The 112,084-nt window shown below is 58.4% G+C and carries 105 protein-coding genes, 7 tRNA genes, 3 rRNA genes and 2 pseudogenes (2 of these 117 cut by a window edge); 76 read left to right on the top strand and 41 right to left on the bottom strand.

Annotated elements, in window-relative coordinates; translation table 11 throughout:
- Together ACR3EN_RS07675 and cobU are read right to left on the bottom strand one after the other, a co-directional pair.
- Nucleotides 1–385 carry the 5' portion of a histidine phosphatase family protein gene (locus ACR3EN_RS07675; protein ID WP_480823648.1) on the bottom strand. 194 nt of this gene lie to the left of the window's left edge, so only the first 385 of its 579 coding nucleotides appear in the window; the start codon lies at nt 383–385; the stop codon falls past the left edge of the window.
- The gene (gene cobU / locus ACR3EN_RS07680; protein ID WP_480823690.1) at nt 382–903 is read right to left on the bottom strand and encodes a bifunctional adenosylcobinamide kinase/adenosylcobinamide-phosphate guanylyltransferase; all 522 of its coding nucleotides are present in this window, start codon (nt 901–903) and stop codon (nt 382–384) included. Before cobU ends, ACR3EN_RS07675 begins: the two co-directional genes overlap by 4 nt.
- A gap of 101 nt (nt 904–1,004) precedes the next feature.
- Here cobU and ACR3EN_RS07685 point away from each other — a divergent pair, with 101 nt between their 5' ends.
- From ACR3EN_RS07685 to ACR3EN_RS07710, 6 genes are all read left to right on the top strand, one after another.
- Complete coding sequence (locus ACR3EN_RS07685; protein WP_480823650.1) at nt 1,005–1,883, top strand: RNA polymerase factor sigma-32; 879 nt, start codon at nt 1,005–1,007, stop codon at nt 1,881–1,883.
- A complete protein-coding gene (locus tag ACR3EN_RS07690) occupies nt 1,880–2,701 on the top strand; it encodes a ChaN family lipoprotein (RefSeq protein ID WP_480823652.1) in 822 nt (273 codons plus the stop codon). The genes ACR3EN_RS07685 and ACR3EN_RS07690 overlap by 4 nt, the downstream gene beginning before the upstream one ends.
- A 63-nt stretch (nt 2,702–2,764) precedes the next feature.
- Nucleotides 2,765–3,961, top strand: a complete 1,197-nt coding sequence (coaBC, locus tag ACR3EN_RS07695; protein ID WP_480870786.1) for a bifunctional phosphopantothenoylcysteine decarboxylase/phosphopantothenate--cysteine ligase CoaBC — start codon at nt 2,765–2,767, stop codon at nt 3,959–3,961.
- Between the two features lie 27 nt (nt 3,962–3,988).
- Nucleotides 3,989–4,444 carry a dUTP diphosphatase gene (dut, locus tag ACR3EN_RS07700; RefSeq protein ID WP_480823656.1) on the top strand — a complete coding sequence of 152 codons (456 nt, stop codon included), beginning with the start codon at nt 3,989–3,991 and terminating at the stop codon, nt 4,442–4,444.
- Nucleotides 4,444–5,490, top strand: a complete 1,047-nt coding sequence (locus ACR3EN_RS07705) for a HesA/MoeB/ThiF family protein (protein WP_480823658.1) — start codon at nt 4,444–4,446, stop codon at nt 5,488–5,490. The genes dut and ACR3EN_RS07705 overlap by 1 nt, the downstream gene beginning before the upstream one ends.
- Before the next feature lie 63 nt (nt 5,491–5,553).
- Nucleotides 5,554–7,569 carry a M3 family metallopeptidase gene (locus ACR3EN_RS07710; RefSeq protein WP_480823660.1) on the top strand — a complete coding sequence of 672 codons (2,016 nt, stop codon included), beginning with the start codon at nt 5,554–5,556 and terminating at the stop codon, nt 7,567–7,569.
- On the opposite strand, the gene ACR3EN_RS07715 is transcribed toward ACR3EN_RS07710, so the two are convergent.
- From ACR3EN_RS07715 to ACR3EN_RS07740, 6 genes are read right to left on the bottom strand one after another with little or no spacing between them, the layout of a single operon-like run.
- Complete coding sequence (locus ACR3EN_RS07715; RefSeq protein ID WP_480823662.1) at nt 7,566–8,498, bottom strand: 2-hydroxyacid dehydrogenase; 933 nt, start codon at nt 8,496–8,498, stop codon at nt 7,566–7,568. The two genes, ACR3EN_RS07710 and ACR3EN_RS07715, sit on opposite strands and share 4 nt — an antisense overlap.
- Nucleotides 8,499–8,508: 10 nt before the next feature.
- Nucleotides 8,509–9,648, bottom strand: coding sequence for a rod shape-determining protein RodA (gene rodA, locus ACR3EN_RS07720; protein WP_480823664.1), 1,140 nt, complete (start codon nt 9,646–9,648; stop codon nt 8,509–8,511).
- Entirely contained in the window at nt 9,645–11,594 is a 1,950-nt protein-coding gene (gene mrdA / locus ACR3EN_RS07725) for a penicillin-binding protein 2 (RefSeq protein WP_480823666.1), read from the bottom strand. The genes rodA and mrdA overlap by 4 nt, the downstream gene beginning before the upstream one ends.
- Nucleotides 11,591–12,127 (bottom strand): rod shape-determining protein MreD, encoded by a 537-nt coding sequence (locus ACR3EN_RS07730; RefSeq protein WP_480823668.1) that lies wholly within the window; start codon nt 12,125–12,127, stop codon nt 11,591–11,593. The genes mrdA and ACR3EN_RS07730 overlap by 4 nt, the downstream gene beginning before the upstream one ends.
- Nucleotides 12,120–13,022, bottom strand: a complete 903-nt coding sequence (gene mreC, locus ACR3EN_RS07735; protein ID WP_480823670.1) for a rod shape-determining protein MreC — start codon at nt 13,020–13,022, stop codon at nt 12,120–12,122. Before mreC ends, ACR3EN_RS07730 begins: the two co-directional genes overlap by 8 nt.
- Before the next feature lie 56 nt (nt 13,023–13,078).
- Entirely contained in the window at nt 13,079–14,125 is a 1,047-nt protein-coding gene (locus ACR3EN_RS07740) for a rod shape-determining protein (protein WP_480808446.1), read from the bottom strand.
- 155 nt (nt 14,126–14,280) lie between these two features.
- On the opposite strand from ACR3EN_RS07740, the gene ACR3EN_RS07745 reads away from it, so the two are divergent.
- Nucleotides 14,281–15,066, top strand: a complete 786-nt coding sequence (locus tag ACR3EN_RS07745; protein WP_480823672.1) for a 23S rRNA (adenine(2030)-N(6))-methyltransferase RlmJ — start codon at nt 14,281–14,283, stop codon at nt 15,064–15,066.
- Between the two features lie 155 nt (nt 15,067–15,221).
- Here the strand turns inward: ACR3EN_RS07745 and ACR3EN_RS07750 are convergent, their stop codons facing one another.
- Nucleotides 15,222–16,790, bottom strand: coding sequence for a 2-isopropylmalate synthase (locus ACR3EN_RS07750; RefSeq protein WP_480825831.1), 1,569 nt, complete (start codon nt 16,788–16,790; stop codon nt 15,222–15,224).
- Between the two features lie 275 nt (nt 16,791–17,065).
- On the opposite strand from ACR3EN_RS07750, the gene ACR3EN_RS07755 reads away from it, so the two are divergent.
- On the top strand, nt 17,066–17,731 hold the full coding sequence (locus tag ACR3EN_RS07755) for an SDR family NAD(P)-dependent oxidoreductase (protein WP_480825833.1): 666 nt from the start codon (nt 17,066–17,068) through the stop codon (nt 17,729–17,731).
- Between the two features lie 6 nt (nt 17,732–17,737).
- On the opposite strand, the gene ACR3EN_RS07760 is transcribed toward ACR3EN_RS07755, so the two are convergent.
- A complete protein-coding gene (locus ACR3EN_RS07760; RefSeq protein WP_480825835.1) occupies nt 17,738–19,228 on the bottom strand; it encodes an MORN repeat-containing protein in 1,491 nt (496 codons plus the stop codon).
- A gap of 152 nt (nt 19,229–19,380) precedes the next feature.
- On the opposite strand from ACR3EN_RS07760, the gene ACR3EN_RS07765 reads away from it, so the two are divergent.
- The 3 genes from ACR3EN_RS07765 to ACR3EN_RS07775 all read left to right on the top strand — a co-directional run bounded on the left by ACR3EN_RS07765 (nt 19,381) and on the right by ACR3EN_RS07775 (nt 23,060).
- Complete coding sequence (locus ACR3EN_RS07765) at nt 19,381–21,039, top strand: NAD+ synthase (protein WP_480871205.1); 1,659 nt, start codon at nt 19,381–19,383, stop codon at nt 21,037–21,039.
- A 272-nt stretch (nt 21,040–21,311) separates the two neighbouring features.
- The gene (locus tag ACR3EN_RS07770) at nt 21,312–21,578 is read left to right on the top strand and encodes a hypothetical protein (RefSeq protein WP_480825839.1); all 267 of its coding nucleotides are present in this window, start codon (nt 21,312–21,314) and stop codon (nt 21,576–21,578) included.
- Nucleotides 21,579–21,728: 150 nt separating this feature from the next.
- Nucleotides 21,729–23,060 carry an NAD(P)/FAD-dependent oxidoreductase gene (locus ACR3EN_RS07775; protein WP_480871207.1) on the top strand — a complete coding sequence of 444 codons (1,332 nt, stop codon included), beginning with the start codon at nt 21,729–21,731 and terminating at the stop codon, nt 23,058–23,060.
- A 3-nt stretch (nt 23,061–23,063) separates the two neighbouring features.
- On the opposite strand, the gene ACR3EN_RS07780 is transcribed toward ACR3EN_RS07775, so the two are convergent.
- Nucleotides 23,064–23,996, bottom strand: a complete 933-nt coding sequence (locus tag ACR3EN_RS07780) for an MBL fold metallo-hydrolase (protein ID WP_480825843.1) — start codon at nt 23,994–23,996, stop codon at nt 23,064–23,066.
- Nucleotides 23,997–24,203: 207 nt separating this feature from the next.
- Here ACR3EN_RS07780 and gltX point away from each other — a divergent pair, with 207 nt between their 5' ends.
- Nucleotides 24,204–25,529: a glutamate--tRNA ligase gene (gene gltX, locus ACR3EN_RS07785; RefSeq protein WP_480825845.1), complete on the top strand. Its 1,326-nt coding sequence runs from the start codon at nt 24,204–24,206 to the stop codon at nt 25,527–25,529.
- A gap of 145 nt (nt 25,530–25,674) precedes the next feature.
- On the opposite strand, the gene ACR3EN_RS07790 is transcribed toward gltX, so the two are convergent.
- The gene (locus ACR3EN_RS07790) at nt 25,675–26,244 is read right to left on the bottom strand and encodes a gamma-glutamylcyclotransferase family protein (RefSeq protein ID WP_480825847.1); all 570 of its coding nucleotides are present in this window, start codon (nt 26,242–26,244) and stop codon (nt 25,675–25,677) included.
- Between the two features lie 94 nt (nt 26,245–26,338).
- Between ACR3EN_RS07790 and ACR3EN_RS07795 the strand changes: the two genes are divergently transcribed.
- Nucleotides 26,339–26,785 carry an RrF2 family transcriptional regulator gene (locus ACR3EN_RS07795; RefSeq protein ID WP_480732999.1) on the top strand — a complete coding sequence of 149 codons (447 nt, stop codon included), beginning with the start codon at nt 26,339–26,341 and terminating at the stop codon, nt 26,783–26,785.
- 2 nt (nt 26,786–26,787) lie between these two features.
- Here ACR3EN_RS07795 and ACR3EN_RS07800 read toward each other — a convergent pair whose 3' ends face one another.
- Both ACR3EN_RS07800 and ACR3EN_RS07805 read right to left on the bottom strand, forming a co-directional pair.
- Nucleotides 26,788–29,316 carry an ABC transporter permease gene (locus ACR3EN_RS07800; RefSeq protein WP_480825849.1) on the bottom strand — a complete coding sequence of 843 codons (2,529 nt, stop codon included), beginning with the start codon at nt 29,314–29,316 and terminating at the stop codon, nt 26,788–26,790.
- Entirely contained in the window at nt 29,313–30,008 is a 696-nt protein-coding gene (locus ACR3EN_RS07805; RefSeq protein WP_480825851.1) for an ABC transporter ATP-binding protein, read from the bottom strand. The genes ACR3EN_RS07800 and ACR3EN_RS07805 overlap by 4 nt, the downstream gene beginning before the upstream one ends.
- A 69-nt stretch (nt 30,009–30,077) precedes the next feature.
- Here ACR3EN_RS07805 and ACR3EN_RS07810 point away from each other — a divergent pair, with 69 nt between their 5' ends.
- Together ACR3EN_RS07810 and ACR3EN_RS07815 are read left to right on the top strand one after the other, a co-directional pair.
- A complete protein-coding gene (locus ACR3EN_RS07810) occupies nt 30,078–30,698 on the top strand; it encodes an arylesterase (protein ID WP_480825853.1) in 621 nt (206 codons plus the stop codon).
- A 10-nt stretch (nt 30,699–30,708) separates the two neighbouring features.
- Entirely contained in the window at nt 30,709–31,323 is a 615-nt protein-coding gene (locus ACR3EN_RS07815; protein ID WP_480825855.1) for an SOS response-associated peptidase, read from the top strand.
- Here the strand turns inward: ACR3EN_RS07815 and ACR3EN_RS07820 are convergent.
- From ACR3EN_RS07820 to ettA, 3 genes and pseudogenes are all read right to left on the bottom strand, one after another.
- Nucleotides 31,320–31,872, bottom strand: a pseudogene (locus tag ACR3EN_RS07820) (L,D-transpeptidase). The gene ACR3EN_RS07815 and the pseudogene ACR3EN_RS07820 sit on opposite strands and share 4 nt — an antisense overlap.
- A gap of 168 nt (nt 31,873–32,040) precedes the next feature.
- Nucleotides 32,041–32,247 (bottom strand): cold-shock protein, encoded by a 207-nt coding sequence (locus tag ACR3EN_RS07825; protein WP_480614380.1) that lies wholly within the window; start codon nt 32,245–32,247, stop codon nt 32,041–32,043.
- An 809-nt stretch (nt 32,248–33,056) separates the two neighbouring features.
- Nucleotides 33,057–34,724, bottom strand: coding sequence for an energy-dependent translational throttle protein EttA (ettA, locus tag ACR3EN_RS07830; protein ID WP_480871209.1), 1,668 nt, complete (start codon nt 34,722–34,724; stop codon nt 33,057–33,059).
- A 225-nt stretch (nt 34,725–34,949) separates the two neighbouring features.
- Between ettA and ACR3EN_RS07835 the strand changes: the two genes are divergently transcribed.
- The 3 genes from ACR3EN_RS07835 to dacB all read left to right on the top strand — a co-directional run bounded on the left by ACR3EN_RS07835 (nt 34,950) and on the right by dacB (nt 37,532).
- Complete coding sequence (locus ACR3EN_RS07835; protein ID WP_480825861.1) at nt 34,950–35,333, top strand: MOSC domain-containing protein; 384 nt, start codon at nt 34,950–34,952, stop codon at nt 35,331–35,333.
- 32 nt (nt 35,334–35,365) lie between these two features.
- Nucleotides 35,366–35,986 carry a nicotinate-nucleotide adenylyltransferase gene (locus tag ACR3EN_RS07840; protein WP_480825863.1) on the top strand — a complete coding sequence of 207 codons (621 nt, stop codon included), beginning with the start codon at nt 35,366–35,368 and terminating at the stop codon, nt 35,984–35,986.
- A 67-nt stretch (nt 35,987–36,053) separates the two neighbouring features.
- The gene (gene dacB, locus ACR3EN_RS07845) at nt 36,054–37,532 is read left to right on the top strand and encodes a D-alanyl-D-alanine carboxypeptidase/D-alanyl-D-alanine endopeptidase (protein ID WP_480825865.1); all 1,479 of its coding nucleotides are present in this window, start codon (nt 36,054–36,056) and stop codon (nt 37,530–37,532) included.
- Here the strand turns inward: dacB and ACR3EN_RS07850 are convergent.
- Both ACR3EN_RS07850 and ACR3EN_RS07855 read right to left on the bottom strand, forming a co-directional pair.
- Nucleotides 37,529–37,951: a tellurite resistance TerB family protein gene (locus ACR3EN_RS07850; RefSeq protein ID WP_480825867.1), complete on the bottom strand. Its 423-nt coding sequence runs from the start codon at nt 37,949–37,951 to the stop codon at nt 37,529–37,531. The two genes, dacB and ACR3EN_RS07850, sit on opposite strands and share 4 nt — an antisense overlap.
- Before the next feature lie 126 nt (nt 37,952–38,077).
- Entirely contained in the window at nt 38,078–40,084 is a 2,007-nt protein-coding gene (locus ACR3EN_RS07855; protein WP_480825869.1) for a cellulase family glycosylhydrolase, read from the bottom strand.
- Nucleotides 40,085–40,292: 208 nt separating this feature from the next.
- Between ACR3EN_RS07855 and ACR3EN_RS07860 the strand changes: the two genes are divergently transcribed.
- The 3 genes from ACR3EN_RS07860 (at nt 40,293) to ACR3EN_RS07870 (ending at nt 44,729) form a co-directional block, all read left to right on the top strand.
- The gene (locus tag ACR3EN_RS07860) at nt 40,293–41,867 is read left to right on the top strand and encodes a lysine--tRNA ligase (RefSeq protein WP_480825871.1); all 1,575 of its coding nucleotides are present in this window, start codon (nt 40,293–40,295) and stop codon (nt 41,865–41,867) included.
- Between the two features lie 48 nt (nt 41,868–41,915).
- On the top strand, nt 41,916–42,317 hold the full coding sequence (locus ACR3EN_RS07865; RefSeq protein ID WP_480825873.1) for a DUF4864 domain-containing protein: 402 nt from the start codon (nt 41,916–41,918) through the stop codon (nt 42,315–42,317).
- 126 nt (nt 42,318–42,443) lie between these two features.
- Nucleotides 42,444–44,729 carry a glycosyl hydrolase family 28-related protein gene (locus ACR3EN_RS07870; RefSeq protein WP_480871211.1) on the top strand — a complete coding sequence of 762 codons (2,286 nt, stop codon included), beginning with the start codon at nt 42,444–42,446 and terminating at the stop codon, nt 44,727–44,729.
- A 12-nt stretch (nt 44,730–44,741) separates the two neighbouring features.
- Here the strand turns inward: ACR3EN_RS07870 and ACR3EN_RS07875 are convergent, their stop codons facing one another.
- Nucleotides 44,742–45,428, bottom strand: coding sequence for a hypothetical protein (locus ACR3EN_RS07875; RefSeq protein WP_480843421.1), 687 nt, complete (start codon nt 45,426–45,428; stop codon nt 44,742–44,744).
- 129 nt (nt 45,429–45,557) lie between these two features.
- On the opposite strand from ACR3EN_RS07875, the gene ACR3EN_RS07880 reads away from it, so the two are divergent.
- The 4 genes from ACR3EN_RS07880 to ACR3EN_RS07895 all read left to right on the top strand — a co-directional run bounded on the left by ACR3EN_RS07880 (nt 45,558) and on the right by ACR3EN_RS07895 (nt 47,191).
- Nucleotides 45,558–45,884 carry an antibiotic biosynthesis monooxygenase family protein gene (locus ACR3EN_RS07880; RefSeq protein WP_480825879.1) on the top strand — a complete coding sequence of 109 codons (327 nt, stop codon included), beginning with the start codon at nt 45,558–45,560 and terminating at the stop codon, nt 45,882–45,884.
- A 63-nt stretch (nt 45,885–45,947) separates the two neighbouring features.
- Nucleotides 45,948–46,355: a universal stress protein gene (locus ACR3EN_RS07885; RefSeq protein ID WP_480825881.1), complete on the top strand. Its 408-nt coding sequence runs from the start codon at nt 45,948–45,950 to the stop codon at nt 46,353–46,355.
- Nucleotides 46,356–46,415: 60 nt separating this feature from the next.
- On the top strand, nt 46,416–46,832 hold the full coding sequence (locus ACR3EN_RS07890; RefSeq protein WP_480825883.1) for an excalibur calcium-binding domain-containing protein: 417 nt from the start codon (nt 46,416–46,418) through the stop codon (nt 46,830–46,832).
- Between the two features lie 119 nt (nt 46,833–46,951).
- Nucleotides 46,952–47,191, top strand: a complete 240-nt coding sequence (locus ACR3EN_RS07895; RefSeq protein ID WP_480825928.1) for a TFIIB-type zinc ribbon-containing protein — start codon at nt 46,952–46,954, stop codon at nt 47,189–47,191.
- Between the two features lie 5 nt (nt 47,192–47,196).
- Here the strand turns inward: ACR3EN_RS07895 and ACR3EN_RS07900 are convergent, their stop codons facing one another.
- Nucleotides 47,197–47,625: a hypothetical protein gene (locus tag ACR3EN_RS07900; protein WP_480825885.1), complete on the bottom strand. Its 429-nt coding sequence runs from the start codon at nt 47,623–47,625 to the stop codon at nt 47,197–47,199.
- A 327-nt stretch (nt 47,626–47,952) separates the two neighbouring features.
- Between ACR3EN_RS07900 and ACR3EN_RS07905 the strand changes: the two genes are divergently transcribed.
- Complete coding sequence (locus tag ACR3EN_RS07905; RefSeq protein ID WP_480825887.1) at nt 47,953–48,243, top strand: antibiotic biosynthesis monooxygenase family protein; 291 nt, start codon at nt 47,953–47,955, stop codon at nt 48,241–48,243.
- 327 nt (nt 48,244–48,570) lie between these two features.
- Nucleotides 48,571–49,125 (top strand): M48 family metalloprotease, encoded by a 555-nt coding sequence (locus ACR3EN_RS07910; RefSeq protein WP_480843423.1) that lies wholly within the window; start codon nt 48,571–48,573, stop codon nt 49,123–49,125.
- Between the two features lie 30 nt (nt 49,126–49,155).
- Here the strand turns inward: ACR3EN_RS07910 and uvrB are convergent, their stop codons facing one another.
- The gene (uvrB, locus tag ACR3EN_RS07915) at nt 49,156–51,342 is read right to left on the bottom strand and encodes an excinuclease ABC subunit UvrB (protein WP_480825891.1); all 2,187 of its coding nucleotides are present in this window, start codon (nt 51,340–51,342) and stop codon (nt 49,156–49,158) included.
- 258 nt (nt 51,343–51,600) lie between these two features.
- Between uvrB and ACR3EN_RS07920 the strand changes: the two genes are divergently transcribed.
- From ACR3EN_RS07920 to ACR3EN_RS07940, 5 genes are all read left to right on the top strand, one after another.
- Nucleotides 51,601–51,912, top strand: coding sequence for an ETC complex I subunit (locus tag ACR3EN_RS07920; RefSeq protein WP_480825893.1), 312 nt, complete (start codon nt 51,601–51,603; stop codon nt 51,910–51,912).
- Nucleotides 51,913–51,926: 14 nt separating this feature from the next.
- Entirely contained in the window at nt 51,927–52,403 is a 477-nt protein-coding gene (locus ACR3EN_RS07925; RefSeq protein WP_480825895.1) for a GNAT family N-acetyltransferase, read from the top strand.
- Nucleotides 52,404–52,424: 21 nt separating this feature from the next.
- Nucleotides 52,425–52,501: transfer RNA gene (locus ACR3EN_RS07930), tRNA-Arg, on the top strand.
- A gap of 246 nt (nt 52,502–52,747) precedes the next feature.
- The gene (locus ACR3EN_RS07935) at nt 52,748–52,876 is read left to right on the top strand and encodes a hypothetical protein (protein WP_480869656.1); all 129 of its coding nucleotides are present in this window, start codon (nt 52,748–52,750) and stop codon (nt 52,874–52,876) included.
- A gap of 94 nt (nt 52,877–52,970) precedes the next feature.
- Complete coding sequence (locus ACR3EN_RS07940) at nt 52,971–53,210, top strand: hypothetical protein (protein WP_480825897.1); 240 nt, start codon at nt 52,971–52,973, stop codon at nt 53,208–53,210.
- Nucleotides 53,211–53,262: 52 nt separating this feature from the next.
- On the opposite strand, the gene ACR3EN_RS07945 is transcribed toward ACR3EN_RS07940, so the two are convergent.
- Nucleotides 53,263–53,338: transfer RNA gene (locus ACR3EN_RS07945), tRNA-Val, on the bottom strand.
- An 85-nt stretch (nt 53,339–53,423) separates the two neighbouring features.
- A complete protein-coding gene (locus ACR3EN_RS07950; protein ID WP_480825899.1) occupies nt 53,424–54,677 on the bottom strand; it encodes an aminotransferase class V-fold PLP-dependent enzyme in 1,254 nt (417 codons plus the stop codon).
- Between the two features lie 188 nt (nt 54,678–54,865).
- Between ACR3EN_RS07950 and modA the strand changes: the two genes are divergently transcribed.
- The 4 genes from modA to ACR3EN_RS07970 all read left to right on the top strand — a co-directional run bounded on the left by modA (nt 54,866) and on the right by ACR3EN_RS07970 (nt 58,252).
- A complete protein-coding gene (modA, locus tag ACR3EN_RS07955) occupies nt 54,866–55,618 on the top strand; it encodes a molybdate ABC transporter substrate-binding protein (RefSeq protein ID WP_480825901.1) in 753 nt (250 codons plus the stop codon).
- A gap of 4 nt (nt 55,619–55,622) precedes the next feature.
- Nucleotides 55,623–56,315 (top strand): molybdate ABC transporter permease subunit, encoded by a 693-nt coding sequence (modB, locus tag ACR3EN_RS07960; RefSeq protein ID WP_480825903.1) that lies wholly within the window; start codon nt 55,623–55,625, stop codon nt 56,313–56,315.
- On the top strand, nt 56,312–57,409 hold the full coding sequence (modC, locus tag ACR3EN_RS07965; protein ID WP_480825905.1) for a molybdenum ABC transporter ATP-binding protein: 1,098 nt from the start codon (nt 56,312–56,314) through the stop codon (nt 57,407–57,409). Before modB ends, modC begins: the two co-directional genes overlap by 4 nt.
- 438 nt (nt 57,410–57,847) lie before the next feature.
- Nucleotides 57,848–58,252 carry a hypothetical protein gene (locus ACR3EN_RS07970; protein ID WP_480825907.1) on the top strand — a complete coding sequence of 135 codons (405 nt, stop codon included), beginning with the start codon at nt 57,848–57,850 and terminating at the stop codon, nt 58,250–58,252.
- A gap of 6 nt (nt 58,253–58,258) precedes the next feature.
- On the opposite strand, the gene hemF is transcribed toward ACR3EN_RS07970, so the two are convergent.
- Genes hemF through clpS form a run of 4 tightly spaced genes read right to left on the bottom strand, consistent with a single transcriptional unit; the run spans nt 58,259 to nt 61,300 of the window.
- Nucleotides 58,259–59,143, bottom strand: a complete 885-nt coding sequence (hemF, locus tag ACR3EN_RS07975) for an oxygen-dependent coproporphyrinogen oxidase (RefSeq protein WP_480825909.1) — start codon at nt 59,141–59,143, stop codon at nt 58,259–58,261.
- Nucleotides 59,144–59,148: 5 nt separating this feature from the next.
- A complete protein-coding gene (locus ACR3EN_RS07980) occupies nt 59,149–59,949 on the bottom strand; it encodes an SDR family NAD(P)-dependent oxidoreductase (protein WP_480825911.1) in 801 nt (266 codons plus the stop codon).
- Nucleotides 59,950–59,986: 37 nt separating this feature from the next.
- On the bottom strand, nt 59,987–60,949 hold the full coding sequence (locus ACR3EN_RS07985) for a class I SAM-dependent methyltransferase (RefSeq protein ID WP_480825913.1): 963 nt from the start codon (nt 60,947–60,949) through the stop codon (nt 59,987–59,989).
- 9 nt (nt 60,950–60,958) lie between these two features.
- Nucleotides 60,959–61,300 carry an ATP-dependent Clp protease adapter ClpS gene (gene clpS, locus ACR3EN_RS07990; protein ID WP_480534657.1) on the bottom strand — a complete coding sequence of 114 codons (342 nt, stop codon included), beginning with the start codon at nt 61,298–61,300 and terminating at the stop codon, nt 60,959–60,961.
- A gap of 94 nt (nt 61,301–61,394) precedes the next feature.
- On the opposite strand from clpS, the gene ACR3EN_RS07995 reads away from it, so the two are divergent.
- Together ACR3EN_RS07995 and ACR3EN_RS08000 are read left to right on the top strand one after the other, a co-directional pair.
- A complete protein-coding gene (locus ACR3EN_RS07995; protein WP_480825916.1) occupies nt 61,395–62,096 on the top strand; it encodes an HAD family hydrolase in 702 nt (233 codons plus the stop codon).
- 281 nt (nt 62,097–62,377) lie between these two features.
- Nucleotides 62,378–63,748 (top strand): D-alanyl-D-alanine carboxypeptidase family protein, encoded by a 1,371-nt coding sequence (locus tag ACR3EN_RS08000; protein WP_480825918.1) that lies wholly within the window; start codon nt 62,378–62,380, stop codon nt 63,746–63,748.
- 68 nt (nt 63,749–63,816) lie between these two features.
- On the opposite strand, the gene ACR3EN_RS08005 is transcribed toward ACR3EN_RS08000, so the two are convergent.
- From ACR3EN_RS08005 to ACR3EN_RS08020, 4 genes are all read right to left on the bottom strand, one after another.
- Complete coding sequence (locus tag ACR3EN_RS08005) at nt 63,817–65,064, bottom strand: hypothetical protein (RefSeq protein ID WP_480825920.1); 1,248 nt, start codon at nt 65,062–65,064, stop codon at nt 63,817–63,819.
- Between the two features lie 119 nt (nt 65,065–65,183).
- Entirely contained in the window at nt 65,184–65,945 is a 762-nt protein-coding gene (locus ACR3EN_RS08010; RefSeq protein ID WP_480825922.1) for a LamB/YcsF family protein, read from the bottom strand.
- A 12-nt stretch (nt 65,946–65,957) separates the two neighbouring features.
- The gene (locus ACR3EN_RS08015; RefSeq protein WP_480825924.1) at nt 65,958–66,953 is read right to left on the bottom strand and encodes a 5-oxoprolinase subunit C family protein; all 996 of its coding nucleotides are present in this window, start codon (nt 66,951–66,953) and stop codon (nt 65,958–65,960) included.
- Complete coding sequence (locus ACR3EN_RS08020; protein WP_480825926.1) at nt 66,950–67,699, bottom strand: 5-oxoprolinase subunit B family protein; 750 nt, start codon at nt 67,697–67,699, stop codon at nt 66,950–66,952. Before ACR3EN_RS08020 ends, ACR3EN_RS08015 begins: the two co-directional genes overlap by 4 nt.
- A 912-nt stretch (nt 67,700–68,611) precedes the next feature.
- Here ACR3EN_RS08020 and ACR3EN_RS08025 point away from each other — a divergent pair.
- The 6 genes from ACR3EN_RS08025 (at nt 68,612) to ACR3EN_RS08050 (ending at nt 74,390) form a co-directional block, all read left to right on the top strand.
- A 16S ribosomal RNA gene (locus ACR3EN_RS08025) occupies nt 68,612–70,072 on the top strand.
- Between the two features lie 143 nt (nt 70,073–70,215).
- Nucleotides 70,216–70,291 (top strand) — tRNA-Ala (locus tag ACR3EN_RS08030).
- A 95-nt stretch (nt 70,292–70,386) separates the two neighbouring features.
- Nucleotides 70,387–70,463 (top strand) — tRNA-Ile (locus ACR3EN_RS08035).
- Between the two features lie 636 nt (nt 70,464–71,099).
- Nucleotides 71,100–73,925, top strand: a 23S ribosomal RNA gene (locus ACR3EN_RS08040).
- A gap of 183 nt (nt 73,926–74,108) precedes the next feature.
- Nucleotides 74,109–74,223 (top strand): 5S ribosomal RNA (gene rrf / locus ACR3EN_RS08045).
- Together the 16S, 23S and 5S rRNA genes with 3 tRNA genes alongside form the textbook arrangement of a ribosomal RNA operon.
- 90 nt (nt 74,224–74,313) lie before the next feature.
- A tRNA-Met gene (locus ACR3EN_RS08050) sits at nt 74,314–74,390 on the top strand.
- A 394-nt stretch (nt 74,391–74,784) separates the two neighbouring features.
- Here ACR3EN_RS08050 and ACR3EN_RS08055 read toward each other — a convergent pair.
- Nucleotides 74,785–75,618 carry a hypothetical protein gene (locus ACR3EN_RS08055; protein ID WP_480824906.1) on the bottom strand — a complete coding sequence of 278 codons (834 nt, stop codon included), beginning with the start codon at nt 75,616–75,618 and terminating at the stop codon, nt 74,785–74,787.
- Nucleotides 75,619–75,811: 193 nt separating this feature from the next.
- Nucleotides 75,812–77,557, bottom strand: a complete 1,746-nt coding sequence (locus ACR3EN_RS08060; RefSeq protein WP_480824904.1) for an FkbM family methyltransferase — start codon at nt 77,555–77,557, stop codon at nt 75,812–75,814.
- Between the two features lie 294 nt (nt 77,558–77,851).
- On the opposite strand from ACR3EN_RS08060, the gene mobC reads away from it, so the two are divergent.
- Together mobC and ACR3EN_RS08070 are read left to right on the top strand one after the other, a co-directional pair.
- Nucleotides 77,852–78,280 carry a plasmid mobilization relaxosome protein MobC gene (gene mobC / locus ACR3EN_RS08065; protein ID WP_480870925.1) on the top strand — a complete coding sequence of 143 codons (429 nt, stop codon included), beginning with the start codon at nt 77,852–77,854 and terminating at the stop codon, nt 78,278–78,280.
- The gene (locus ACR3EN_RS08070) at nt 78,277–79,758 is read left to right on the top strand and encodes a relaxase/mobilization nuclease domain-containing protein (RefSeq protein ID WP_480870927.1); all 1,482 of its coding nucleotides are present in this window, start codon (nt 78,277–78,279) and stop codon (nt 79,756–79,758) included. Before mobC ends, ACR3EN_RS08070 begins: the two co-directional genes overlap by 4 nt.
- A gap of 11 nt (nt 79,759–79,769) precedes the next feature.
- Here ACR3EN_RS08070 and ACR3EN_RS08075 read toward each other — a convergent pair whose 3' ends face one another.
- Nucleotides 79,770–80,417: a hypothetical protein gene (locus tag ACR3EN_RS08075; protein ID WP_480870929.1), complete on the bottom strand. Its 648-nt coding sequence runs from the start codon at nt 80,415–80,417 to the stop codon at nt 79,770–79,772.
- A 258-nt stretch (nt 80,418–80,675) separates the two neighbouring features.
- Here ACR3EN_RS08075 and ACR3EN_RS08080 point away from each other — a divergent pair, with 258 nt between their 5' ends.
- Entirely contained in the window at nt 80,676–80,855 is a 180-nt protein-coding gene (locus tag ACR3EN_RS08080; RefSeq protein ID WP_480870931.1) for a hypothetical protein, read from the top strand.
- Between the two features lie 56 nt (nt 80,856–80,911).
- On the opposite strand, the gene ACR3EN_RS08085 is transcribed toward ACR3EN_RS08080, so the two are convergent.
- Entirely contained in the window at nt 80,912–81,811 is a 900-nt protein-coding gene (locus ACR3EN_RS08085; protein WP_480870933.1) for an ArdC family protein, read from the bottom strand.
- 445 nt (nt 81,812–82,256) lie between these two features.
- Here ACR3EN_RS08085 and ACR3EN_RS08090 point away from each other — a divergent pair, with 445 nt between their 5' ends.
- Together ACR3EN_RS08090 and ACR3EN_RS08095 are read left to right on the top strand one after the other, a co-directional pair.
- Nucleotides 82,257–83,015, top strand: a complete 759-nt coding sequence (locus tag ACR3EN_RS08090; protein WP_480870935.1) for a DUF5131 family protein — start codon at nt 82,257–82,259, stop codon at nt 83,013–83,015.
- An 11-nt stretch (nt 83,016–83,026) separates the two neighbouring features.
- The gene (locus ACR3EN_RS08095) at nt 83,027–84,274 is read left to right on the top strand and encodes a three-Cys-motif partner protein TcmP (RefSeq protein WP_480870937.1); all 1,248 of its coding nucleotides are present in this window, start codon (nt 83,027–83,029) and stop codon (nt 84,272–84,274) included.
- A 38-nt stretch (nt 84,275–84,312) separates the two neighbouring features.
- Here the strand turns inward: ACR3EN_RS08095 and ACR3EN_RS08100 are convergent, their stop codons facing one another.
- From ACR3EN_RS08100 to ACR3EN_RS08110, 3 genes are read right to left on the bottom strand one after another with little or no spacing between them, the layout of a single operon-like run.
- A complete protein-coding gene (locus ACR3EN_RS08100; protein ID WP_480870939.1) occupies nt 84,313–84,888 on the bottom strand; it encodes a hypothetical protein in 576 nt (191 codons plus the stop codon).
- 1 nt (nt 84,889) lies between these two features.
- On the bottom strand, nt 84,890–85,849 hold the full coding sequence (locus ACR3EN_RS08105; protein ID WP_480870941.1) for a hypothetical protein: 960 nt from the start codon (nt 85,847–85,849) through the stop codon (nt 84,890–84,892).
- A gap of 18 nt (nt 85,850–85,867) precedes the next feature.
- Complete coding sequence (locus tag ACR3EN_RS08110) at nt 85,868–90,829, bottom strand: DEAD/DEAH box helicase (protein WP_480870943.1); 4,962 nt, start codon at nt 90,827–90,829, stop codon at nt 85,868–85,870.
- Nucleotides 90,830–91,252: 423 nt separating this feature from the next.
- Here ACR3EN_RS08110 and ACR3EN_RS08115 point away from each other — a divergent pair, with 423 nt between their 5' ends.
- The gene (locus tag ACR3EN_RS08115) at nt 91,253–91,948 is read left to right on the top strand and encodes a hypothetical protein (protein ID WP_480870945.1); all 696 of its coding nucleotides are present in this window, start codon (nt 91,253–91,255) and stop codon (nt 91,946–91,948) included.
- Between the two features lie 73 nt (nt 91,949–92,021).
- Here the strand turns inward: ACR3EN_RS08115 and ACR3EN_RS08120 are convergent, their stop codons facing one another.
- A complete protein-coding gene (locus tag ACR3EN_RS08120; RefSeq protein WP_480870947.1) occupies nt 92,022–93,206 on the bottom strand; it encodes a helix-turn-helix domain-containing protein in 1,185 nt (394 codons plus the stop codon).
- A 150-nt stretch (nt 93,207–93,356) separates the two neighbouring features.
- On the opposite strand from ACR3EN_RS08120, the gene ACR3EN_RS08125 reads away from it, so the two are divergent.
- The 7 genes and pseudogenes from ACR3EN_RS08125 to ACR3EN_RS08155 form a co-directional block, all read left to right on the top strand.
- Entirely contained in the window at nt 93,357–93,818 is a 462-nt protein-coding gene (locus tag ACR3EN_RS08125; RefSeq protein WP_480870949.1) for a hypothetical protein, read from the top strand.
- A gap of 98 nt (nt 93,819–93,916) precedes the next feature.
- The gene (locus tag ACR3EN_RS08130; protein ID WP_480870951.1) at nt 93,917–94,252 is read left to right on the top strand and encodes a hypothetical protein; all 336 of its coding nucleotides are present in this window, start codon (nt 93,917–93,919) and stop codon (nt 94,250–94,252) included.
- Nucleotides 94,253–94,353: 101 nt separating this feature from the next.
- The gene (locus ACR3EN_RS08135; protein ID WP_271308719.1) at nt 94,354–94,644 is read left to right on the top strand and encodes a hypothetical protein; all 291 of its coding nucleotides are present in this window, start codon (nt 94,354–94,356) and stop codon (nt 94,642–94,644) included.
- Between the two features lie 203 nt (nt 94,645–94,847).
- Nucleotides 94,848–96,458: a type IV secretory system conjugative DNA transfer family protein gene (locus tag ACR3EN_RS08140; protein WP_480870953.1), complete on the top strand. Its 1,611-nt coding sequence runs from the start codon at nt 94,848–94,850 to the stop codon at nt 96,456–96,458.
- Nucleotides 96,459–96,477: 19 nt separating this feature from the next.
- Nucleotides 96,478–96,783, top strand: coding sequence for a hypothetical protein (locus ACR3EN_RS08145; protein ID WP_480870955.1), 306 nt, complete (start codon nt 96,478–96,480; stop codon nt 96,781–96,783).
- Nucleotides 96,784–97,048: 265 nt separating this feature from the next.
- Complete coding sequence (locus ACR3EN_RS08150; protein WP_480870957.1) at nt 97,049–97,381, top strand: hypothetical protein; 333 nt, start codon at nt 97,049–97,051, stop codon at nt 97,379–97,381.
- Between the two features lie 45 nt (nt 97,382–97,426).
- Nucleotides 97,427–98,398, top strand: a pseudogene (locus ACR3EN_RS08155) (recombinase family protein); the annotation flags it as partial.
- 541 nt (nt 98,399–98,939) lie between these two features.
- Here the strand turns inward: ACR3EN_RS08155 and ACR3EN_RS08160 are convergent.
- A tRNA-Thr gene (locus tag ACR3EN_RS08160) sits at nt 98,940–99,014 on the bottom strand.
- Between the two features lie 82 nt (nt 99,015–99,096).
- On the opposite strand from ACR3EN_RS08160, the gene ACR3EN_RS08165 reads away from it, so the two are divergent.
- The 19 genes from ACR3EN_RS08165 to betC all read left to right on the top strand — a co-directional run.
- Nucleotides 99,097–99,252, top strand: coding sequence for a hypothetical protein (locus tag ACR3EN_RS08165; protein WP_480824902.1), 156 nt, complete (start codon nt 99,097–99,099; stop codon nt 99,250–99,252).
- A gap of 6 nt (nt 99,253–99,258) precedes the next feature.
- Entirely contained in the window at nt 99,259–100,527 is a 1,269-nt protein-coding gene (gene murA / locus ACR3EN_RS08170; protein ID WP_480824900.1) for a UDP-N-acetylglucosamine 1-carboxyvinyltransferase, read from the top strand.
- The gene (locus ACR3EN_RS08175; RefSeq protein WP_480824898.1) at nt 100,524–101,000 is read left to right on the top strand and encodes a DUF2948 family protein; all 477 of its coding nucleotides are present in this window, start codon (nt 100,524–100,526) and stop codon (nt 100,998–101,000) included. Before murA ends, ACR3EN_RS08175 begins: the two co-directional genes overlap by 4 nt.
- A gap of 69 nt (nt 101,001–101,069) precedes the next feature.
- Entirely contained in the window at nt 101,070–101,519 is a 450-nt protein-coding gene (locus ACR3EN_RS08180) for a GNAT family N-acetyltransferase (RefSeq protein ID WP_480824896.1), read from the top strand.
- A gap of 60 nt (nt 101,520–101,579) precedes the next feature.
- On the top strand, nt 101,580–102,881 hold the full coding sequence (hisD, locus tag ACR3EN_RS08185; RefSeq protein ID WP_480824894.1) for a histidinol dehydrogenase: 1,302 nt from the start codon (nt 101,580–101,582) through the stop codon (nt 102,879–102,881).
- 95 nt (nt 102,882–102,976) lie between these two features.
- Nucleotides 102,977–103,456 carry a UPF0262 family protein gene (locus tag ACR3EN_RS08190; RefSeq protein ID WP_480824892.1) on the top strand — a complete coding sequence of 160 codons (480 nt, stop codon included), beginning with the start codon at nt 102,977–102,979 and terminating at the stop codon, nt 103,454–103,456.
- A gap of 3 nt (nt 103,457–103,459) precedes the next feature.
- On the top strand, nt 103,460–103,918 hold the full coding sequence (locus ACR3EN_RS08195) for an arsenate-mycothiol transferase ArsC (protein ID WP_480824890.1): 459 nt from the start codon (nt 103,460–103,462) through the stop codon (nt 103,916–103,918).
- Nucleotides 103,915–104,313, top strand: coding sequence for a ketosteroid isomerase-related protein (locus ACR3EN_RS08200; protein ID WP_480824888.1), 399 nt, complete (start codon nt 103,915–103,917; stop codon nt 104,311–104,313). The genes ACR3EN_RS08195 and ACR3EN_RS08200 overlap by 4 nt, the downstream gene beginning before the upstream one ends.
- The gene (locus ACR3EN_RS08205; RefSeq protein WP_480824886.1) at nt 104,306–104,899 is read left to right on the top strand and encodes a GNAT family N-acetyltransferase; all 594 of its coding nucleotides are present in this window, start codon (nt 104,306–104,308) and stop codon (nt 104,897–104,899) included. Before ACR3EN_RS08200 ends, ACR3EN_RS08205 begins: the two co-directional genes overlap by 8 nt.
- 128 nt (nt 104,900–105,027) lie before the next feature.
- Complete coding sequence (locus ACR3EN_RS08210) at nt 105,028–105,705, top strand: SOS response-associated peptidase (protein WP_480824884.1); 678 nt, start codon at nt 105,028–105,030, stop codon at nt 105,703–105,705.
- Nucleotides 105,706–105,809: 104 nt separating this feature from the next.
- Nucleotides 105,810–106,685: a carbon-nitrogen hydrolase family protein gene (locus tag ACR3EN_RS08215; protein WP_480824882.1), complete on the top strand. Its 876-nt coding sequence runs from the start codon at nt 105,810–105,812 to the stop codon at nt 106,683–106,685.
- A gap of 89 nt (nt 106,686–106,774) precedes the next feature.
- On the top strand, nt 106,775–106,993 hold the full coding sequence (infA, locus tag ACR3EN_RS08220) for a translation initiation factor IF-1 (protein ID WP_005978431.1): 219 nt from the start codon (nt 106,775–106,777) through the stop codon (nt 106,991–106,993).
- An 11-nt stretch (nt 106,994–107,004) separates the two neighbouring features.
- Complete coding sequence (locus ACR3EN_RS08225) at nt 107,005–107,583, top strand: Maf family protein (protein WP_480870959.1); 579 nt, start codon at nt 107,005–107,007, stop codon at nt 107,581–107,583.
- The gene (locus ACR3EN_RS08230) at nt 107,580–108,602 is read left to right on the top strand and encodes a ribonuclease E/G (RefSeq protein ID WP_480824878.1); all 1,023 of its coding nucleotides are present in this window, start codon (nt 107,580–107,582) and stop codon (nt 108,600–108,602) included. Before ACR3EN_RS08225 ends, ACR3EN_RS08230 begins: the two co-directional genes overlap by 4 nt.
- Complete coding sequence (locus ACR3EN_RS08235) at nt 108,599–108,781, top strand: DNA gyrase inhibitor YacG (protein WP_480824876.1); 183 nt, start codon at nt 108,599–108,601, stop codon at nt 108,779–108,781. Before ACR3EN_RS08230 ends, ACR3EN_RS08235 begins: the two co-directional genes overlap by 4 nt.
- Before the next feature lie 79 nt (nt 108,782–108,860).
- Nucleotides 108,861–108,935: transfer RNA gene (locus ACR3EN_RS08240), tRNA-Phe, on the top strand.
- Between the two features lie 215 nt (nt 108,936–109,150).
- Nucleotides 109,151–110,164: a GlxA family transcriptional regulator gene (locus ACR3EN_RS08245; RefSeq protein WP_480824874.1), complete on the top strand. Its 1,014-nt coding sequence runs from the start codon at nt 109,151–109,153 to the stop codon at nt 110,162–110,164.
- Between the two features lie 132 nt (nt 110,165–110,296).
- Nucleotides 110,297–111,436 carry an aromatic ring-hydroxylating oxygenase subunit alpha gene (locus ACR3EN_RS08250; RefSeq protein WP_480824872.1) on the top strand — a complete coding sequence of 380 codons (1,140 nt, stop codon included), beginning with the start codon at nt 110,297–110,299 and terminating at the stop codon, nt 111,434–111,436.
- Nucleotides 111,433–112,084: the beginning of a choline-sulfatase gene (betC, locus tag ACR3EN_RS08255; RefSeq protein WP_480824870.1), read on the top strand. It continues 884 nt past the right edge of the window; only the first 652 of its 1,536 coding nucleotides appear in the window; its start codon is at nt 111,433–111,435; its stop codon lies off the right edge, out of view. Before ACR3EN_RS08250 ends, betC begins: the two co-directional genes overlap by 4 nt.

Genomic DNA, 112,084 nt, shown 5'->3' on the forward strand with positions numbered 1-112,084 from the left:
TATCGATGGCCGCATCAACCCGCGCCCGGACCTCATTCCAGCTTTCACCGTCGGGGGGGCGGACCTCGCCCGGATTGTCCCAATAGGCAAAGCACAGTTCGGGGTCTTCGGCCTCGATCTCTCTGAAGCCACGCAGCTCCCAGCTGCCGAAGTTGATCTCGCGCAGGTCTTCGCGGTGGGGCAGGCGTGTGCGCGGGCCTTGAATGGCGCTGGCGGTGTCGGCGGCGCGGACCAGGTCGGATGAGATCACGATGGCCTGCGTTGGCAGATGCGCGGACAGCCGGTCGAGCGCAGCGGTGTCGCTCAGGTCGGCGGGCAGGTCGGACCAGCCGACCATGGTTTTTGCATGGGTCGGCCCGTGCCGTACCAGATGCAGGCGGGTCACAGGGGGGCGCCTTTCAGGACCAAGGGCAACCCAGCAGTCACCTGCACCACACGGTCGGCCTGCGCGGCCAGCGCAATGTTCAGCCGCCCTTGCGCCTCGCGAAAGCGGCGCGACAGGACGTTGTCGGGCACGATCCCGTGGCCGACTTCGTTAGAGACAATGACGATCTGTGCCGCGCAGTCTTTCAGCGAGGCAAGCAACGCGGACCGGGCCCGCTCAAGATCATTTTCGGCCAGAAGGTGATTGGTCAGCCACATGGTGGCACAATCGATCAGGCAAACCTGATCTGATGTCAGCCTTGCCAGTTCGGGCGACAGATCAAACGGGGCCTCTATTGTCTCCCAACTGCTGCCTCTTTGTGCAATATGTTGCCTAACTTTCAGGCGCATCTCGTCATCAAAGACTTGTGATGTTGCCAGATAAACGCGGCTTTTCCCTGTTAAAACAGATAGTTGTTCAGCAAAAAGCGACTTGCCAGAAGCCGCGCCGCCCAGCACAAAGGTTAAATTAGGGTGCACTTTTATTACCTTTCTGGTGATCCACCCGGTTTTGCCCTGCGTATCGACCCTAAGTCGGCATGACAAGCCCGGCCAAAAGCCGGTGGAAAAGGGAGAGTTGCATGGCACTGGACAACGCACATGATTTTTCAATGTCCCGGCAGGCGATGAAGGCCGAACTGCTGGATGCCGAAACCGAGCTAAGGCTTGCCTATGCGTGGCGCGATGAACGAGATGAACAGGCGTTGCACCGTTTGATCACCGCATATATGCGGCTTGCGATTTCGATGGCGGCCAAGTTCAAGCGCTATGGCGCGCCGATGAATGATCTGATTCAAGAGGCCGGTCTGGGCCTGATGAAGGCTGCTGACAAATTCGATCCCGATCGCGGTGTAAGATTTTCGACCTATGCGGTCTGGTGGATCAAGGCCAGCATTCAGGATTATGTGATGCGGAACTGGTCCATGGTGCGCACCGGCTCGACATCGTCGCAGAAATCTCTGTTTTTCAACATGCGCCGGGTTCAGGCCCGGCTTGAGCGAGAAGCTGCGACCGAGGGTCAGGAGCTGGATCGCCATCAACTGCATCAGATGATTGCGTCTGAAATTGGTGTGCCGCTGCGCGATGTCGAGATGATGGAAGGCCGGCTGGCCGGGTCCGATTTCTCGCTGAATGCGGTGCAATCGACCGATGAAGACGGGCGCGAGTGGATTGATGCGCTGGAAGACGACCGCGAACAGGCGGCTGAAACCGTTGAACACAGCCACGACACCGAGCAACTGCGCGATTGGTTGGTGACCGCGATGCAGGCGCTGAACGATCGAGAGCGTTTCATCGTGCGCGAGCGCAAGCTGCGTGAACCGGCGCGCACCCTTGAAAGCTTGGGCCAAGAGCTTGGGCTCTCGAAAGAAAGGGTGCGTCAGCTTGAGGCCGCAGCCTTCATAAAGATGCGCAAGAACCTTGAAGCGCAATCGCGCGAGGTGCAACACTTCTTCGCATGAAACAAATTGCGATTTTCGTAGCGTGTGTGCTGTTCACGGTCTTACCTCGTGCCGGGTATTCGGCTGACCTGATCCCTCAGGATGTGCGCGAGGCTATGCAGGCCGCCGACGTCGTTATTCTTGGCGAAATCCACGATAACCCCCGTCACCACCTTGTCCAGAAAGAGGCGATCGAAGCCATCAACCCTTCGGGTGTGGTCTGGGAGATGGTGACAGAGGAAGGCGCGCAGCGATTGGCGCAAAAGGCGGCCACGAACCCCGAGGACTTGTCTCGCATTCTACGCTGGGCTGAATCCGGCTGGCCGCCGCTCAGCATGTATTACCCGGTTTTTCAGGCTTCGAACGCGCCGGTCTATGGGGCCATGGTCCCTCGTGCTGCAGCCCGTGCCGCGATGGAGCGTGGTGCTGCCACCGCGCTGGGCGCGGATGCTGCGCGCTATGGCTTGACCATTCCGCTGTCGCCCGAGGATCAGGCCGCGCGGGAAGCTGATCAGCTTGCAGCCCATTGTGACGCGCTGCCCGTAGAAGCTTTACCGCAGATGGTGGCGATCCAGAGGTTGCGCGATGCGGTGCTGACCCGCGCTATTCTGCGGGCGACCGATGAAACCGGCGGGCCGATTGCGGTGATCACGGGCAACGGCCATGCCCGCAAGGACCGCGGCATTCCAACTTTCCTTGCGCGGTTGCGTCCGGGCCTGAAGGTCTTTGTATTGGGGCAGTCCGAAGATGGGCTTATCAATGGTGAGTTTGACGCGGTGATCGACAGCCCGACCGTCGAGCGCGAGGACCCCTGCAAGGCCTTCGAGACTCAGAATTAACTGCTGGAACTGCCCGACCGCCTTGCCTAATGTCGGGGTCGACCGGGACGGGAAGGGCTAGAGATGCTGGCATCCAAACGCATTCTGCTGATTATCGGTGGCGGAATCGCTGCTTATAAGGCACTGGATCTGATCCGGCGTCTGCGCGAGCGTGGGGCAGCCGTCACGCCGGTTCTGACCCGCGCGGCTGAGGAGTTCGTGACGCCCCTTTCGGTGTCAGCGCTGGCCGGAGAAAAGGTCTATCGCGATCTGTTTGACCTGACGGATGAGGCCGAGATGGGGCATATCCAGCTGTCGCGCTCGGCCGATCTGATCGTGGTGGCTCCGGCGACGGCCGATCTGATGGGCAAGATGGCGGGGGGGCTGGCCAATGATCTGGCCTCGACCTTGCTGATGGCGACCGATACTCGGGTTCTGTGTGCGCCCGCGATGAATGTGCGGATGTGGGATCACCCGGCAATGCGGCGCAATCTGGCGCAGCTGCAGGCCGATGGCGTCCGCTTTGTCGGCCCGAATGAGGGCGACATGGCCTGTGGCGAATTCGGCCCGGGCCGCATGTCGGAACCGCTTGAGATTGTTGCAGCCATAGAGGCGCAGCTTGGCGACGGCCCCTTGAAGGGCAAGCGTATGCTGGTGACGTCTGGCCCGACCCATGAACCGATTGACCCTGTGCGCTATATCGCCAACCGGTCCTCGGGCGCGCAGGGCACAGCGGTGGCGCGGGCGCTGGCGGCGCTGGGCGCCGAGGTGGTTTTTGTTACCGGCCCAGCCGATGTTGCGCCGCCCGAAGGCGTGCAGGTTGTCGCGGTTGAGACCGCGCAAGAAATGTCCGATGCGGTCGAGGCTGCTTTGCCTGTCGATGCAGGTGTCTTTGCCGCAGCGGTGGCCGATTGGCGCGTGGCCACGGCCTCGGACAAGAAGCTGAAGAAAAGCCGCGACGGGTTACCGGCGCTGGAATTTGCCGAGAACCCGGACATCCTCAAACGCGTCGCCGGGATGCAGACGGGCCGCCCCGCGCTGGTGGTGGGTTTCGCGGCGGAAACGGACAATGTGATCGAACACGCCACTGCCAAACGCGCGCGCAAGGGGTGTGACTGGATCGTGGCCAATGATGTCAGCCCGGCAACAGGTATCATGGGCGGGTCCGAGAATGCGGTGATCCTGATCTCGGACGAAGGGGCCGAGGAATGGCCGCGCATGGGCAAGGACGCCGTGGCCGAACGACTGGCGCAGAAGATTGCTGCGGCCTTGGCAGGGTAGTTTCCGCAAAGAACGAGAGGTATCGGGATGGTTGCAATTCGTGTGATCCGCGAGGATGGGTCTGATCCGTCGATCCCGTTGCCCTCTTACGAAACATCGGGAGCTGCCGGGGCCGATGTGCGAGCCAACCTGCCGGGCAAGGCTTCGATCATGCTTGACCCCGGACAGCGGGTGTTGGTGCCCACGGGCCTGCGGATCGAAATACCGCAAGGGTTTGAGGTACAGGTGCGTCCACGCTCGGGTCTGGCGTTGAAGCATGGTATCACCCTGCCGAACACACCCGGCACCATCGACAGCGATTATCGCGGCCCGCTTGGGGTGATCGTGCTGAATGCTGGGCAGGATCCGTTCGAAATCACCCACGGAGAGCGCATCGCCCAACTTGTCGTCGCCCCCGTGGTGCAGGCCACTTTCGAGGCCACCGATGCCCTGTCCGAGACCGACCGGGGCGAGGGTGGCTTTGGTTCGACCGGGCGCGGCTGATGCTGCTGGTTCTGATCCTTGCCGCCGGGCTGTGGGGCGTGGGCTGGATGGCCGGTGTGTCGCGCAATGCGCGGATGGTGTCTATTGGCACTCTGCTGGCCGGGGTGATCGTTGCGCAACTGGTTTTGCCCGAAGGCAATCCCTTGCGTCAGGCAACTGGCGGCTCTGCAGCGATGTGGTTGATCCTTGCTGGCTCTGCGGTGCTGGTTCTGCTTTATGGTCGGGGCGTGAAAGCGCTGCGAAACCGAGCGGAAACCGCCGAGGCTAAGGAGCCCAAGATGCCCTCAGATCAGTTCACCGAGACCGAGCTGGAACGCTATGCCCGCCACATCGTCCTGCGCGAGCTGGGCGGGCCGGGGCAAAAGAAGATGAAACAGGCGCGGGTGCTGGTGATCGGCGCGGGCGGTCTGGGGGCTCCGGCGTTGCAATATCTGGCTGCGGCGGGCGTGGGCACGATCGGCGTGATCGACGATGACGAGGTCGAGAACGCCAACTTGCAGCGGCAGGTCATTCACCGCGATGCGGATATCGGGATGCCCAAGGTGTTTTCGGCCCAGCAGGCGATGGAAGCGCAGAACCCCAACGTGACTGTCCTGCCCTATCACCGGCGGCTGACCGAAGAGATCGCGGCAGACCTGTTTGCCGATTTCGATCTGATCCTCGACGGCACCGACAATTTCGACACCCGCTATCTGGCCAACCGGACCGCCGTCGCGCTGAACAAACCGCTGATCTCGGGCGCGCTGTCGCAATGGGAAGGGCAGCTGAGCGTTTTTGATCCCGCCAGCGGCGCACCCTGCTATCAATGCATCTTCCCCGAGGCCCCGGCCCCCGGTCTGGCCCCGTCCTGCGCCGAGGCGGGCGTGATTGGCCCTCTGCCCGGTGTTGTCGGCTCGATGATGGCGGTCGAGGCGATCAAGGTGATTTCGGGTGCGGGGCAGGCCCTTCGGGGTGAGATGTTGATCTACGATGCGCTTTATGGCGAAAGCCGCAAGATCACTTTGTCGCAGCGCGCCGATTGCCCCATCTGCGGTGCAGGCGCGTAATTTCATCGCGCGCACTGGACCCTTGCGGGTGGGTTTCCTAGGTAGAGACCAAAGGAGACCCGCATGACCAACCCGATCCTGTCCGACTGGACTACGCCCTTCGAACTCGCCCCGTTTGCTGAGATCTCAGACGGTGATTTCGCCCCTGCTTTGGAACAGGCACTGCAGGCGCATAACGCGCAGATCGACGCAATCGCGGCGAACCCCGAGGCACCCAGTTTCGCCAACACCATCGAGGCGCTGGAGGCCGCAGGCGAGCAGTTGGACAAGGTTCTGTCGGTGTTCTTCACGGTTGCAGGGGCGGACAGCAACCCCAAGCGGGAAGAGTTGCAGCGGGAGTTCTCTCCGAAACTTGCGGCGCATTTCGCGGGCATTTCATCGAACAAGGCGTTGTTTAAACGGGTGGCCGATCTGTGGGCGCGCAAGGGCGAGTTGGGCCTGACAGACGAGCAGGCGCGTGTGCTGATGCTGTCGCATCGCGGGTTCGTCCGCGCAGGCGCTGCGCTGGAAGGCGAGGCCGATGCGCGGATGCAAGAGATCAAGGCGCGGCTGGCCTCGCTGGGCACATCTTTCACCCAAAACCTGCTGGCCGATGAGCGGGACTGTTTCATGGACCTGACCGAGGATGACCTGCAGGGCCTGCCGGGTTTTGCGGTGGATGCCGCCCGCGCTGCGGGGCAGGAGAAGGGGGCGGATGGCCCCGTCGTGACCCTGTCGCGGTCGATCATCGTGCCGTTTCTGCAATTCTCGCCCCGTCGGGATTTGCGTGAAAAGGCTTATCGCGCGTGGACCGCGCGGGGGGCAAATGGCGGTGAGACCGACAACCGAGAGATTGCGGCTGAAATCCTGCGCCTGCGCGAGGAACGTGCCAATCTGCTGGGGTATGACAGTTTTGCCGACTACAAGCTTGAGACCGAGATGGCCCGCACACCGGATCGCGTGCGTGATCTGTTGATGGATGTGTGGCAGCCCGCCAAAACCCGCGCCAACGCAGATGCCGAGGTGCTGACCGCGATGATGCAAGAGGATGGCGTCAACGGCCCGCTGGAAGCGTGGGACTGGCGCTACTATGCCGAGAAACGCCGCAAGGCCGAACATGATCTCGATGAAGCCGCGCTGAAGCCATACCTGCAACTGGACCGCATGATCGAGGCCTCTTTTGCCTGCGCGGGCCGCCTGTTCGGGCTGGAGTTCGTGCCGCTGGACGTGCCGCTCTATCACCCCGATTGCCGTGCGTGGGAGGTGACACGCGACGGGCAGCATATCGCGGTGTTCATCGGCGATTACTTCGCGCGCGGCTCAAAACGCTCGGGCGCGTGGTGCAGCGCGATGCGCGGGCAGGCGAAGTTCCCGAAGGCGCAGGCTCCGGTCGTGATCAATGTCTGCAACTTTGCCAAGGGCGATCCGGCGCTGCTGTCTTATGACGACGCCCGCACCCTGTTTCACGAGTTCGGCCATGCGCTGCATCAGATGCTGTCCAACGTGACCTATGAAAGCATCTCGGGCACCTCGGTGGCGCGGGATTTCGTGGAACTGCCCAGCCAGCTTTACGAACACTGGTTGGAAGTGCCCGAGGTACTGGCCGAGTTCGCAACCCATGCCGAGACCGGCGCGCCGATGCCGCAAGAGATGTTGGACAAGGTGCTGCAGGCCGCCAATTTCGATCAGGGGTTCCAGACGGTCGAATATGTCGCCTCGGCCCTTGTCGATCTGGCCTTCCATGACGGGGCCGCACCCGCGGACCCGATGGCCAAGCAGGCAGAGGTTCTGGCCGATCTGGGAATGCCCTCGGCCATCGGAATGCGCCACGCGACGCCACATTTCGCCCATGTGTTTGCGGGCGACGGCTATAGCTCGGGATACTACAGCTATATGTGGTCCGAGGTCATGGATGCGGATGCGTTCGCAGCGTTCGAAGAAGCGGGCGGTGCGTTTGACCCCGAACGCGCCAAAGCGTTGGAGGACAACATTCTGTCAACCGGCGGTTCACGCGAGGCCGAGGACCTGTATCTGGCCTTCCGCGGGCGTCTGCCGGGGGTCGAAGCCCTGTTGAAAGGCCGCGGGCTGATCGCGGTCTAATAACCCAGATCACGGTCGACGAGGTGGAGAAAGGGCGCGCCCGCTTCACCTCGGCGAATATTCTCGCAAATGACCTGAGCGGCGGTCGCAGGCCGGGTCTCCGAGGCGATATGCGGCGTCACCGTCACGTTTGGCTGCGCCCAATAGGGATGCTCGGGCGGCAGGGGTTCGGTGCGGAACACATCCAGCGTGGCGTGGTCGACCTGTCCTGAATTCAGGGCTGCCAGCAGGGCATCATCATCAATCAAAGGCCCCCGGCCCGGGTTGATGATGCAGGCGCCTTTCGGCAGCAGGGCAAGCGTATCAGCATTCAGTATATTTGTGGTGGCCGCCGTGTCCGGCAACAACAGCACAAGGATTTCCGCCTGTGATAACGCGCCCCGCAGGCCATCTGCCCCATGCAGACAGGTCACGCCGGGAATGTCCTTGGCGGTGCGGCTCCAACCAATGACATCGAAATTCAACGCGGCCAGCGCCCGTGCCGCAGCCTCACCCAATTCGCCCAGACCCAGAATGCAGACCGTGCGCTGCGTGGCCAACGGTGGGGCGTCCGGCTCCCACGTCGTATCCTGCTGAGCGATATGGCGATCCATCCCAAGGTGATAGCGCAGCACGTGGCCCACCACCCATTCCGTCATGCCCTGTTTCAACCCACTATCCACCATCCGCGCCAGCGGAACGGTCAGGGTTTCATTGCCGGAAATGCTCTCGACCCCGGCCCAGAGGCTGAGCACGGCTTTCAGCCGCGTGAAGGGCGTGAAATCCCGCAACCCTCCGTTCGGGGCATAGACCACATAGTCGACCTGATCGGGCGGAATGTCGGTGGCCAGATGAAAGTCCAGCCCGGCCTCGGCCAGCCCTTTGCGCAGCAGCGGTTCATATTCCGGCCACAGCCCGGGGCGGGCGGAAAACAGGACGTTGACGGGCATGAAGGACCTTTCAGCGGGGGCGGTGAATATGGGCGCTTTGCACGATACCGAAGGCGGCCATCAGCACCAGCATGGCCGAGCCGCCATAGCTGACCATCGGCAGCGGCACACCTACGACCGGGGCCAGCCCCATGACCATCGACATATTGACCGCAAAGAACAGGAAGAAGTTCAGCGCAATGCCCAGCGTCACAAGGGACGAGAACCGATCCTTGGTCGCCAGCGCCGTGACCATGCAGAAGATCAGGATCAGACCATAGAGGATCAGCAGTGTGATGCCGCCGACAAAGCCGAATTCCTCGGCCAGGGTGGTGAAGATGAAATCGGTGTGTTTTTCCGGCAGGAAGTTCAGACGCGATTGGGTGCCCTGCATGAACCCGCGCCCGTTCCAGCCGCCGGACCCCAGCGCGATCTTAGATTGCGTAATGTGATAGCCTGCGCCTAACGGGTCGGTTGAGGGGTCTAGAAACGTATCAATCCGGCGGAACTGATAGTCCTTGAGCAGCTGCCATTCCGTCCCCCGGCTGTTGAACACCGTGGCAATCAGGCCAACCCCCGCCGCGATTACGGCGGCGAAATAGGCCCAATGGACGCCGGCCAGAAACATTAGCCCTCCGCCCGCGGCCAGCAGCAGGATCGAGGTGCCGAGGTCCGGTTGGCGCAACACCATGAAGGTGGGGATCAGGATCAGGATGACCGGGATAATCACCCACAGCGGGCGTGAGGTTTTATGCGCGGGCAGCCAGTCATAATAAGCGGCCAGCACCATGACGAGCGCCACTTTCATCACTTCGGAGGGTTGCAGGCGCATGAACCCAAGATCGATCCAGCGTTGCGCGCCCATGCCGATGGTGCCGAACAGTTCGACTATGACAAGCAAGCCGATTGACCCCAGATAGGCCACGACCGACATATTCCGCCAGAACCAGATCGGCACGAGCGCGATGATGAACATCACTGTCAGGCCCAGCCCGAACCGCTCCATCTGCGGCTCGGCCCATGGCGTCCACGATCCGCCCGCGACCGAGAACAACATCAGGAACCCGGCACTGGCTACGCTGATCAGCAGCAGCGTCAGCGGCCAGTTCATATAAAGGAACTTACGGAACCCCGATGGCGTGGATTTGACGGCATATTCAAGATAGCTCATGCGCGGTCCTTTGCGTCAGGACGCGCTTTGGGGCGGCGGTCGCCCTCAAGCCGTTTTTGTTGTTCCTTGATGCGCTCGCGATCAGCGGTCGGATAGGCCTCAAGCGGCGGTGTGCCGTTATAGAGCGCTTGCAGCATGATATCGCGCGCAACCGGCGCGGCGGCCTTGGACCCGCCGCCGCCATGTTCGACCACAACGGCGATGGCGTATTTCGGATTGTCATAGGGCGCGAAGCTGACGAACAGCGCGTGGTCGCGGCGTTCCCATGGCAGATCCTCGTTGCGGATCACACCTGCGGCGCGCTCGGCCTTGGTGATGTTGCGCACCTGACTGGTGCCGGTCTTGCCAGCCATGCGGAAATCATCGGCGATGATGCGGCTCCGATAAGCCGTCCCGCGCCGGTCGTTCGAGACAGACCACATCGCCTCGCGGATGTAGTTCAGATTTGCCGGGCTGATCTCAAGCGGCTCACCTGCACCGGTTGGCTGTTCGACCCCATCGATAGACCGGACCAGACGGGGCGTGACGGCGCGCCCGGTGGCGATCCTTGCCGTCATCACGGCCAGTTGCATCGGCGAGGCCAGCATGAAACCCTGCCCGATCGACGCGTTGGCCGTATCGCCGATCAGCCAATCCTCACCATGGGTGCGTTGTTTCCATTCCTGATTGGGGGCCAGCCCTGCACGCACGGCAGACATCGGGATGTCGTGCTTGATGCCCAGCCCGAGGGTGCGCGCCATCTCGGAGATTTTGTCGATGCCGACCTTGATCGCCACGTCATAGTAATAAACATCGCAGCTGCGCTTGAGCGAGGTGTTGAGGTCGACCATGCCGTGCCCGCCACGCTTCCAGCAGTGGAAGCGGCGGCTGCCGACCTTGAGGTGGCCGGGGCAATAGACGGTGTTGCCGGGACCAACGACACCGGCCTCAAGCGCGGCCAGCGCGGTGACCATCTTGAAGGTCGATCCGGGCGGATAAGTGCCCTGAACCGTCTTGTTGGCCAGCGGGCGGTACTTGTCCTGTGTCAGGATCTGATAATCCGCGACCGAAATACCGCGCACAAACAGGTTGGGGTCGAAACTCGGGGCCGAGGCCATCGCCCGCAGATCGCCGGTTTCGCAATCAATGACTACAGCGGCGGCGCTTTCTCCGGCAAGTCGTGCCTGAGCGTATTGCTGCAGGTCCGCGTCGACCGACAGTTGCAGATCCGCGCCGGGTTGGCCTTCCTGCCGGTCCAGTTCGCGCATGACGCGGCCGGTGGCGTTGACCTCGACCCGCTTTGAACCGGCCCGGCCGCGCAGGTCGATCTCTTGCTTGGCTTCCAGCCCGACCTTGCCGATCTGGAACCGGGGGATGCGCAGCACCGGTTCGGGGTCTTCGATCTGGCTGAGGTCATAGTCGCTGACCGGGCCGACATAGCCGACGATATGGGCGAAATCCTCATAGCGCGGGTATTGCCGGGTCTGGCCGACCTCGGGCGTGACGCCGGGCAGGGCCGGGGCGTTGACGGCGACCTTCGAGATGTCTTCCCATGTCACCTGATCGACCAGCGTGACTGGCAGGAACGGGGCCGAGCGGCGCATTTCGGTGCGCGCGCGCTCGATCTCATCTTCGTTCAGCGGGATCAGATCGGACAGTTTGGCGATGACCTTGTCGATATCACCGGCATCCTCGCGCACGATCACGATGCGGTAGGACGGCGAGTTCTGCCCGATGATCTGCCCGTTGCGATCGTAAATCCGCCCGCGCGTCGGCGGAATCAGACGAATATTGATGCGGTTTTCCTCGGCCAGCAGGCGGTATTCGTCGGCCTGATCGACCTGCATGAAGCGCATCCGCGCCGCCAGCCCGCCGATGAAGGCCGCCTGCAGCCCGCCCAGCACCAGCGCCCGGCGCGGCAGGCGTTTGTAGGCGAGGCCTTGGGATTTGGGCTTGCGCTGCTTCATGCCCGTGCCCCTGCGGTCGTGTTGTCAGCAACCGACTTGCGGCGCACGCCAAACGCGCTCTGGCTGAGCAGAACGATCAGCGGGTATATCGCAATTGTCAGAACCACCTGTATCACCACCGGCCCCAGCGCTGCCTGTTGCACGGACAGAATAGCAAGAATGACGCGGTTGAGCACAAAAACTGCCGTGATCACGGCGCCGACCGTGGTCCATTCGCTGACAAACCCGCTGTCGCGCATCCCCGGTGCTGCCGTGCGCAGGTACGAGGCCCCTATGACCACCAGCGCCGCCAGCAACCCCGGAGGCCGCTGCAACAGCAGATCGGCCATCAGCATCACAAAGGCAATCGCAAGGATCGGAACATATTCGGGGCGACGCAGCACCCAGGCATAGGTCAGCGCCATCAGGATGTCGGGAAACGGCCAGCGATCCGGTTTCGAATCCAGCGGCAGCAGGTGAAGAAACATCACTAACACCGCCAGCGCCAGATACAGCCCGCGTTTCATCCAGAGGTGCGAGGACGGCCTATCCATCTGTGGCCTCCGGTGCGGTCAGGGCGGCCTCGGGCTGGCGCGGGCCGACGATGCCACCGGGGTCGCGGATGGGCTGAGCCGACTGGAACCGCAGCACCCGCAGGAATTCAAGCCGCTCGAAATCCGCCGAGAGGCGCACCCGCAGTCGCCCGCCGGGGTCGACGGCGATCTGGCCGATTAGCAACCCTCCGGGGAAGACGCCGCCATCGCCCGAGGTCACAACCCTGTCACCGGGGCGTACCAGCTCACGGTTTTCCAGAAACTGCACCAGCGGCGAGGCGCTGTTATCCCCGGCAATCAGCGCGGTCTGCCCCGAGGGTTGGATGGTCGCCGGTATCGCGCTCGAGGCATCTGTCAGCAGGATCACCCGTGCCGTATCCGCGCCAACGCCCGAGATACGCCCGACCACACCGATCCCGTCCATCGTGGCCCAGCCGTCGACGATCCCGTCACGTTCCCCCACGTTCAACAACACCGATTGCCGGAACGGAGAGCCACTGTCCGCCATCACAACGCCCGTCACATAGGTCAGCCGGGGGTCGAGCCGCACATTGTTGAGGTCCAGCAGACGGGCGTTTTCCTGCTCCAGCTGCAGCGCGGCCTCTTTCCACGCGCGCATCAGGCGCAGCTCGCTGCGCAACTCCTGGTTCTGCTCGCTCAGGCGTTGGTAGCTTTGGAAGTCCCGCGCGAGGTTGACCGCAGCCGTGACCGGCACCATCGCCCATTCCATCGAGGGCACCACCTTGTCCACCACCTGCGCCCGGAACCGTTCCACACGCGGGCTGTCGATACGCCAGACCAGAAAGATCGCGAGCAGGCACAGCACCACAATCCCCAGCAGCAGACGACGCAAGGGGGTCGTGTATTCATCGCGTTGTGATCGGTCCTTTGCCACAGGTTACCTTCCCGTGCTGCTCTTGCCCGAATTCTCACGCCTTCAGGGTGCGCGCCTTAGCTGTCGTAGTCAATCGCGTGGCGCAGCTGTTTTTCGTATTCCAGCGCCTTACCGGTGCCCAAAGCCACACAGTTCAGGCTTTCGTCAGCAATCGATACAGCCAGACCGGTCTGTTCGCGCAGCGCCAGATCCAGATCGCCCAGCAACGCGCCACCTCCGGTCAGCATAACGCCCCGGTCGACGATATCGGCGGCCAGATCGGGCGGCGTGGTCTCCAGCGCGGTCATCACCGCCTCACAGATCGCCTGCACGGGTTCTGACAACGCCTCGGCCACCTGAGCCTGACTGATCTCGATTTCCTTGGGCACGCCGTTCAGCAAATCGCGCCCGCGGATGTGCATCGACTGGCCCCGGCCATCGTCGGGCATACGGGCTGTACCGATGGTGGTCTTGATGCGTTCGGCGGTGGATTCACCGACCAGCAGGTTCTGCTGACGGCGTAGGTATGAGATGATGGCCTCGTCCATCCGGTCTCCACCCACACGAACCGAACGGGCATAAACGATGTCGCCCAGCGACAGAACCGCCACCTCGGTCGTGCCGCCGCCGATATCAACGACCATGTTACCGGTCGGATCGGTGATCGGCATGCCTGCCCCAATCGCGGCCGCAATCGGCTCGGCAATCAGGCCCGCGCGGCGGGCACCAGCCGAGAGAACCGACTGGCGGATCGCGCGTTTTTCAACCGGTGTCGCACCATGAGGGACGCAGACAATGATTTTTGGTTTCGAGAAGGTCGAGCGTTTATGCACCTTGCGGATGAAGTGCTTGATCATCTCTTCGGCAGTGTCAAAGTCAGCGATCACGCCTTCGCGCATCGGACGGATCGCCTCGATCGAGCCGGGCGTTCGGCCCAGCATCAGCTTCGCGTCCTCGCCCACGGCCAGGACCTTTTTGACGCCATCCTTGACGTGATAGGCCACAACCGACGGTTCAGACAGGATCACACCGCGCCCCTTGACATAGACCAGCGTGTTCGCTGTCCCAAGGTCAATTGCCATATCCGCTGAGAACAGGCCGCCCAGATTGCCAAAGATGCCCATATTTTTACTGATCCCGTTTGTCAGAATTTCCACTGCCCGCGACTCGACGGTTCCGGGACGGATGCCTTATAGGGTGCCATCTCGCCCGGTTAAAGGGCTGATTCCGCGACAATCAGCACCTTTCCGCCTTATTGATAGGGACTTTAGAAGGCAAAATGCTCTCATATCAACACATTTACCACGCCGGGAATCTGGCTGATGTACAAAAGCACGCTTTATTGGCGTGGGTGCTTGGGTATCTGACCCGTAAAGACAAACCGATCACCTATATCGAGACGCATTCCGGGCGCGGTCTGTATCGCCTTGATGCAGCCGAGGCCGTGCGCACCGGCGAAGCGGCCGCCGGGATCGCGCGGGTGCAGCGCGAGGGGTGGTTTGGCGCGGGTCATCCGATGGCGCGCGTGTTGGAGGAGGTACAGAGCCGTCACGGCGCGGTGTCCTACCCGGGCTCACCGCTGATTGCGGCCAATCTGCTGCGCGCGCAGGACAGCCTGCATTTTGCCGAGTTGCACCCGCAGGAACACGCGGCGCTTTCGCTGGCGCTGTCGCCCTATGGTGCGAAGGTCTACCAGCAGGACGGTTTTGAGCTGGCGCAGTCCCTGCTGCCGCCGACGCCGCGGCGGGGGATGGTGCTGATCGATCCCAGCTATGAGGTGAAGACGGATTACGAGCGCATTCCGGGGGTGATCGCCAAGCTGCATCGCAAATGGAATGTTGGGGTGATCGCGCTTTGGTATCCGATCCTGACGGATGGACGGCACAGGCCCATGATCTCGGCCTTGAAATCAGCGGGTTATCCCAAGGCGACCTGCCATGAGGTGAGGTTCCCTCCGGCGCGCGAGGGGCATCGGATGGTGGGTTCGGGTATGTTCGTGCTGAACGCGCCCTTTGGGATTGAAGACGAGATGGGCCGCCTTTCGGGTTTGTTTGAAAAACTCTGAGCAGGTGCCAAACGGCCAGAGATGCTCCCGCCCCGTTTGCCAGCATCAAAGATGCCGCCAAACGCGTTGGGCAGCGCGCGCGCTGCCGGGCCCAAAACCGCAAGGGGGTTCGGCGCAGCCGGGCACCCGCGGGTGCGGGAGCCTTTCCCCTTTGATCAGGTCAGGTCTTTGTAGCTGATCTCGCGCGCATCGGCACCGGGCCCTGCCTTTTCACGGCGCATGATCAGGCGGTTCAGCGCGTGGATATAAGCCTTGGCCGAGGCCACAACCGTGTCGGTATTGGCCGACTGGCCGGTGGCGATCATGCCATCCTCTTCCAGACGCACCGAGACAGTGGCTTGCGCGTCCGTCCCCTCGGTCACCGCATGTACCTGGTACAGCTGCAGATGTGCCTTGTTCGGATAAATCGCACGGATCGCCTTGAAGGTTGCATCCACGGGCCCGTCGCCATGTTCGGTGGCAATGATATCCTTGCCGTCCATTTCCAGCTCAAGTGTCGCCTCGGCCTGACCGCCGGTGCCGCAGGTCACTTTCATCGAGACGAGCTGCAGATAGTCGTCATGCTCATCCATGGTCATCAATGCGATCAGGTCGTCGTCGAACACCTCTTTCTTGCGGTCGGCCAGATCCTTGAACCGAACGAAGATGTCTTTGAGCTGGTTGTCACCCACATCAAAGCCCAACGTCTCGAGCTTGTCGCGCAGCGCGGCGCGGCCCGAGTGTTTGCCCAAGGGCAGAGAGGTGCCGGAGAGGCCGATATCCTCGGGGCGCATGATCTCGAAGTTTTCGCGGTTCTTCAGCATGCCATCCTGATGGATGCCGCTTTCATGGGCAAAGGCGTTCTTGCCGACGATGGCTTTGTTGAACTGCACGTTGAAGCCCGACACGGTCGCCACGCGGCGCGAGATATGCATAATCTTGGTGGTGTCGATGCCCGTGTGCCAGGGCATGATGTCGTTGCGGGTGCGCAGCGCCATCACGACCTCTTCCAAAGCCGTGTTGCCCGCGCGTTCGCCCAGACCGTTGATGGTGCATTCGATCTGACGCGCACCGCCTGCAACAGCGGCCAGAGAGTTCGCGGTCGCCATGCCAAGGTCGTTGTGACAGTGAGTGGCAAAGATCACCTCATCCGCGCCCGGTACGGTCTCAATCAGGCGTTTGATCAGGTCGGCAGACTCGACAGGGGCGGTGTAGCCCACCGTGTCGGGGATGTTGATCGTGGTCGCGCCTGCTTTGATCGCGATCTCGATCACACGGCACAGATAGTCCCACTCGGTCCGCGTTGCATCCATCGGCGACCATTGCACGTTTTCACACAGGTTGCGTGCGTGGCTGACCGTTTCGTGGATCTTCTCGGCCATCTCGTCCTGCGTCAGGTTCGGGATCGCACGGTGCAGGGGGGATGTGCCGATGAAAGTGTGAATGCGGTTCTGCCGCGCGTGTTTCACAGCCTCCCAGCAGCGGTCGATATCGGCGAAGTTGGCGCGGGCAAGCCCACAGATACGGCTGTTCTTTGATCGCTCGGCAATCTCAGAGACGGCCTTGAAATCTCCCTCGGATGCGATGGGGAAACCGGCTTCGATAATGTCGACGCCCATTTCGTCCAGCAGTTCGGCAATCTCGAGCTTTTCGTCATGGGTCATGGTTGCGCCGGGGCTCTGCTCGCCGTCGCGCAAAGTGGTATCGAAGATCAAGACGCGGTCTTGGTCGGTCACATTGGTCATGGGGTACTCTTTCTTCTTCTGTCCTAAAGCCTATGGCGCGCGGGCGTCCTCCTCTGAGCGGGCGCGCCGGATGGCACGCTCAGAGGCGGATTAGGATCAGTAGGCCACGCAGCGACGCACCGCGAAGGGCGGTGTCGGCGACAAGGATATCTGCGCGGTTGATCATGAGGATGAGGTTATACAGCGCATGGCGCGATTGAAAAGAACGAAATTCAGATGAGATGAATTTTGGATGCGCGGTTGATGGTCTGGGATTTCCGTCTAGGTCCCGCAGCATGGAAAATGCATTGATTATCGGCGCGTCCGGCGGGATCGGCCAGGCCCTGAGCACGCGACTGCAACAGCAAGGCGTTGAGGTGACCCGTCTGTCACGCTCGGCAGATGGGTTCGATCTGACCCGGCCCGATGTGGTCGAGCGTCAATTGTCCGCCCTTAAGGGCCCATACGACCTGATCATGGTTGCCTCGGGTGCGTTAGAGATCAACGGCGCGGCGCCCGAGAAATCCATGCGCAGCGTGACGGGGCAGGCGATGATGGATCAGTTTGCGTTGAACGCAGTTGGCCCGGCGCTGGTGCTGGGCCACGCGCACCGCTTACTGCCACGGGATCGCCCCGCGACCATTGCGGTGCTTTCGGCGCGGGTGGGCTCGATCGGAGACAATCGGCTGGGCGGTTGGGTCAGCTATCGCGCAGCGAAGGCTGCGGTGAACCAGGTTGTCCATACGGCCGCGATCGAGCTTGCGCGCACGCACAAAGAAGCCGTTTGTGTTGCTCTGCACCCTGGAACGGTCAAAACCGCCTTTACCGAGAAATATCTTGGCAGACACCCGGCGGTCGAGCCTGCGGTCGCCGCCACCAATCTGCTGGGGGTAATCAATGGTCTTGCCCCGGCAGATTCTGGCGGGTTCTATGATTGGGCCGGTAAACCGATCCCCTGGTAGGCTTAGTTAGCCGTCATTTGTATCCGTGTTGGCGGTATCGGCTGCAGGATCCGCTGCATCTGGCTCGGCCGCAGAAGGGGCAGGGTCTGACGTGGCCTCGGCTTCGCTTGCCAGCGTGTCATTTGCCCAGACGCCTGTTTCCACCTCACCTCCTGCGTAGCGCATAGTGCCGTCGCCATGGCGCTTATTCTCAAGAAAATGGCCTTCATAGACATCGCCGGTTTCGTAAGTCGCCGTGCCGAAGCCGGTGATCTTGCCATCTACCCAAGCACCAGTATAGCTGAACCCGCCGGGCCGCGTGAATGTCCCCTGACCTTGACGCTTGCCGTCTTCAAAATCGCCTTCATAGGTGGTGCCATCGGGGAATGTCGCTTTGCCCGTTCCATGCCGGACACCATCCACCCAGTCGCCGTCATAGCGATAGCCGTTGGCAAATGTCAGCACGCCCTTGCCGTGGCTGCGCGCGTTCCTGAACTGGCCTTTGTAGACGGTCCCATTGGGGTAGGTCGCAGTGCCTGACCCCTCAAAAATACCGGCAACCCATTCGCCATCATAAACTGTGCCATTTGGATAGGTGGTGCGGCCCGTTCCGTGCGGCAGATCATCCTGGAAGTCACCAATATAGACCGAGCCGTCGGCATAGGTCACTTCGCCCAGGCCCTGAATCTGACCGTTCTGCCATTCGCCGGAATACCGAAACCCGTCGGTTCCCGTGAATGTGCCCTGCCCATTGCGCATGTCGTCGGCGAAATTGCCCTCGTAAACCGCGCCATTGGCATGAGTAACCTTGCCAACGCCCTGACGCCTGCCATCAGCCAGAACGCCTTCGTAAACATCACCATTGGCATAGACCAGACGACCGGTTCCGGTCATCGTATCCTCTACCCATTCGCCGGTATAGGTGAACCCGTCAGCCATGTTCTGCGCACCGGTGCCGTGGCGTTTGCCGTCTTTCACGCCGCCTTCATAGGTACTGCCGTCGGCATAGGTGATCTTGGCGGTGCCTTCTTTACTGCCCTGCACCCAGTCCCCGTCATAGACATAGCCGTCGGGTCCGGTCAGAACGCCCTTGCCGTGGCGTTTGGCGTTTTCAAAGCCACCCTCGTACCGCATACCGTTGGTGTATTCGGCCACACCCATTCCATTGATCGCACCGGCTGACCACTCACCTTCATAAGTGCGTCCGTCCGCATAGGTAATCTTGCCGCGCCCGTCCGGGCGGCCTTTGACAAAGCTGCCCTCGTAAACCGCGCCATTTGCATAGCGCGCCGTTCCTTGGCCCTGAATCTCGCCCTCGACCCACTCGCCTGCATATTCGAACCCGCTTGGGAGACGGTAAGTGCCGGTCCCATGCCTCAGCCCGTTCTGGAAGGTCCCTTCATAGACGCCGCCCACATCGTCATCTGCAATGATCACCTGACCATCTTGCTGGGCTGCAGCGACCTGCGCCACGAGGGTAAGTACTGTTGCGGCGATAGAGGTGCGGATTGCGTTCATCGGTGTACCTGCCTGCGGGGGAGCTGAAGTGTTCTTTCGCCGCAAAACTAAGATACCGCCAAGGACAGGGCAACGGCTTTTGCCGCATTTGCCTTTTACTCGCGCTGTGATCTGCTAAATCCCTGAAAGACTGACGAAGGCAAGAGGGCAAAATGGCCGATCGTTTCCGTATCACGCTGGCGCAGCTGAACCCGACCGTGGGCGACATAGACGGCAATGCCGCCAAGGCTGCCGCCGCATGGGCCGAAGGTCGCGACGCGCAGGCCGATCTGGTGGCACTGCCCGAAATGTTCATCACCGGCTACAACACGCAGGATCTGGTGCGGAAACCGATGTTTCACCGGGCGGCGATGGCGGCTGTTGAAGCGCTGGCCGAACGATGCGCCGAAGGTCCCGCTCTGGCCATCGGGGGGCCATGGTTTGAGGATGACAAGCTTTACAACGCCTATCTGATCCTGAAAGGCGGACGGATCGTCAGCAAGGTTCTGAAACACCATCTGCCCAATGAAACCGTCTTTGACGAAGTGCGTCTTTATGATGCTGGCCCGATGGGCGGTCCCTATGCGGTGGGCAATATCCGTATTGGCAGCCCGATCTGCGAGGATGGCTGGCATGAGGACGTTGCCGAGACGCTGGAAGAGACGGGGGCCGAGTTCCTGCTGATCCCCAATGGCTCACCCTATTTCCGCGACAAATACGATATCCGGTTGAACCACATGGTCTCGCGCGTGGTCGAAACGGGGCTGCCCTTGATTTATCTGAACATGGTCGGCGGGCAGGATGATCAGGTCTTTGACGGTGCCACCTTTGGTCTGAACCCGGGCGGAGAGCTGGCGTTTCGGATGCCAGTTTTTGACGAGACGGTGCAGCATGTCGACCTGCTGCGCGGCGAGGATGGCTGGCGGATCGCGCCCGGCGAGGTGGTGCCCCAACCCGACGCATGGGAGCAGGACTATCGCGCCATGGTGCTGTCCTTGCGTGACTATATGCGCAAGACCGGATTCAAGAAGGTCGTTCTGGGCCTGTCTGGCGGCGTCGATTCGGCGCTGGTGGCGACGATTGCCGTGGATGCCATCGGCGCCGGGAATGTGCGCTGTGTGATGCTGCCGTCGGAATACACCAGCCAAAGTTCTCTGGATGATGCCGAGGCCGTCGCCAAGGCGCTGGGCGTGCATTGTGACTTTGTGCCGATCTCACAGGGGCGGGCTGCGGTGACCGACACGCTGGCCCCTCTGTTCGAGGGGCGTGATGAGGACCTGACCGAGGAGAACATCCAATCCCGTCTGCGTGGGCTGCTGCTGATGGCGATCTCGAACAAGTTTGGTGAGATGCTGCTGACCACGGGCAACAAATCCGAGATCGCGGTGGGCTATGCCACGATCTACGGTGATATGAACGGTGGCTATAATCCGATCAAAGACCTCTACAAAACGCGCGTGTTCGAGACCTGCCGCTGGCGCAATGCCAATCATCGCGACTGGATGATGGGGCCAGAGGGCGAGGTCATCCGCCCGTCCGTCATCGACAAGCCACCCAGTGCTGAGTTGCGTGAGGATCAGAAAGACAGCGACAGCCTGCCGGATTACCCGGTGCTGGATGCGCTGCTGGACATTCTGGTGGATCAGGACGGTTCGGTTGCGGATTGCGTTGCCGCCGGGTTCGACAAGGCCGAGGCAGAGCGGGTCGAGCATCTGATCTATATCAGCGAATACAAACGGTTCCAGTCGGCACCGGGTACGCGACTTACGCCGCGCGCCTTCTGGCTGGATCGCCGCTATCCCATCGTGAATCGCTGGCGTGACCGCAGCTGAGGCCGTATCTGAGGGGATTGTTTACCAATTTCCTACAATAGCCGCATTGGACCAGAATTATGCAGTAAATACTGTGCGCTACGGGACATGGACCCGTGTTTATCTTGATTCCTGGCCCACTTTTCGCCACATTTGAGACAGGGGTTTGCCACAAGTGCGGCAAGCATGACGCAATCTGATGGTTTGGTCTGTGTTAGGGGGCCAATGCCGGGGTTGTCGAACTGGGGCAAAGCATCCGTGTTTGGGATGTTCGTAAAGGTATTGGTGTTAATATGGACTATTGGTACGACAAGCCGCTTCACGCGCCGATGCAATTGAGACCGATGGAATCCGCGCCCTGCGAGCTGGATGAAGAAGCGCTGGACGCCTCAATTGCCGATCTTTTGAAGCAGGAAAATCCCGCACCTGCGGTCGAGACACAGCCGGCGCGCGCCGAGTTTCCGGCGCTGCAGCCGCAAGAATCCACGGCTGCGCAGGAAGACGCTGGGCTTGGTTCTGCCCTGCGCCAGAAATGGGCGCAGCTGTCCGGCGCGGCCTGAAGATTCCGGCCTGAACATAGGCCAATGACCCGCGCTTTGGCCGATTGGCCACAGGTTGGCGCAAACCCATGGGTGCGCGCCTGTTCCAAGTTGTCAGCAGAGGTTTTCTGAGGCTGGATGCGGGTCCAATGACCTAATCCCGAGCGGTTGATGCCTGGCCCGACTCCGACGCCTGTCGACTCTGATCTGACCCTTCCCAAGCATGTAGATGTCGTCGTCATCGGCGGCGGTATTATTGGTGTTTCAACAGCATTGGAACTGGCCGAGCGGGGGATTTCCGTCCTGATCTGCGAAAAGGGCCAGATCGCGGCTGAACAGAGTTCGCGGAATTGGGGTTGGGTTCGCCTGGGTCTGCGGGACCCGCGTGAAATCCCGCTTATGACGCAGGCAGTTCAAATCTGGCAGGGGCTGGACGCACGCATTGGGCGCAGAACCGGGTACGTACAATCCGGCATCTTGTTTGGTGCCTCAGGTGCGCGTGATGAGGCAAACCTGACGCGGTGGCTGGCCAATGTGGAAGGGTTGCAAACGGGCGCGCAGATGGTCCATGGGGCTGCGTTGCAGTCGCTGCTGCCAGACAACACCCTGAACCTGAACGCCGCGCTTTACATGCCACAGGATGGGCGGGCCGAGCCGCAATGGGCCGCCCCGGCCATTGCCGAGGCTGCGCGGGATCGCGGGGCCGCCATCATGACGAATTGCGCTGTGCGCAGCGTTGATGTGCAAGCCGGGCGCATTGCAGGCGTGTTCACCGAACGAGGCCGTGTCACGTGCAGCCGCGTGGTATTGGCAGGCGGTGCCTGGTCGCGGCTTTTTGCGGGAAATGCGGGGATAGAGCTGCCACAGCTCAAGGTCCTGAACACTGTGATGCGATCGTCTCCGGCCGAACCGAGCCCCGGTCCCGCGCTTTGGACCGATGATTTCGCCATTCGCAAGCGTGCCGACGGCGGCTGCACGATCGCCTCTGGCCACGAGAATACCGTCGATATCGTGCCCGACAGTTTCCGGCTGGCCCGGCAATTCCTTCCTGCGTTTCGTCAGGAGTGGCGATCCCTGCGGTTCCGCCTGTCGCACCGCTGGCTGACCGAGGCACGGCAGGATCGCAGGTGGCTGCCAACCGATGTGACCCCGTTCGAGCATTGCAGGGTACTGGACCCTGAGCCCTCGCAAAAGGCGCTGCGTCAGTCATGGTCGAATGCGCGCAAGGCCTTTCCGGCGCTGCAGGCTGCAGAAATCGTGCAGAGCTGGGCCGGGATGATTGACGTGACGCCGGACGCCATTCCGGTGATTTCCGATGTCGAAACCATACCGGGGCTGTTCATCGCAACCGGGTTCTCGGGCCATGGTTTTGGTATTGGCCCCGGTGCAGGGCGGCTTGTCGCCGATCTGGTGACGCAAGCTGCCCCTTGTGTTGATCCGGCCGCCTTTCGATTGACCCGCTTTACGGATGGCTCAGAACTGCGGCCGGACCCCGGATATTAAGCTTCAGCCCATCATCTGATAGCTGACCGGGACAAAGCGGAACCCGTCGCCGCGGGTTTCGACGAAGCCTGCGGCCGGGAAGGGCATATGATAGCCGATCATCGGCACCTTGTCGGCGGCCAGCATACCCAGCACATTGCGACGAGATTGGGTGGCCGCGGCTTTGTCCATGTCAAAGCGCACCTCCCATTCAGGGTGGGCGAAGGACCAGACATAGTGGTTGGCCAGATCGGCGGTCAGCACCAGCCTCTGGCCGTTGCTTTCCAGATGATAGACCATGTGGCCCGGCGTATGGCCGAACGCCGCGACCCCGGTGATGCCCGAGGCGACCTCGCCCCCGTCGCCGATAAAGCTCATCTTTTCGGCCAGCGGCGTGACCTTGGCGGCGACCAGATCGCCGACGCGGTTACCGGCATCCTGCGCCGACCAGAAGTCATACTCGGGCGCGGCGGTCACATAGCGCGCATTGGCAAAGGTGGCGGCATCATTGGTGGTCATGCCGCCGATATGGTCGGGATGCATGTGGGTGATCACGACCACATCAATCTGATCCGGCGTCACGCCAGCGTCAGCCAGAGCGGTCTGAATGCCGCCCTGTCCAAGGCCGGTATCGAAGAGAACCAGCTCGGACCCGGTATTGACCAGCGTCGGCGTGAAGAAGAAATGCGCCTGATCGGCAGGAATGAAGTTCTCGGCTGAAACCTTGGCGAATTCTTCATCCGATGCGCCACCGCCAAAAATCTCTTTCGCCCCGTCGCGGGGCAGGCTGCCATCCAGCAGGGTGGTGACGGTGAAATCCCCCAGCTGAAACGACTTTGCGATGGTCGAATTCGCCTTGGTTTCAGCCCCTGCGGCCAGAACCGGGGCTGCGGCTGTTGCAAAAGGCAAAGCCGCCGCCGTACCAAGGGCCGCGCGGCGGGTCATCTTGATGGTCATCTTCTTTCTCCCTGTCAGAGCATAATGGGTTGAGGTAGGTCAGTCTGGGCCTGCCGCCACCTTATACCCCGGTCACATAGTCTGCGTGGTTGAACATTACGTGTTAATTTTTGTTTATGTCGCGATCTTCGGAGGACCGCCGCCCTTCGTCATTCGCTGGACAATTCGCCCATCCTGTGACAAGAGCCGCGCCAACAGGAGACTCCCATGACCACCACCCGTTTCGCCCCGTCGCCCACCGGTTACATCCATGTGGGCAACCTGCGCACCGCCCTGATGAACTATCTGATCGCCCGCAAGGCAGGCGGCACCTTCATCCTGCGCATCGACGACACCGACCCCGAGCGGTCGAAGGAAGAATATGTCGATGCGATCAAGCAGGATATGGAATGGCTGGGCCTGCATTGGGACCGCGTTGAACGTCAGTCCGAGCGGCTGGACCGGTATGCCGAGGCTGCGGACAAGCTGCGCGAGATGGGCCGGTTCTATGAGGCGTTCGAGACCCCGACCGAGCTGGACCTCAAGCGTAAGAAGCAACTGAACATGGGCAAACCGCCAGTCTACGACCGCGCAGCGCTGGCTTTGTCAGATGCTGAGAAAGAGGCGCTGCGCGCCGAGCGTGGCAATGGTGTGTGGCGGTTCAAGCTGAACCATGAGCGGATCGAGTGGGCTGATGGTATTCTGGGCGATATCTCGATCGACGCGGCCTCGGTCTCTGATCCGGTGTTGATCCGGGGTGACGGTCAGGTTCTTTATACGATTGCGTCCGTTGTGGACGACACCGAGATGGGCGTGACCGATGTGGTGCGCGGCTCGGACCATGTGACCAACACGGCGACGCAGATTCAGATCATCGAGGCGCTGGGCGGGTCTTGCCCGCGCTTTGCACACCATTCGCTGCTAACCGGCCCGCAGGGCGAGGCGCTGTCGAAACGTCTGGGCACGCTGGCCCTGCGCGATCTGCGTGAGCAGGGTGTGCAGCCGATGGCGCTGCTGAGCCTGATGGCGCGGTTGGGGTCCTCCGATCCGGTTGAGCTGCGTGCGGATATGGCCGAGTTGATCGACGGCTTCGATGTCACCCGCTTTGGTGCTGCCCCGACCAAGTTCGATGTGCAGGACCTGTTCCCGCTGACCGCGAAACATCTGCAGACGCTGCCGCTGGCTGACGTGGCCGATGCTGTGGCCGAGGCAGGCGTTCCCGCCGATCTGGCCGAGCCGTTCTGGGCGATGGCGCGTGAAAATATCACTACGCTGGCGGACCTCAAAGGGTGGTGGGCGCTGTGCCGCGACGGGGCAGAGCCTCTGATCGACGACGAAGACCGCGCGTTTATTGCCGAAGCGGTCGCGTTGCTGCCCGAAGGCCCGTTCGATGGTGAGACCTGGGGCAACTGGACCAAGGCCGTGAAAGAGGCGACCGGCCGCAAGGGCAAGGGCCTGTTCATGCCGTTGCGCAAGGCGCTGACGGGTATGGAGCGTGGGCCGGAGATGGCGGCTCTGTTGCCCTTGCTGCAGGTTATCCGCGCACGCGGGTAAGGAAACGCGCTTTGTGGCGCAGACCGGGGCTCCGCCCGTTCGAGGCTGAAACTGTCCGGTGGACAGTTTCCGGGACGCCGCTCACCTTCTGGCGGAAGTATTTTTGAACAGAAGAAGGGGCGGGCCGTTGTGCCTGCCCCTTTTGCTATGCAGGGTGGATGATCTTGCTGCCGAGGCGGTTGAGGTGGTCATCGACAAGCCGGGTTTCGTCTGGTTGCAGCTGTTGGTGGCGGGAATATCTGGGCGCGGCGCGATCGTTCAGGATCGGGGTATCCCAACCTTCGGTGGTCGCAAAGAAGCGGTCGGCACCATCGGAGCCGTAGGCGCGCAGATATCCCTGAACCACCACATCGAGATAGCTGAGCAGCAGGGGGTGCCGCTGGTCGGGCTTGATATGCTTGTGCTGCGGGACGGCGTAGACTGCGATCTCGACCTCCTGCGTCAGCGGGTGCGTGATGGCCTGCGTGGCGGGGATACGGTCATAGGCCCATTCGCGTTCATCCAGTGCGGCCCAGTCATCCTCGGGGACATGCGCGATCATGCCGTCGATTTCCGAACCCGGGTCCGGGATTGCAGTCAGAAAGGCAACCGGGCGCAGATCGGTGTACCTCCAGGCGCGGCGCCAGCCTTTCAGCCGCGCCGGTCGAGGGTCGGGAAAGTCGTGGGTCGACAGGTTTACGAGGCTTCCATAGCCAAAGAAATAAGGGTCTGCCATGGGGGCCATATCCTTCGGTGACGATTGATGTATGTCAAACAGTCTTTTTACGAGACATGCAATAAGGCAGCATCTTGAAATTTGGGAGGTCCACATGCGGATTACCAAACGGACAAACATTGCGGTGCGCCTGCTGATGTATTGCGCCGCCCATCAGGATCGGCTGGTCACCAAATCCGAGATCGCCGAAGTGTGCAACATCTCGGAAAACCATCTGGCCCAAGTGATCAACCAGCTGAGCCAGCTGGAGTATCTGAGCACGCAGCGTGGTCGCAATGGCGGCATGACGCTGGCGCGGCCTGCGGACCAGATCCGCATCGGCTCGGTCTTTCGCCATGTCGAGGGTGGTCTGCCGATAGCTGAGTGTTTTGCGGATGCCGACAACACTTGCCCCTTGACCGATGCCTGCCGTTTGCGGCTGGCGCTGCAGGACGCGGCCGAGGTGTTCTATGCCTCGCTGGATGAGATTACGCTGGACGCTTTGGTTTGCGACAATGATCAATTGCTGAAAATCCTGCAGCCCGTAGCCTGCGTGCGCTAAGCTCAGTCGCTTGCCCGGAGGATGCGTGCGGGCCGGACCGACAGCGGGCGCAAGGCAAAGGCCAGACCTGCGCCCAGTGTCACCGCGATGCCCGCAAACACGATGCCGAGCGCCGAGGACCAGATGATCGTGAACCCGGTGTCGAAGATGTAGGTGGCCACGGCCCAGCCGCCCAATATTCCTGTCAACAGCGCGACACAGCCTGCCGCCGCCCCAAGCAAAACCGCGCGCAGGGCGAAGCTGCACAGGATGCGGCCCCGGTTTGCACCCAGCGTTTTCAGGATTGCCGCCTCGTACCGGCGCGCGGGTTCGCCTGCGGCGGCGGCTCCGATCAGGACCAGAAATCCGGTCAGCAGCGACACCCCCGCGCCATAGGACGTGGCCGCAGCAAGACCTGCCAACAGGCCGGACACGCGGTCAATGGCATCGCGCACCCGGACCGCAGTGATATTCGGGAACTGCCCGGCCAGATCGCGCAGGATGGCGGCCTCGGCCTGTTCCTCGGCATAGACGGTCGCGATGAAGCTGTGGGGTGCCCCGGCAAGGGCCTGTGGGTTCATCGACATGATGAACCCCATGCCTGCGGTCGAGAAATCAACCTCGCGCAGGGATGTCAGTTCTGCGGTGATATCGCGACCGAGGATATTCACAGTCAGTTCATCGCCCAGTTTCAGACCCATCTCGGCGGCCTCTTCGGCGGCAAAGCTGACTTGTGGCGGGCCCGCGTAGTCGTCGGTCCACCATGTGCCGTCGGTGATGCGTGCGTTCTGAGGCGGCTGGTCCGAATAGGTGACGCCCCGGTCGCCGTCCAGGACCCAGTGATCGCCCGCCACGTCTCGGGCAGGCTGTCCGTTGATCCGGGTGATGATACCGCGCAGCATCGGGGCGCTTTCGATGCGGCTGACGGCGGGGTCGGTCTCCAGCCGTTCGGTGAAACCCGGCATCTGGTCTTTCTGAATGTCGACGAAGAAGTAAGATGGGGCCACGTCCGGCAGGTTGCCAGAGATGGCGTTGCGCAAGGTGCCATCAATCTGACCCACCGCTGCCAGAACCGACAGCCCGAGGCCCAGCGATAGGACAACCGAGGACGCCCCTTCGCGCGGGTCCGAGATTGCGGACAAGGCCCATCGCAGCGCCGGGCGGCCCCTTGCCCAAGGCGTGCCGATGCGCGCCAGTCTGCGGATCAGGAAGGCTGACAGCGCCAGTAACGCAAGCGCTCCGGCCAATCCACCGCTGGTCCAGAGCGTCAGCCATGTCGATCCGCTGAACCATGCGGCTGCGCCGATCAGCAGGGCCAGTCCTATGGCCGTCGCGGCGACGTAGACCGGACGCGGCAGGCTGCGCGCGGTTGACAGTGCGTCGCGGAATAGGGTTGCAGCCCGCACCTCTTCGGTTCGAGCCAGTGGCCAGAGGGTGAACAGGAACGCGGTCAGTACGCCATAGAGTGCGGCCTCGGCCAAGGGGCGCGTATACAGCGAGAAAACGGCAGGGACGGGTAGGCGGGTTTCGATGATCGGGGCCAGCAACAGCGGGATCGCGCCTCCGATGACGAGGCCCAAGAGGATGCCGATGCCCGACAGAACTCCGATCTGGAGCATGTAGGTCTGAAAGATCGTTGCGCGATCCGCCCCAAGCGTGCGCAAGGTGGCGATGGTTTCGGTCTTTTGGGACAGATAGGCGCGAACGGCTGCGGAAACGCCGATCCCGCCAACTGCAAGGCCCGAGAGGCCAACGAGGATAAGAAAGGCGCTCAGGCGACCCACGAATTCGGAAATGCCGGGGGCACCGTTGCGGGCATCGGTCCAGCGCATTCCAGTGCCGTCGAAGGACTGCCCGGCCTCTGCTGCCAGCGCATCCAACTGTGCGTCCGGTGGCAGGTCGAGGCGGTATTTGGTGGAAAACAATGTGCCCGGCGCCAAGAGACCAGAGGCCTGCAGATCCTGCGTGCGGACCAGCGTACGGGGGCCCAGAGCAAACCCATCGGCCGCGCCGTCCGGTTCATGTTCCAAGGCAGCCATAAGTGTGAAGGACTGCGTTCCAAGGGTGAAGGGGTCGCCGACGCCAAGGCCCAAACGGTCGATCAACGCCGCGTCCATCACCGCGCCAGGCAGCCCATTTGAGCCTGCGAGTGCATCAGACAGGCTGATCTGAGGCTGCAGGCGCACCGTGCCCAGCAGCGGATAGGCATCATCCACCGCCTTTACCTGTGTCAAACCTCGCTGTGCCTGATCCCCATCGCTGGTGACAGCCATGGAGCGGAAATCAACCACCTCCGAGACCGCTTGCGCTGTGCTTTCCATCCACGCACGTTCCTGATCGTCGGCAAAGCGGTAGGTGAATTCCAACTGTGCATCGCCACCCAGCAACGCAGCCCCTTCCTGCGTCAGCCCCGTTTGGATCGCTTGCCGGACCGAGCCCACTGCCGCAATCGCGGCGACCCCAAGGGCGAGGCAGGCCAGAAACACCCGGAACCCCCGCAGCCCGCCGCGAAGTTCGCGCCGTGCCAGACGCCCGGCCAGGCGCAGGCTCATTCGGCGGCCTCACGCTGAGTGTCTTCGGCGATCCGGCCATCTCGCAGCCGTATGACACGGTCGCATTTCTGCGCCAGTGTATGGCTGTGTGTGACCAGAATAAGCGTCGCGCCGTGGCGGTCGCGCAACCCGAACAACAGGTCGATGATCGCAGCCCCGTTGGTTTCGTCCAGATTGCCTGTGGGCTCGTCCGCCAGCAGAATTTGCGGGCGCGGGGCTGCTGCGCGGGCCAGCGCAACGCGTTGTTGTTCGCCCCCGGACAACTGTGCCGGGTAGTGATCGCGGCGGTGGGACAGGCCAACGGCGTCCAACTCGGCCTCGGCGCGCGCAAAGGCATCCTTGTGGCCCGCCAGCTCCAGCGGGGTGGCGACATTTTCCAGCGCTGTCATCGTCGGGATCAGGTGAAAGTTCTGAAACACCACACCCATCGCATCGCGCCGGAACCGCGCCAGAGCATCCTCGCTCATCGTGCTCAGATCATGACCCAATGCGCGGACGGTGCCTGAGGTGGCTTGTTCCAGCCCACCCATCAGCATCAGCAGCGAGGATTTGCCAGACCCCGACGGGCCGACGAGGCCCAGCGTCTCGCCCTTGTTCACGGTCAGCGTGATGTCATGCAGGATATCCACCCGTCCGGCATTGCCATCCAGCGATAAAGCGGCATCTTGGAGGGTAAGAACAGGTGTCGTCATCAATCAGGCCAGTCAGGGGAGTACGGTTCTTTGGGATATGGCGCGAAACTGAAACTCCGCAAGGCTTTGATGCCTTTGGCACTGATCTGTTGCGGTTTTACTGCGACGGCCGAGCCGGTGGTTATCGCGGCGATGGGGGATTCCCTGACACAAGGTTATGGCTTACCGGAACAGGACGGGTTTGTGCCGCAACTGCAGCGCTGGTTACAGGATCAAGGAGCGCAGGTACGGGTGATCAACGCAGGCGTTTCCGGGGATACCACCGCAGGGGGCGCGGCGCGTGTCGGCTGGACCTTGACCCCGGACGTGGACGGAATGATCGTGGCGCTGGGCGGCAACGATCTGTTGCGTGGGATAGACCCGGATACCTCTCGCGCGAATCTTGAAGCGATCCTGAATGCAGCTGAAGCAGCTGATGTCGAGGTTCTGTTGGTTGGCATGCAGGCGCCGGGCAACTACGGACCGGATTACAAGCAACGTTTTGACACCATGTATCCGGAACTGGCACAACAATTCGACGCGCTGTATGCCGAGAGTTTTTTTGCTGGCCTGACGGCTTCGGGCGATCCGGCGCAGGCGCGTCAGTATATGCAGCCGGATGGGATCCATCCCAACGCGCAAGGTGTCTCGTTAATCGTCGATGCGCTTGGTCCCGAAATTCTGATCTTGGCTGAGGAGGCCGCGAAATAGGAGCGGATCGATGCCCGGACGGTTCTTCCTGACACGACCGCTATCTGAGCTTGCCGATGATCTTGGGGTCTCGGTGGATATTCCCCCGCACCCCCCGCGCCAGAACATCCAACCAGGGCAAGAGGTCGTTGTTCTGACCCGCGAAGGGCTGACGCTCATGCGTTGGGGCATGATCCCGGTTGGTCGTGTGAATGCGCGTGGACGCCCGGTGATGGAAACGATTATCAACGCACGCGCCGAGACGGTTTTCGACAAAAGCGCCTTCGAAGGCGTTGGGCGTGCCGTTATTCCTGTGGATGGCTGGTACGAATGGACCGGAGAGAAGCGCCGCAAGACCGCGTGGCGCATCTCGGCCAAGGACGGATCGCCCTTGCTGTTTGCAGCCATCTCAGATGCCTGGCAGGTGCCGGGTGGGTTGCGTGTCGATCAGGTTGCCGCCGTCACCTGCGAGCCAAACGCGGACCTGAAACCCATCCATCACCGGATGGGTGTTCTCCTCGACCGAAATGGGGTCGAGCAATGGCTGAACGGATCACAGGAACAGGTTCAGCAACTCGCAAAGCCTTGGCCTGATGGGCGGTTGTACATTCGGCAGGCCGGTGATGTGGATTGGTCCGCGCCCTAGACGACTGTCACCACAGTTCCGATCGGAACCCTGTTATACAGATCGATAACATGCTCGTTCAGCATTCTGATACAGCCATTTGATACCGCATGCCCGATGGTTTGCGGTTGCGTGGTGCCGTGAATGCGGAAATAGGTGTCTACCCCGTTCTGAAACAGATAAAGCGCGCGCGCCCAGCGGGTTGTCTCCACCACCCGGCTGAACATAGTCGTTATCCTTGAAGCGGGCATAGGCAATCGGGTCCCGCTCGATCATTTCGTTGGTGGGGCGCCACGTGGGCCATTCTTTCTTGACGTCGATGGTGGCCGAGCCGGTGAATTCCAGCCCCGCTTTGCCAACGCCACAGCCATAGCGGATCGCTTTGCGTGGCTCGGTTACATAATACAGGTAGAATGACCGGGGTGCGACCAGCAGCTGACCGGGCTGAAACTCTTTTTTGATGCGCACGAACTGCGGTGTCGGGTCGTATTCGACCGCTTTCTTGGCACTGGCGATGCCGGGCAGCAGGCAGACAGCTGTTCCGGCCACAAAAGCGCGGCGTGTAAACATATTGCGTCCCTTCCAAAGACCAATGAGTTTTTGGTTCTAGTCTCGAAAGGATATCCGATTTGGTCAATCGGAGGGGATGTATAACTAAAATGTGATGTATTCTGCGGGCCACACATGCCTTGCAACGGCATGGGGTGGGCGGAGAGAAAGCTCCGCCCTTTGAACGGCTTAGGCCAGTTCGATATTGTCGGCGCTTTCGCGGCCGTCACGGCCGGCGCGCAGCTCGTACGTAACCTTCTGGTTGTCGGCCAGACCTGTGAGGCCCGAACGCTCGACTGCCGAGATGTGTACGAAGATGTCTTTGCCGCCCTCTTCGGGTGCGATGAAGCCGTAGCCTTTGGTGGTGTTGAACCATTTTACGGTGCCTGCTGGCATATCCGTTGTCTCCTGTTTGGTGCTGCCCACGGGGATGCGGCAGCCTGGCGTCGTAGTCTGGATCGAGTGACTGAGCGCCGTAGAAGGAGACAGTAGGTCGAAATAGAAAAACGTAAGCCCTTTGCATATGGCATCGGGGTGGGCGTGTGGCAAGGGGGGACTTGGTTAACGATTTGGTAGCGTTGGTTGCGGCAGGATACCCGCATGGGCAGTTACCGCCGCCTTCGATTGCCCGGGGTGAAGTAATTCTTCTTCGTGTCGTTAGCCGACAGACCATCGGATGTGTTGAGGCGAGAGGTTGCGCATCTGCGTGCTTCCTTTGCGCTGACTCCAGGAGAGACGCAGTTCTGGTTTGATGTGTTTGTGAGTTTGCCGGATCAAATCCACGCGATGAGGTGCGATCAGGGCGCGGTTCACCATGCGCGTGCGGGAGGCGAACCGTAGGCTAGGCTGAAGCCCGGCCTACTCAGAGACTCCCAGGTCCTTTCGCATAACTTTCAACACATTCTGTACAGCGGCCTTGCGCTCGGTTAACCCGGGATGTGTATCGACAAGCGTGTTTGCCGCTGATCGCACCGAATGCGGAGCTACAAGTTCGCATCGAGCGACCCAATGACCTACATGCAATGCGGCCTCCTCGGTTCCTTCGATCTCTGAGCGATGCATGGCCTCCCACAAGCCTACATAGGCGTTCTTGCGTTCTTGAAACCTAAGACTCCGGCGCTTGTCTGAACGTGCGAGGAGCCATTGGATTAGGACAGTGGCCAATGAGCCAAGGCCCAAGGCACCAACAATGGCTCCCCAATCAGTCACCGCGCAAACTTCTTATGCTTCAACCGCTTGGGCTCCAGCGCGTCCGGTCCCAGACGGCGCTTTTTGTCCTCTTCGTAATCCTCGAAGTTGCCCTCGAACCATTCCACATGCGCGTCGCCTTCAAACGCCAGAATATGCGTACAAATCCGGTCGAGGAAGAAGCGGTCGTGTGAGATGACGACGGCGCAGCCGGCGAAATCGACCAGAGCGTCTTCCAGCGCGCGCAGGGTTTCGACGTCGAGGTCGTTGGTTGGTTCGTCGAGCAGCAGGACGTTGCCGCCCTCTTTCAGCAGGCGGGCCATGTGGACGCGGTTGCGTTCACCGCCGGATAGCAGAGAGACCTTTTTTTGCTGATCCCCGCCCTTGAAATTGAAAGATGAGCAATAGGCGCGGGAATTGACCTGCGCGTCGCCGAGTTGGATGATCTCTGCGCCGCCGGTGATCGCCTCCCACACGGTGTCGTTGTCTTTCAGGTCATCGCGGGACTGGTCGACATAGGACAGCTCGACCGTGTCGCCCAGCGTGATGGTGCCAGCATCGGGCTGTTCCTGACCGGTCAGCATCTTGAAGAGCGTCGATTTACCCGCGCCGTTGGGGCCGATAACGCCGACGATGCCGCCCGGGGGCAGGGCAAAGTCCAGCCCTTCGATCAATTGCTTGTCGCCCATGTGTTTCGACAGGCCCTCGACCTCGATCACTTTGCCGCCAAGGCGTTGGCCGTTGGGGATGACGATCTGGGCGCGGGTCAGCTTTTCGCGTTCGGACTGCTCGGCCAGCTCGTTATAGGCGTTGATCCGGGCCTTGGATTTGGCCTGACGGGCCTTTTGGCCTTGGCGCATCCATTCCAGTTCGCGCTGCAGGGTTTTCTGCTTGGACTTGTCCTCGCGCGCTTCCTGTTCCAGCCGTTTGGCCTTTTGTTCCAGCCATGCGGAGTAGTTGCCCTCGTACGGAATGCCGCGGCCGCGGTCGAGTTCGAGGATCCAGCCGGTGATGTCATCCAGGAAATAACGGTCGTGGGTGACGATCAGGATGGTGCCCTTGTAATCGATCAGGTGCTGCTGCAGCCAGGCGATGGTTTCGGCGTCCAAGTGGTTGGTCGGTTCGTCCAGTAGCAGCATGTCGGGCGCTTCGAGCAGCAGCTTGCAGAGCGCCACGCGGCGTTTCTCACCCCCCGATAGGTTGGCGATGTTGGCGTCGTCGGGCGGGCAGCGCAGCGCCTCCATCGAGACGTCGATCTGGCTGTCGAGATCCCAGAGGTTTTCGGCGTCGATCGCGTCCTGCAGGGTGGTCATTTCCTCCATCAGCTCGTCGGAGTAATTCTCGGCGATCTCCATGGCGATTTCGTTGAACCGGTCGACCTTGGCTTTTTTTGCGGCCACGCCCAGCATGACGTTTTCGCGGACGGTCAGCGAGTCATCCAGTTGCGGTTCCTGCGGCAGATAACCGACCTTTGCACCCTCGGCGGCCCATGCCTCACCGGTGAAGTCGGTGTCGAGGCCCGCCATGATCTTCATCAGCGTCGATTTACCCGCGCCGTTGACGCCGACGACACCGATTTTCACGCCGGGCAGAAAGCTCAGGTGGATGTTTTCAAAGCACTTCTTGCCACCGGGATAGGTCTTTGAGACACCCTGCATGTGGTAGACATATTGATAGGCGGCCATGTCGCGTCCTCTGGGTCGGGGAAATTGAGTTGAAACGCTGGATATCCGAGCAGGGCGGGCGGGGCAAGCTGGTGGTTTTGTGAATTTTGTATGGCCGTAAGGTCCAGTAGAGGCGACACAACAAGGAGTGGTGGGGTTTTGGCGGAACTTGCGGAACTGATTGCCGGTTGGGCGCAACCGGGGCGAGTTGATTGGATTGGTCTTCGACCAGACCGACGCGCGGAGATGGTTGCGCTAGATGAGGCCATGATCTCAGCGGATGGCCTCAATGGCGATCGGGCGCGGGCAGGTAATCGTGCCGTGACCCTGATACAGCACGAGCATCTGGCGGCCATTGGCGCATATCTTGGCCGGAGCGCGGTGGCCCCTGAAACCTTACGGCGCAATCTGGTGGTTTCAGGGATCAATCTGGCGGCGCTCAAGGCGCGAGAGGTGCAGGTGGGCGAGGCCGTTTTGCGCCTTGCCGTGATCTGCGCGCCGTGCAGCAGGATGGAGGAAGCCTTAGGCCAAGGCGGCTATTCCGCCGTGCGCGGACATGGGGGATGGTGCGCTGAGGTGATACGACCCGGTCGGATCAGGCTGGGTGATGCGGTGCAACCTGTTGATTGACAACGCCCCACAGTTCTGAACATCAGCAAGGGATGGAGCGATATGCCATTCCATACGTACGGCCCGGACAGGTGATCGGGCTATTCGGCGGGTCCTTTGATCCGCCGCATCAGGGCCATGTGCATGTCACGCGCGAGGCGATGAAAGCGTTCGGGCTGGATCGGGTGTGGTGGCTGGTGTCTCCGGGCAATCCCCTGAAGACCCGAGGGCCCGCGCCTTTGCCACAACGTTTGCAGGCTGCGCGGGCGGTGATGCACCACCCCAGGGTCAACGTGACAGATATCGAGAGGTTGACCGGAACGCGGGCAACGGCAGATACGCTGGCCGTGTTGCGCGGGCTCTATCCGCACGTGAAATTTGTGTGGATCATGGGGGCCGACAATTTGGCGCAGTTCCATCGCTGGAAAGACTGGCGGCTGATCATGGACAGTATCCCCGTCGGCGTTGTGGCGCGGCCAGGGGATCGGATCTCGGCGCGGATGTCACCGGCGGCACGGCTTTACGCCAAATACCGGATCGACGGGCAGGCGCGGCATCTTCTGGGGCGGGCACAGGCCCCGGCCTGGTGTTTCGTGAACGTGCCGATGGTTGACGTCAGTTCAACTGATCTTCGCAATCGCGGCATCTGGGGGGCAGGGGTGTTGCGAGAATGACTCCTCTTGGCGCATAATCTTAATCTGGTGATTGTCTGCATTTAAGCTCTGGGATTCTAATAGACCCATGGTCGATCGTATTTCGCGTCGTTTCTTTCTGAGTGGTTTAGGGGCGTCTTTGGTGCCCGCTGCAGCACTGGCCGAAGCCCCGTTGGTATCCCTGCGCCCTCAGCTGCGTGGGCCGCAATCCAGCGCTGTAGAACGTTTGGTCAGATCGGCAGGGTTACGGGGTGACGTTGTGTTCGCCGTGGCCGATGTTGAGACCGGAACCCCGCTTGAGGAGTTCGGCGAAGGGGCAAGCCTGCCCCCCGCGAGCGTCGCCAAGGCGCTGACGGCACTTTATGCGCTGGATGTGCTGGGGGCCGAGTATCGGTTCGAGACAGCGTTGATTGCGGATGGGCCGGTTGAAAATGGCATTTTGCAAGGGGATCTGATCTTTGCCGGGGGCGGTGATCCTTTGCTTGATACGGATGCGCTGGCAACAATGGCGGCCAATCTGCGTGAGGCCGGCATCACCGAGGTGCGGGGCGCGTTTAAGGTTTATGAAGGTGCGTTGCCGTATGTGTTCAGCATCGATCCGGGGCAGCCGGATCATCTTGGCTATAGCCCGGCGATCAGCGGGATCTCGTTAAATTTCAATCGTGTGCATTTTGAATGGAAGCGTGAGGGCAGCGGCTATGGGGTGACCATGGACGCGCGCAGCGCCCATTATGCTCCGTCGGTGGAAATGGCGGCAATGCGCGTCGAGAGTCGCAGCCTTCCAATCTATACATATGAGCCAAGCGCGCGGCAGGACCGTTGGACCGTGGCCAAGGGCGCATTGGGCAGTGGCGGTGCGCGGTGGTTGCCCGTGCGCAAGCCCGCGCTGTATGCGGGTGATGTGTTCCAGACTTTGGCGCGGGTCAACGGGATCGTATTGAAGCGGGTACAGGTGACGCGGGAGCGTCCGCAAGGTGTGCCGCTGGTTGTGCATCAAAGCGACCCGCTGGACAGCATTCTGAAAGGGATGCTGAGATATTCGACCAATCTGACAGCCGAAATGGTGGGCCTGGCGGCGACAAGCGCGCGTGGCGCGAGGCCGCAAACCCTTGCAGATTCTGCCGCCGAGATGAACCGCTGGTCAGCCGCGGCCTTCGGCGCAGATGGGATCGCGATGGTCGATCACTCTGGGCTGAACGGCGCCTCGCGCATGGTGCCCGGCGATCTGGTCAAAACGCTGGTTGCGGCAGGGCAATCCGAACAACTCAGACCGTTGCTGCGATCTTTCACTCTTGCGGACAGTAATGGACGCCCTGTCAAGGATCATCCCATCAAGGTGGATGCCAAAACGGGGACGCTGAATTTTGTCTCGGGCCTGGGCGGCTATATCACGACGACCCAAGGCAACGAGCTGGCGTTTGCGATCTTTACCGCCGATATCGCGCATCGCGAGACGATCCCGCGCGCGCAACGCGAACGCCCGGATGGCGCGCGGGCCTGGAACCGGCGATCGCGCAAGCTGCAGCGCAACCTGATCGAGCGCTGGGGATCGCTTTACGGCAGTTAGGTTGCGTGTCGTGCCCGGGCACCCCGTTCGATCGCGGCGGCATGCAGGCGGTCGACGCTGAGCTCATAGCGGATTTCTTCCAGCAGGCGTAGCTCGGTCTCGGCCAGGGATCCATCGGCTGCGGCCACGTCACAGGCCAGGGCATAGGCGGTTTCATTCAGGCGCTCGGGCAGGTTTTCGCGGACCAGACCGAACAGCGCATCCAGCCCGTCTTCCTGCTCGAACAGATCGAACACGATCTGCGAGACGACTCGGGTGCGGTCGATGTCATAGCCCGCAAAGACCGGCAGCATGTTGACGGCGGCTTCGATCTTGACCAGTTCGGCAGTGCGAATGGTTTCATCCGAGGCGGACACCGCAACCATGATCGCCACAAGGCAATCCTGCGGGGACATGGGATGTGGGCTTTGCTCGGTCATGGGGTCGTCCTGAGTGATATTGGTTCGCGGGCACGATAGGAGGCGGTGAAAGGAGGTTCAACACCTTGTTGAGCACGAGCGAAGCCAAATGCGGCTATTGCGTGTTTCTGAGTGTTCGGGTGCGACTCACTCAAGATAGAACCAGTTTATGGTCCCGAGTTTTTCGAGATCGATCACATGTACCCCGTTCAGGTAGCGATGCGCGCCTGGATCGGGTTTGGTCGTTCCATCCAGCAAACCCAGCGTGAGTTCGGGGCGCGCCACTATTTGAATTTGACCGTCCAGCGGTTCCACGCGAAAAGATGTGTCTTCCGGAACGGCGCGACCCGACACAGATACCAGAATGCGCCGTGATCCTGTGATAGGTGCCTCATCTAGGCTCTGCACCGCAACTGCGCCCATAGGGTTCCGAATTTCGAACATAACGTCTGAGGTGGTAATCGCATTGCCTGACAACCTGCCTGCTACGGACTGTGTTTTCTTGGTATCGATGACGAACAGGCCGTCCTCGAAAGATCGGTAAAACTCTTCGGTATCTGCCCGGATGACTCGGGCATTTTCTTCAAGGTAGGATTGCCCGATATCCAACGGCTCGTATGCCATCTCATCTAGCCGGGTCGCTTGCAGCCAAGGTAGCGCGGGTGTGGCGGGCTTGCATGTCACCAACCGACTTTGCCCCGCTATTGTCCGTATGCCGATCGATGTATCTGGTGTTATGTTGGTGCCAAAATAGGTTTCGCGATCCGGACACAGGATGTAGGTCCTTTCTGCAAGCCGCACATGGCTTTGACGAAAGAGAAGGGCCGCTGCGGGCATCATTGAGATCATTGCGGGATCTTCCGCCATGCTCCAATTGCTGGGGCGCAGTGGCCCGTTCAAGGGCTGTTGCGAATAGCCATAGACGATGGGCGCATCCCATCCCTGATGCGCAGCGCGCGCGGCCATGCGAAGTGGCGCAGCAAATCTCTGTTCGCCGGGGAACTCTCCGATATTCCACTCGGAGATACTCAATGGCATGTCGGCGATTTGAGCGATTGCGATCCAGTCCAGAAAACCAGACTGGGTTTTTGGATCCCGTAGGATGTCGCCTTCAGACGCATAGCTGTGGGCGTCGATCATCGAGCCGCGCGTCAAGGAGGGAAGCCCGGCGATGGACATCCCGCCCCACAGGCTTGTGGTTGTTATAAGCCCTTCAAAGCCGGTCGCATTAATACCTTCGATCATCTTGTCATTGAACCGACGCTCAAGGTCATTGAGGAACAGTTTCGAAGGACCATGTTCCCAAGAGCGCCATGTCGCATTCGGATTCAGACCATGCTCGGACGCAAAGCTGTCGGCGGCTGCCATGTAAATCGAGTTGTGGATGGGCACGTCTTTGTCCGGCAGCAAAGCGTTTCCAAAATGATGGGTCAGATCATTTTCGTTGGTGATCATGACAGCGATCACTGCGGGATCTTCTGCGTAAGACAGTCCGGTGATTTTGTTGACATGGCGCAGATACATATCCTGATAGTCAAGCATCAGCTTTTCGATGCTGGGCGATACGTAGTTGAAGCCCTTGAGACTGGCCAAGGCTTCACCCTTCGCAATCTCGTCAAAATCTACTACGCCGTCGTTGGCCGTCAGTCGACGGCCGACGTGAAGGTCGAGCCAGATGTAGATACCTTCGGCTTTCAGCGCGGCAATCCACTGGTCAAGTCTTCTTAGCGAGCGAGGCTCCAGCTTAAGTGTTGTAGCGGCCTCTTCGCCAAAGATGTTGGGCTGCACCCAATGTGAGTCGTGGTGGTGAATGCGCACGAGGTTGTAACCGAGGCCCGCCATCCGCCGGGCGTGCGCACGCATGAAACGCGGTTCTGTATGGAACAGTGCATAGGCCTGCAGATTCGCGCCCCAAAAGCGCGCGGGCGTTCCGTCTTCAAAGAAAAGCTCAGCGCCGCGGGCCTGAATTTTACCACGAATGCCAGCAGGCCGGTGATTGAGCGTGCTGAGATCGGGAATGGGCGTTTCCAGATGAAGCGCCCCCAAGGGCCAAGTCTGAACATCTTCATTTGATTGCGCCGCTGCGATGGTTGCGCTCAATCCGACGCAGAACGCCGAAATAATCTGACGAAGTTGTAGGTTCAGACTAATCATTGGGTGTCTCGGGCTGAGCTGTGTATGGGTATGAAGGTTAGCGCGTTGCAGGCGTTCGTGAAACTACTCTCTGCTCGGTAGCTGCGTAGCTTTTCGGGCGCGCGCAGAAAAAGCCGCCTGTTTTATTGACTCATACTGCACCTGCACAATAACAGGGGCCGGTCCGGTCGCATGGTGCGATTGGCAGCTATCCCGATGGAGCAAATCTATGTCCGACCTGCGTGAAACCGCGATGACGTCCAAAGCGTGGCCGTTTGAAGAGGCGCGGCGGTTGCTCAAACGGTACCAGAAGGGCGCGCCGGACAAGGGATATGTGCTGTTCGAGACGGGCTATGGCCCCTCGGGGCTGCCGCATATCGGCACCTTTGGTGAGGTCGCGCGGACCACAATGGTCAAGCGCGCGTTTGAGGCTCTGTCGGATATTCCGACCAAGCTGATCTGCTTTTCGGACGATCTGGACGGGATGCGTAAAGTGCCGACGAACGTGCCGAACCCGGAGGTTTTGGAGCAGCATCTGCAGCGTCCGCTGACCTCGGTCCCGGACCCTTTCGGCGAATACCCGAGCTTTGGTGAATATAACAACGCCATGCTGCGACGGTTTCTGGATACCTTTGGGTTCGAGTATGAGTTCTACTCGGCCAAGGAATTCTACGAATCCGGGCAGTTTGACGAAGTGCTCAAGCGCGCGGTCGAGCGTTATGACGAGATCATGGCGATTATGCTGAAAAGCCTGCGCGAGGAGCGGCAGCAGACCTATTCGATCTTCCTGCCGCTGCATCCCGAAAGCGGGCGGGTGATGTATGTGCCGATGAAGAAGGTCTGTGCCGAGACCTATACCGTCACTTTCGATGACGAGACTGGCAAGGAATGGACGGTTCCGGTCACCGGTGGCCACGTTAAGCTGCAGTGGAAGCCCGATTTCGGTGCGCGCTGGGCAGCGCTGGGCGTGGATTTCGAGATGTATGGCAAGGAACATGCAACCAACGAGAAGATCTATGACGCGATCTGCCGGGCTTTGGGTGGCCGCGCGCCCGAGCATTTCTCGTATGAACTTTTCCTCGATGAGAACGGCCAGAAGATTTCGAAATCGTCCGGCAATGGCGTGTCGATTGACGAATGGCTGACCTATGCGCCGACTGAGTCTCTGGCCTATTTCATGTATCAAAAGCCCAAGACGGCCAAGCGGATGCATTTCGATGTGATCCCGAAAGCCTATGATGAGTATCATCAGCAGTTGCGCGCCTATCCCGGGCAGGACCTGAAGGCGCAGCTGAACAATCCGGTGTGGCATATCCACGGTGGGGATGTGCCTGCATCCACGCTGATGGTGCCCTTTGCGATGCTGCTGAATCTGGCGTCTGTTTCGGGGGCCGAGGACAAGGAGGCTCTGTGGGGCTTCATCCGCCGCTATGCGCCCGAGGCCACGGCCGAGACGCATCCCGATCTGGATCAGGCGGCGGGCTTTGCGGTGCGCTACTTCAACGATTTCGTCAAACCGACGCGCAAGCACCGTGCGCCCACCGAGCAAGAGCGTGAGGCGCTGGAGGCGTTGAAAGCAGCGCTAGAAGCCTATGACGGGCCCGCCGAGGATGAGGCGCTGCAATCGGTGGTCTATTCCATCGGGCGTGAGCGGTTTGATCCGATGAAGGGCTGGTTCACCGCGCTCTACGAAGTGCTGCTGGGCGCAAGCCAAGGCCCTCGGTTCGGCGGGTTCATCGCGCTTTATGGCGTGTCTGAAACCATCGCTCTGATCGACAAGGCGCTGGCCGGAGAGCTGGTCTGATTTGACCTGATCCCGCGTGGGGCTACCCTTTCATCAGGAGGTGGTCCCATGCGTCGTTTACTGCTTGCTGTTGCTTTAGGTGCCGGGATGGCCTCGGGGGCGTTTGCCCAAAGCGCCGAGATCGAGGCGAATATTTCCGCGCAGATACAGGCGTTCAAGGCGGATGACTTCGCCACAGCCTTTACCTTTGCCAGCCCCAATATCCAGCGCCTGTTCGGCACGCCCGAGAATTTCGGGGTCATGGTGCAGCGCGGCTATCCGATGGTCTGGCGACCTGCGGATGTGCAGTTTCTGGACCTGCGTGAGGTCAACGGGGACCTGTGGCAGAAGGTGAAGGTCGTGGATGGTGAGGGCCGTGTGCATATCCTCGACTATCAGATGGTGCCCCTTGAAGGCGGCTGGAAGATCAATGGCGTGCAGCTTCTGGGCAATTCCGATCCCGCCGCGTAAGGCAACACCACCGTCACGGTGATATGAGCGGCGGTTAATCCCTTTTCGATAGCAAGACCTTCGCGCCCGGAAACCATCCGGGTCTCGGGTTTTGGCGCGCATGGCGCGATTGGAAAGGGGTTTCATATGAACAAGGCAATCACCGACGGTATCGTGTTCATGCCACCCGCGTTTGCGGATGGTTTGGGGGTGTGGTCCAGCGGCGACGGCACGCCGGGATCGCCGACCTATGAGGGGTCGGGATCAGGAGCATTTGTTCCGGCGGATGCGGATTTTGCGGGCTGTTTGGAGATCTACAAGACGCAGGCCACGCAGCAGCTGCGCTATATGGGGCAGACGCAGGTGTTGCCCGGCTGTTACTTGCAGATCAAAGCGCGCGTGAAGGCGATCAGCGGGCCGTTGCCCGAAGTGCGCATTGCCGGTTGGGCTGGCGGCGCGGGTGATACGCATGTGGCCGGGCTCGTCGAACAAGGCCCGGCAACGCAACTGACGGGTTATGGCACTGTGCACGAGGTAACGGCCATCGTCGGCACCGGGCAGCGACCGGGCGTGGACATGCCCTGGGGTCCGACGGTGCTTTATGGTCATTTCGGGTTGAACATTGATGGCACCAACGGGGCCGTGGTGCGGGTCGACGATCTTGAGATTGTAGACATTACCGGTGCGTTCCTGCGCGATCTGATCGGTGTGGTCGATGTGCGCGATTTTGGCGCTGTCGGCGATGGGTCCACCGATGACTCGGCGGCGTTTGAGGCGGCGGATCAGGCTGCAAATGGCCGGAAGGTCTATGTCCCGCAGGGGGTGTTTTTGCTGGATCAGAATACCAGCATCGGCTCTGAGATTGAGTTCGACGGCACCGTGACGATGCCCGATGACAGGATGCTGCTGCTGACCAAGAATTTCGACCTGCCCGCCTATATCTCGGCCTTCGGGGATGAAACGCTGGCCTTCAAGAAGGCGTTTCAGGCGCTGCTGAACAATTCGGACCATGAATCGTTGGATCTGGGCGGGCGCAAGGTGTCGGTGAGCGAGCCGATCGACATGGCGGCGGCGGTACCCAACCGCACCGGCTATGCCACCCGCCGGGTGGTGCGTAACGGGCAGTTCGATGTCAAAAGCAGCGCCGCGTGGGATGCCGAGACCTTTACCTCGGTCGCGACCTATGATCCGTCGGATTCCCGCAAGCTGACCAATGTGGCCAATATCGCCAATATCCCCGTCGGATCGCTGGTGACCGGCAGCGGCGTGGGGCGCGAGATCTATGTACGCTCAAAGGATGACAATGCCGGTGAGATCACGCTGAACGCGCCGATCTATGATGCGGCGGGGACGCAGAACTTTACCTTTACCGCTTTCAAATACCTGCTGGATTTCAGCGGCTTCAGCGCGCTGCAGAAGTTCAACATGGAAGGAATCGAGTTCCAGTGCAACGGCCGCTGCAGTGCCATTCGTCTGTCGCCTGGCGGTAACACCTTTGTGCTGAAAGACTGTTTCGTCAGCCGTCCGAAGGATCGTGGTATCACCTCGATCGGACAAGGGTGTCAGGGGATGCTGATTGACGGGTGTCAGTTCTTGTCCACCGAAGAAGGTCTGGATGTGGCCGACCGCAGCTCGATCGCGCTGAATTCCAATGCCAACGACGTCAAACTGCGCCACAACCGGGCGACGCGGTTTCATCATTTCGCAGTGCTGGGAGGCGACAACAATCTGGTGCTGGGCAACCACTTCTTTCAGGGGGATGGTGTACCCAACGGAGTGCGTAACGCAGGGCTGGTGCTGATCGGAGGATCGAACAGTTCATCTATCGCCGAGAATTATGTGGATAACTGCTTTATCGAATGGACAAATGAGCGGGACTCGGAACCGGATTATAGCTCGGGCTATTCGTTCAGCGCCCTCAGCGTCACCGATAACATCTTCTACGCAAGCAATGTTGCGCCATGGTTCAGCTATTTTGTTATCCGCCCATATGGGTCCGGGCATTATCTGAATGGGCTTACCGTGACTGGCAACAAGTTCCGTATCAGCGGTGCCGATACCGAACGGGTCGACCGCGTGGACACCAGCTTTGCCGACCTCGACGCCGACAGCCACCGCAATGTCAGCTTTGAGAACAACACGTTCCATGGGATTGATACGCACAGCGCCAGCCCGCTGCGCGTACGCCATTCGCAAAGCTCGACCTCGTCAGCCTGGACAGTCAGCTCACAAGGACGCTTGCCGTTTGGCGGACGCGCGCGCGGCTGTGATTCAGTTGTGGCGATCGGCGCATTGCGGTCTGTCTTTAACTCGGTCCGCTATGCGGCCCCGTATGTTGAGCTGGAACAGGGATCAGGCCAGCGTGACATCCGGCTGCGCTGGCCCGAAGGATTGCGTGGCGCTGTTTCGGCGATCATGCGGATTGACGCCTGAACGCGGCTTTGGTCAATAGTCGAACCAGAGCGCAAACTTAAACCCTGTATGGCTTCGGGCCGAATTGCGTTCGGGCCCGAAGACCCATCTGGTTCTAGCGCTTTTGGCTCGGTAGATAAGTGAAGGACGGATGCTCCAATACACGGGGCGTCCCGGCACGTAGGCGGTTTCGACCTGCAGCAGCGGGTCGATCCGCCGTCCGGATGAAAGGCCCGCTGTAAAGTCCAGTTTTCGGATGAGCGCATCGTGCGTTCGGTATTCCAACGCGCCGTCAACAGCAATCCACCCGTTGCCCAAGCGCGTCTGGATGCCTTTGCCATACGACAGTGCGGCCTTGTACATGGCCTGGGCCCGATATTGCTGATGATGGACACCGGCACCGAGCTCTGCTGCCAGTCGTCCCACTGCACCAAAGTCAGCCACCGGGAGCCGCGCGAAGACAAGCGCATGACCGTACAGGTCCTGATGTTCTTCAACATCAAGACCGATGGTCAGGTTCGGTTTGGCCCCCCATTCCGCATAGAATCCGGTTTTGTATTTGTATTCTTCCTCCTTTTCTCGAAAGGCAGTTACTGAGGCTGCTGCAAACACCGAACCTTGGTCGCGTAGCCATGCGCCCGCGTATCCGGGACGACACGGGACAAGAGCAAGCAAGAAGATAAAAACCAGACGTGCCATGCGCGCAGCATCGTCCGACATGGTTAACGGATCGTTAGCTTCCTGTTCATAACCAGGAAAGAACTTGGCAAATCCGTGTTTTGGTTCAGGAAAAGGGTGGCGTTCTCAAAAGCTGTGCTAGGCTGGGGTCAGCCAAGAAGGAGGATTCTCATGCCGCAGATTTCCAAAAACAACAGCTATCAGACCGTGATCACGACATTCGAGATGACGCCCGGCACCTGTCAGGATCTTCTTGAGGCGCTGACGGACGCCTATGCCCAGTTTATCTCGAAGCAGCCCGGTTTCATCGCGGCGGGGCTGCATGTGAATGACGCGCAGACGCGGATCGCCAATTACTCGCAATGGGAGCGACGCGAGGATTTCCTGTCGATGCTACGCACCCCGGAAATGCGCGAGCGCAATCGGCGCGTGAACGAGCTGTGCAAGAGTTTCGAGCCGGTTATGTATGACGTCGCCGAGACTTTTGACGAGACCTGACCTGGATCAAAGCGACGCCCGAGGTTTCGGGCAAGGATATCCGAAGAAAGACGGAGGCGTGTCATGTATCACAACATCCTTGTACCGATTTCCTTTGATGCCGAGCGGGATACCTCGGCCCCGCTTAAGCTGGCGCAGATGCTTGCCACGCCTGATGGGCAGGTGACCTTGTTGCATGTGGTCGAGCATATTCCGGACTATGCGATTTCCTATATGCCAGCCGAGTACCTGTCGCAGGCCCGCAAGGCCATCCAGACAGAGCTGGATGCGATGGCGGCCAAAGTTCCCAACGCGCGCGGTCTGGTGATCGAGGGCCATTCCGGTCGCACAATTCTCGATTGGGCCGAGGTCAACAAGCCCGATCTGATCATCATGGCGTCGCACCGCCCGGGCATGCAGGATTTGTTGCTGGGCTCGACGGCCACTCATGTGGTACGGCACGCGAAATGCGCGGTGCATGTGGTGCGCTGATCAGGGCTTTTTCTGCGTCGCGGCCATCCCTTTGCCACATAGCCGTCGTATGCCCATCGCATGACCCGCGCGAATCCTGCACAGGACGAAGAACAGAATCCGCGTCTGACCAGACGGCAGCGTAAGGCTGCCGCGCTGCGTCGAAAGGCGCTGTCTCCGGTTCGAATTCTGATGATGGTGTTGATGTTGCCCCTGACGACAGGGTTGATTGCCATTGGTGTATATCTTCGCGTGTCCGACTATGACCGACCTGACGCGGTTGTGCATCTGGTGGCGCTGGCCGGTTGTGATGCCGTACGAAAGCTGGGGGCTGGCCCGTTTTACGAAGGCGAAGCGGGTTATCACAAACGCAACGATCCCGACGGCGACGGCGTGGCCTGCGCGTCGCTTGCCCCGCAGGGCATTCCACCGGTGCAGCAGTCGTCCAGACCACCCGAACAGCGCACTGTTGGTACGGCGAAGTTCTTAAAGCCCTGACATCCCGACGCGGTGGGGCGTCAAAGGCATGCGGTGCCGGGGCTTCTGGTCGCACAGGGGTGAAACCGGTCCTGCGCGCTCCCATCTAAGACAGGTGACAAAAAATGGGAGAGCGTTTGATGCAATGTCCGATAGATGGAACTCAACTGGTGATCACCGAGCGTAGCGGGGTCGAGATCGACTATTGCCCGCAATGTCGCGGTGTCTGGCTGGACCGGGGTGAGTTGGACAAGATCATCGACCGCTCGGCCGCTCATACGCCCCCACCTCCGCCGCAGAGCTATGATGACCGGTCTGACCACGGCTATCGCAAAAAGAAGAAACGCGGCGGGTTTCTGGACGATTTGTTCGATTTCTGAGGCGTTCAGGACAGCGGGGCCCCGGCACACTCGCGAAAGATACGCACTTGGGGGGCTGCGCCGTCCAATGGAAACCTGGTCACGCGGTCCTGCGTAAAGGCATAGGCGGTCTGATTGTATTCCAGACCGTCCAGCACGTTGCCAAAGCCGGAATCCGCGACGGTCAATGATGCGGCGTTTTCGGATAGCACATGGTGCGGCGTGCCGATTTCGATCGGGATCGGCCCGTCGAAGCGCATGGCGAACCATGGGGTCTGTGTCCAGCTGTCAGTCTTGCGCGTGACCGTCAGCGTATAGAGCGGCTGGGCCGGATCGTAGGTCAGAAATATCTCTGCCTGTTCGGTGTCGTGCGACAGGGTGCAGATCGCTCCAACCGTTGCCTCCCATGCAGTGGCCGGGGTGGCGAGGATCAGTGAGAGCAGGGCAATGCGCATGATCAGAGACCTAGCGGCCGATGGACCTCGGGCAAGGGCGGTGAACCGTATCGACATCAAAGGCTGCTCTTGCGCGCGACGACGTTGTTGATGGCGACAACGGATTGTCCTTGGAATTGCTCCAGATCCTGGGTCAGCACCGTGCACCCGGCGAATGGTGTTTTGGGCCGCATGGGCGCTGGGCTGCAACCTAGAAGTGTCACTGGGTACGTTTGGATAGGGCGTGAGGTTGAAAACAGCGCGATTCTTAAAGTATCAATACGAGATTTCGAGTCGCCGTGTTAGATTTCAGCCCATGGCAATTTCGCCAGACGAGGGAGGAAAGTCATGTTTGCACGCATTACTCAATTCAAAATGAAGCCCGGCACGCGCGAGGCGGCGACGGCGAAAATGAATGAACTGAAATCTGAAATCATGGGCATGCCCGGCATGCACAGCTTTACCAACGTAATGAACGAGGACGGCTCGGGCTATGTGATTTCGGTGGTCGAGAGCGAGGCGACCTCAAACGCGAACGCGCCCAAAGTTGCCGAGCTATGGGGCCATTTCGCCGAGTTCATGGAAGGCCCGCCGACGCCGGTTGGTTATGATGTGATTGCCCATTGGGATAAGGGCTGAGCAGCGGGGCGGGGGTTTCCCCGCCCGTTTTTTGGGGCGGTGTGTAGGATGGGGTTATACCCCATCATGCGTTTGGGTGGCCGCGGGGTGATGGGTTGGAAACCCATCCTACGGTTGCTTCCTTCTCAATAGTCGAGCCTTGGAGTGACCTACATTTCGTAGGTAATTCTCAGCATATACAATTTGTTGTGGTGACGCTGACATCTGGTGTAACATGGATGTCAGGTGCAGTTGATTCTGCGATAGGCAACGGAAATTGGTGGGCAAATGATAAAGGCAAAGAAGCAGTCCTTGACCACTCCAGAGGCTGTAAGCCTTTTCCGAGAAATGGTCAGCTATCGTCGTATATATTGTGACGATAATGAGTTTTTCCGGATGACAGATGTTTGGAATTGGCTGGCTGATGATGATGGCGCAGTCAAAATCAAAACATACCGGACTGAATGCGAAGAAGATTACAAGCGTAAAGCAGGTGTTGTCGCATTTGGGGAACGCTCAATTCTTGTAGTAGACAAAAAGCTGCTCGAGAACGCAGACAATAAGTGTAAATTGTCAAATTTCATGTTGGCTCACGAATTCGCTCATTTGGCGTTAGACCATCATGCTAGAAACGCAGTTGTTAAGAATTTTCAACTATTTGCAACAGCGAGCGGCAATGCCAATATTCCTCCGACAAAGGAGGAGCATGAGGCAAACCTAGCCGCAGTTTTCTTCCAATGTGGGGTCGCGCTGCTTGACCCGAAATTGGACCCACTGACGCTGGCGCATAGAGCGCATTCTGATGTCAATGAAGTTAAGAAAGCAGCGCGAAAATGCCGCTTGGATGTGTTTCGCGAAGAGCTAAATCGGCAGTCTTATGGGATAAAGCAGGTTGTGCTTTAGGAACCTATGACAGAACAGCTTTATTACTGTCTACCGCTTCCTTCTTTTTACATTCCCACCCCTTTGCCCCGGCCTGCCCGCCGTTGACCTGCCGCGCGACTTCACCGCGTCCTCGGACGCTTTCTCGACCGCCCACTGCCGCGCCATGGGGTCGTCTGCCACCGCCAGATCGACCGCTTCCAGACGTTTGATCTCATCCCGGATATTTGCGGCCTCTTCGAATTCCAGGTTCTCGGCGGCCTTGCGCATTTTCTCGCGCAGACCGTCCAGATGCGCCTCGAGATTCGCGCCGTGCATCGGTTTGTCGATGGTGGCGGTGACGCGGTTCATGTCGACGTCGCCTTCGTAGAGACCGGCCAGAACGTCCTCGACATTCTTCTTCACCGTCTCGGGCGTGATGCCGTGTTCCTGATTATAGGCGAGCTGTTTGGCGCGGCGGCGGTTGGTCTCATTCAAGGCGCGCTCCATGGAACCGGTGATCTTGTCGGCATACATGATCACCCGGCCGTCGGCGTTGCGGGCAGCTCGGCCGATGGTCTGGATCAGCGAGGTTTCCGAGCGCAGGAAACCCTCTTTATCCGCGTCCAGAATGGCGACCAGCCCGCATTCGGGGATGTCTAGCCCTTCGCGCAGCAGGTTGATGCCGACAAGCACGTCGAAGGCCCCCAACCGCAGGTCGCGCAGGATTTCGATGCGTTCGAGCGTGTCGATGTCCGAGTGCATGTAGCGCACTTTGATGCCCTGTTCGTGCAGGTATTCGGTCATGTCCTCAGCCATGCGTTTGGTGAGCGTGGTGACCAGCGTGCGGAAGCCGTTGGCGGCCACTTTGCGGACCTCGTCCAGCAGATCGTCCACCTGCATGGATACCGGGCGGATTTCGACTTCGGGGTCCAAAAGGCCGGTGGGGCGGATGACCTGTTCGGTGAAGACGCCGCCGGTCTGTTCGATCTCCCACTTCGCTGGTGTGGCCGAGACAAAGACGGATTGCGGGCGCATGGCGTCCCATTCCTCGAACTTGAGGGGGCGGTTGTCCATGCAGGACGGCAGGCGGAAGCCGTGTTCGGCCAGTGTGAATTTGCGGCGATAGTCGCCCCGGTACATGCCGCCGATCTGCGGGACAGAGACGTGGGATTCATCGGCGAAGACGATGGCGTTGTCGGGGATGAATTCGAACAGGGTCGGGGGCGGTTCGCCCGGCGCGCGGCCGGTGAGGTAGCGCGAGTAGTTCTCGATCCCGTTGCAGACGCCGGTGGCCTCGAGCATTTCCAGATCGAAATTGGTGCGCTGTTCCAGACGTTGGGCTTCCAGCAATTTGCCCTCGCCGACCAGCTGGTCCAGCCGGATGCGGAGTTCCTTTTTAATCCCGATGATCGCCTGTTGCATCGTCGGTTTTGGCGTCACGTAGTGGGAATTCGCGTAGACGCGCACATGCTCCATCGTCGCGGCGCGCTCGCCGGTCAAGGGGTCGAACTCGGTGATCTGTTCCAGTTCCTCGCCGAAGAAGGACAGTTTCCACGCGCGGTCCTCAAGGTGGGCGGGCCAGATTTCCAGTGAATCGCCACGCACCCGGAACGAGCCACGCTGAAACGCCTGATCATTGCGGCGGTATTGCTGGGCGACGAGATCGGCCATCACCTGCCGCTGGTCGTATTCGTGGCCGACCTTCAGGTCTTGAGTCATCGCGCCGTAGGTCTCGACCGAGCCGATACCGTAGATGCACGAGACCGAGGCCACGATGATCACATCGTCGCGTTCCAGCAGCGCCCGCGTGGCCGAGTGGCGCATCCGGTCGATCTGTTCGTTAATCTGGGATTCTTTCTCGATATAGGTGTCCGAGCGCGGCACGTAGGCCTCGGGTTGGTAGTAGTCATAGTAAGAGACGAAATATTCGACCGAGTTCTCGGGGAAGAAGCCTTTGAACTCGCCATATAGCTGCGCGGCCAGCGTCTTGTTGGGGGCAAGGATGATCGCGGGGCGCTGCGTTTCCTCGATCACCTTGGCCATGGTGAAGGTCTTGCCCGTGCCGGTCGCCCCCAGCAAAACCTGATCGCGCTCGCCGTCCAGAACGCCGCACGCCAGTTCCTTGATCGCCGTCGGCTGGTCGCCTGCCGCGTTGAACTCGGTATGCATCACGAACCGCTTGCCGCCTTCCAGCTTCAGGCGGGCGCGGACGTCTTCAGCGGTCAGCTGGGTCTTGTCGGAATGGGCGTAGGGCATAGGCGGGCTCCGGGGATCAGGCCCTTACATTTGTTCTTATTTTGTCCATCTGCAAGGGGGGTCGGGGGTCAGGCGGGCTGCATCTGTGTATTCTTCTGCACTTTTGCGGCACGTGTTGTCCCCATGTTTGATTGCCGCCCGGCCTAGCGTGGATTGATGACAGGTTCTGACATCAGCGCACCGCGACATTTGTCATCTTGTCCCCGGTCGCGCTGTGGCGCATAAACGGGGCCAGCCAAGTGAGTACGGAGAGGCGACATGCGCGCACGGATTTACCAGCCTTCGCGAAACGCGATGACCTCGGGGATGGCCAAGACCCGCAAGTGGGTTCTGGAATATGCCCCTGCCTCGTCGCGCGAGGTTGATCCGCTGATGGGCTGGACCTCGTCCAGTGATACACAGACTCAGGTGCGCCTGAAATTCGATACCAAGGAAGAGGCGCTGGACTATGCCAAAGACAATGGCATCGACGTTCAGGTCAGCGAGCCGCACAAGCGCAAGCCGAATGTACGGGCGGGCGGCTATGGTGAGAATTTCGCTACCGGTCGGCGCGGTCCCTGGACTCATTAACCGGGTCATGCCGGATGTTCGAAATTCACGAGGCTGATCCGGGTGCAGACGATCTGAGGCAGATCATTCAGGCCCATCTGGCCCACAGTTGGGATGCAACACCGCAGACCTCTAATCATACGATGGATATCGATGCCCTGCGTGGACCCGGCATTCGGGTATGGGCGATCTACGAGGCAGGGAAGGCCTTGGGATGTGGTGCGCTCAAGTCGTTGCCCGACGGCACCGCAGAAGTGAAATCGGTTCATGTCTTGTCGATGGCCCGTGGGCGTGGGCTTGCGCGGCGCATGATGTCCCACCTTGCAGATACCGCTGCATCCGAGGGGGTCTCTGCGCTTGTTCTGGAAACCGGCGCCAGCCATTTACCCGAGTATGAGGCCGCGCGCCGGCTGTATGAATCTCTGGGTTATTCCTATTGTGGGCCGATCTATGGCTACGCGCCCGATCCCAACAGCGCCTTCATGCGCTTGGCCCTTGAACCCCGCGCGTAAAAACCGCAAGAAGGGCGCAGCGGTCCCTTAGCTCAACTGGATAGAGCAGCTGACTTCTAATCAGCAGGTTGAGGGTTCGAGTCCTTCAGGGATCGCCAGTTTCAAAAAACTCGGCTGGTTTGTCGAATGCGTGTGGCGCCGCGCGGCTGATCTGATGCATCGATCATGGTGGGTTGCTGTCTCGGGTGGTACTGGAACGCCACAGGTCAAGCCTCTTGGCATGTTCCGGGGCGCCCTTCGGGCTTCGAACAAGCGGAACTGGGCAAATACGTGCCGTGCGCGCGGCGGCTTTCCGCTAGGTCAATTAGGCCGCCCTTTTTGCCATCACTGCTTTGTCGTAGGTCATGCGAACCAAACTGGTGGAGGCAAGCATGAAGCTCAGCGTGTTGGAAGTTTTCTGCATCATCCTGGCAAGCGCCGCGGCGGTTGCAGGCTTCGTCGGTGCGGCAACAGCACTGATGTCGGCCGTGTGAACCCATCCCTTTTGTCGATTGCATTAACAAAATCTAATTTGGACCCGAACCGAACTGTGACCACATGATCAACAGGTGGAGACGGAGGCGTAAGATGTCCGATGGTCGAGCAATGTTCGCCGCAGGAGGATGCGGAGAAGAAGGCCGGATCAGCAAGATTGGCAAGATCAACATGACGGCAGCGGGCCGCACGGCCGAACTTGTCTTTGACACGCCCTGCGGACGCGGCCAGGTGCGTATGTACATGCCAGCCGAGCTAACGGCGCAAGAGCGTGCAGATATGTTTGCTCAAATCGCAGTTGTCGAGCGCGGCAACGCAATTCGATCTGACTGACCTTCGGCTCTTCTGCGCGGAGCCTAGATGGCAATCTTGTGCTGGTAAGAGATGGTGGGTGATGAGAGACTCGAACTCCCGACATCTTCGGTGTAAACGAAGCGCTCTACCAACTGAGCTAATCACCCGTGAGCGCTGATGTAGCCAAGCCCGCGCGCGGGTGCAAGAGGGTCTGGCAGAATTTCTTTCGATATCTCAAACAGCGCTGACCGCTCACGCCGCCATATCCTTGAGAGCTGCCAGAAGCTGTGCCACCTCGTGTTCGGTATTGTAGTGGCATAGCGAAATGCGGATGCAATCGCTCAGGCCCAGCGGATCAAGCACGTTGCCGCTGTAGTGGTCCGCCTTGCGGGTATGTGTGCGGATGCCCTGATCATTCAGGCGGGTTACGACATCTGCCGACGGCAGCCCCTGCACCGTGATCGAAACCAACCCTTCGCGCGCGGGATTGTCGGCCCCGGCCAGAATGGTCACGTGGTCCATATCGCGTAATCCGGGCAGGTTGCCCGTGCCGTTGATCATCGCGTCGGTCAGGTGGGTCTCATAGGCGTGGATCGCACGCCCGGCGGCGCGCAGGCGGGCGCTGCGGTCTGTCGCCTCGGAAACCCGGCTTCCCAACCAATCGAAATAGGAAACGACGTCTGACATTGTGGCGTAAGAGCCGGTGTCGCGGGTGCCAAACTCCCATCCGGTGGCGGGGGCATCGATCAACTGGTCGTGGGGCAGGGCAGCCAGACGTTCGGAGATCCAGGCGATTCCATAGCCGTGGCGCGAGAAAACCTTGTAGGGCGAGATCGCGTAGCCATCCACATCATAGCTGTCTATGTCGATTTGCCCGTGAGCCGCGTGTTGAATGCCGTCGACGATAATGAAGCAACCCGGCGCGACCGCACGAATAGCTTTTGCGATGGCGGCCACATCCATGCCCATGCCGGTTACGGGTGAGGCATGCAGAATCGTTGCGACGGCAGCATCCGGAGTGATCTGCGCTGCATAGGCCTCGGCGGTCACAAGCCCGGTGGCGTCGTCATGAGGCACGTTCACGTAATCCAACTTGGCGATTTCTGCCCAGCGGCGCGCGGCGCTGCGGCTGGCCGGGTGTTCGATCGAGCTGCCGATGACCTTGCTACCCTTGGGGGCATTCACGCAGGCCGTACGGATCATGCGGAACAACAGCTCGGTGCCGCTTTCGCCAACAAAGAACTGGCCGGCATTCGCGTTCATGAACACCGACAGATCGCTCTTGGCCCGATTGATTATGTCGACCAAGGCGTGGCTAGCCACGTTATCCCGCCCTTGATTGTCCGGAATAGCTGCGAATTTCGCCGAGGTCTCGACCACAGAATTCAGCGTCAGCGCGCCCCCCGCATTTTCAAAGAAGATGCGGGGGCCCTGAAACGGGCACGCGTCGACATGGGCGAAACGGGCGCGGATTTCATCGATAAGGCCGGGGGTCTGGTGAAGCATTGTGGGCAGATCCTGTCGTTACAGGCTCACAACAGCCTGATTGGGGCATGGGATCAATCCCAATTGCGACAGAATATCGTGTCGGAGATGGCCTGTATCTCTGAAGCCCGCGGCAAAGGGCCTTGCCTGCCCCGTACCGCCTCCGATATGCCCAGAGAGATTGCAACCCTCTGATCCGGAGGCACAAGATGCGCTGTCTGATCGCAGCTCTGGCCTTTTGCGCGCTGTTTGCAGCCCCGGTTCGGGCTGAAGGGGTGCTGGTGTTTGCTGCGGCCAGCCTCAAGACTGCGCTGGATGCGATTTCCGACAGTTACGAGCACGAAACGGGGCAAAGCGTCGTTGTGTCTTACGCCGCATCCTCGGTACTGGCGCGGCAGATACAGGCGGGCGCGCCGGCGGGTATTTTCATCTCGGCCAATCAAGACTGGATGGACGAGTTGCAACGCGATGGGCTTGTGGATGCGGGCTCTCGCCTGGATTTGCTGGGAAATGAGCTGGCTTTGATCGGCCCGCCCGATGTTGAACCTGCGCGCATCGGGGCGGATTTCGATCTGAACGGCCGTCTGGGTGAAGGGTATCTGGCCATGGCGCTGGTCGATGCCGTGCCCGCAGGAGTTTATGGCAAGGCCGCGCTGCAGGGCTTGGGGCTGTGGGATGAGGTGCAGGACCGGGTCGCCCAGACGGACAACGTGCGCGCGGCGCTGGCGCTTGTGGCTGCGGGGGCGGCGCCTTTGGGGATCGTCTATCGCTCGGATGCCGTTGCCGAAGTGCGGGTTGGTGTTGTCGGGGCAATCCCGTCCGAGGTCCATCCCACCATTGTCTACCCCGCGGCCCTGACGGTGTCTGCCGGTCCGAGTGCGAAGGCTTTCCTCGCCTATCTCACCACCGAGGATGCACGGGCAGAGTTTGCAAGGCAGGGTTTTTCCCTGCCCGAGGAATGATGGGATGAACTGGCTGGGTCCGGCAGAGATTGAGGCTTTGCGCCTGTCGTTGCGCGTTTCGTTCTGGGCCACTCTGCTTACGCTGCCCTTCGGTATTTTTGTAGCTTACGCTCTGGCCCGCTGGCGGTTTCCGGGGCGTCAGGTTCTGAATGGATTGGTGCATCTGCCGCTGATCCTGCCGCCGGTCGTGACCGGGTATCTGCTGCTTTTGACCTTCGGCATTCAGGGCCCTTTGGGGGCGCCATTGGCCGAGTTGGGCATTGTCTTTGCCTTCCGCTGGACGGGCGCCGCGCTGGCCGCCGGGATCATGGCCTTCCCGTTGATGGTCCGTGCGATCCGACTGTCCATCGAGGCCGTCGATCCAAAGCTGGAACAGGCCGGGGCCACACTGGGCGCGTCACGCCTGATGGTCTTTGGAACGGTTACTCTGCCGATGATCCTGCCGGGGGTCATCGCCGGTGCGATTCTCGCCTTTGCCAAAGCGATGGGAGAGTTCGGTGCCACGATCACGTTTGTGTCGAACATCCCGGGTCAGACCCAGACGCTGCCGTCTGCCGTATATGCGTTCCTGCAAGTGCCGGGCGGAGAAGCAGCCGCAACGCGGTTGGTCATCATCTCGATCATCATCGCAATGGGGGCGTTGCTGCTGTCGGAATATGTGGGCCGCCGCGTGGCCAAACGGGTGGCCGGGTCATGAGCCTGTCTGTTCACCTGCAACACCGGCTGTCCGGGCTTTCGCTGGATCTGGAATTTGATGCACCTTCGGGCGTGACGGTTCTGTTTGGGCGCTCGGGTTCGGGTAAGACAACTGTTGTGAACGCGGTCGCGGGGCTGTTGCGCCCCGAAGCCGGGCGCGTTTCGGTCGAGGATTGGGTGCTGTTCGATACGTCCCGTGGTGTCTGGCTGCCGCCGCATCGCCGCCGTCTGGGATACATCTTTCAAGAGGGTCGCCTGTTCCCACATCTGACCGTGCGCCAGAACCTGAGCTATGGGCGCTGGTTTGCCCCACGTGGTGCGCGCCGTGAAAACCCGGACCGGGTGATCGAAATGCTGGGCATCGGGCATCTGCTGGATCGCCGCCCTGCCATCCTATCGGGTGGCGAAAAACAACGTGTCGCCATTGGCCGCGCCCTGCTGGCCAGCCCGCGCCTGATCCTTGCGGATGAACCTCTGGCCGCGCTGGACGAGGCGCGCAAGGCCGAGATTCTACCCTATTTCGAGCGCTTGCGGGATGAGGTTTCGGTGCCGATCCTATATGTCACCCATTCGGCGGCCGAGGTTGCCCGGCTCGCGACATCGGTCGTGGCGCTGCAGGATGGACGCGTCCTGCGGCATGGCCCGGCATCCGAAGTGCTGGCTGATCCGTCCGTGGCCCCGGCTGGGGTGCGCGCAGTGGGTGCCGTGCTGCAGGTTCGCGTCGCAGCACATCATGATGATGGCCTCTCAGAACTGGATGCAGGCGGCGCGCGCTTGTTCCTGCCGCGTATCACGCACAAAATCGGAGAAGACCTGCGCATCCGCATCCCGGCGCAGGAAGTAATCCTGTCGAACAAGCCGCCCGAAGGTCTGTCGGCGTTGAATGTGCTGTCGGGACAGGTCGAAGCCATTCGTGCGGGCGAAGGCCCTGGGGCCATTGTGTCTGTAAGAACACCTGCTGGTGTTGTGCTGGCGCGAGTCACCCGGCGCTCGGTCGCGGCGCTGGGGTTGCAGGTTGGCAGCCCGTGCCACGCGGTCATCAAGACCGTCGCACTGGCCCCGCAGGATGTCGGGGGCCGCGTCACACTGCGCTAGGGTAGATCTTGCGGCTTTGCGGTTTGGCCTTTCGACGATCTTGGGCGCGGTGCTCACAACCTCACGCGGAAAGTTGTTCCGGCGAAGGCTGCGGTGGTGGCCCGACCCCAGATAGGCATTCCGAGCCTGTCCGGGGCCTGCGGCCTGTTGGGCTTGCAATACCCGCCTGCGCACATGGCCTGTCGCAAACTACGCCGGGAGTAGCTTGTTTTTAAGGGCGAAAAGTCGAATGGCTGAGAGGTGTGCGGCGTGCCACTGGACTGCTGTCATGGCCTGTAGACATCGCAAGCCTGATGCGCGACAACACGTTTGACGCGTCACATGCTGTTGATGGTTTCGAAATGGAACTTGTGGCAAGCTCTCCTATATTTCAATGAAAGGTTGTTCGGGCTCGGGCTTTGATGGCTGGGGTCGTGTTATTGAGAAAGGGTACCGCCAATGCGTTTTGTGAAAATCGGATGTGTGATAAGCGCCATGATCCTGCCGGCCATCGTTCAGGCCAGCGGCTTTGGTGTCGGCATACGGGGCGGATTTCAAACGGATGTGAAGCCACTGCAGGATGGCACATATGAAGTGTCTGCGATCGCCACCTCGGCCCCGGTCGCGTATTGGTGCGGGATCGGCGACTATGCGATACGGACGCTGAAAACACCTGCCACTCAGCGCATTTACGTCTCGAAACCCTACGAGCGCGGGATTCGCACAGTCCAGTTTTCGCTGACGCCGCCCGAGGGGGCCGAGAACGTCTCAAGCTATTCGGTTACCGTCAGAACAGTAGGGGCCAACATGACCGCAAGTTCGGCGCGGGGCCATTGCTATGACAATGTGCTGGATTTCGACTAAAGGTCGTCAAATCCACTTCGCCAGCGGCGGCAAGCTCATGAGGACGGCATCCGGGTCATGCCCGGTTTCCAGCCCGAACTTGGTGCCGCGGTCATAGACCAGGTTGTATTCCGCATAAAGCCCACGGTGGACAAGCTGTACGTCCTTGTCTGCGTCGTCGAAGGCCTGCACCCGGCGTGTTTCGACCAACGGTAGAAAAGCGGGCAGGAAGGCACGGCCAATGTCCTGCGTCAGGGCAAAATCGGCCTGCCAGTCTCCGGTGCAATAGTCATCCATGAAGATACCGCCCACACCGCGCGCCCGCTTGCGGTGGGGGATATAGAAATACTCATCTGCCCAATCCTTGAGGCGCGGGTAGTGGCCCGGCCCGTGCGGGTCCAGATGCGCCTTTTGCGTGGCGTGGAAATGGGCGGTGTCGGCGTCATATTCGATGCAGGGATTCAGGTCCGAACCGCCGCCGAACCACCACGCATGCGGGGTCCAGAACATCCGGGTGTTCATATGAACGGCTGGCACATGCGGGTTCTGCATATGTGCCACAAGGCTAATGCCCGAGGCCCAGAAACGCGGGTCATCCTTCATCCCCGGAATGCCCTTGCGCGCCGCCATGGCATTCTGTGCGCGTTCGCCCAGCGTGCCATAGACGGTCGAGACGTTGACCCCCACTTTCTCGAAAACGCGGCCCCCGCGCATCACTGACATAAGCCCGCCGCCCGCGTCCGACCCGTCGTCGGACTGGCGCGTGGTCTCTTTCACCTCGAACCTGCCCGGTTGGGCGTCCGAGAAAGGACCAGTATCGTGGCTGTCTTCCAGCCCTTCGAAGGCCGAGACGATTTCGTCGCGCAACCGGCGGAACCAGGCGGAGGCGGTGGATTTTTCGGTGTCAAACATGGGGATCAATGTGCCGGGGCTGCGACGGGATCCAGCAGAGTGCGGCCTCCGTCTATGGTCAGGATTTGCCCGGTCATGAAACCCGCCGCGTCCGAGGCGAGGAACTGCGCGGTTTCCACCAGTTCGTTCGGGGCGGCGATGCGGGCCAGTGGGGTGTGCTTTTCGATATCGTCGCGGAAGTCGCGGTTGTCCTTCAGCGTGGTCTGCAGCGAGGCGCTCATGACCGATCCCAAGGCGATCGAGTTCACCCTGATGCGGCTGGGGGCCAGCGCAACGGCCAGCGAGCGGGTCATCTGATCCAGCGCAGCGGTCGAGACGGAATAGGCCATCAGGTCGGGATGGGTGCGCCGTGCGGCAATCGACGACAGGTTGATGATCGAGCCCGCGGGATGTTCGTCATCGCCATCGGCCTGCTTGATGAACCGCTTGGCCACCAACTGGCTAAGGCGCAACGCGGGCATCAGGTTCTGGTTCAACAGCGTCCGCACCGAGTCGTCGTCCGCATCCAGCGGGTCCGACGGGATCACCTGCCGCGCGCCGTTGATCAGAATATCGACTTGATCAAACGCATCCAGCGTCGCCGAGAGCAGGTTGGCAATCGTCAGCTTCTCGCGCAGGTCGCCAGCGAAATAGCGGATATTGCTGTCATCCGCCTGCGCACCCAGCTCTTCGGCCAGGCGCTTTTCGTCCATATCGGCAAACATGACATTGGCCCCGGCATCGGCAAAGTGCCGCCCGATGGCCAGGCCGATCCCGTTGGCGGCGCCGGTAACGATTGCGGTCTTGCCCGCGATGGAAAAGGACATGCGAATCCTCCTGAGGTCTGGCGCAGGTTAGCGGGGGTTACGTCCGAGGGCGAGAGGCATGGAAGACCTTGAACCGGTTGTCCCCGGCGATCTCTTCGACGCGGGCGAAGGTCTCGGCCAGCGTGGCCTCGTAGGGCAGGTGGCGGTTGGCGACCACCCACAGGCTGCCATTGCGGGTCAGATTGCGCGCTGCGCTGGCGATAAAGCCCTGACCCAAAGCCGGATCGGCGCTGCGGCTGGTGTGGAAGGGCGGGTTCATGACCACCATGTCCAACGGCTCGGGCGCGGTCCATGTGGTGGCGTCGGCCCAGTGAAACTGCGCGCGCGGATCGGTGACATTGGTGCGGGCGCAGCTGAGGGCGGTGTGGTCGGCCTCGACCAGATGCAGGGCGTGCAGCTTGTCATGGGCTAGGCTGGCCGACAGAAATCCCCAGCCTGCGCCCAGATCGGCGATGCGCGTGCCGCGTTTGGCGGGCAGCGACTTCAGCAACAGGGCTGAGGCCGGATCGACACCATCAGCGGAAAACACGCCCGGTGCGGTGCGGAACCCGTCGACCATCTGGGCCTTGGGCGCGGCCCAGTCGGCAAAGGCCTCGGGCTTGGATTGGAACCAGAAAATCTTGCCATGCGCTTTCGAGATCGGCCCTTCGACCGCAACCCGCTTGCGGATGTCTTTTAGCAGGCTGTCGACGCCATCGGTCTTGGCCCCGTCCACCACGACCACACCGCTGGCACGGCTGCAGGCCTGATGCACCAGCGCCCGGGCCAGCGCCTTGGCGCGGGGCAGAAAGACGATGGCATCCTGACAGGGCGCATCCGCCTCAGGCGTCGCGTCAAAGCCTTGGGTCGCAAAATGATCATGAAACGGCTTGAACGGCTGCACCACCTGCGTCTCACGCGGCAGGTCCGACAGGTCGTGATCGGTTGTGGGGGCCAGAACGCTCAGCGGTTGCGACAGGCAAAGCCCGCTGTTCAAGGCAAGATCAAGGCGAGGAGACATGGCCGCGCGTTATTCTTCGCGTTCCATGGTGCATTGCAGCGGGTGCTGGTGGCGGCGGGCGAAATCCATCACCTGACCGACCTTGGTCTCGGCAATCTCGTGGCTGAAGACGCCGACCACCGCGACACCTTTCTTATGCACGGTCAGCATGATCTCGAACGCCTGCGCGTGGGTCATGCCGAAAAAGCGTTCCAGCACATGCACCACAAACTCCATCGGCGTGTAGTCGTCATTCAGCAGCAGCACCTTGTACAGCGGCGGGCGCTTGGTCTTGGGTCGCGTCTGCAGCAGGACCGACGTGTCGTCGTCCTGATCGTCCTTGTCAGACATGATCCACTGGTGTTCGCGCATTGCAGTAAGAGATTCCCGATTCACGCTTCGGTTTGTTTCAGGGCTTATATAACGTCACCATGGCCAGAGAAAAGAGCAACGAGTCGGAATCGCGATGCAGGACAAACTGACGACAATCGGGTTCGATGCCGATGATACGTTGTGGCATAACGAGCGGTTTTTTCAACTCACACAGGATCACTTCGCCGAACTGCTGGCCGATCATGCCGAACGGGACCATCTGATGGACCGCCTGCTGGCCGCTGAAAAGCGCAACATCCGGCACTATGGCTACGGGATCAAAGGTTTTACCCTGTCGATGATCGAAACCGCCATCGAAGTGACCGAGGACCGGGTTCCGGCGCAGGTGATCCGCCAGCTGATCGAAGCGGGGCAAGAGATGCTGGCCCATCCCATCGAATTGCTGCCCCACGCCCGCGAGGCGATTGAGGCGGTGGCAGCGACGCACCGGGTTCTGCTGATCACCAAGGGCGATCTGATCGATCAGGAGCGCAAGCTGGCCCAATCCGGGTTGGGAGAGCTGTTTGACGGGGTTGAGATCGTCTCGGAGAAAACGGCGGCGACGTATGCATCGATCTTTGCGCAGCATGGGGATGGAGCGGCGGCGTCTATGATGGTTGGAAACTCGATGCGCTCGGACGTGGTGGCCCCGATCCAGGCCGGGTGTTGGGGTGTGCATGTGCCCCACGGACTGGTTTGGGAGATCGAGCAGGCCGAAGTACCGGTGACGAATCCCCGATTTCGCGAATTGCATGATCTGGGCGATCTTGCGGCACTGGTGGGTGGGATATCCTGATCTGTTGCCGTTTCGCCTCAGTTTACGGAAAATCGAATATGCGATGCGCCCGAATTTTGGCGCAATCGCCGGTATGGTGTGCGCGGCAGTTTCACCTACCAGATGTGGAGCGTTGCGGGCCGGATAGATCGTGATCAATCACGCAGCTTTCAGTTTCTTTAGCCCGGCCTCTGTGTTAGCCTGAATGATATTAAGAAAAGAAAAGCCGACCGGGAAAACCCGGCGGCGCGAGGCAGACAGAGGCAAAGATCGTGCAGATTCGGCGGACAGTTCCGGCCCGAATGGGCTTATTCCTTATGGCATTTCTGTGGTTGCTTTCTTTTGCGCCACTTCCCGGCTTTGCGGCCCCCTACGCAGCCATGGTGATTGACGCGCGCACCGGTGAGGTGCTGCATTCGCGCAATGCCGACACGCGGCTGCATCCGGCATCGCTGACCAAGATGATGACGCTTTACATCGCGTTCGAAGCGGTCCGGAACGGAGAGATCACGCTGGACACTCCGGTCCGTATCACCAAGGCGGCAGCGGTAGAGCCGCCCTCGAAGCTGGGACTTCGGGCGGGACAGACTATTGCATTCCGCTATCTGATCCGCGCAGCGGCTGTGAAGTCGGCCAATGACGCGGCCACGGCCATCGGCATCACGCTCAGCGGGTCCGAGGCCGCATTCGCGCGTCGTATGACCCGCACCGCCAAGGCGATGGGGATGAGCCGTACGACCTTCAAGAATGCTCATGGCCTGACCGAGTCGGGCCACCTGTCGACCGCGCGCGACATGACCACACTGGGCCGTCATCTGCTGTATGATTACCCGCAATACTACAACCTGTTCTCGCGCCAATCGACTCATGCCGGGATCAAGACGGTGCCCAACACCAACCGCCGCCTGTTGGCCGCCTATAAAGGTGCTGATGGTATCAAGACGGGCTATACCCGCGCGGCTGGTTTCAATCTTGTGGCTTCGGCCAAGCGCAAGGATGAACGTATCATCGCCACCGTCTTTGGTGGCAAATCGGGTGCCTCGCGCAATGCGCGGGTTGCTGAACTGCTGGATATGGGTTTCCGCCGTGCCCCCCCGCGTGCGCCGATCCGTAAACCGTCGCGGCCCGCATATGCCGGGAATGCTGGCATAGGGTCGGTGCAGGTGGCCCAGGCTGGCCCGCCGAAAAGCAGTCTGCGCCCGGTGCTACGCCCGGTGGCCGCAGTGCAAGTGGCGGGCTCCGTTGCCGACGCTGCCGCGAAGAACCGCGCGCGTATTCAGGACGGTATCGCCGCAGCTATTGCGGCTGCGGATATTGCGCCTTCCGATGCAACCCGCCCCGAAGCGCGGCCCGACGAGGTCGTTCTGGCCTCCGCCCAACCTGCGCCGCAGGCTGAACCCGAGCCCGAGGTTGTCACCCGCCTGTCTACATCCGGCGGGCATCTGTGGGGTGTTAACGTGGGCCGCTATACCACGCGATACGAGGCCGAGAAGGTCCTGCTGAAAACCGCCCTGTCGGAAATGACCACGCTGGAAGGTACGCTGCGCAAAGTGAACCAGAGCGCGCGCGGCTTTGATGCGACATTTCAGGGCATGACCCGCGAACAGGCCGATCTGGCCTGCCGCAGGCTTCAGGCGCGCAATGTCACCTGTTTCATGATCGGGCCATCATAAGACCCGACATATTCTCTCCTGGATGGCTCCGGGCTGCGATACTCTCGCAGCCCATTTTTTATATCCGATCAGTCGAACACATGGCCGTGCTGATACTGCTCATCCTGCCCGGCGGCGGCTGTCAGGGCGGCCACATTGTCCTTGGTGAAGAAGCCGTCATAGTGGTGGCACCGCTCGATATACTCGGTGATCAGCAGCGTATGTTTCGAGTGTTTTGAGAAGATCTGTTTCAGGTTCGGATCGTCTTTGCACTCGCCCACGACATGCGCCAAGAACGGCACGCCTTTGTCTTTGAGTGTATTGACCACGAAATCGACGTTCTTTTCCCCCGCGCCGTGGTCGCCGTCCTGAATCTCAACCGCCATGTGGTGTAGGCGACGCCCGAAATTGCGTACGAAGTCTTCGGTAGGCATCGGCAGCTTGGCGAAGGAATTCACGAAAGAGGGCGTGTTGTTGGCGGTGAACACTTTCGCGGGCGACTTCTTGTCGTCATCCACATTGGCGTTGCGGTTCACATTGGTCGACGAGTTCATGTCGAAGATGTTGTACGCCCCCCAGAAGTAATAGGGCACCATGGTCAGAAATTCGAGGATCGCGTCTTCGCGTTCCCCAGCCAGCACCCGCGTGGCCAGATGGTCGATGCCCAGCATCAGAGGCGCGATCTTGCTGTCTGCGCCAAAGGCGGCGGCCTGATCCAGCCGGGCTTGTTCGGCATCGCTCAGCAGTACCCGGTCGCCCAGACCCAGACTGTCGGTGTCGTTGAAATCCAGCGTCGAGTATCCCACCCGATTGCAGGTGAAATCCGACGGGGTGGTGAAGCGGAACCCATCCAGCGTGTAGAACGGGTTTTCGGTGTCCCCAGAATATTCGAACCGAATATTCTGATCCTCAAGCGTGCCGGTCAGCGCCTTCAGATCAGAGGCTCCGTAGATCTCGCCCACATAGCGCGTTTGCGGAGTGCTCCGCGCCAGCGGGTAAATGCGATTGATGCGGGGAATGAAATCTTCGAACGCGGGGCTGAGCGGGGCCATCACGATCAGCGCCGGGTAGTCGGGATGCGAATGCAGGACCGAGAACTTATGTGTCCGCCCCAGATAGCTGGCCGTGTGGCGGTACGGCGTCATCACGTAAAGCTCGACCAGCGTGTCAAACAGCGCGTCGGGTTCGACCTGGATGACAATCGCGCGCATCGCACCGACCTGATCGGCGATGCCTGAACTGGTGCGGCGCTCGTAAATCTTCGGCAGGTATTCGGTGAAAAAGTCCGAGTTCTTCTTGTCGCCCCGGGGTTCATAGGACATCAGGTCGAATGACATTGGCTCATCTCCATGCGCAGATTTGTTGCAGTCAGAACATGCACTTGGCCCCATGCTAGGCGCTTGGGCCTACACGGGCAACAGTCGGGACATGGGGGCCGCAGGTTAGGCCCGGATGATCAACGGATGAATTTGGTAACCTCGACGCCGCCTTCAATCAGGTTTTCACGCACGGACCGGGCGATCTGAACCGCCGTGGGGCCGTCACCATGCAGGCAGATCGTGTCGATCGAGGTCTCTAACCGCTTGCCGGATTCGGTGATGATCGCGCCTTCGCGCACCATGTTCAGGATACGCGGCCCTGCCAGCGCCGGGTCATGGATCACTGCGCCGGGCAGGGACCGATCCACCAACGTCCCGTCGTCGTTATAGGCGCGGTCCGCAAAGATCTCGCCCACCCATTTGCATCCCAGCTCGCGCACGGCTTCTTGCTGTTTCGTGGCAGCCAGAACCATGATGATGATGTCGGGGTCCACGTCCAAGGCACCCTGATAACAGGCTCGTGCCATGTCGATATCGACCGAGCACATATTTGCGAGCGCCCCATGCAGTTTCAGGTGCCGTACTTCAGTGCCGACCGCCTTAGCCACGCCCATCGCCGCGCCCAATTGGTAACGGACCAGATTGCGCAAGCTGTCATGCGGCACTTTCATATTCCGCCGCCCGAACCCCTGAAGATCGGGAAGCCCGGGATGCGCGCCTATCCCTACACCGTTCTCGGCGGCCAGAGCCATGGTCTGCGCCATCACGTCCGGGTCACCCGCATGAAAGCCGCAGGCGATATTGGCCGAGGTGATGATCTTCAGCAGGCTTGCGTCATCGCCCATCTTCCAGGGACCAAAGCTTTCGCCCATATCGGCGTTCAGATCGACGTGAGGCATGGGCGTAACTCCTTATTCGGTGGCAGAGATCATTCCACTGATCAATTGGTAGGACAGAAGATCGGGGATGTCATGGGGGTCGCGGACCAACGGCTCGACGCGGCCCGGCAGTCGCGCAAGCTCGGCGTCGAACGCAGACTGCAACGCGTTGGCCTGGTCCAGTGAGACAAATTCAAAGCGGATTTGCCCGCCCGCAGGTGTCTGCGCCGCGCGGGGCAGGTCGCAGGGCAGGACGGTTCCGATGCGGGGATAACCTCCGGTGGTCTGGCATTCGGGCAGCAGGATGAAGGGCGCACCGGTGCCGGTCATCTGGATATCGCCGGGGGTGATGACTTCGGACAGGATATTGAGCTGACCCTTCGCGGCAAACCCCTCGCCTGCGCTTTCCAGCTGCATCCCCATCCGGTTGGCCCGCGCGCCGCGTCGGAAATCGGTGTCGGTGAAGCGTGTCAGCGTCTCGTCATCAAACAATGCAGTCTGAAAACTGGCCACCACCCGCAGCAGCCCGCCCGAGAACCGGTCATCGGGCTGCAGTTTCAGACCCACGCGGCCAGCACCGTTGGCGGGCAGAGTGTCCCCGATCTGAATGGCGCGCCCGATTCTGGCGGTCAGATGTGCCGAACGGGAGCCCAGAATAACCGGGGCCTCAATCCCGCCGCCCAGATGCAGATAGCCGTAGCCGCCCTGCAGCACCGATCCGATCTCCAGCCGCTGCCCTGCCTCCATCTGATGCGAGGCGTTCCACATTACGGGGCTGCCGTCAATGCTGGCCTGCATCGGCGCGCCGGTCAGTGCGATGGCTGTCGGGGCGGTCGCCTCGAAGGTTCCGCCCGTCCCCGCCATTTCCAACACGGCGCAATCCGGGCTCTGCCCCAGCAACGCCGCCCCTTCGTGCAAGGCCAGAGCATCCGCCGCGCCCGAACGCGACAGCCCTTGAGCCAGATACCCGGTGCGCCCCTGATCCTGAATAGTGCAGGCCGGGCCGATGCGATGAACGATCAACGTCATGGCGCGATCTCCTCACAACGCGCGCCGCCGGTGCCGTCGGTGCAGGTCGCCCGAATCTCTTCCAGTCTATCGCGCGAGACTGGAACGAATTGCATCTCATCACCGGGATTGAGCGCAAAGCTTTGCTCCATATCCGGCCGGAAGCATCGAAACGCGGTCTGGCCAACATGACGCCACCCGGTCGGCGTCGGCCCCGAGAACAGCACGAATTGCGAGATCGCCAGCACAAGGGCCCCCTCGGGCACCATCGGCGTCAGTTCCTTGAGGCGCGGAATGTTGAACTCCGGCCCCAGCGGGCCAAGATAGGGCTGCCCCGGCGCAAACCCGATGGTCAGAACCCGCACGCGCGTCTGGCTCAACCGTTCGATGGCTTCCGAAGCCGACAATCCGGCGGCGGTTGCTGCGTCCACCAATTGTGGCGCAAGATCGGTGCCGTAAACCGTAGGTACTTTCCAGAAACGCCGGCCGGCAGGCAAAGGCGCAGTGTACCAGTCGCGGCTGTCCAGCAGGGCGCGAATTCGCTGCTCAAGCTGTTTGTGCGACAACTGCGCGGGAGCGAACCGAATATAAGCAGACGCCAAAGAGGCCGAGGTTTCAACTACGCCCTCCAACTGCAGCGCCTCAACCGCCCCTCGAAACGCAAGTGCGGCGCGGTTCGAGGCTTCGGTCATGGTATCGGCAAATGTCACCAGCAGACCGTCAAAACCAACGGTTCGCATAAGGGGAAGCTGTGTGGTTTGTGTCATAACAGGTTTCTGCCGCAGACTTTGTTTTTCAGAGACCTGAACGCATCCGCGCAGAATGCGCAAGGCCCTGACGCTTTCTCGCTCGACGCGCCCGGGGGCGGCGCGATTCCGGACCGAGAAATGAATCGATTACGACCGGTCGACTCGTATCACTCTTGTGGGGGTGTTGCGCATACTCACTATATATAGCGGTAGCACCGAAAGGCCTGCATAGCAGGGCGGGGGGTTTGGGGGTTGCGGGGGCAGAGTTGAGGGCGTTTTGAGGGCGCAAGCAGTATTTAAAGTATTGATAATCTTCATTAAAATAGATTTTTGCAAAAAAGTTCCGCAATCTGTGTTTTTCCACTTGCGGTCTATGTTCGTATTACTTAGAACCCCCTTCACCGGCGCAGCTGAGGTTGTTGTTGGGACGCTACGGTGGTAGCGGAGACGGGCCGGAGAGACGGTTGGACGCTCGGGAGAGACTGGGGGCATCTGAGGTTGAGGTTTAGGCGGGCGCGCTGAGGGATTGGCGCACTGGTCTGATTTTTGGCTCTGGGTGTTTTGTTCTTTGACATTGATGGATAACTGAAGAGATATGTGGGCGGTTTGGTTCGTTTCGACGGATTGAATGTCTGTATATCGCGCTCTTAGGTTATATTGTTTTGCGCTCAAGTAGCGTAAGCGGTAGCGCCGATTATAGAGTGTCAGCTTCACTGTTTGAGTGGTTCACTGATTTCTTAGGAGATCTGTGTACATCAAACAGATGACTCTTGATTGTCCCTTGGCCTAGCCGGGTTGGGGGTATCGTTTGTGCGGTTTGGTAGCTGCAGCGTAGCGTAAGCTACCTGTGCTCAAGTAGCCGAATAGGCGGTAGCACAATCAAGGATGTGCAGAGGTTCGAACGTCAAGGATAGCGCAGCAATGTGCTTTCAACTTGAGAGTTTGATCCTGGCTCAGAACGAACGCTGGCGGCAGGCCTAACACATGCAAGTCGAGCGCGCCTTTCGGGGTGAGCGGCGGACGGGTTAGTAACGCGTGGGAATATGCCCTTTGGTACGGAATAGCCTCTGGAAACGGAGAGTAATACCGTATGAGCCCTTCGGGGGAAAGATTTATCGCCAAAGGATTAGCCCGCGTTAGATTAGGTAGTTGGTGGGGTAATGGCCTACCAAGCCTACGATCTATAGCTGGTTTTAGAGGATGATCAGCAACACTGGGACTGAGACACGGCCCAGACTCCTACGGGAGGCAGCAGTGGGGAATCTTGGACAATGGGGGCAACCCTGATCCAGCCATGCCGCGTGAGTGATGAAGGCCTTAGGGTCGTAAAGCTCTTTCGCCTGTGAAGATAATGACGGTAGCAGGTAAAGAAACCCCGGCTAACTCCGTGCCAGCAGCCGCGGTAATACGGAGGGGGTTAGCGTTGTTCGGAATTACTGGGCGTAAAGCGCACGTAGGCGGACCAGAAAGTTGGGGGTGAAATCCCGGGGCTCAACCCCGGAACTGCCTCCAAAACTATTGGTCTAGAGTTCGAGAGAGGTGAGTGGAATTCCGAGTGTAGAGGTGAAATTCGTAGATATTCGGAGGAACACCAGTGGCGAAGGCGGCTCACTGGCTCGATACTGACGCTGAGGTGCGAAAGTGTGGGGAGCAAACAGGATTAGATACCCTGGTAGTCCACACCGTAAACGATGAATGCCAGTCGTCGGGTAGCATGCTATTCGGTGACACACCTAACGGATTAAGCATTCCGCCTGGGGAGTACGGTCGCAAGATTAAAACTCAAAGGAATTGACGGGGCCCGCACAAGCGGTGGAGCATGTGGTTTAATTCGAAGCAACGCGCAGAACCTTACCAACCCTTGACATCCCGGGACCGGTCCAGAGATGGGCCTTTCACTTCGGTGACTCGGTGACAGGTGCTGCATGGCTGTCGTCAGCTCGTGTCGTGAGATGTTCGGTTAAGTCCGGCAACGAGCGCAACCCACATCCCTAGTTGCCAGCAGTTCGGCTGGGCACTCTATGGAAACTGCCCGTGATAAGCGGGAGGAAGGTGTGGATGACGTCAAGTCCTCATGGCCCTTACGGGTTGGGCTACACACGTGCTACAATGGCAGTGACAATGGGTTAATCCCAAAAAACTGTCTCAGTTCGGATTGGGGTCTGCAACTCGACCCCATGAAGTCGGAATCGCTAGTAATCGCGTAACAGCATGACGCGGTGAATACGTTCCCGGGCCTTGTACACACCGCCCGTCACACCATGGGAGTTGGTTCTACCCGACGGCCGTGCGCTAACCTTTTGGAGGCAGCGGACCACGGTAGGATCAGCGACTGGGGTGAAGTCGTAACAAGGTAGCCGTAGGGGAACCTGCGGCTGGATCACCTCCTTTCTAAGGATGTTCCTGGCATCTTGAGCTTGCTCTTGATCGTGGAACACTTAGCAGAAGATCAACAAACAAAGTTGGTCAAACTCATGGACCGAGCCGTCCTCATATCTCTTCAGACACTGAGCCCTGAATGCAGGGTTCTTCAAGGGGCCTTAGCTCAGCTGGGAGAGCGCCTGATTTGCATTCAGGAGGTCAGGAGTTCGATCCTCCTAGGCTCCACCAGGATTTGGCCCTTGTAACCACGTAGGGCTGGCCCTCTCGGCATTGCTTCGCAACGCCTGTCGGCGACGCCGATTTTGCTGGCAGCAAAATCAGCTGGGTCGGTAGCTCAGGTGGTTAGAGCGCACGCCTGATAAGCGTGAGGTCGGAGGTTCAAGTCCTCCTCGACCCACCACCGTCTTATTTTGCAAAGCAAAATACGACGAACAACGGTTCCACGCAGTGCGGAGCGGCAGTTGCTTTTGCTTGCAAAAGCAATGAGAGCGGTTCTCCGGATTGGCCTGATATCCAAACAGAACAGGTTTTTGAGCATTTTGCGGAATGCTGAGATGTCTGTTCTTACAGACTATGGTGTGCGAACGCGCATTCTCTTCGAGAATACGCTGCCTCGCACCCGGACGACTTTCTTCGAAAGTCGCCGCAATTGACATCGTTTAGAGAGAAATCAATCAACACTGTTTGATCGCGCCGAGTGTGGCGTTGATCTCAGTTGGTCCTCACGTGCTCAAGTAGCCGAATAGGCGGTAGCACACATAGTGAGGAGGTTTGATTAGGGATGTTTCCTCGTCCCTCTTTGAATATCCCGGCTGAAACGAACAGAGTTGTCCAAGTCAAGTACACTAACCCGCATAACTTAACAGTTATGCATGTTCTTCATTCTTCCACACGGGTCCGACCGACATCGGAAGTGTGGGTTCCAGGATGAAGAGCGGGAAAGTATGCTTTTGGTTCAGGAAAAGGGGTTGGTTGTTCCAGCTTCCGACCCGTTATGGACTTGCTTCGCAAGTCCAGTCTTTCTTTTTCTGGATCAAATCAAGCGCGAGAAGGGCGTTTGGTGAATGCCTTGGCAGCAAGAGGCGATGAAAGACGTGATACTCTGCGATAAGCCATGGGGAGCTGAGAATAAGCTTTGATCCATGGATTTCTGAATGGGGCAACCCACTTGAAAGCTTCATATTGTTATCTCTGATAATCAATATGTCGCTTAACCAAGTACTTAAGACCTGAATACATAGGGTTTTAAGAGCAAACCCGGGGAACTGAAACATCTAAGTACCCGGAGGAAAGGAAATCAATTGATACTCCCCTAGTAGCGGCGAGCGAACGGGGACCAGCCGAGCCAGATAAGTGACTAGAACACGTTGGGAAGCGTGGCCATAGCGGGTGACAGCCCCGTATAGGAAGCTTTGATGGACGTATTAAGTAGGGCGGAACACGTGAAATTCTGTCTGAAGATCGGAGGACCACCTTCGAAGGCTAAGTACTCCTTGCTGACCGATAGCGAACCAGTACCGTGAGGGAAAGGTGAAAAGCACCCCGACGAGGGGAGTGAAACAGTACCTGAAACCGAACGCCTACAATCAGTCGGAGGATCCTCGAGATCTGACGGCGTACCTTTTGTATAATGGGTCATCGACTTGGTCTTACGAGCAAGCTTAAGCCGTTAGGTGTAGGCGTAGCGAAAGCGAGTCTTAATAGGGCGCATGAGTTCGTGGGATCAGACCCGAAACCGAGTGATCTAGGCATGGCCAGGTTGAAGGTAAGGTAACACTTACTGGAGGACCGAACCCACATCCGTTGAAAAGGATCGGGATGAGCTGTGCCTAGGGGTGAAAGGCCAATCAAACTCGGAGATAGCTGGTTCTCTGCGAAATCTATTTAGGTAGAGCGTCATCCGAATACCCCGGGGGTAGAGCACTGGATGGGTAATGGGGCCCCACAGGCTTACTGATCCTAACCAAACTCCGAATACCCGGGAGTACTAGATGGCAGACACACTGCGGATGCTAACGTCCGTAGTGGAGAGGGAAACAACCCTGACCTACGACTAAGGCCCCCAATTCATGGCTAAGTGGGAAAGCAGGTGGGACGACCAAAACAACCAGGAGGTTGGCTTAGAAGCAGCCATCCTTTAAAGATAGCGTAACAGCTCACTGGTCTAAATAAGTTGTCCTGCGGCGAAGATGTAACGGGGCTCAAGCCATGAGCCGAAGTCTAGGGATGCGTAAGCATCGGTAGCAGAGCGTAGTGTGACATAGTCTCATTCCTCCTTCATGCCTTCGGGCAGATTGGAGGAGAGAGGCTTTCGATGAAGCGGGCGCGTGAGCGATCCCGTGGAGAGATCACTAGTGAGAATGATGACATGAGTAGCGACAAAGAGTGTGAGAGACACTCTCGCCGAAAGTCCAAGGGTTCCTGCTTAAAGCTAATCTGAGCAGGGTAAGCCGGCCCCTAAGCCGAGGCCGAAAGGCGTAGGCGATGGGAACCAGGTTAATATTCCTGGGCCAGGAGGATGTGACGGATCACAGGTGTAGTTCAATCTTATCGGATTGATTGGGCTGCTGAGTGGTTCCTGGAAATAGCCCTCCATGAGACCGTACCCTAAACCGACACAGGTGGACTGGTAGAGCATACCAAGGCGCTTGAGAGAACGATGTTGAAGGAACTCGGCAAAATACCTCCGTAAGTTCGCGAGAAGGAGGCCCGGTTCCTAGGCAACTAGGGGCTGGGGGCACAAACCAGGGGGTGGCGACTGTTTATTAAAAACACAGGGCTCTGCGAAGTCGCAAGACGACGTATAGGGTCTGACGCCTGCCCGGTGCCTGAAGGTTAAAAGGAGAGGTGAGAGCCTTGAATTGAAGCCCAGGTAAACGGCGGCCGTAACTATAACGGTCCTAAGGTAGCGAAATTCCTTGTCGGGTAAGTTCCGACCTGCACGAATGGCGTAACGACTTCCCCGCTGTCTCCAACATCGACTCAGCGAAATTGAATTGCCTGTCAAGATGCAGGCTTCCCGCGGTTAGACGGAAAGACCCCGTGCACCTTTACTACAGCTTCGCACTGGCATCAGGATTGTGATGTGCAGGATAGGTGGTAGGCTTTGAAGCGGAAACGCAAGTATCCGTGGAGCCTCCCTTGAGATACCACCCTTCGCACTCTTGATGTCTAACCGCGGTCCGTTATCCGGATCCGGGACCCTGCGTGGCGGGTAGTTTGACTGGGGCGGTCGCCTCCTAAAGCGTAACGGAGGCGCGCGAAGGTTGGCTCAGAGCGGTCGGAAATCGCTCGTTGAGTGCAATGGCAGAAGCCAGCCTGACTGCAAGACTGACAAGTCGAGCAGAGTCGAAAGACGGCCATAGTGATCCGGTGGTCCCGAGTGGAAGGGCCATCGCTCAACGGATAAAAGGTACGCCGGGGATAACAGGCTGATACTGCCCAAGAGTCCATATCGACGGCAGTGTTTGGCACCTCGATGTCGGCTCATCTCATCCTGGGGCTGGAGCAGGTCCCAAGGGTACGGCTGTTCGCCGTTTAAAGAGGTACGTGAGCTGGGTTTAGAACGTCGTGAGACAGTTCGGTCCCTATCTGCCGTGGGTGTAGGAGACTTGAGAGGAGTTGCCCCTAGTACGAGAGGACCGGGGTGAACGATCCACTGGTGGACCAGTTGTCGTGCCAACGGCAGTGCTGGGTAGCTATGATCGGACAGGATAACCGCTGAAGGCATCTAAGCGGGAAGCCCCCCTCAAAACAAGGTCTCCCTGAGGGCCGTGGAAGACCACCACGTCAATAGGCCGGAGATGTAAGCGCAGTAATGCGTTCAGTTGACCGGTACTAATCGCCCGATAGGCTTGATTTGATCCAGTAATGGAAAGACAAATCACCAAAAGCATACACACCTTGAACATGGATGACGTCGCAGCGCCAAGCCGCGATGTTGATTGAAACACAACCGAGTGGCAACGCGTATTCGCAAGCGAATACGCTGCCTGCCACCGTCGCTTTTTGCTCCGCAAAAACAGCGACGTGGGCTTTTCCTCGGTTTGGTGGTCATAGCGCAAGTGAAACACCCGGTCCCATCCCGAACCCGGAAGTTAAGCACTGCCGCGCCAATGGTACTTGGGCTTAAGCCCCGGGAGAGTAGGTCACCGCCAAACCTAGTAAAAGCCCAACAGTCTCTCTAAACGATCAGCAGAATACGACCCGGCCTCAAGTAGCCGAATAGGCGGTAGGCCACAAAAAAGTGTCGCGGGATGGAGCAGCCCGGTAGCTCGTCAGGCTCATAACCTGAAGGTCGTAGGTTCAAATCCTACTCCCGCAACCAGCGTCAGAAAATCTCAGTACAGCCCGTGCAGACTACAATTGATCCACTGGATCAATTGCTTAACGTCCTCACCTCGTCAGGCTCATAACCTGAAGGTCGCAGGTTCAAATCCTGCTCCCGCAACCAATATCCAAACAGCCCGTTCAATCTACAAAAAGCCCACCAGACTGCGTGCTTAACGTCCTCACCGCGGCAGCCTCATAACCTGAAGGTCGTAGGTTCAAAGACAAACTGCCTAACCATCACGGCCCAGAAAATGCAACTCAAGCCGCCCTAGGGTGGATTTGTTTATTCCAGGTCAGCTGCGGAAATTCTTATCGATGACCCGAAAACTCTAACTCTGGAATTGCAACCTGTTAGCAGCAAATTTGCGGGGTGGCAGCAACCGATAACTTTAATTTTGGATGCGCGTGTTAGTGTATCGCTGGTTTAGTTTTTCAATTTTCGACGCTTCGAGAAGAGATTCCTCAGAGTAGCCGAGTTTTGTTCCAAGCTCGATGACAGCATCTACCAAGCGGGGTTCCGGCTTTTGGATTTGCTGCGGCAATTTCCATTGAAGTTTGTCTTCAGGGGTGGCTTGGAGGTTATATTCCGCTTGCCCAACCAGATCGTTCAATAGCAGCGGCAGCTTGGGTTCGCTTCCTCGATACAAGTCTTCAAATCTGTAGAGCCCGACAAAACCCGATCTGTCGTGTTGTTCGGACATGAATTGATTCAATTCAAGCCAATGAAAAAGGTTGCGCTCAAAAGGTGAGAAGTTTTCGCCGATGGCCGCGATTTCGGTAAAATGCACCCTTGGATCATTTGTGTGCACCATCGCAATGCGCTGAAAGCGACCGCCGCGTTTGACCTGTGGCACAAACAGGCCATGCGTCGTAAGCGATGCGGCGACTTTGAAAGGGTTCCTGACCAGGTGGGCAAATCTCAATTGACTTGGGAAACGGTCCGCCAAATAGGGCAGCCATGCGTATGATGGCCAACCTACATCGAGATATGTTTTTCCAGCAGCCACAGCGTTTTCTATGTCGATGAGTTTTCGCTGGATCGGAACGTGTGCGCCCAGAACCCGGTGGAATTTTCTAGGTTGTCTGAACACTCTTCGGGAAAAGTAATTCGGACCCAAGCCTTCGTGATCAATAACAGCATTGGGATGAGCGCGCTGTGCAATGGCAGCGATGTTTTGCGTGGATGTTCGTCCAGTTGATAGAATAAATCCAACTGTAGTCATTCAACTGGCTCCTGACCTTGACTTCTTTTCTTGACTGTTTTCCGGCCCAAACCATGCCGCAAGCGTTGCCTGAAGGCAGGCGTACCTGAATTCCGGTGAGCGGCGTTTGCCAGCCTCTGCCGTATGTAAGAGATTTTCTGAGCGTACCATATATCAGCCTGACGAATTGAGCGGGTATTGGTTCAGCAACGGCCTAGCGTCTGACACCAACCGGCAGGAGAGAGAAGTAGTGTTCACAATCTGCCGCATTGATTTCTCCCCTGTCCTTAAGCTCCTCCAAGCATAGACATGCAAGGTCAAAAGCCCCCATTACACTATCGGCCAAGACGCAGAGCTTAGACAGTTGCTCGTCTGAATACGTGTGGAGGGATCGTGGGTCTCTTACAAAGAACGCGTCCCCGTCCACGACCTGGGAAAAGGCGCGCCGACGAAACTTTTTTCTAAGAGCACGTTTGCCAAGGACCCTCTTGAGGAAATCAAAACTATGAAAAAACAACTTCTGTTCGCGAAGTTCTTTTTCCAGATCGCCAAATCCGGGTTCATTCTCATACAGAGGAAAGAACCGAACTTCGGTTTGCACAACCAAGGCTTGCGAGAGCTTATCGCGCCCATTTCGAATAACATCGAACTCTCCACCTTGAATGTCGATCTTCAGAAAATCTACAGGTGGTACGAAATCAAGATCGTCCAAGCGCTGGGTTTCAACCGCCTCTGTCCTTGTTACTTTCATATCCTTTCGAAAGCCCAGGTATTCGCCACTTGAATCGTCTGGTGGATACACGGATGAGAAGCCCGAATGTTGCGTCAAATGCAGGTTCGCCTCGCCACCTTTGCCAATCGCGAGACAATGATACTGCTCGTTGATACCTTTCGATTTCATAAGCTCTTCGAAGGCGGCTTCATTAGGTTCGAAACCAACAAGGTTCGCCTGACCGGCCTCCAGTAAATGCGCGTAATTTGCGTCCCCCTCTATCGGGTTCGCGCCGACATCGACGATTTCGACCGGATTAAAGGACTTCAGCAGATTGATCAAACAACCCAGTCGTTCGGTTTTTTCATGCTGGTTTATCACCTTTCTACTTGGAGCCCCCTGGGACCGCTCGCGCGCTCTGACCAATGCTCGACCAACGTGATCTGGAGCTTCGCGCATGACGCGTCTGAGCCTATGTGGCGAGTATCTCTTTTCCCCGCTCGAGAACCGGCGAATTACTGTGGCCACAGTCGTCACCGGGTGATAAACGCGTTCACTGTCCTGAAGGTCCCGCACCGCCTCATACAAGTGCGGAGGATTGGTTGCAAAGCACCCCTTTTCGAAAACCCGTTCAAAATCATATAGGTTCGTGCACGTCACGCCCTTTGAATGTGCGACGCTTGCCAATATCGCTTCATCATTCACCCGTAACGGTGTGTGGTGGTTTTGAACCCGGTGTCTCAGCTTAAACAGATCTTCGATCAAGTCTTTCTGAACCCGAGTAAAGGAAAAAATACACCCGAAGTTCGGACTTTCACCCAGCAAAGCCAGGTCTTTTGAGAACCGAGGCGGCTTTTCGAACCGCCGAAGATCAGCGGCCAATGCTGCACTTTCATTTCCTTGTAGCACGGCCTTGACCGCCTGAATTTCTTTGGCGCCAAGGTAAACGTCCGCCTCAATCAAACAAAAGAAATCAAAGCCATCAATTTTTTCTGCCGCCGCATAGTAGCAATAGTCGCCACAGAGCCACCCCCAATCTCTTGGGTGCCGGTCGAACTTCCAATTGCTGGTCACTTTAGGGGAAAGTGAAATCTTGGGTGTATCCGGGATATCGACATGGCCAGCGCTTTCGTCGCAAACGACGAAGACGTTGTTGGACATATGTCTCTTGAGATTGCGCACCAATTCCTCAACTTGCCAGTTGTATTTGTGTGTGCGAACAAGGAAAGCTGTGCGGTCGGTGGTCATGGAAAATCTATGCAGTCAAACAGACTGCGTCGCAACTTGATATTGTCGATAGTCGGATAGGCGTGTTCTGCCGACAAAACACGGTCCAAATCGGTCAATTTTAAGGTAGGTCGCCCAGCAACAATTCTTTGGGAATTTAAACGGGCGAAAGCCAAGGAAGCATCGCCAACGGTCAAATTTAGCAGGAAATCATGGTGCAGTTACAGAGAGATAGTTTGAACTCTCTGTTTGACGTCCTGCTCGAATGGGAAACCCATCTCGCACAGCATGATCTAAGCGATCTGAGGTGCGATGATGAGCACACCAGACAATAGTTTCAATGCAATAGCGGGAAAGCAGGCAAAGAAGAAGCCTGCGCCGTTCTCTTTGCGCCTGACTTTCGAGGAAAGAAGCCGTCTGGAAGAGCTTGCAGGCGATGAGCCGCTCGGCAGCTACATCAAGCGCAAACTGTTCGATGGGTATGGTGCATCGCACAAGCGCGCCCGCTCAAAGCTCAGAAGGCCAGTTAAAGATGATGCCAGCCTCGCAAAGGTGCTCGCTTTGCTGGGCAACTCGCGCATCGCGAACAACCTCAATCAACTCGCTAAGGCCGTGAATATCGGTTCACTGCCCGTCGTCGCGGAGACGGAGCATGATATCCGCCGCGCCTGCGCGGATGTTGCTGCGATGCGCAAAGAGCTTCTGCGCGCTCTTGGGCAGCGTAATAATCTGGGGGAGCCATGATCCTCAAAGGCTCTCAGCGCGGCGGTGCCAAGCAACTCGGACTTCATCTTCTGAAGACCGCCGAGAACGAGCATGTCGAAATCCACGATGTCAGAGGCTTCATGACCGATGATGTTGTGGGCGCGCTCCGAGAAGCTGAGGCTGTCTCGAAAGGTACGAAATGCAGGCAATTTCTGTTCTCCGTCTCGCTCAACCCGCCTGAGACCGAATCCGTGCGGATCGAGACCTTCGAACAGGCGATTGCAGCCATCGAAGAAAAGCACGGTCTGACCGACCAACCACGTGTGATTGTTTTCCATGAAAAGGAAGGACGGCGGCATTGCCATGCCGTGTGGAGCCGGATCGATGCCGAGACCATGACGGCCAAGCCGCTTCCTTTCTTCAAAAACAAGCTGATGGAAGTCTCCAAGCAGCTCTATCTTGAACATGGCTGGCAGATGCCAAGGGGCTTGGCTAGTAATAAGGACCGCGATCCCCGCAACTTCACGTTGGCCGAATGGCAGCAAGCCAAACGTGTCGGGCGGCATGCCGGAGACCTCAAGGCCGATATTCAGGAAGCCTGGGCGATCTCGGACAGTCGCAACAGCTTTTCGCATGCGCTCGAAGAGCGGGGGCTATTTCTCGCGCGCGGAGATCGGCGTGGCCATGTCGCGGTGACCTATGAGGGCGAAGTGATATCCATCTCGCGCGCCATTGGTAAGACATCCAAGGACGTGACAACGCGCCTGGGCAAGCCACAGGAACTTGATAGCGTCAGTGATACCCGCCAGCGCATCGCGAATGAAATCGCTCCGAAGCTCGCTTCTTACATCACGAAAGCCCGCGCTGATGCGGAAGTAGAGAAATCCGCTCTTGAGAGACGCCGTCAGGAGATACAAGCGCAGCAACAGGCCGAACGCGCCAAGCTTGATGCTGGGCAAAAGGCACGCGCTGAACAAGAAGCGGCTGCCCGATCCGCACGCTTGCGAAAAGGCCTGCGCGGATTACTCGACCGCGTGACCGGCAAGCGCGCCGCCCTCGAAAAGCAGAACGAGATCGAAGCCATATGGTCGCTTCAGCGTGACCGTGAACAGCGTCATGCTCTGGTCGAAGCTCAACTCAGGGACCGGCAGAACCTTCAAACCGAGATCGTCGCTGCCAGTAATCGTCATGCAAACGTACTGCGTGGATTGCACCATGACCGGACAAACAACCGCTTGGTAATGCGTGGCTTGGAGCCATCGACGAAGAAGGCCGAGAGAACGAAAATCGCCGCTCAGTCTGTGAAGCAGACCTTCGATGACACCCAGAAAAAGATGTCGGCTGAGCGGGTGAAAGCCGCGCAGGAACGGCTCGAAAAACTGCGGAAAGAACAGCAGCAAAAACCAACCGTCCGCGTTCGTCAGGCTGGGCGAGATGCCATATCACCTCAAGATCGCCTCCAGCGCCTGCGACAAGGCCAAACACGCAAACCGCGTGGACCAGAGCTCGATAGATAATATGCAGACCTTTAGCTGTTAAGAAGATGAGAGATTTCAGATTTCCAATCATCTGGCAACTGTTCTGGGTAGCTTACACTTAGCGTTCCCGTTGCGCCTTCTTTCAGTATTTCTTTGAGTTTTTCAGCTGTGCCGTCATCAGCTGGCAACAACATCTTGCCTACGGTCTGTCCGTCTTGAAGAAACATTGGAGACAGGAGGTTGCCACGGTTGCATAGCCACGCGATTTCGTATGTCTCGATTAGTGCACTGCGAGTTTTTAGCCACCATTCATCTTCTGGGGCTCTCCATACCCCTTGTGCGTGCAGTAATTCACCAAGTTTTTCTGCACGATTTCGCAAATCGCTTGTGACAGGTGTGTGATATGCGTCAAAAACCTCTACACCTTCACAATGCCATATGATGCGTTGGATTTTCTCGCTCTCAAATATTGCTTCTAATGCCTTACCCTGAGCGCCGATCTTCCACCGCCTAGGAACCGAACGAGTATATTCTCGCTGAGCATCTAGGTATTGGTCTTGCCGCGCCTCGACGAAGCAACGGAGTTCGAAAGCGGCGTAAAACAGCGAGTCTGAGTTTTCAGAGAGCAGCTGTTGCTTGGCTCGTTCCAAATAGGAACTTGGCAATACCGAGTATTCGTATGAAGCATTGACAGCCATGGTCTTCACTACCTTTGGAGCTTTGTCTTTGAAGCTAAGAGACTGAAATTATTTCCGAAATCATATTCGCATTGCAGAAGTAGAAAGTCAAAAGATGTCGGTTCAGGGATGCTAAGAACGCTATCTACACGACTGCTGATTACTTGCGCTTCCTCGCTGCCACGACAAGCAGACCAACCAAACCATCGAGGGCCTTAATGGGTGTGTGGGCCGAAAGGCCCTGAGTGGTTTGGGGCCTCCCTGACGATGGAGGATCACATGAAACTCGTCACTCGATTTGAAGCAGCATCCCGCAGCACTGAACAACTGCATGGCCTCTTCAGAGAAGCTTTCAACGCTTTTTCTGTTGCGCGGCGCGGATCGCAAGAGCGTCAAAATGCTCTGGCTTCCCTGGAAAACATCGAGGCTGAACTGGCATCACGCATGCTAGGTCTCTAAGCCTCGCGCGGTGGGCCGAAAGGCCCACCGCAATTTTCTTTTGCAGAGCGGAGCGGCTATGCTGCTACTCCTGCTTCTTTCTCTTCGACCTGAAACCCATGAAGGAAATCTGCTGCGCGCTGAGCATGGGCGGCAGCGCTGAAGATCGCTCGCTTGTCGTCCTTCAAGACCTTCAACCAGCTTTGGATATATGCTGCATGATCGGTGCCGGGCTCAGGCGTCAGTGCCAGATCAGCGCACAAAAATGCTGCGCCAAGTTCCGCAACCAGTTCCTCGCGGGCATAACCCTCATCGCCCCATTTCTTGCGTCCAAAGTCACGATCAAGGCGGCTCTTGTGCTTCGTCCAGTGTGTGAGCTCGTGGGCAAGCGTGGCATAGTATGCCTCGGGGCTGCGGAAGCTCTCAAAATGCGGCATCTGCACATGGTCCGTCCCGCCGCTGTAGTGGGCAGAATTCCCGCCGTGGCGAATGTCTGCCCCTGTGGCCGAAAAGAATTGGTCGGCATGCTCGATCCGTTGTGCGGGGTCGATGACCGGCTCGGGCTTGCTGTAAAAATGCTCGGGCAAGCCTTCGATCTGCTCAACATTGAACACGCTATAGCCCTTCATGAACGGGATTTTCCGCTCTTCCTCGCTGCCGTCGTCCTGCTCTTCCGTCTTTGTGATGGTGTTCGCATAAACGACGAGGTTGCCGCGCTCACCCTTGCGGACGTGTGCACCGTATTCCTTGGCTTGGCGATAGGTCATCCAGGACGGCGAGAGGTAGCCGCCTTCCATCGCAGCGCCCCAAAGCATCAGCACGTTGATTCCGCTGTAGGCCATGCCGTTATGACGAAGCGGCTTGATGATCCGTCCGTCCATGTTTCCTGCGGACCACGGCTTGAGCCATGTCAGCTCGCCTTGCTCCAGATCGGCAATAATCTTGTCTGTCACTTTCTGATAAATATCGAGTTTCATTGGCCTTTTCTCCTTTCAAAGCCGGTTGCGCATGCAACCGGACTAGGCCCGCGCCAATGAGCGGGGGGAGACCGTCAGGACCGCAGACAGCGGAGGGGGATCACCCGTCCTGCACAAGCAAAGCGCGGAAGGATGGGGAGACCGCTGGCTGCGCCCGCAGCACATGCGGAGGGCTTGGTCTTGACGGAGGACGGGGCCGCAAGCCCCCAAAACAAAGAGAGGAAAGTCAGTCGCCAGCGGCTGTCTGATGGTGCGCAGGGGATGGAAGCCCGAGGGCTGAGACCGTCTCCGGGCTCGGTTCACGACAGCCCGACCTGAAAGGGCGCGCCGAAAATACCGGACCTAGAAATCACTTCCCCAAGTTGAATGCTGCGAACAAAACAAAAACATTAGTTCCACGCGCTTTCGATATGATGTATGCTATGGACAAAAAGTTGAGGCGAGCATGGCACAAAAATCAGAGATTGAATGGACAGATGCGACGTGGAATCCGGTTACGGGCTGCACGAAGATCGGTCCCGGATGCGATCATTGTTATGCCGAACGATTTGCCGAGCGATGGCGCGGCATTCCTGGACACCCATATGAGCAAGGCTTTGACCTCAGAGTTTGGCCGGAGCGATTGGACCAGCCGAAGCGTTGGAAAAAACCGCGCATGATCTTCGTGAACTCGATGAGTGACCTTTTTCACAAGGAGATACCCCAAGAGTTCATCGATCAGGTATTTGAAACGATGGAAGCAGCGCACTGGCATGTTTTTCAGGTGCTGACCAAGCGCAGCAGCCTGATGCGCAACTACATTCGCAAGCGCTATTCGGACCGACCCGTCCCCAGCAATATTTGGCTTGGGGTCAGCGTAGAGGATAAGGTCCACGCCAGCCGGATCGAACATCTAAAACAGATCAATTCACCCGCGCGCTTCATATCGTTTGAGCCATTGCTTGGGCCGGTGGGGAAAATCGATCTCAAAGATGTCGCCTGGGCAATCGTGGGCGGAGAAAGCGGCCCCAAAGCGAGACCTATGGCCGAAGAATGGGTCGTTGAAATCAGGAATTTGTGTGAGCGCGATGAGGTCGAATTCTTCTTCAAACAGTGGGGCGGACCTCGGCCTAAGTCCGGCGGCAGACTTCTGGACGGCGTAGAGTGGAACGGCTTTCCTTGGCAGATGGTGCCTGAGCCCATCCTAGAAAGGCTTGCGTCGTAGCGAGGGTACAAATGCCAGAGAATTTTCAATGGAGCCCCGACAAGCCCCTACCAAATATTGAAGAGCACTCGATCCGCAAGCTCGATGTGCTCAGAAAATATCTCGACGTTTATTTTGACACCGTCGTTCCTAACCCCAGAACTGAACGATTGAACATCACATTAGTTGACGGGTTTTGCGGCGGTGGAGCGTATCAGAAGACTGACTGCATCCAGCACGGAAGCCCTTTGATCCTCCTCAAGGCTGTCGAGGGTGCCCGCACGCGCCTTAACCGGAACCGGGAAAAGCCATTGGAGATCAATGCCCGGTACATTTTCGTGGACAGCAATGACAACCACATCGCGGCGCTGCGTGAGCAGATCATAGGCGAAGGATACGGCGATCAGATTGGTGGCAGTATATCGTTGCGCATGGCCGAGTTTGCCGAAGAACTGCCGAAAATCCTTCGGGAGATCAAAACGAACCAAAGGGTGGGCCGGTCGATCTTCGTTCTTGATCAGTTTGGCTATTCGGACGTTCCAATGGCATCGATCAAGACGATCTTTTCAGAGCTAGATAGGCCGGAAATCATTCTGACCTTCGCCATCGACAGCTTCCTTAACTACCTTCGCGAAGAATCCGCCGCGCTGGAAGTCTATCGTCAGTTTGGTGTGAACGATGCGTTCATCTCCGATTGGAACGCGAACAAGTCAGACGAAGCCTTTGGGCGCATGGTTACGCAGCGGCTGCTGATGAGCAATATTCAAAGGAACAGCGGGGCCGAGTTCTTCACGCCATTCATGCTGTGGTCGCGCACGGACAACAGGTGGATGATGCTGGCACATCTCTCACGCCATCAGGCTGCACGCGACAAGATGCTCGGCGTTCACTGGGATACGCAAAACAGCTTCCGACATTTTGGGCGCGGTAGCCTATTTTCACTGGGCTTTGACACAAGGCTAATCGAATCAAGGGATGCGTTGTTCAGTTTTGCTGATCAGGACAGGACGCGCCTGGAGGCGGAGCTTCTGGCGGAGCTTCCAAAGGAAATCCACGCTTGCATAAATGGCGACTCGGTCTCTGTTGAGGCACTCCTTGAGAAAATCGGAAATCGCACGGCGGCAACAAACCAGGACTTATTCGGCGTCATCACAGAACTTGCTCGCGCCAGAGAATTCGAAGTCCTATCGGGCAAGGGCACTTTGAAACGGGCAGGCACCCGAATCCAAACATCAGATCGATTGATTTTGCCTGCCCAAAAGACGCTTTTTCGGCTTTAAGAATAAGTCCTGCTTGGGCACAGCCTTTCCAAGTTTTGCTAAGCCCGATGCATGCGTTCCACCAAATAGTGCAAACCCAAGAGTGTCACTACTAACAGGCTGGAAATGATCCAAACATAGAAACCCCATGCAACTTGTCCTGCAAAGCTCATTGTTACTTGCACCCAAGACGCGGCTGGCTGCGAAATAGTCAAGTGAACGTGGAGCACCCCAAATATATAGAGAATAATCGCTAAGGTAGCGCAATATCCGAACAAGATTGCCAAGAATCGCCGCCTCGTCAGGTTCTCTTTGACCTCATTGCCCTTTCGCACGGTAGTTAGCGTGGGTGCACGCCCTTTCATGACTTGATCAAGGTTTTCGTTCGTAAAACTCGACACCGCCGCCAGTGCCGCAATGTAGAACCCGATCAAGATTCCCATGAGGACATTTACATCTCCGATCAATTTGTCACCATCGAAGGTCAGGAACTGATCTCCCCAGAATTGAAAGCCGCCAAAAACCACCACAAATACGATTGTCGGATAAATCCACTGATACCAGAAAATATCCGGACTCTTTAGTCGCAGAAATGAAAGTACCGTAAAGACCTTGGTGTGCTTTTGAAGAGCCATATCAGTCGCCTACATTGTTGGCGACTTCGAGCATCTTCTGAATCATGTCTTGTCGAAAAGCTTCATAGCGCTGGGTCAATGGTAGGTCGAAATCGTTGACGATTTCGTTTTGCACAAAAGCCTGCTCGAGGATTTCATCGCCGTTGTGATGAACCTCGGTGCGCTTGATCTGGCCATTTGCCGCCTTTATCCGCACGAAAATTTGGGTGTCGTCTGCCCCGCCCCTGAAACCTCCCAAAAAGCCGCCAATACGACCAAAGATCGTTCGAGCCTGATCTTCCGTGACGCGTCGCTTTACTTCCCATCTGGCTTCATGGACCACCTCTTGAACTATGGGATCTTCATCCAACCCGTCTTCGTGGTTTTCGTCATGCCCAATGAACTCGATGTCTTGAAGCGTCCCCGTTCGCAGAGCCTCACGGATTGTGCGTGACTGATGACCATCGATTTCAAACACAGGCCGGAAGCGCTTGGGATTCCCATCATCGTCCTGAACCTCCTTTTCGTACAAGGCGCTCTTGCAAACCCATGCCAGATGGTCCTTGACCGAAGACAGGTAAATGCCAGGTACTTTCTCAATCAGGATCAGATGACGCCCAAGCGCGTCAGCCGTCTTCTTGATCAATATGTGGGCGGCGTAGTGCCCGCCCTCGTCTTCGTCCTTCTCGATGTCGCGTGTCTCTAGCGTCTCGAAATGGAGAAACGAAACACCCGAAACGTTCTTGTCTCCGACCTGCAAAATGAGTCGATAATAGTGGTCGTCTTCCGCCAGGTCAGCGCACCACATGAGCCGCGAATTCTTTGAGTATGGTCGATGCACATCATCGCGGGCAATCCGGTCGTTGAGCGCCGCGATCAAATCTCCAATCCCAAAATCTGGTGCATAATGCGGTGCGTTGGCGCGATTTCTGATCGCCAGCTTGCCGACTACGATCCACCGATAATTTGAGGGTAATGCCATTCAATAATCCTTTGTCGTTCAGTCAATATCTAACTTAGGCAGCCCACGGACGATTTTCATCGTCTCAAGGCTCACCGTAATAACCCTCTGGAACAGCTCAAGTGGATAGGCGGGATTGCCCATCGTCTCGACGGCATAACGGTTTGCGTCGTTGGTGATGCCGCTCTTCTTGTCCGTCTTCACGACCTGACGCTCCATCACCCATTCGAGGGCGGGCTTACCGTTCACCACGTAGTCATAGGCTTCGAGCGGGATGTCCTGCATGGTGATATTGGCGTTGTAAATCACCGTGCTCTTGACTTTGTCGCGAGCATTTCCACCGAATTTCCATTTTCCAGTGCCCACACGAAAGAAATTAGCGGGGTCTTTGATCACTGCTGTACGTAAATCACCCTGTTTGATTGTCACCGGATAGGGTGCGACGCTCTCATAGTTCACGTGCAACTCGCCCAGATCACGGCCCGCTTGGCTGAACGCCCAAAAGTCTTCAGCCTTCTTGACGCAAGGGATACGTGGAAGCTCCTTGGTCAGGTTGTCTGCATAGCGTGTGCGATACTCTTCCGAGTGCAGAAGGCCGTAAAAGTAGTAGAAAACATCTTCCTTTGTGAACTCCTGATCCGAGTAAGCTCTTTGGAAATGCAGAAAGCCCTGGTCAGTGATGCCGTCACGACAACGTGTTTCGGTTTCTTGATCACCAGAAAACAGGTTAGCCTCGCTGTCAGCAGAAGACTCCTCATAAACATTCAGCGGGAACCCTTGCCCCTTCTCAATCGTATCGAAGTTAGGCAACGCGTTGACCATCAATGCGGAGAAACCGCTTCTCGCACCCAAGCCTGACGCTATGATCATTCTGTTTTCAACGTCGCTATTCGGAAAGATGCTCTTCAACTGATAGACTGAGTGGTTGAAGATCTTGTCGAAGAAATACCATTGCTTAGTAAACGGACGGTAGGTTGCCGCCGTAATACGCGTAGGATTAAACTCAAACAGCTTGCCTCGGGCCAGAGCTTTTTTCTCGTTTGCAGCCCAGCTAATTTTGCTGGGATCAGTATCAATAAAACCTCCCACGAGAGTGTCTCTAACCTTGGCTTCAACACCAGGGTGGGCTTCATCAAAACGGCGCACTTCGTCATTGTAGAATGATGTCATGCGATTGATATTCCGCTCCACCTCTGGCTTCGAAAAATTATAGCACCACGCATCTCGTGCTGAATTCACACCGTAGGAATGGGTTTCAAACAGCGCCTCCTCTGACTTCTTCTTGTCCGCAGAAACGATGAAGTTAGCGAAGCTTTCGTCACGCTGGGCAATCCAATCACCATGCGCATCTGGTGTAATGTGCTCCCAAGCTTCGATCCCACCGATACTCTTTAGGGAACGAATGGCTGATAGTTTCTCGTCCTTCGAAAGATCATCACCAATATTATGGTAATAGATTTTGCCGGTAGTTGGTCGTTGTGGGTTTTTGACTAAAACTGAGATAGCAATACCGGTCATACTTCCGCTACCGAAGACGTTTTGCCCCTCGCCAGCCAACCCTTTACTCAGCATGTTTTTTCTAATGTCACCGCGCAGATTGAATACGTGAACCTGTGAAAACTCATCCTCTAGGCAGCGCCGAACGCCATCCATAGATGTTTTCTCAAAGACACCTGAACCCGAGACGAAAGCCACGACACCGCTTTGCCCAACCCTGTCACTCGCCCATCTGATCGCACGGATATAACTATCGTACAGTGCGTTCTTATTCACCACCTTTGAGTTTTGAGCATACGATGTTCGGATGCGCTCATCCAAACTTGGATATTTAACTATCTGGTTATTGTCGTTCTCACTGCGCTGTCTCGAAAAATAAGGCGGATTCCCTACAATTACCCGAATATCAAGTTCTTTCTGACGCTTCCGACGCTCCGAGTTATCGGGCATAAAGTGGGAGATCAGATCGTCGCTCTCGTACATCTGGAAGGTATCGGTGAGGCAGATGCCTTCGAACGGTATATAGTTCCCGCCCTGAAGGCTGTGGTACACCGCCTCGATGTTGATCGCGGCGATGTAGTAAGCCAACAACACGATTTCGTTGGCATGGATTTCGTTGCGGAATTTGTGCTCAAGCTCTTCGGGCGCGATCAGGCCGGACTGTAAGAGCCGCGTGATGAACGTGCCTGTGCCTGTGAAAGGGTCGATGATGTGGACGCCTTCTGAGCCAAGTGTTTGGCCGAATTCCTCCTGCAACACCTCGTTGACCGAATGAATGATGAAATCCACGATCTCAACGGGTGTGTAGACGATGCCAAGCTTCTCAGTAGTGCGCGGGAAGGCGTTCCGGAAGAACTTATCGTATAGCTCTACGATCAAGCGCTGTTTGGCTGACGGATCGGTAATGCCCTGGGCGCGAAGCTGCACGCTTGCATAGAATTTTTCGAGGTCTTTGGATTCCTTGTCCAGGTTAGCCTCGTTTAGCACGTCCAAGACACGCTGCATGGCGCGCGAAACGGGGTTTTCACTGGTAAACTGATGGCCTTCAAAAAGAACTTCAAAAACAGGCCGCGTGATGATGTGCTGCGCCAGCATTTCGATTGCGTCAGCTTCAGTGATCGTTTCATTTAGATCATCGCGCAGCTCTTCAAGGAAGGCGTCAAAGGCTTTGCGCGCTTCGGTGTCGGGGTCTTTAAGGATGCCTGTCAGGCGGGTGATATGGTTCTTGGCAATGTCGGCAATGTTGGTTGCCCAATCTTCCCAATAGTCCCGCGTCCCGCATTTCTTGACGATCTTGGCCATGATGGCGCGTGAGAACTCATCGACCGAAAACATCATTTCGGTCTGCTCGTGACCAGTCGCAACTGGTTCGCGCCCAGGGGTGCCGATATTCGATCTGGCGGGTGTGGCCTTCGCGGGAAGGTCTTCGACCACGGCAGTCACGGCCTTCAGCTCGTCGCTGTCGATCTCGGACGCACCGGTGACACCGATGATCTCGATCTGGCCGCTCACGTCCTGGCCAAGGGATGCCTTGTTGATGGTCGCATCGAAGCGATCATCGTGGGCGCGTAGCGCGTTCAAGATTTGCCAAACCACGCGGAATTTCTCGTTGTCAGCAAGCGCCTGCTCAGGCGGGACACCTGCGGGCACGCCCACGGGAAGGATAACATAGCCCATTTTCTTGGTGTCGGTCTTTCGCATGACGCGGCCAACCGATTGCACCACGTCGATCTGGCTCTTGCGCGGGTGCAGAAACATGATCGCATCAAGGGCGGGCACGTCTACGCCTTCAGAGAGGCAACGGGCATTGGTGAGAATACGGCATGTATGATCGCCTGCGTCGGCCTTCAGCCAGTCAAGAAGCCTGCCGCGCTCCTTGGCGTTGAATGTGCCGTCTACATGCTCGATCTCGCAGCGGAGTTGGTCATCGTCTTCCTCGATGTCATCAAGGATCGGATCATCACCAAGGAATTCATCGACCACGGCCGAGAATTCGTCGCGGATCAGCTTCGAGCTGCGGATATCTTTGCAGAATGCCAGGGCGCGGCGCATCGGGTGCGGATCGGCGGCAACATCAGCTTTCATATCGGTCTTGGTCAGCGCTTTGTAGCATCCGACGATCTTGGTGGCGTCATCGAGGACAAGCTCGCTTGCGCTGTCCGCAAGGCGCTTTTGAACGCCGGTGCTGATGAGCCCTTCGTCCATTGCCAGGACGATTACCTTGTAGTCGGTGAGCAGATTGTTCTGAACCGCCCATGAGAAGCCACGGTAGAAGAGGGTTTTCCCAAAAAGGCTTTCATCGTCCATTGAGGCGAGCACGGCGTCGGCCTCATCGGCCTTCGCTTTGACGTTATCGCCGAAGATTCGCGGCGTAGCAGTCATGTAGAGGCGCTTCTTGCCTCGGATTACGTCATTGTCGTGAACTTTCACGAAGTTGGAATCATCGTCACCCGCGAGTGTCGCGCCGGTCGTCCGGTGCGCTTCATCACAGATGATCAGATCAAACTCAGGGTGTTCGTGGTGCTTCTGGGCGTCAGCAATGACCTGGATCGATTGGTAGGTTGCAAACACAACCGTCATCTTTTCGGATGCTGGATGGTTGACGCCTTCGGCCAGTTTGGTCGCGTCGGTGCTGGCTGGAAAAGCAAGATCGAGGATGTCGATCTCCGCCACGTCATTGTTGTTCGCGCGGCGCTTGCCAACTTGGGTGTCGGAGCATACGGCAAAGGAACGGAGCGGTGTCTCTGTATCACTCGTCCATTCGCGCACAGTCTGCGCCATGAGCGCTAGAGATGGTACTAGAAAAAGGACAAGCTTGCCTTGTCCAGCCAGGTCTTCAGCGATCTTCAGGCTGGTAAAGGTTTTTCCCGTTCCGCAGGCCATGATCATCTTGCCGCGATCGGCTTCGGCTAATCCTGCCCGCACGTCACGCAACGCTTCCTTCTGGTGCGTCCTGAGAGTTTTTTTATCAGCCAGGACAACCTCGCCATCGGCGGAGAAGGTTTCCCAAAGGATAGGGCTTTCCTGAAGATCGTTGAGGCCGATGCGGATGGTCGGAATCGACTGCCCTCGGATCATCGTTTCGGCGTTTCCACTCCATGTGCGCTCGGTGGTGTCGATGATCACGCGCCGCTTGAAGGGCTCTTTGCCCGATGCCGAAATGAAGCTATCGATGTCTTCTTTTCGGATGCGGTAGTTCGCATCATAAAACTTGCATTGTATGGCGGCGTAGCCGTCTTCATCTCTGATCTTCGCCACAAGGTCTATGCCGGTGTCGCGGCGGTCCCATCCGTGCTCATCTGCCCAGGCAGAATAAGGCTTCACGTCCTCATACTGTTCCACCTGCATTGGATCATGCGTGAGATAAGCGATGGCAAGCCGTTCAAAATATGTGCCCTTTTCGCGTTCAGTCCGTGCGGCGGCCCTATATGAATCAAGTAGCGCTACAAGCGAAGTCGGGGTTGGATTCACCGTTTCAAATTCTTGATTGTATGAAATGCTCACAAGAGTACCTCGATGTGTTTTTTGTTTAATGTTAGCACCCCAAGCGCACGGGCACACCACCGAATGTTCGTGAATAGTTCGATATCCACACAGAGTAACGTGATCCATCTTCGGCAAGATGGCGGCATCCAAACCGCGCAGGGTTGGTCTCCATGAAATGGTCTGGATGAAATCCTCATGGGGGTATCGGTGGGAGCTCGAAGGCTCCCGTGATTGGTGATCGAACGGCCAGTCGTTCGTGCATGGTTCGGTGCAGGTGGAGAGGCACGTCTCCAAGTCCTGCGAGTGGGTTTCAAGGGGCGCGATAGCCCCTGATCTTCCAGAAGGGATCGATGGGTGCAGGGAGAGCGAAGTCTCCCGCGAGTGTTTGACCGGCGATACGGTCTGTTGGCTCTAAAATGGGTTCAATACCCTGGAAGAGCCATGGCCGGAGGGATGCAACGGGAGCGCGCAGCGGGCTCCCTTGCCAAGATGCGGTGTACTACACCGCACATCTTGCGGGTGAGAGATGAGGGAAAACCAGCGCAAAGTCTTTCGATCCAGAAAGTTTTGCGACGACACTCGAACTTCTTTCGATCACACCCGAAACAGGACCATGGCAAATTTGCACATATTCCATTTTTAGAATACAATAAATTGGTGATACAGTTGGGAGCCATTGCCGCCTTAGAAGATATTGTTGCCTTCAATACTGAAGTTGCCAGCGAACTTCGTGCTGTCTTTGACGACTTTCGTTCCACGACACATGGTCAGTTTTTCACCGTAGCACCCATGGAGAACTTTCAAACAGATGAGCTTGGGGTGAGCACATTTGCCATGTACAATACTCCCGGCACGCCCGATTTTTCATTCCTGATGGAAATTCAGCCGAGTGGTTTAGCGGAAATTTCAATGCAAAGCGTTAATTCCCAACACTCTGAAGACTTCGTCGTTCCTCTTGTCTCGGAAAGCGGAGGATCGCCCGCCATGCTAGCGGCTAGAGTTGTTGGAGCAGTCTTGGAACGAGATCAACTGTCCAGCTTTGGAAGAAGCTTCAGGCAATATGTAAGTGATCGACTAGCAGGGCGCGAACCTGAATCAATTCCAAAATTGGACTTCCCAGGAAAGCACTCGGAATAAGCATGAGGACAAACAAGTTCGAGCGCTTCAAACATGTTTGTGCCTAACTGGAGCACAGCCTTTCCATCGTTTCTTAGAGCTCAAGCTCGTTGATAGCGATAAGCCGCTCGAGTTTTTCCTTAACGCGCCTGCCGTATAGGCGTTCAGAGCTGTCCAGAGTATGACAAGCGCTATATCTTGCCTCGGTAGACTCATCTTGCTCCCAAAGTTCAAATTGGTGTTCAATCTTTTCATACAAGATTGCCGACAGGTTCTCAGGTCTTAGATGTTTCAACTCATCTCTTGAGAGCTGGATGTCGGTAGCTCGAAGTTTGAGATCATAGGCATCCAACTGTTTTTCGAAGTCCTGCTGGCCCTCTAGTGACTTTATGCAAGGGTCTATGACATCTTGGATTAGGTAAGGTAGGGCAAGAAATACGGTGTCGTCCCAGCTTTCAAATTCTTGTAGTGCTCTCATGTATTGCGCATGAGCGTTTTTGTGTTCATGCATTTCTATGTGAACCAGGGCTGCAAGAAATATGGAGTCGAAGTACTCTTCAGATTTTGGTCCAAGCACTTCCGTGAATATCTGTTCGGCAAGCTTTGCTGCGCCAAGAGCGCTCTCTTTGTCACCCGCTGTTAGGGAAACGTCACCATAGTTCAGTAGGCAGTTTCCGATAAGGGGGCCAACATACCTATATGATTGAGAGCCCAAAACCCTAGATGACAAAAAGTTTAATCTATCTACGTGCTCCGGCAGAATCGTGAGCGCATATCGGTCTGGGTGGTTTGTATACGCGCTAACTACGAATGTCTTTTCGCCAAACCTTTCTTCAAGGACCTCAATCAACCTCTTGAGATTTTTGTCTGAGTAAACATCGACATCCGTTTTTCGCTCTACGAACGTCATGTTGAGGTTCGAAAAGCGCACTGCCTCTTTTTGCTTTCTTCGGTGTTCCTCAATTCTTTCTTCTTGCGCTTTTTCTTCCTCTAGCCCCAAAATGTAAGATGGCTTTTGTGTAGGCTTCTGGGCTTGCCTTTCGACCTTATTCCTCTCGATGAAAGCATGGAATTTTATTGCTCCGGAGTCTCCGTCAAGTGCCTTGAGGATTCTGTTGAGCGTGTCTTTATGAGGATAAGTAATGCCCTTACGAATTCGGAAAACTGTGGTCCTGCTGACGCCACTGATTGATGCTAGACGTTCGTCAGACAACACTAGCTCGACCATCCGTTCCTCTAAGTATTTGGGGAGGAACTTTTTTTGATCAGTTTCCTTCAATCCATCACTCTCATCAACTCGGCAGCACAAGATGCAACATTATGCAACACGGATGCAACAGTCTGACACTGCCATTTGAACCAGCACGTCGTCATCCTGGGAAGCAAGTCTTGGTCCCCAAGACTAGATGACCGTAATAGGAGATTATCCATGCGAAAGCATCCATCAACTGGCTGGCACACTTTTTGTCCCGATGCCTATTGTCCTTTGTTAACACTGTCCGACGCCCGTTGCCCCATCAAGGTCACATGTTTGAAGCGACGTGTCCTAAATTTGGGGGTCCATCACGCGAAGCTCTTGGATCACATCACCGATCTCAATCGTGACTACTCGGGACGCTTCTTCGATCCGATTGCCGGTTTCTTGGATGCGCGAACTGGCAAGTTTCGAGAAGTCTTCGTCGACTTAGACCCGTTGGAAGAAGCGCCTGTCGAATGGTGGCGCGACAACTTCGGGCCCGCCGTGACCGCTAGACCTATTATCCGCGTCCGCCGCGAGGCACGGCCACGGTGGCAAGCTTTGGGAAGCGTCTACTTTGCTTGGCACCCTTGGGAGCGGATGACATGGAGTCTTGAAGCCGCAAACGATAATCGTGCTCCTGTTTCGGTGTAGTATTATCCACCGCTGACAGCGCCTTTGGTCATCTAAGTTCTGAAGCACCGCCCGACTCGGAGCGGTGCTTTTCTTTCCTGACATCAAGAGGTGAATCCATGACCGCAGTGTCCTGGCTGAGCTTGCTTGCCTCTAGCGGAGGCTTCGCGAGCGGAAGCTACTTTCTAAAACGATACGCTGATATCGGTTCGTTCGCTGATCTGGGATGCGCCTTCGCAATCTTTGCGTTGAGCAATCTGATTTACGTGAATGTCCTCGCCAAAGGGCTTGGACAAGGTGCTGCCATGTCGAGCATGACGCATCTGATCCTGATGACCATCATTGGCATGACAGCGTTTGGCGAGCGTCTAACCTATCATCAAGTTGGCGGGTTGATGTTTGCCCTTTGCAGCATCTGGCTATTTGCCAATTCCACGCACTCAGTCGCCAGCTAATGGCATCTATCCCCCGAAACGTGTTCGACGGTTGCTGTAGACAGTGAATCGAAGCGACACGAATTCGTTTCACAAATCTTCAAACCTCGGAACAAAGGATCATGAACACGAACCACGCAAAGGCGGGGCAGAATCTCTTTATGTCTTCTGTCACCGGCCTCGCCAATGTGCTGGCTTTCATTGCTGCGTTTCTCGGGGGGCCGACGCTCTACTACGCAACGGCACCCTACGTTTTGGAACTGACCTACCAGACCTATGGCGGTGAGATCATCGGTCTCGCAAAGCTGGTCTGGTACGGCCTGAGCTACCTGCTCATCTTCTTCGTGGCACGCGCAACAATCGGAACAGCACTGATTTTCGGCGGATTGGCAATCGTCACCCGCTTCATGTGAGCACTCAACAAAGGAGGAAGTGCAATGGCTCGTCACAGAGTACGCGGCCTTTTGGTCGAAAAAGAAGAAAGCGTCTGGCCTGCTGTGATCGCGGTGGTGATCTTTCTGATCATCATCGGCGCGGCTATCGGCTGATCCGTGCTTCATCAAAACTGAACCCAAGGGTCGCCGAAAGGCGGCCCTTTTTTCTTTGGGGGAAACAAATGAACTTCGACAATGAAACTGACCGTTTTGGTAGCGCTGTATGGGCCACCGAACGTCAACTTTCTCGCGCTGACCTCCTGGGTGGCGCTGGCATGCAGTTCGGCTACTTCGGCCAATCTGCGCTGACCCTTGAATCGGATGCGCCACGGCTAAGCGTGGCTGGCGCGGGGGCTGGAAAAATGAGGGATTTGCTGTCCATGGCCGTCGCCCAGGCAGCAGGAATGCGCAACTTCATCCTCGATCCGCGCGGCGAAATCGCCTCGGTCACGATGGTCAATTTCGCAATAGCGGGAGCGCATGCGTATTGCTGGAATCCAACGAGTCTGCATGACCTGCCGCAACATGCAATGCAGCCGCTCGACATCCTGAAGTTGGAAAGCCCGTCATTCCATGCAGACTGCAAGTTCATTCTGCAAAGTCTTATTCCAGTCAGTGGTTCTGCGAGCGGAAAATACTTTGAGCTAAGAGCGCAAGAATGGGGGGAGGCCTTCGTCAAAATGCTCGTCGAGCGTGACGGTGAGGTGTCTTTCCCTTCGCTCTACCGAACCTTGAACGCCATCGAATCCAACACTGGTGAATGGCCTGACATTCTTGAATTCATGCTTGGTTCCAGCATGGAAAGCGTGCGCCGCTGCGCAGGCGAGATGCTGGTCAAACAGCAAGACAGCCCGCGCGAGTTCGGAAGCATCGTCGGCGAACTCTACGCCTACTTGAACTTCCTTGATGATCCGATGCTTCAACGGGCTCTTGAGAACCCGCGCGCTTCGCTATCGGCAACCTGTGATCCCGCACAACCCGCGACGTGGTTCATCAATGTTCCTATCGAATACGTTTCGATCTGGGCTCCCGTGCTGCGGACGATGTTCACGGTTCAGATGCTCTACAAATCTCGAAATCCGTCGTCGCCTCCGGTGAATATGATCATCGATGAAGCAGGACAGCTCGGTAACTTTGATGCTCTGTTGCGGTCCTTCACCTTCGGTCGTGGTGCTGGCATTCGTGCCTGGGCCTTGTTTCAGGATGCGGGGCAGATTACCCGAAACTTCGGCCCGACAGGATTGCAGGGCTTCATGGGGTCAGCGGCCTTGCGGCAGTTCTTTGGCGTGCGCGACTATCAGACCGCACAACTCGTATCGTCGATGCTCGGACAGGAAACGCTGGAATATGACGATACACTCCGGCAATCGCAGGCGAGTCAAGCCAAGCGGCAAGCTGCCATGAGCATCCTTGGCGGAAGTGATCCGTTCGCAGCCGCTCAGAACTTCCGTCATCACGCGTTCGAAGAGACGCACCGAACCAAGCAAGCCCGTGCATTGATGACGCCTGATGAAATCTTGGCGATGCCCGAGGACAGGCAGATTTGTTTTGTCTCAGGCAAGAGCCTGGGACCGATCCTTGGGCACAAATATCCGTACTACGCGCGTCCTGAATTTACGGGACGGTTCCTGCCCAATCCGTTTCACCCACCGCTTGATCGCGTTTCTATCCCCCGCAGGTGGGGGCGCGGAACGGCTAAGGTGATCACGGAAGCGGTGCCCAACAAGTTTGCACACTTCCCTCAATATGACGCTGGCTCTTGGTCTTACGTCCAAGGTTATCGCCCGCGCTAAACCCAATCAGGAGAAATCTATGTCTCAAGAAAGAGAGGAAGACAGACGTCCAAAAGTGCGTCATCGCGACGGGCTTGTGGAAGTCGCAGTTTGGGAACGCGAGACTGACAAAGGACCAGTCTATAACACAGAAAGAACGCGCTCTTATCGCGACGAAGACGGGAAGTGGAAAAAGACCCACTCCATTCCTGAACGCGATCTTTTGAAGGCGGCGCGCCTCGATCAGAAGGCTTACGAAAGTATCGCAAGGTTACGGCAACAAGCGCAAGACGGGCCTGAGAAGCGCGAGCCGCGCCGCCGTCAACGTGATGATAGAGAGCGGTAAGTCAATGTAGGCGGGGCGTTCGGCAGTGCTTGAGCGTCCCGTTGCTTCGCCGATGTTTTTGCCGAACATCGCCAAAACATGGTACAATTGAAAAAAGGTGCGGCGGCGAAAGCCAGTCTCAGCAAGCGTTAGCGCTTCATCGCACCACAAGTGAACAGCCAACTTGGCGGTTCACGCAACGATCCAAATAACGAAATGCCGACCCGCGTCATGCTCCAGTGGCCGCGCTGGGCTCCTTCGTCCCAATCGAAAAGGATGATCCTTCTTGAAAGATATCGAAACCATAGCTGAGAATGCTTTGTCTGACGCCATTGAGAATGCAGTCAAAGGCCGTTCCAACACGAGCCTAGAGATCGATGTCGAACGATACCAAGCGTATCTCGACGAACCCTCGCTTTCGCGCGACCAGAAGCTAGAGATTCTCACTGCGTTCTGGTCTGTCATCACAACTTTTGTGGAGCTGGGTTTTGGGGTCCATCCTGTCCAACAAGCTTGTGGAAAACCCAGAACAGAGCTTGAACATGCGGGCTTTTCGGAGTCCACTGAAGTACAATTGGATCAACGCACACAACCAGAAGAACAAACGCCCGCGCCCTGATCGCAGGCGAGAAAGAGAGGATTCATGGGAGTCCCGGAAGCAAACATGGAGCCAGTTAAGGCCCTCATTTATTGCCGCGTCTCGACAACCAAGCAGAAGCTTACTGGCTCTGGCTTAGACAGTCAGGAACATCGCTGCCGCCAGTACGCTGAGAGCAAGGGATACGACGTTGAGATGGTTTTCCCTGACGACGCATCAGGCGGCGGGGACTTCATGAAGCGCCCTGGCATGTGCGGCATGCTAGCTTATCTTGATGCGCAGTAAGGCAAAGAGTACGTCGTCATTTTTGACGATCTCAAGCGCTTTGCACGCGATGTTGAATTCCATATCAAGCTACGCCGTGAATTCGCAGACCGTGGCGCTCGCGTCGAGTGTCTCAACTTCGCATTTGAAGACACGCCAGAAGGAAAGTTCATCGAAACCATCATCGCCGCGCAAGGCGAATTGGAACGGGAACAAAACCGTCGCCAAGTAAAACAGAAAATGATGGCGCGCGTTGAGAAAGGCTACTGGGTCTTTCACGCGCCTGTCGGATACAAATTCGAGACGAACCGTATCCATGGAAAGCTACTAGCTCCTGACGAGCCCATCGCGGAATGCTTGCGGGAGGCTCTTAATGGCTATGCCAATGGCCGTTTTCGGTCTCAAGCTGAGGTACAGCGCTTCCTCGAAGGCCAGCCGGACTTTCCGAAGGATCAACCAAATGGGAAAATCCGTGCATGGAAGATCACCAAGATACTACGCAATCCAATCTACGCGGGGCACGTTCAGGCCAAGAAGTGGGGCGTTTCGCTCCGTCGTGGCCATCATGAACCGCTGATCAGTTATGCGACCCATGAGCAAATCTTGCGGAACCTGAAAGAGGGTGCGCGTCCCGCAGCAAGAGCTGACTTCTCGCCTGACTTCCCGCTGCGCGGTCACGTCCATTGCAGCGCGTGCGGAAATGCGATGACAGGTGCTTGGTCCAAGGGCAAATACAAGCACTATGCTTACTACCGCTGCGAGACACGCGGTTGCTCGCAAAAAAGCAAGTCGATCCCTAAAGCCAGACTTGAAGACGGCTTCGAGGATGTTCTCAAGAGCCTCCAGCCGACCAAGCATTTGGTCGATCTGGCAATCGCCATGTTCAAAGACGCATGGAACGGTCGTCTGGAACTGGCCAAAGCGGATCGTGCTGAGTGGGCGCGCCAAGTGAAAGCTGCTGACGAGAGTATCTTGGAACTCGTTGACCGTATGGTCGAGACCAAGAACTCCTCTGTTCTCAAAGCGCTGGAAGCCAAGATCGAGAAGCTCGAACGTCAGAAGTTGGTGTTGGTCTCGAAGGCCGAAGAACCCCTCCCGAATGCGGCGAGGTTTGAAGAATGTATGGAACTCGCACTGCGATTCCTTTCAAGGCCTTGGGATATCTACAAAAATGGAAGCTATGCGGTGCGCCAGACAGTCTTGAGGTTGGCGTTTTCTGAACCGCTCAAGTTCACGCCAGAAGGTATGTATGGAACACCAAAAACCACCTTACCCTTCAGGGTGTTAGGAGGTTTTTCCGGAAAAAAGTGCGAGATGGTGCTGCTGGAGAGAATTGAACTCTCGACCTCTCCCTTACCAAGGGAGTGCTCTACCTCTGAGCTACAGCAGCGCTGTGGCGGGTGATTAGACTCAAACGAAACGCGGCGCAAGGGTGTCTGGACGGTTTTTTTCCACTCCTGTAGAGAAAGGCAATGGCAGATAAAAATTCACCTAAAAAGAACGGCAAATCCGGGGATGCGCGCGAAGAGAGGCTGAAGGCGGCGCTCAAGGCGAATATGGCGCGGCGCAAGGCGCAGGCCAAGGCACGCGCGGCATCTGGAGGCAAGGCCGGTAAGGACGAGGGATAAGAGCAAATGGATTCAATTCTGGTGACGGGCAACGGCCCATTGAACGGGCAAATCCCCATAGCAGGGGCAAAGAATGCATGCCTGACACTGATGCCAGCGACATTGCTCAGTGAAGAGCCGCTGACCCTGACCAATGCGCCCCGGCTGAGCGATATCAAGACCATGACTGAGTTGCTGCAATCGCTTGGGGCCGAGGTCTCGGCGCTGCAGGACGGGCAGGTGATCGCCATGTCCAGCCATGACCTGACCAGCCACGTGGCCGACTACGATATCGTGCGCAAGATGCGCGCCTCGAACCTTGTGCTGGGGCCGTTGCTGGCGCGGTTCGGGCAGGCAGTTGTCTCGCTGCCCGGTGGCTGCGCCATTGGCGCGCGGCCCATGGACCTGCATGTGGAGGGGCTGGAAGCGTTGGGGGCCGAGATCGAGCTGAAAGACGGCTACCTGCACGCCAACGCCCCCGACGGGCTGAAAGGTGCGGTGCATGAGATGCGTTTTGCATCCGTGGGCGCGACCGAGAATATCGTCATGGCCGCCACGCTGGCCAAGGGCACCACGGTGTTGAAAAACGCCGCGCGCGAGCCCGAGATCGTCGATCTGGTCGAATGCCTGCGCAAGATGGGTGCGCAGATCTCGGGCGAAGGAACCTCGACCATCGAAATTCAGGGCGTTGACCGCCTGCATGGCGCGACTCATCAGGTCGTGACCGACCGGATCGAGCTGGGCACCTATATGCTGGCTCCTGCGATTTGCGGTGGCGAGGTCGAACTGCTGGGCGGCCGGATGCGGCTGGTCGAAAGCTTTGCCGCCAAGCTGGATGCGGCGGGGATCAGTGTCGCCGAGACCGAGAAGGGCTTGAAAGTCGCTCGTAAGAATGGGCGGGTTCGGGCCGTGGATGTTGTCACCGAGCCGTTCCCCGGTTTCCCGACCGACCTGCAGGCGCAGATGATGGCGCTGATGTGCACTGCCGAAGGTGTGTCCGTTCTTGAAGAGCGTATTTTCGAGAATCGCTTTATGCATGCGCCAGAGCTTGTGCGCATGGGTGCGAATATTGAGGTGCATGGAGGTACGGCGACCGTCACCGGGGTTGAGCGCCTCAAAGGCGCGCCGGTGATGGCAACGGACCTGCGGGCCTCGGTCTCGTTGATCCTGGCGGGACTGGCGGCGGAAGGTGAAACAACGGTCAGCCGGGTCTATCATCTGGATCGCGGATATGAGCATGTGGTGCGCAAGCTGGAAGGCGTAGGCGCAAAGATTGAACGGATTAAGGGCCAATGACAGACGCGAGTTTCAAAGATGGCCGCGAGGCACCGCTGAACCTTGGGGCCGAGGATACCGATGACCTGCAGGTTATCGCGACGCTGACGCAGGACGCGGTCTTCCCGGTGACCGAGATGACATGGCAACCCGGCCAACGCCGCTTTGCTCTGTTGCTCAATCGGTTCCGCTGGGAAGACAGGGATGCGGCCGCCCGGCGCGGGCGCGCCTATGAGCGCGTGCAGGCGGTTTTGATGTTCGGCTCGGTTCTGTCCGTGGCCAGTCAGGGCATTGATCGTAGCGACAAGGACATGATCTTGTCGCTGTTGTCGGTCGATTTCGAACCGGCTGAGGATGGCGCGGGCCAAATCCTGCTGACGCTGGCCGGCGACGGGGCAATCCGCCTGTCGGTCGAGGCAATCGATGTGACACTCAAGGATGTGACGCGGCCGTACAAGGCACCATCCGGTCACGCCCCCCATCACCCCGAGTGACCAACAAACGCGGCATTGCGCAGGCCTTTCCCAACCCCCCCGCAGGGTACTGAAATACGGCGGGCGACCGTGTTTGATGTTTTTGGCATCAGCCGCGTCCTGACCCGCTCGATCCGCGATCTGTGTCAGGCCGATCATCTGGATGATCCCGAAAAGCTTGACCAGTGGACCGCCAACAAGGACCCTGCCAGCATCCGCAGCTGGATCGACGGCGGAGCGGAGCTGTGGGTGGTAACCTGGGCTAACGAGGTCGCAGCGGTCGGCGGATTGCGCACTGGCGGAGAGGTCACACTACTTTATGTCGATCCCGATCACACCGGGCGCGGGCTTGGCTCAGCGCTGCTGACCCGGGTCGAAGAGGCCCTGCGCGCGCAGGGCTGCAGGCAGGCGCATCTGCACGCCACCAAAACCGCGCATGACTTCTATCTTGCGCAAGGCTGGCATGATCACGGCGACCCCGCAGACTGGCATGGCATCCCCCAATTCCCGATGCGCAAATCGCTGCACCCCACGGGCTGAGGGTTGAGGACACCCCGCGCGGGCGATAAGACCCGGTGAAACGCCTTTCGGAGTACCGCCATGCCCGTTTTCCTCGACACCACCGCGCCCGATTTCGAGACCGCGTTTCAGGCACTGTTGACCGCCAAGCGTGAGGACAGCCCCGATGTTGATGCGGTTGTGGCGCAGATCATCGACGACGTGCGGGCGCGCGGCGACATGGCTGTGATCGAACTGACCTCTAAATTCGACCGGCTGGAGCTGACGCTCGAAACCATGGCCTTCAGCGTCGATGAGATCGCTGAGGCCGTCGCGCAGGTCACGCCCGAGGATCGCGCCGCGCTTGAACTGGCCGCCGACCGCATCCGCGCCTATCACATGCGCCAGATGCCCGAGGATCAGGAATGGACCGATGCGGCGGGCGCAACGCTCGGCTGGCGTTGGTCGGCGGTTTCGGCGGCGGGCTTGTATGTGCCGGGCGGGCTGGCCTCCTACCCGTCCTCTGTGCTGATGAACGCGATCCCGGCCAAGGTGGCGGGGGTTGAGCGGCTGGCCATCGTCGTGCCGACGCCGGACGGGCAAGTGAACCCTCTGGTCCTGCTGGCCGCGCAACTGGCGGGCGTGGATGAGGTCTATCGCATCGGCGGCGCGCAGGCGATTGCCGCGCTGGCTTATGGCACCGACACGATCGCGCCGGTCGACAAGATCACCGGGCCCGGCAATGCCTTTGTCGCCGCCGCCAAACGCCGCGTGTTCGGCAAGGTGGGCATCGACATGATCGCGGGCCCGTCCGAGATTCTGGTGATTGCCGACAAGGACAACGACCCCGACTGGATCGCTTTGGACCTGCTCAGCCAGGCCGAACATGACGAAAGCGCGCAATCCATTCTGATCACCGACGATGCCGGTTTTGGTCAGGCCGTCGCGCAGGCGGTTGAAAAGCGCCTCGAAACCCTGCAACGCCGCGCCATCGCGGGGGCAAGCTGGCGCGATTTCGGCGCGGTGATCACCGTGCGCGATCTGGATGAGGCCGCAGCGCTGTCCAACCGCATCGCCCCCGAACACCTCGAATTGTGCGTTGCCGACCCGGTGGCGCTCAGCCAGAAAACCATCCACGCCGGTGCCATATTCCTTGGCCAATACACGCCCGAAGCCATCGGCGATTATGTCGGCGGGCCCAACCACGTGCTGCCCACGGCGCGTTCGGCACGGTTTTCCTCAGGCCTCAGCGTGATGGATTTCCTCAAACGCACCACGCTCAGCCAGATGACGCCAGAGGCGCTGCGCGCGGTAGGTCCTGCGGCTGAAACGCTGGCCCGATCCGAAAGCCTTGAGGCGCATGGCCTCTCTGTGACCGCGCGCCTGAACCGCTTGAATGGCTGAGTGCGCAATGACCCTGCGCCCGCGCGCTTCTGTGCGTTGCCCATTGAAATCCATTGCTATAGGTCTGTGCTGACGTAAGGATTGTGACCGTAAAGATGACCCGTATCTCGCATATCGAACTGGACGACCGAAACCTGCCCCCGCCGACCCCCGAGATCGAGCAGGAGCGCAAGGTTGCCATCTATGATCTGCTCGAACAGAATTCATTCACTCTGCCTGCCCGCGACGATCGTACGACCCCGGAGGGGCCGTATCATGTACAGCTGTCGATCCGCGACAAACGGCTGGTTTTTGACATCGAAACCGAAGCCAGCGAGAAGGCTGCCGAGTTTCACCTGTCGCTAGGTCCGTTCCGGCAGGTGGTCAAGGACTACTTCCAGATCTGTGAGAGCTATTTCAACGCGGTGAAGAACCTGCCCCCCAGCCAGATCGAAACAATCGACATGGCCCGGCGCGGCATCCACAACGAAGGCAGTCGCGTTTTGCAGGAACGGCTGGAAGGCAAGGCCGAGGTTGATACAGACACTGCCCGTCGCCTGTTCACGCTGATCTGCGTGCTGCATTTCGGAGGCTAACGGGTGACGCCTCTGCCGCAGTCGATCCTGTTCTGCTGTGACCATAACTCGGTCCGTTCGCCGATGGCCGAAGGCATCATGAAGAAATTCTACGGCACCGGCACCTATGTTCAGTCTGCCGGGGTGTACAGCGATCTGGAGATCGACGGCTTTTGCATTGCCGTTTGTCATGAGATTGACGTTGAACTATCGCGCCATCGCAGCCGCTCGTTCGATGAAATGGAAGAATGGGGCGACGACCTCAGTTCGTTTGACCTTATCGTTGCGCTTTCGCCTGCAAGCCAGCGCCGGGCGCTGGAACTGACCCGGATTTTTCACCTCGATGTCGATTATTGGCCAATTATGGACCCTACCGGATTAGGCGAGAGCCGCGAAGACAAGCTACGTCACTACCGACAGACCCGCGACCAGATCATCTCGCATCTGAAAGACCGCTGGGGCGAACCGACGGAGCGACCATGAACCCGACTGTAAGAACCTATTTCGATGCTTTTAATGCCGGTGATGTGGACGGCATGCTGAACTGCCTGTCCGATGACGTGGCCCATCACGTCAACGAAGGCCAGATCCGCGTCGGTAAAGAGAAATTTGCCGCGTTCTGTGCCCATATGAACCGCTGCTATCGCGAAAACCTGACCGACATCGTGATCTTCGAGGCCGAAAGCGGCACCCGCGCAGCGGCCGAATTCATCGTCAACGGCACTTATCTGGAAACCGACGAAGGCCTGCCCGAGGCACATGGCCAGACCTACCGTCTGCCCGCCGGATCTTTCTTTGACCTGAAGGATGACAAGATCACCCGCGTGACCACCTTTTACAACCTTGCCGACTGGACCAAACAGGTCTCGAATGGGTGAGATTTCAGATGTCCGTCCGCTGACAGGCGCTGCGCTCGAAGCGGCGCTGGATGATGTGGCCCGTCTCAGGATCGAAGTATTCAGGGTCTGGCCGTATCTCTATGATGGTGATCTGGCTTACGAACGGGACTATCTGCAATCCTATCGCGACAGCGATAGGGCCATTGTGGTTGGGGCCTTTGACGGCGATACGCTGGTCGGCGCCTCGACCGGCGCACCCCTGACCGATCATGCGGATGATTTCGCGGCAGCGTTCGAGGGGTCGGGGCTGGATCTCGGCCAGATCTTCTACTGCGCCGAATCCGTCCTGCTGCCCGCGTATCGTGGCCATGGCGTTGGCCACAGGTTCTTTGACCTGCGCGAGGCGCATGCGCGCGCGCTCGGGTTCTCAAAATGTGCCTTCTGCAGCGTACAGCGCCCCACCGACCACCCGAGCCGCCCGACGCAGTACCGCCCACTGGATGCGTTCTGGCGGGCGCGTGGTTATGCCCCTCTGGAGGGTGTCGTGGCGCAGTTTTCCTGGAAAGATGTCGGGGAAGACGTTGAAAGCCCGAAGCCGCTGCAATTCTGGATCAGGGATCTGTAGCGCAACACCCGCATCTTCGGGCCGCGTAAATTCTGAAAGCTTCCGCCCCGGTTTGTCTAAGGAAATCGTGTCCCGCTGGCGATGATGTGCTAAGCCTGCAGCTATCGTGAACCACAAAGGCTATGTCCATGTGTGGCAAGTTTGCAGCCGGTCACCTGACACAACGCCAGATGCTGGCGATCATGGAGCATTTTCTTTTTGGCAAGGTTTCACCGCATCTTCCTGATCCGTTACCTGCTGGCGGCTATAACATCTCGCCCACCAATCGGGTGGGCATGGTTCGCTGGGATGGGGACAATGCAAAGCTAACCACTGCGCGCTGGCAGATCAAAGACCCGCGCAGCAAAAAACCGATGATCAATTCCAAGATAGAAAATACGGGGTTCTGGCAGGATTACTGGGATCGGGGCCGCTGTCTCATCCCGGCGATCGGGTACTATGAATGGCCCAAGGATCAGGGTCATGACTGCCCGGTCTACATTTCGGTTAAACGAAACGCGCCGGTGATGTTTTTTGCTGGATTTTACCGAACGGATGGCGGCAGTCACAGTTGCACGATCCTGACCCGCGAACCCAGTCCCCAGATTGCACATATCCACAATCGGATGCCGGTGATCCTGACTCCGGACGAGATCGAAAACTGGCTGTCGGGCGTCACCACAGCGCAAGATGCGCAACAGACTCTGGGCACGAAGTACGAAGGCCGGTTTGAATATCACACGGTGAAGCCGATCAAATCAGGGGCCGACGGTGAAGAGTTGATCGAAGCCTACACGCCGCCTGTTCAAACTGGTTTCGATTTCTGATCCGGCCTATGCCGTCCTGCTCACGAATGTGACGCGATCAGGCTATACATCTTACCGCCGCACGCCTAAACCTCGCGCGAAACCGAAGTCAGAGGACCCCGCCCATGAAAGTCGCAACTGCTGCCTATGACCTCGATTGGCTCGATAGCTGGGCGCAGTATGAGGACAAACTGGACCGTTGGGTTTCACAGGCCGTTCGTGCCGGAGCCGACTTGCTGGTCTTTCCCGAATACGGCGCGATGGAGCTTTCGACGCTGGACGGTCCTGAAACCGCCGCGGATCTTGAGCGCTCGATCCGTGCGGTGTCTGACCGCATGGAGGAGGTACAAGCCCTGCATCAGCGTCTCGCGACCGGGTACAAGACCTATATCCTGGGGGCGTCCGCCCCTGTGATCGACGGGCCGGGCCGTCCCGTGAACCGGGCTGCGTTCTATGCGCCGCATGGCGGCGTTGATCATCAGGATAAACAGATCATGACCCGCTTTGAGCGTGAAGCTTGGGATATTGCGCCGGGGGGACCGCTGAAACTGTTCGACACGGCCTTGGGCAGGATCGGCGTGCTGATCTGCTATGACAGCGAATTCCCTTTGTTGGGTCGCGCCTTGCAGGAGGCCGATCTGATCCTTGTCCCGTCCTGCACCGAGGCGCTGTCGGGGTACTGGCGTGTGCGCATCGGTGCCATGGCCCGAGCGTTGGAAAATCAATGTGTGACCGTTATGGCGTCGTTGGTTGGCAACAATGACTGGTCCGAGGCGGTGGACACGAATACGGGCGCGGGTGGTGTGTTTGGACCGCCTGACAAAGGCTTCCCGCAAACCGGGGTTTTGGCCGAAGGGGTCCTGAACCAGCCCGGCTGGACCTATGCCGACGTTGATCTGGATGCAATCGCTGCCGTTCGCGCCGACGGCCATGTTCTCAACCGCAGTCATTGGGCCGAGCAAGAGCCGCGAGTCCGTTCAGTCACAATATCACCCCTTTAGGTGATTCCGCCCTTGAAATAAGGGACAAATAGGCTCATTTAACGGCATCCTCGCAGATTCTGCGAGTGCAACGTAGTGATGGAGACAACATGGCCAAGGAAGATACGCTCGAATTTCCCGGTGTCGTGAAGGAACTCCTGCCTAATGCGACGTTTCGGGTCGAGCTGGAAAACGGCCATGAGATCATCGCACATACGGCAGGCAAGATGCGCAAGAACCGCATCCGTGTTCTGGCTGGCGACAAGGTGCAGGTCGAAATGACCCCCTATGATCTGACCAAGGGTCGGATCAACTACCGTTTCAAGTAACGCCCCACCCCATGGCGTTTATCCTCGGATCGGGCAGCCCAAGGCGGCTGGACCTGCTGGCGCAGCTTGGCGTTAAACCCGATGCGATCCGCGCCCCGGATATTGACGAAACACCCCTTAAAGGTGAATTGCCCGTCCCGTATTGCCGACGGATCACGCGGGCAAAGGTTCAGGCGGTGACGGCGGACGACGATGATATCACGCTCTGCGCCGATACCACTGTCGCGCTGGGACGCCGAATTCTGGGCAAGCCCGCAGATGCTGCCGAGGCTGCCACATTCCTCTATGCCTTGTCGGGCCGCCGCCATCGCGTGATCACCTCGGTCGCGCTCAGACGCGGTGAGAGGATCCTGCAGCGCGATGTCGTTTCGCAGGTCAAGGTCAAGCGCCTGTCGGATGTCGAGATCAACGCCTATCTTGCCACCGGCGACTGGCAGGGCAAGGCGGGTGCCTACGCCATTCAGGGCCCTGCCGGGGTCTTCATCCCGTGGATTTCCGGTTCATTCACCGGTATCGTCGGCCTGCCCTTGTCCGAAACAGCCGCATTGCTACAGGCCATTGGTTATCCCTTGTACCGCGAGGCATCATGAAGGGTCGCACTATCATTCTGGACCATATCAACGACCGCGAAGCTGCGGCGTTGATGGTTGATGGCATCCTCGAGGATTTCCTGATTTCGGCAGATGCGCCCGTGCCCGGTACAATATATCGGGCCCGTGCCGATCGCCCGGTCAAAGGCCAGGGCGGTATGTTTCTGTCGACCCCGGATGGCCCTGCCTTTCTGAGGCAGGTCAAAGGTTTGGCCCCGGGCGCGACGCTTCTGGTCCAGGTGACAGGCTACGCTGAACCCGGCAAGGCCATCCCTGTCACCAACCGCATTCTGTTCAAAAGCCGCTATGCGATCATCACGCCAGACGCGCCCGGCCTCAATATTTCGCGCCGAATCCGCGACGAAGAGGCGCGCGACCGCCTGCTCGAAGTTGCACATGAGCAGATGGGTGACAGCGCGCACGGCCTGATCCTGCGGTCGTGTTGCCGTGAAGCGGATGTAGAAGATATTGCCGAAGATATCTCGGCAATGCTGGCACTGGCCGATCAGGTTCTGAACGATCCGGGAACCGAGCCTGAAACGCTCAGCCAGGGCGATGGGCCGCATATCCTGGCTTGGCGCGACTGGACTGATCCGGCCGAAGTCATCACTTCCCCCGGCGGCTTCGAAGATCACGGCGTTCTGGATGCGCTTGATACAGCCCTTGGCGTATCAGAGCCTCTGGCTGGCGGGGGGCATATCTTTATTCAACCCACGCGCGCTTTGGTTGCCGTGGACGTGAACACCGGTTCGGACACTTCTCTGGCGGCCGGAACCAAGGCCAACTTCGCTTGTGCCAAAACCCTGCCGCGGGCTCTGCGCGTGCGGGGGCTGGGTGGTCAGATCACCTTGGATCTAGCCCCGATGCCCAAGAAAGACCGTCGCGGTTTCGAGGCCGCCCTGCGCACCGCTTTCAAATCCGATCCGGACGAGACCATTCTGGCGGGCTGGACCCCGCTGGGTCATTTCGAATTGCAGCGAAAGCGAGCGCGATTGCCGCTGGCGGAGGTGATGAAATGAGCTGCCCGATCTGCGGCGAAGACACGATCCATGCGTTCCGTCCCTTCTGTTCGAAACGCTGCGCGGATATTGATCTGGCCAAATGGCTGAACGGCTCGTACGCGGTCCCATCTCAGCGTGAAGAGGACGCGGAAGCGGAGGTTTCTCAAGAGGAAACAGGGCCTGCGCTGCGACATTGAAAAAATGTCAAAAAGCCTCTGGACACTGCCTGTGGCAAGTCATAGAACGCCTCCACCCAACGGCGCGTGCCGTTCCCATGCCCGGGTAGCTCAGGGGTAGAGCAGTGGATTGAAAATCCTCGTGTCGGTGGTTCGATTCCGCCCCCGGGCACCATTTTTCAACAATACCCACCCTGTCTCAGCATCGGCCTTAGCGGTGAAAATGCGCCTTGCAGGTCGAAAGAGGAAGCCGGCTATCATGTTGTCGGGCGGTAAAATCGTCTAAAATCCATCTTGCGCGCGCGAAGGTTTGCGTGCTCGATAACCGCGCTGCGGAAAAAGGTGTGGGCGTTCTGCATGGGCGAGGCGCGCGCGAGACAAGGTGACAGGATGTCAAAGGCCGAGTTATCAGGGACGCGCCTGCTGCTGCTGGTGACGCCGAGTTTCAATATCTCTGCCACAATGGGCTTTGTGGATCCCTTCCGGGCGGCGAATTACCTCGACGGCAGAACCTATTTTACATGGGAATTCGTTACCGAAAACGGTGGCTATTGCATTTCAAGCAACGGGGCTGGGACGGACACGATTGCGCTGAACAACTTTGATGCGCTGCCTGGCGATGTCCTGATTGTATCGTCCAGCTGGACCCCTGAACGGCATCTGACCTCAAGAATTGCGACGGCCTTGCAGCAATGGGCGCGTCAGGGTGCGATCCTGGGTGCGCTGGATACCGGGGCGTTCATCTTGGCGCAGGCCGGGTTGTTGAATGGGCGGCGCGCGACTGTGCATTACGAACATATCGATGCATTTCAGGAACTCTACCCAAGTGTGGAAGTGACCGAGAACCTCTATGTGTTTGATGGCAACCGGGCCACGTGCTGCGGTGGGGGCGCTTCGGTCGATTTTGCCCTGCAGTTGCTGAAAGGCATGCGCGGCAATGCACTGGCGAATGCCGCTGCGCGCTACATCTTTCACGACCGGTTTCGGGGGCCATCCGCGTTGCAGCAGCCCGAAGGGCTTGAGCCCTTGGGCGCTGCTGTCCCTGCAAAGCTAAAAGCGGCGATCCAGATTATGGAAGCGTATCTGGAAGATCCTCTGCCGATACCGGAGATTTGCAGGCAGGCGAATATCTCGCATCGGCAGCTTGACCGGTTGTTTGCTGCTCATATCCGAAAAACCCCGGCGCTGTATTACCGCGACATCCGACTGGACCGGGCGCGCGGATTGGTGACCCAGACAGACCTCCCGATTGCCGAGGTCGCGCTTGCATCGGGCTTTACCAGTCAGGTGCATTTCAGCCGGGCCTACAAAGAGCGGTTCGGCTTGCCACCCCGGCAGGACCGTGTCGCGGGTCGCGTGCCATTCGAATACAGAGCGTGGCCCATGCACCGTAAGCCGAGTTGAGCAGCGCCCGCGAATGGCGATAAAAATCATGAATATGGCGAAAAAAGTTTAGACGCGGTATTGGATTCAGACAATCATATGCGACGAAAACCAAGCCAAGGGCTCTGAGCGGCCCCAATTGTGGAGACGTACATGAGCGAGCTGCCGTCCAGAGAACAGTTCCAACATATTTCCGATGGGTATAGCTCTGATCCATCTAACACTCAGTCGTTGAAGGCCGAAGCATATGTCGATCCGGTCTGGTATCAGGCAGACCTGAGAGAGATCCTTGCCAAGACCTGGCAATGGGTCTGCCATGTCGAAAAGCTGCGCGCGCCGGGATCGTATGTAGCGGTCGAGATTGCAGGCCACCCAATCGCGGTGGTCCGCGATCGCGAGGGCGTTCTGCGCGCGTTTTACAACGTCTGCAAACACCGAGCCCATCACCTGCTGACCGGCGAGGGTGAAACGACCCGTATCATGTGCCCCTATCACGCGTGGGTCTACAAGCTGGACGGTCAGTTGGTTCGCGCACCCGAGACGGAGAACCTCAGTAATTTCAGTACTCAGGATATCTGTCTGGATCAGGTGCAGGTCGAAGAGTTCGCAGGCTTCATCTACGTCAATCTTGACCCTGAGGCGCGTCCGCTGCGTGAGGTCTCGGGTGATCTTGAGACCGAGATTCGCCATTGGGCCCCAGATATCGAAAGCCTCACTTTCGGTCACCGTCTGACCTATGATATCAAGTCGAACTGGAAGAATGTGGTCGACAATTTCCTCGAATGCTACCACTGCCCGACGGCGCATGAGGATTTCTGCGATCTGGTCGATATGGACACCTACAAGGTGACCACCTACGGCATCTATTCCAGCCATATGGCCGAGGCCGGTACGGGCGCGAACACAGCTTATGACGTCTCCAATGCAACTGTCCGCACCCATGCAGTCTGGTGGTTGTGGCCCACGACCTGCCTGATGCGCTATCCGGGGCGGTCCTCGATGATCGTGCTGAACATCATCCCCATGGGACCGGACCGGACGCTGGAAACCTATGATTTCTTCCTCGAAACACCCGAACCGGATGCGGCAGAGCTGGAAGCGATCCGTTATCTGGATGAGGTCTTGCAGAAGGAAGACATCGACATTGTCGAAAGCGTGCAGCGCGGGATGAGCACGCCAGCCTTCACTCAGGGACGGATCGTTCACGACCCCAACGGCTCTGGTAAATCGGAACATGCGGTGCATCACTTCCACGGGCTGGTTCTGGACGCCTACGCAAAGGCGGCTCCGTGAGGCGGCCCAACATTGTTGTGGTGATGGCCGACCAGCTGGCGCCGCAGTTCTGTGGCGCCTATGGGCATCCGACCGTGAAGACACCGCATATCGATGCTTTGGCCGCAAGGGGCGTGCGGTTCGATGCGGCCTATTGCAACTCACCGCTCTGCGCGCCGTCGCGTTTTGCCTTCATGTCGGGCCAGTTGATCAGCCGGATTGCCGCCTATGACAATGCCAGCGAGTTCCGCGCCTCTGTTCCCACTTTCGCACACTACCTGACGGCGCTGGGCTATCGCACCTGCCTGTCAGGCAAGATGCACTTCGTGGGCCCTGATCAGAAGCACGGGTTTCAGGACCGGGTGACCACCGACATCTACCCCGCCGATTTCGCCTGGACCCCGGATTGGGAGGCCCCGGACGAGCGCATCGACAAGTGGTATCACAACATGCAAACGGTCAAGGAAAGTGGCGCGGCAATCGCCACCTTCCAGACCGATTACGACGACGAGGTCGAGTTCGCCGCCCGCCGCTGGCTGATCGACCGGGGGCGGGATCGGGCAGCGGGGGATGAGGCCCCGTTCTGCCTGGTGGCCAGTTTTATCCACCCACATGACCCTTATGTGGCCAAGCCGGAATGGTGGAACCTCTACTCCGATGCCGATGTTC

The sequence above is a fragment of the Ruegeria sp. G7 genome, from assembly GCF_056535465.1.

Excerpts from the sequence above, each read along its gene's own strand:
- ACR3EN_RS07685 (WP_480823650.1), top strand. The coding sequence starts at position 1,005 with ATGGCACTGGACAACGCACATGATTTTTCAATGTCCCGGCAGGCGATG.
- ACR3EN_RS07690 (WP_480823652.1), top strand. The coding sequence starts at position 1,880 with ATGAAACAAATTGCGATTTTCGTAGCGTGTGTGCTGTTCACGGTCTTA.
- coaBC (WP_480870786.1), top strand. The coding sequence starts at position 2,765 with ATGCTGGCATCCAAACGCATTCTGCTGATTATCGGTGGCGGAATCGCT.
- dut (WP_480823656.1), top strand. The coding sequence starts at position 3,989 with ATGGTTGCAATTCGTGTGATCCGCGAGGATGGGTCTGATCCGTCGATC.
- ACR3EN_RS07705 (WP_480823658.1), top strand. The coding sequence starts at position 4,444 with ATGCTGCTGGTTCTGATCCTTGCCGCCGGGCTGTGGGGCGTGGGCTGG.
- ACR3EN_RS07710 (WP_480823660.1), top strand. The coding sequence starts at position 5,554 with ATGACCAACCCGATCCTGTCCGACTGGACTACGCCCTTCGAACTCGCC.
- ACR3EN_RS07715 (WP_480823662.1), bottom strand. The coding sequence starts at position 8,498 with ATGCCCGTCAACGTCCTGTTTTCCGCCCGCCCCGGGCTGTGGCCGGAA.
- rodA (WP_480823664.1), bottom strand. The coding sequence starts at position 9,648 with ATGAGCTATCTTGAATATGCCGTCAAATCCACGCCATCGGGGTTCCGT.
- mrdA (WP_480823666.1), bottom strand. The coding sequence starts at position 11,594 with ATGAAGCAGCGCAAGCCCAAATCCCAAGGCCTCGCCTACAAACGCCTG.
- ACR3EN_RS07730 (WP_480823668.1), bottom strand. The coding sequence starts at position 12,127 with ATGGATAGGCCGTCCTCGCACCTCTGGATGAAACGCGGGCTGTATCTG.
- ACR3EN_RS07740 (WP_480808446.1), bottom strand. The coding sequence starts at position 14,125 with ATGGGCATCTTTGGCAATCTGGGCGGCCTGTTCTCAGCGGATATGGCA.
- ACR3EN_RS07745 (WP_480823672.1), top strand. The coding sequence starts at position 14,281 with ATGCTCTCATATCAACACATTTACCACGCCGGGAATCTGGCTGATGTA.
- ACR3EN_RS07750 (WP_480825831.1), bottom strand. The coding sequence starts at position 16,790 with ATGACCAATGTGACCGACCAAGACCGCGTCTTGATCTTCGATACCACT.
- ACR3EN_RS07755 (WP_480825833.1), top strand. The coding sequence starts at position 17,066 with ATGGAAAATGCATTGATTATCGGCGCGTCCGGCGGGATCGGCCAGGCC.
- ACR3EN_RS07760 (WP_480825835.1), bottom strand. The coding sequence starts at position 19,228 with ATGAACGCAATCCGCACCTCTATCGCCGCAACAGTACTTACCCTCGTG.
- ACR3EN_RS07765 (WP_480871205.1), top strand. The coding sequence starts at position 19,381 with ATGGCCGATCGTTTCCGTATCACGCTGGCGCAGCTGAACCCGACCGTG.
- ACR3EN_RS07770 (WP_480825839.1), top strand. The coding sequence starts at position 21,312 with ATGGACTATTGGTACGACAAGCCGCTTCACGCGCCGATGCAATTGAGA.
- ACR3EN_RS07775 (WP_480871207.1), top strand. The coding sequence starts at position 21,729 with ATGCCTGGCCCGACTCCGACGCCTGTCGACTCTGATCTGACCCTTCCC.
- ACR3EN_RS07780 (WP_480825843.1), bottom strand. The coding sequence starts at position 23,996 with ATGACCATCAAGATGACCCGCCGCGCGGCCCTTGGTACGGCGGCGGCT.
- gltX (WP_480825845.1), top strand. The coding sequence starts at position 24,204 with ATGACCACCACCCGTTTCGCCCCGTCGCCCACCGGTTACATCCATGTG.
- ACR3EN_RS07790 (WP_480825847.1), bottom strand. The coding sequence starts at position 26,244 with ATGGCAGACCCTTATTTCTTTGGCTATGGAAGCCTCGTAAACCTGTCG.
- ACR3EN_RS07795 (WP_480732999.1), top strand. The coding sequence starts at position 26,339 with ATGCGGATTACCAAACGGACAAACATTGCGGTGCGCCTGCTGATGTAT.
- ACR3EN_RS07800 (WP_480825849.1), bottom strand. The coding sequence starts at position 29,316 with ATGAGCCTGCGCCTGGCCGGGCGTCTGGCACGGCGCGAACTTCGCGGC.
- ACR3EN_RS07805 (WP_480825851.1), bottom strand. The coding sequence starts at position 30,008 with ATGACGACACCTGTTCTTACCCTCCAAGATGCCGCTTTATCGCTGGAT.
- ACR3EN_RS07810 (WP_480825853.1), top strand. The coding sequence starts at position 30,078 with ATGCCTTTGGCACTGATCTGTTGCGGTTTTACTGCGACGGCCGAGCCG.
- ACR3EN_RS07815 (WP_480825855.1), top strand. The coding sequence starts at position 30,709 with ATGCCCGGACGGTTCTTCCTGACACGACCGCTATCTGAGCTTGCCGAT.
- ACR3EN_RS07825 (WP_480614380.1), bottom strand. The coding sequence starts at position 32,247 with ATGCCAGCAGGCACCGTAAAATGGTTCAACACCACCAAAGGCTACGGC.
- ettA (WP_480871209.1), bottom strand. The coding sequence starts at position 34,724 with ATGGCCGCCTATCAATATGTCTACCACATGCAGGGTGTCTCAAAGACC.
- ACR3EN_RS07835 (WP_480825861.1), top strand. The coding sequence starts at position 34,950 with ATGGTTGCGCTAGATGAGGCCATGATCTCAGCGGATGGCCTCAATGGC.
- ACR3EN_RS07840 (WP_480825863.1), top strand. The coding sequence starts at position 35,366 with ATGGAGCGATATGCCATTCCATACGTACGGCCCGGACAGGTGATCGGG.
- dacB (WP_480825865.1), top strand. The coding sequence starts at position 36,054 with ATGGTCGATCGTATTTCGCGTCGTTTCTTTCTGAGTGGTTTAGGGGCG.
- ACR3EN_RS07850 (WP_480825867.1), bottom strand. The coding sequence starts at position 37,951 with ATGACCGAGCAAAGCCCACATCCCATGTCCCCGCAGGATTGCCTTGTG.
- ACR3EN_RS07855 (WP_480825869.1), bottom strand. The coding sequence starts at position 40,084 with ATGATTAGTCTGAACCTACAACTTCGTCAGATTATTTCGGCGTTCTGC.
- ACR3EN_RS07860 (WP_480825871.1), top strand. The coding sequence starts at position 40,293 with ATGTCCGACCTGCGTGAAACCGCGATGACGTCCAAAGCGTGGCCGTTT.
- ACR3EN_RS07865 (WP_480825873.1), top strand. The coding sequence starts at position 41,916 with ATGCGTCGTTTACTGCTTGCTGTTGCTTTAGGTGCCGGGATGGCCTCG.
- ACR3EN_RS07870 (WP_480871211.1), top strand. The coding sequence starts at position 42,444 with ATGAACAAGGCAATCACCGACGGTATCGTGTTCATGCCACCCGCGTTT.
- ACR3EN_RS07875 (WP_480843421.1), bottom strand. The coding sequence starts at position 45,428 with ATGTCGGACGATGCTGCGCGCATGGCACGTCTGGTTTTTATCTTCTTG.
- ACR3EN_RS07880 (WP_480825879.1), top strand. The coding sequence starts at position 45,558 with ATGCCGCAGATTTCCAAAAACAACAGCTATCAGACCGTGATCACGACA.
- ACR3EN_RS07885 (WP_480825881.1), top strand. The coding sequence starts at position 45,948 with ATGTATCACAACATCCTTGTACCGATTTCCTTTGATGCCGAGCGGGAT.
- ACR3EN_RS07890 (WP_480825883.1), top strand. The coding sequence starts at position 46,416 with ATGACCCGCGCGAATCCTGCACAGGACGAAGAACAGAATCCGCGTCTG.
- ACR3EN_RS07895 (WP_480825928.1), top strand. The coding sequence starts at position 46,952 with ATGCAATGTCCGATAGATGGAACTCAACTGGTGATCACCGAGCGTAGC.
- ACR3EN_RS07900 (WP_480825885.1), bottom strand. The coding sequence starts at position 47,625 with ATGCGCATTGCCCTGCTCTCACTGATCCTCGCCACCCCGGCCACTGCA.
- ACR3EN_RS07905 (WP_480825887.1), top strand. The coding sequence starts at position 47,953 with ATGTTTGCACGCATTACTCAATTCAAAATGAAGCCCGGCACGCGCGAG.
- ACR3EN_RS07910 (WP_480843423.1), top strand. The coding sequence starts at position 48,571 with ATGGTCAGCTATCGTCGTATATATTGTGACGATAATGAGTTTTTCCGG.
- uvrB (WP_480825891.1), bottom strand. The coding sequence starts at position 51,342 with ATGCCCTACGCCCATTCCGACAAGACCCAGCTGACCGCTGAAGACGTC.
- ACR3EN_RS07920 (WP_480825893.1), top strand. The coding sequence starts at position 51,601 with ATGCGCGCACGGATTTACCAGCCTTCGCGAAACGCGATGACCTCGGGG.
- ACR3EN_RS07925 (WP_480825895.1), top strand. The coding sequence starts at position 51,927 with ATGTTCGAAATTCACGAGGCTGATCCGGGTGCAGACGATCTGAGGCAG.
- ACR3EN_RS07935 (WP_480869656.1), top strand. The coding sequence starts at position 52,748 with ATGCGAACCAAACTGGTGGAGGCAAGCATGAAGCTCAGCGTGTTGGAA.
- ACR3EN_RS07940 (WP_480825897.1), top strand. The coding sequence starts at position 52,971 with ATGTCCGATGGTCGAGCAATGTTCGCCGCAGGAGGATGCGGAGAAGAA.
- ACR3EN_RS07950 (WP_480825899.1), bottom strand. The coding sequence starts at position 54,677 with ATGCTTCACCAGACCCCCGGCCTTATCGATGAAATCCGCGCCCGTTTC.
- modA (WP_480825901.1), top strand. The coding sequence starts at position 54,866 with ATGCGCTGTCTGATCGCAGCTCTGGCCTTTTGCGCGCTGTTTGCAGCC.
- modB (WP_480825903.1), top strand. The coding sequence starts at position 55,623 with ATGAACTGGCTGGGTCCGGCAGAGATTGAGGCTTTGCGCCTGTCGTTG.
- modC (WP_480825905.1), top strand. The coding sequence starts at position 56,312 with ATGAGCCTGTCTGTTCACCTGCAACACCGGCTGTCCGGGCTTTCGCTG.
- ACR3EN_RS07970 (WP_480825907.1), top strand. The coding sequence starts at position 57,848 with ATGCGTTTTGTGAAAATCGGATGTGTGATAAGCGCCATGATCCTGCCG.
- hemF (WP_480825909.1), bottom strand. The coding sequence starts at position 59,143 with ATGTTTGACACCGAAAAATCCACCGCCTCCGCCTGGTTCCGCCGGTTG.
- ACR3EN_RS07980 (WP_480825911.1), bottom strand. The coding sequence starts at position 59,949 with ATGTCCTTTTCCATCGCGGGCAAGACCGCAATCGTTACCGGCGCCGCC.
- ACR3EN_RS07985 (WP_480825913.1), bottom strand. The coding sequence starts at position 60,949 with ATGTCTCCTCGCCTTGATCTTGCCTTGAACAGCGGGCTTTGCCTGTCG.
- clpS (WP_480534657.1), bottom strand. The coding sequence starts at position 61,300 with ATGCGCGAACACCAGTGGATCATGTCTGACAAGGACGATCAGGACGAC.
- ACR3EN_RS07995 (WP_480825916.1), top strand. The coding sequence starts at position 61,395 with ATGCAGGACAAACTGACGACAATCGGGTTCGATGCCGATGATACGTTG.
- ACR3EN_RS08000 (WP_480825918.1), top strand. The coding sequence starts at position 62,378 with ATGGGCTTATTCCTTATGGCATTTCTGTGGTTGCTTTCTTTTGCGCCA.
- ACR3EN_RS08005 (WP_480825920.1), bottom strand. The coding sequence starts at position 65,064 with ATGTCATTCGACCTGATGTCCTATGAACCCCGGGGCGACAAGAAGAAC.
- ACR3EN_RS08010 (WP_480825922.1), bottom strand. The coding sequence starts at position 65,945 with ATGCCTCACGTCGATCTGAACGCCGATATGGGCGAAAGCTTTGGTCCC.
- ACR3EN_RS08015 (WP_480825924.1), bottom strand. The coding sequence starts at position 66,953 with ATGACGTTGATCGTTCATCGCATCGGCCCGGCCTGCACTATTCAGGAT.
- ACR3EN_RS08020 (WP_480825926.1), bottom strand. The coding sequence starts at position 67,699 with ATGACACAAACCACACAGCTTCCCCTTATGCGAACCGTTGGTTTTGAC.
- ACR3EN_RS08055 (WP_480824906.1), bottom strand. The coding sequence starts at position 75,618 with ATGACTACAGTTGGATTTATTCTATCAACTGGACGAACATCCACGCAA.
- ACR3EN_RS08060 (WP_480824904.1), bottom strand. The coding sequence starts at position 77,557 with ATGACCACCGACCGCACAGCTTTCCTTGTTCGCACACACAAATACAAC.
- mobC (WP_480870925.1), top strand. The coding sequence starts at position 77,852 with ATGAGCACACCAGACAATAGTTTCAATGCAATAGCGGGAAAGCAGGCA.
- ACR3EN_RS08070 (WP_480870927.1), top strand. The coding sequence starts at position 78,277 with ATGATCCTCAAAGGCTCTCAGCGCGGCGGTGCCAAGCAACTCGGACTT.
- ACR3EN_RS08075 (WP_480870929.1), bottom strand. The coding sequence starts at position 80,417 with ATGGCTGTCAATGCTTCATACGAATACTCGGTATTGCCAAGTTCCTAT.
- ACR3EN_RS08080 (WP_480870931.1), top strand. The coding sequence starts at position 80,676 with ATGAAACTCGTCACTCGATTTGAAGCAGCATCCCGCAGCACTGAACAA.
- ACR3EN_RS08085 (WP_480870933.1), bottom strand. The coding sequence starts at position 81,811 with ATGAAACTCGATATTTATCAGAAAGTGACAGACAAGATTATTGCCGAT.
- ACR3EN_RS08090 (WP_480870935.1), top strand. The coding sequence starts at position 82,257 with ATGGCACAAAAATCAGAGATTGAATGGACAGATGCGACGTGGAATCCG.
- ACR3EN_RS08095 (WP_480870937.1), top strand. The coding sequence starts at position 83,027 with ATGCCAGAGAATTTTCAATGGAGCCCCGACAAGCCCCTACCAAATATT.
- ACR3EN_RS08100 (WP_480870939.1), bottom strand. The coding sequence starts at position 84,888 with ATGGCTCTTCAAAAGCACACCAAGGTCTTTACGGTACTTTCATTTCTG.
- ACR3EN_RS08105 (WP_480870941.1), bottom strand. The coding sequence starts at position 85,849 with ATGGCATTACCCTCAAATTATCGGTGGATCGTAGTCGGCAAGCTGGCG.
- ACR3EN_RS08115 (WP_480870945.1), top strand. The coding sequence starts at position 91,253 with ATGGCCGGAGGGATGCAACGGGAGCGCGCAGCGGGCTCCCTTGCCAAG.
- ACR3EN_RS08125 (WP_480870949.1), top strand. The coding sequence starts at position 93,357 with ATGCGAAAGCATCCATCAACTGGCTGGCACACTTTTTGTCCCGATGCC.
- ACR3EN_RS08130 (WP_480870951.1), top strand. The coding sequence starts at position 93,917 with ATGACCGCAGTGTCCTGGCTGAGCTTGCTTGCCTCTAGCGGAGGCTTC.
- ACR3EN_RS08135 (WP_271308719.1), top strand. The coding sequence starts at position 94,354 with ATGAACACGAACCACGCAAAGGCGGGGCAGAATCTCTTTATGTCTTCT.
- ACR3EN_RS08140 (WP_480870953.1), top strand. The coding sequence starts at position 94,848 with ATGAACTTCGACAATGAAACTGACCGTTTTGGTAGCGCTGTATGGGCC.
- ACR3EN_RS08145 (WP_480870955.1), top strand. The coding sequence starts at position 96,478 with ATGTCTCAAGAAAGAGAGGAAGACAGACGTCCAAAAGTGCGTCATCGC.
- ACR3EN_RS08165 (WP_480824902.1), top strand. The coding sequence starts at position 99,097 with ATGGCAGATAAAAATTCACCTAAAAAGAACGGCAAATCCGGGGATGCG.
- murA (WP_480824900.1), top strand. The coding sequence starts at position 99,259 with ATGGATTCAATTCTGGTGACGGGCAACGGCCCATTGAACGGGCAAATC.
- ACR3EN_RS08175 (WP_480824898.1), top strand. The coding sequence starts at position 100,524 with ATGACAGACGCGAGTTTCAAAGATGGCCGCGAGGCACCGCTGAACCTT.
- hisD (WP_480824894.1), top strand. The coding sequence starts at position 101,580 with ATGCCCGTTTTCCTCGACACCACCGCGCCCGATTTCGAGACCGCGTTT.
- ACR3EN_RS08190 (WP_480824892.1), top strand. The coding sequence starts at position 102,977 with ATGACCCGTATCTCGCATATCGAACTGGACGACCGAAACCTGCCCCCG.
- ACR3EN_RS08200 (WP_480824888.1), top strand. The coding sequence starts at position 103,915 with ATGAACCCGACTGTAAGAACCTATTTCGATGCTTTTAATGCCGGTGAT.
- ACR3EN_RS08205 (WP_480824886.1), top strand. The coding sequence starts at position 104,306 with ATGGGTGAGATTTCAGATGTCCGTCCGCTGACAGGCGCTGCGCTCGAA.
- ACR3EN_RS08210 (WP_480824884.1), top strand. The coding sequence starts at position 105,028 with ATGTGTGGCAAGTTTGCAGCCGGTCACCTGACACAACGCCAGATGCTG.
- ACR3EN_RS08215 (WP_480824882.1), top strand. The coding sequence starts at position 105,810 with ATGAAAGTCGCAACTGCTGCCTATGACCTCGATTGGCTCGATAGCTGG.
- infA (WP_005978431.1), top strand. The coding sequence starts at position 106,775 with ATGGCCAAGGAAGATACGCTCGAATTTCCCGGTGTCGTGAAGGAACTC.
- ACR3EN_RS08225 (WP_480870959.1), top strand. The coding sequence starts at position 107,005 with ATGGCGTTTATCCTCGGATCGGGCAGCCCAAGGCGGCTGGACCTGCTG.
- ACR3EN_RS08230 (WP_480824878.1), top strand. The coding sequence starts at position 107,580 with ATGAAGGGTCGCACTATCATTCTGGACCATATCAACGACCGCGAAGCT.
- ACR3EN_RS08235 (WP_480824876.1), top strand. The coding sequence starts at position 108,599 with ATGAGCTGCCCGATCTGCGGCGAAGACACGATCCATGCGTTCCGTCCC.
- ACR3EN_RS08245 (WP_480824874.1), top strand. The coding sequence starts at position 109,151 with ATGTCAAAGGCCGAGTTATCAGGGACGCGCCTGCTGCTGCTGGTGACG.
- ACR3EN_RS08250 (WP_480824872.1), top strand. The coding sequence starts at position 110,297 with ATGAGCGAGCTGCCGTCCAGAGAACAGTTCCAACATATTTCCGATGGG.